The organism is Pseudomonas sp. JAI115, from assembly GCF_014200835.1.
In the GTDB taxonomy this organism is placed as follows: Bacteria; Pseudomonadota; Gammaproteobacteria; order Pseudomonadales; family Pseudomonadaceae; genus Aquipseudomonas; species Aquipseudomonas putida_A.
The window spans coordinates 113,397-212,357 of record NZ_JACHCY010000008.1 but is presented as its reverse complement, the minus strand read 5'-3'; the positions used below and the strand labels follow the sequence as shown (position 1 = coordinate 212,357).

The 98,961-nt window shown below is 61.1% G+C and carries 93 protein-coding genes, 6 tRNA genes and 2 pseudogenes (1 of these 101 cut by a window edge); 26 read left to right on the top strand and 75 right to left on the bottom strand.

The window, feature by feature from the left end; translation table 11 throughout:
• Nucleotides 1–105 precede the first annotated feature (105 nt).
• The 25 genes from HDC30_RS19455 to HDC30_RS19335 form a co-directional block, all read right to left on the bottom strand.
• Complete coding sequence (locus HDC30_RS19455; protein ID WP_027612373.1) at nt 106–1,104, bottom strand: ADP-ribosylglycohydrolase family protein; 999 nt, start codon at nt 1,102–1,104, stop codon at nt 106–108.
• The gene (locus HDC30_RS19450; RefSeq protein ID WP_027612372.1) at nt 1,101–1,814 is read right to left on the bottom strand and encodes a GntR family transcriptional regulator; all 714 of its coding nucleotides are present in this window, start codon (nt 1,812–1,814) and stop codon (nt 1,101–1,103) included. The genes HDC30_RS19455 and HDC30_RS19450 overlap by 4 nt, the downstream gene beginning before the upstream one ends.
• A gap of 187 nt (nt 1,815–2,001) precedes the next feature.
• The gene (araH, locus tag HDC30_RS19445; RefSeq protein WP_027612371.1) at nt 2,002–2,970 is read right to left on the bottom strand and encodes an L-arabinose ABC transporter permease AraH; all 969 of its coding nucleotides are present in this window, start codon (nt 2,968–2,970) and stop codon (nt 2,002–2,004) included.
• A gap of 12 nt (nt 2,971–2,982) precedes the next feature.
• Complete coding sequence (gene araG, locus HDC30_RS19440) at nt 2,983–4,527, bottom strand: L-arabinose ABC transporter ATP-binding protein AraG (RefSeq protein ID WP_027612370.1); 1,545 nt, start codon at nt 4,525–4,527, stop codon at nt 2,983–2,985.
• Between the two features lie 33 nt (nt 4,528–4,560).
• Entirely contained in the window at nt 4,561–5,565 is a 1,005-nt protein-coding gene (locus tag HDC30_RS19435; protein ID WP_027612369.1) for a substrate-binding domain-containing protein, read from the bottom strand.
• A 135-nt stretch (nt 5,566–5,700) separates the two neighbouring features.
• Nucleotides 5,701–6,519: an SDR family oxidoreductase gene (locus HDC30_RS19430; RefSeq protein ID WP_183784432.1), complete on the bottom strand. Its 819-nt coding sequence runs from the start codon at nt 6,517–6,519 to the stop codon at nt 5,701–5,703.
• A 270-nt stretch (nt 6,520–6,789) separates the two neighbouring features.
• Nucleotides 6,790–7,665, bottom strand: a complete 876-nt coding sequence (locus tag HDC30_RS19425; protein ID WP_097088444.1) for an SMP-30/gluconolactonase/LRE family protein — start codon at nt 7,663–7,665, stop codon at nt 6,790–6,792.
• Between the two features lie 132 nt (nt 7,666–7,797).
• Nucleotides 7,798–8,514, bottom strand: coding sequence for a FadR/GntR family transcriptional regulator (locus HDC30_RS19420; RefSeq protein WP_097088446.1), 717 nt, complete (start codon nt 8,512–8,514; stop codon nt 7,798–7,800).
• A gap of 192 nt (nt 8,515–8,706) precedes the next feature.
• Nucleotides 8,707–9,267 (bottom strand): DUF1285 domain-containing protein, encoded by a 561-nt coding sequence (locus HDC30_RS19415; RefSeq protein ID WP_097088448.1) that lies wholly within the window; start codon nt 9,265–9,267, stop codon nt 8,707–8,709.
• Nucleotides 9,268–9,282: 15 nt separating this feature from the next.
• Nucleotides 9,283–9,888, bottom strand: coding sequence for a DUF4823 domain-containing protein (locus tag HDC30_RS19410; RefSeq protein WP_007967613.1), 606 nt, complete (start codon nt 9,886–9,888; stop codon nt 9,283–9,285).
• A 169-nt stretch (nt 9,889–10,057) separates the two neighbouring features.
• On the bottom strand, nt 10,058–11,026 hold the full coding sequence (locus tag HDC30_RS19405; RefSeq protein ID WP_098965014.1) for a GTP 3',8-cyclase MoaA: 969 nt from the start codon (nt 11,024–11,026) through the stop codon (nt 10,058–10,060).
• 137 nt (nt 11,027–11,163) lie between these two features.
• A complete protein-coding gene (locus HDC30_RS19400; protein WP_007950805.1) occupies nt 11,164–11,802 on the bottom strand; it encodes a TetR/AcrR family transcriptional regulator in 639 nt (212 codons plus the stop codon).
• 352 nt (nt 11,803–12,154) lie between these two features.
• Nucleotides 12,155–12,946 (bottom strand): TatD family hydrolase, encoded by a 792-nt coding sequence (locus HDC30_RS19395; RefSeq protein ID WP_103369216.1) that lies wholly within the window; start codon nt 12,944–12,946, stop codon nt 12,155–12,157.
• Between the two features lie 15 nt (nt 12,947–12,961).
• A complete protein-coding gene (locus HDC30_RS19390) occupies nt 12,962–13,318 on the bottom strand; it encodes a PilZ domain-containing protein (RefSeq protein ID WP_027612362.1) in 357 nt (118 codons plus the stop codon).
• Nucleotides 13,319–13,360: 42 nt separating this feature from the next.
• Complete coding sequence (locus HDC30_RS19385; protein ID WP_098965017.1) at nt 13,361–14,344, bottom strand: DNA polymerase III subunit delta'; 984 nt, start codon at nt 14,342–14,344, stop codon at nt 13,361–13,363.
• Nucleotides 14,337–14,969: a dTMP kinase gene (tmk, locus tag HDC30_RS19380; protein WP_096794883.1), complete on the bottom strand. Its 633-nt coding sequence runs from the start codon at nt 14,967–14,969 to the stop codon at nt 14,337–14,339. Before tmk ends, HDC30_RS19385 begins: the two co-directional genes overlap by 8 nt.
• Before the next feature lie 19 nt (nt 14,970–14,988).
• The gene (gene mltG, locus HDC30_RS19375) at nt 14,989–16,185 is read right to left on the bottom strand and encodes an endolytic transglycosylase MltG (RefSeq protein WP_096794882.1); all 1,197 of its coding nucleotides are present in this window, start codon (nt 16,183–16,185) and stop codon (nt 14,989–14,991) included.
• 3 nt (nt 16,186–16,188) lie between these two features.
• On the bottom strand, nt 16,189–17,004 hold the full coding sequence (pabC, locus tag HDC30_RS19370; protein ID WP_150368296.1) for an aminodeoxychorismate lyase: 816 nt from the start codon (nt 17,002–17,004) through the stop codon (nt 16,189–16,191).
• Nucleotides 17,004–18,248 (bottom strand): beta-ketoacyl-ACP synthase II, encoded by a 1,245-nt coding sequence (gene fabF, locus HDC30_RS19365; protein ID WP_027612357.1) that lies wholly within the window; start codon nt 18,246–18,248, stop codon nt 17,004–17,006. The genes pabC and fabF overlap by 1 nt, the downstream gene beginning before the upstream one ends.
• Before the next feature lie 108 nt (nt 18,249–18,356).
• On the bottom strand, nt 18,357–18,593 hold the full coding sequence (gene acpP, locus HDC30_RS19360; RefSeq protein WP_003175607.1) for an acyl carrier protein: 237 nt from the start codon (nt 18,591–18,593) through the stop codon (nt 18,357–18,359).
• Between the two features lie 196 nt (nt 18,594–18,789).
• On the bottom strand, nt 18,790–19,530 hold the full coding sequence (gene fabG / locus HDC30_RS19355) for a 3-oxoacyl-ACP reductase FabG (protein WP_027612356.1): 741 nt from the start codon (nt 19,528–19,530) through the stop codon (nt 18,790–18,792).
• Between the two features lie 16 nt (nt 19,531–19,546).
• Nucleotides 19,547–20,485, bottom strand: coding sequence for an ACP S-malonyltransferase (gene fabD, locus HDC30_RS19350; RefSeq protein ID WP_027612355.1), 939 nt, complete (start codon nt 20,483–20,485; stop codon nt 19,547–19,549).
• Between the two features lie 122 nt (nt 20,486–20,607).
• Entirely contained in the window at nt 20,608–21,618 is a 1,011-nt protein-coding gene (plsX, locus tag HDC30_RS19345; protein WP_080963300.1) for a phosphate acyltransferase PlsX, read from the bottom strand.
• Between the two features lie 4 nt (nt 21,619–21,622).
• Nucleotides 21,623–21,805 carry a 50S ribosomal protein L32 gene (rpmF, locus tag HDC30_RS19340; RefSeq protein WP_003179396.1) on the bottom strand — a complete coding sequence of 61 codons (183 nt, stop codon included), beginning with the start codon at nt 21,803–21,805 and terminating at the stop codon, nt 21,623–21,625.
• Nucleotides 21,806–21,818: 13 nt separating this feature from the next.
• Entirely contained in the window at nt 21,819–22,346 is a 528-nt protein-coding gene (locus HDC30_RS19335) for a YceD family protein (RefSeq protein ID WP_003204262.1), read from the bottom strand.
• 105 nt (nt 22,347–22,451) lie between these two features.
• Between HDC30_RS19335 and HDC30_RS19330 the strand changes: the two genes are divergently transcribed.
• The gene (locus HDC30_RS19330) at nt 22,452–23,030 is read left to right on the top strand and encodes a nucleoside triphosphate pyrophosphatase (protein WP_183784430.1); all 579 of its coding nucleotides are present in this window, start codon (nt 22,452–22,454) and stop codon (nt 23,028–23,030) included.
• 52 nt (nt 23,031–23,082) lie between these two features.
• Here the strand turns inward: HDC30_RS19330 and sppA are convergent, their stop codons facing one another.
• From sppA to rluC, 3 genes are read right to left on the bottom strand one after another with little or no spacing between them, the layout of a single operon-like run.
• A complete protein-coding gene (gene sppA / locus HDC30_RS19325) occupies nt 23,083–24,072 on the bottom strand; it encodes a signal peptide peptidase SppA (RefSeq protein WP_027612352.1) in 990 nt (329 codons plus the stop codon).
• A gap of 24 nt (nt 24,073–24,096) precedes the next feature.
• Nucleotides 24,097–24,759, bottom strand: a complete 663-nt coding sequence (locus HDC30_RS19320) for an HAD-IA family hydrolase (protein WP_027612351.1) — start codon at nt 24,757–24,759, stop codon at nt 24,097–24,099.
• The gene (gene rluC, locus HDC30_RS19315) at nt 24,746–25,708 is read right to left on the bottom strand and encodes a 23S rRNA pseudouridine(955/2504/2580) synthase RluC (RefSeq protein ID WP_183784428.1); all 963 of its coding nucleotides are present in this window, start codon (nt 25,706–25,708) and stop codon (nt 24,746–24,748) included. Before rluC ends, HDC30_RS19320 begins: the two co-directional genes overlap by 14 nt.
• Nucleotides 25,709–26,407: 699 nt before the next feature.
• Between rluC and rne the strand changes: the two genes are divergently transcribed.
• Nucleotides 26,408–29,647 carry a ribonuclease E gene (gene rne / locus HDC30_RS19310; RefSeq protein WP_183784426.1) on the top strand — a complete coding sequence of 1,080 codons (3,240 nt, stop codon included), beginning with the start codon at nt 26,408–26,410 and terminating at the stop codon, nt 29,645–29,647.
• Between the two features lie 189 nt (nt 29,648–29,836).
• Here the strand turns inward: rne and HDC30_RS19305 are convergent, their stop codons facing one another.
• The 12 genes from HDC30_RS19305 to HDC30_RS19250 all read right to left on the bottom strand — a co-directional run bounded on the left by HDC30_RS19305 (nt 29,837) and on the right by HDC30_RS19250 (nt 41,437).
• Nucleotides 29,837–30,433 carry a nucleotidyltransferase family protein gene (locus tag HDC30_RS19305; RefSeq protein ID WP_183784424.1) on the bottom strand — a complete coding sequence of 199 codons (597 nt, stop codon included), beginning with the start codon at nt 30,431–30,433 and terminating at the stop codon, nt 29,837–29,839.
• Nucleotides 30,430–31,410 (bottom strand): XdhC family protein, encoded by a 981-nt coding sequence (locus HDC30_RS19300; protein ID WP_183784422.1) that lies wholly within the window; start codon nt 31,408–31,410, stop codon nt 30,430–30,432. Before HDC30_RS19300 ends, HDC30_RS19305 begins: the two co-directional genes overlap by 4 nt.
• Nucleotides 31,410–33,731: a xanthine dehydrogenase family protein molybdopterin-binding subunit gene (locus HDC30_RS19295; RefSeq protein ID WP_183784420.1), complete on the bottom strand. Its 2,322-nt coding sequence runs from the start codon at nt 33,729–33,731 to the stop codon at nt 31,410–31,412. Before HDC30_RS19295 ends, HDC30_RS19300 begins: the two co-directional genes overlap by 1 nt.
• Nucleotides 33,728–34,198 (bottom strand): (2Fe-2S)-binding protein, encoded by a 471-nt coding sequence (locus tag HDC30_RS19290; RefSeq protein WP_027612345.1) that lies wholly within the window; start codon nt 34,196–34,198, stop codon nt 33,728–33,730. The genes HDC30_RS19295 and HDC30_RS19290 overlap by 4 nt, the downstream gene beginning before the upstream one ends.
• A 395-nt stretch (nt 34,199–34,593) precedes the next feature.
• A complete protein-coding gene (gene murB / locus HDC30_RS19285; protein ID WP_096794873.1) occupies nt 34,594–35,613 on the bottom strand; it encodes a UDP-N-acetylmuramate dehydrogenase in 1,020 nt (339 codons plus the stop codon).
• Nucleotides 35,610–36,074 (bottom strand): low molecular weight protein-tyrosine-phosphatase, encoded by a 465-nt coding sequence (locus HDC30_RS19280; RefSeq protein ID WP_096794872.1) that lies wholly within the window; start codon nt 36,072–36,074, stop codon nt 35,610–35,612. Before HDC30_RS19280 ends, murB begins: the two co-directional genes overlap by 4 nt.
• Nucleotides 36,074–36,838: a 3-deoxy-manno-octulosonate cytidylyltransferase gene (gene kdsB / locus HDC30_RS19275; RefSeq protein WP_096794871.1), complete on the bottom strand. Its 765-nt coding sequence runs from the start codon at nt 36,836–36,838 to the stop codon at nt 36,074–36,076. The genes HDC30_RS19280 and kdsB overlap by 1 nt, the downstream gene beginning before the upstream one ends.
• The gene (locus HDC30_RS19270; RefSeq protein ID WP_003174668.1) at nt 36,835–37,020 is read right to left on the bottom strand and encodes a Trm112 family protein; all 186 of its coding nucleotides are present in this window, start codon (nt 37,018–37,020) and stop codon (nt 36,835–36,837) included. The genes kdsB and HDC30_RS19270 overlap by 4 nt, the downstream gene beginning before the upstream one ends.
• 21 nt (nt 37,021–37,041) lie before the next feature.
• Nucleotides 37,042–38,052, bottom strand: a complete 1,011-nt coding sequence (gene lpxK, locus HDC30_RS19265; RefSeq protein WP_183784418.1) for a tetraacyldisaccharide 4'-kinase — start codon at nt 38,050–38,052, stop codon at nt 37,042–37,044.
• Entirely contained in the window at nt 38,052–38,480 is a 429-nt protein-coding gene (locus HDC30_RS19260) for a biopolymer transporter ExbD (protein WP_103369230.1), read from the bottom strand. Before HDC30_RS19260 ends, lpxK begins: the two co-directional genes overlap by 1 nt.
• Nucleotides 38,477–39,112, bottom strand: coding sequence for a MotA/TolQ/ExbB proton channel family protein (locus HDC30_RS19255; RefSeq protein WP_003227083.1), 636 nt, complete (start codon nt 39,110–39,112; stop codon nt 38,477–38,479). The genes HDC30_RS19260 and HDC30_RS19255 overlap by 4 nt, the downstream gene beginning before the upstream one ends.
• A 111-nt stretch (nt 39,113–39,223) precedes the next feature.
• Nucleotides 39,224–41,437 carry a DNA internalization-related competence protein ComEC/Rec2 gene (locus tag HDC30_RS19250; RefSeq protein ID WP_183784416.1) on the bottom strand — a complete coding sequence of 738 codons (2,214 nt, stop codon included), beginning with the start codon at nt 41,435–41,437 and terminating at the stop codon, nt 39,224–39,226.
• A 136-nt stretch (nt 41,438–41,573) separates the two neighbouring features.
• Here HDC30_RS19250 and HDC30_RS19245 point away from each other — a divergent pair, with 136 nt between their 5' ends.
• Nucleotides 41,574–42,092, top strand: coding sequence for a DUF2062 domain-containing protein (locus tag HDC30_RS19245; protein ID WP_183784414.1), 519 nt, complete (start codon nt 41,574–41,576; stop codon nt 42,090–42,092).
• Nucleotides 42,093–42,231: 139 nt separating this feature from the next.
• Here the strand turns inward: HDC30_RS19245 and HDC30_RS19240 are convergent, their stop codons facing one another.
• From HDC30_RS19240 to HDC30_RS19225, 4 genes are all read right to left on the bottom strand, one after another.
• Entirely contained in the window at nt 42,232–43,011 is a 780-nt protein-coding gene (locus HDC30_RS19240; RefSeq protein WP_027612336.1) for an ABC transporter permease, read from the bottom strand.
• Nucleotides 43,008–43,940 carry an ABC transporter ATP-binding protein gene (locus HDC30_RS19235; protein WP_027612335.1) on the bottom strand — a complete coding sequence of 311 codons (933 nt, stop codon included), beginning with the start codon at nt 43,938–43,940 and terminating at the stop codon, nt 43,008–43,010. Before HDC30_RS19235 ends, HDC30_RS19240 begins: the two co-directional genes overlap by 4 nt.
• 133 nt (nt 43,941–44,073) lie before the next feature.
• Nucleotides 44,074–44,697: a glutathione S-transferase family protein gene (locus HDC30_RS19230; protein ID WP_027612334.1), complete on the bottom strand. Its 624-nt coding sequence runs from the start codon at nt 44,695–44,697 to the stop codon at nt 44,074–44,076.
• Between the two features lie 43 nt (nt 44,698–44,740).
• Nucleotides 44,741–45,400, bottom strand: a complete 660-nt coding sequence (locus tag HDC30_RS19225; protein ID WP_183784412.1) for a transglutaminase family protein — start codon at nt 45,398–45,400, stop codon at nt 44,741–44,743.
• Between the two features lie 248 nt (nt 45,401–45,648).
• Between HDC30_RS19225 and HDC30_RS19220 the strand changes: the two genes are divergently transcribed.
• Both HDC30_RS19220 and HDC30_RS19215 read left to right on the top strand, forming a co-directional pair.
• Nucleotides 45,649–48,096: an acyl-CoA dehydrogenase gene (locus HDC30_RS19220; RefSeq protein ID WP_183784410.1), complete on the top strand. Its 2,448-nt coding sequence runs from the start codon at nt 45,649–45,651 to the stop codon at nt 48,094–48,096.
• Nucleotides 48,097–48,185: 89 nt separating this feature from the next.
• Nucleotides 48,186–48,593 carry a PA2817 family protein gene (locus HDC30_RS19215; protein WP_007967565.1) on the top strand — a complete coding sequence of 136 codons (408 nt, stop codon included), beginning with the start codon at nt 48,186–48,188 and terminating at the stop codon, nt 48,591–48,593.
• A gap of 84 nt (nt 48,594–48,677) precedes the next feature.
• On the opposite strand, the gene HDC30_RS19210 is transcribed toward HDC30_RS19215, so the two are convergent.
• On the bottom strand, nt 48,678–49,676 hold the full coding sequence (locus HDC30_RS19210; RefSeq protein WP_025112989.1) for a LysR family transcriptional regulator: 999 nt from the start codon (nt 49,674–49,676) through the stop codon (nt 48,678–48,680).
• A gap of 90 nt (nt 49,677–49,766) precedes the next feature.
• On the opposite strand from HDC30_RS19210, the gene HDC30_RS19205 reads away from it, so the two are divergent.
• The 4 genes from HDC30_RS19205 to HDC30_RS19190 all read left to right on the top strand — a co-directional run bounded on the left by HDC30_RS19205 (nt 49,767) and on the right by HDC30_RS19190 (nt 53,833).
• The gene (locus HDC30_RS19205) at nt 49,767–50,393 is read left to right on the top strand and encodes an alanyl-tRNA editing protein (protein ID WP_115989141.1); all 627 of its coding nucleotides are present in this window, start codon (nt 49,767–49,769) and stop codon (nt 50,391–50,393) included.
• A gap of 90 nt (nt 50,394–50,483) precedes the next feature.
• Nucleotides 50,484–51,254, top strand: a complete 771-nt coding sequence (locus HDC30_RS19200; RefSeq protein ID WP_183784408.1) for a 2OG-Fe(II) oxygenase — start codon at nt 50,484–50,486, stop codon at nt 51,252–51,254.
• 1 nt (nt 51,255) lies between these two features.
• Complete coding sequence (locus HDC30_RS19195; RefSeq protein WP_183784406.1) at nt 51,256–51,894, top strand: LysE family translocator; 639 nt, start codon at nt 51,256–51,258, stop codon at nt 51,892–51,894.
• A 199-nt stretch (nt 51,895–52,093) separates the two neighbouring features.
• Entirely contained in the window at nt 52,094–53,833 is a 1,740-nt protein-coding gene (locus tag HDC30_RS19190) for a dipeptidase (protein WP_183784404.1), read from the top strand.
• Between the two features lie 131 nt (nt 53,834–53,964).
• Here HDC30_RS19190 and HDC30_RS19185 read toward each other — a convergent pair.
• The 6 genes from HDC30_RS19185 to HDC30_RS19160 all read right to left on the bottom strand — a co-directional run bounded on the left by HDC30_RS19185 (nt 53,965) and on the right by HDC30_RS19160 (nt 54,586).
• A tRNA-Gly gene (locus HDC30_RS19185) sits at nt 53,965–54,040 on the bottom strand.
• Between the two features lie 2 nt (nt 54,041–54,042).
• A tRNA-Glu gene (locus HDC30_RS19180) sits at nt 54,043–54,118 on the bottom strand.
• Between the two features lie 55 nt (nt 54,119–54,173).
• Nucleotides 54,174–54,249: transfer RNA gene (locus HDC30_RS19175), tRNA-Gly, on the bottom strand.
• Nucleotides 54,250–54,252: 3 nt separating this feature from the next.
• A tRNA-Glu gene (locus HDC30_RS19170) sits at nt 54,253–54,328 on the bottom strand.
• Nucleotides 54,329–54,432: 104 nt separating this feature from the next.
• Nucleotides 54,433–54,508: transfer RNA gene (locus tag HDC30_RS19165), tRNA-Gly, on the bottom strand.
• Nucleotides 54,509–54,510: 2 nt separating this feature from the next.
• Nucleotides 54,511–54,586: transfer RNA gene (locus HDC30_RS19160), tRNA-Glu, on the bottom strand.
• 384 nt (nt 54,587–54,970) lie between these two features.
• On the opposite strand from HDC30_RS19160, the gene HDC30_RS19155 reads away from it, so the two are divergent.
• Complete coding sequence (locus tag HDC30_RS19155; RefSeq protein ID WP_171061878.1) at nt 54,971–55,729, top strand: hypothetical protein; 759 nt, start codon at nt 54,971–54,973, stop codon at nt 55,727–55,729.
• Between the two features lie 736 nt (nt 55,730–56,465).
• Here HDC30_RS19155 and HDC30_RS29610 read toward each other — a convergent pair.
• The 4 genes and pseudogenes from HDC30_RS29610 to HDC30_RS19140 form a co-directional block, all read right to left on the bottom strand.
• Nucleotides 56,466–57,059, bottom strand: a pseudogene (locus tag HDC30_RS29610) (methyl-accepting chemotaxis protein); the annotation flags it as partial.
• Nucleotides 57,060–57,374: 315 nt separating this feature from the next.
• A pseudogene (locus HDC30_RS29605) lies at nt 57,375–58,277 on the bottom strand (HAMP domain-containing protein); the annotation flags it as partial.
• Between the two features lie 264 nt (nt 58,278–58,541).
• Nucleotides 58,542–59,897 carry a PLP-dependent aminotransferase family protein gene (locus HDC30_RS19145; protein ID WP_183784400.1) on the bottom strand — a complete coding sequence of 452 codons (1,356 nt, stop codon included), beginning with the start codon at nt 59,895–59,897 and terminating at the stop codon, nt 58,542–58,544.
• Between the two features lie 191 nt (nt 59,898–60,088).
• On the bottom strand, nt 60,089–60,850 hold the full coding sequence (locus HDC30_RS19140; RefSeq protein WP_183784398.1) for an SDR family oxidoreductase: 762 nt from the start codon (nt 60,848–60,850) through the stop codon (nt 60,089–60,091).
• 239 nt (nt 60,851–61,089) lie between these two features.
• Here HDC30_RS19140 and HDC30_RS19135 point away from each other — a divergent pair, with 239 nt between their 5' ends.
• Nucleotides 61,090–62,094, top strand: coding sequence for an NADP-dependent oxidoreductase (locus HDC30_RS19135; protein WP_183784396.1), 1,005 nt, complete (start codon nt 61,090–61,092; stop codon nt 62,092–62,094).
• Nucleotides 62,095–62,220: 126 nt separating this feature from the next.
• Here HDC30_RS19135 and pyrF read toward each other — a convergent pair whose 3' ends face one another.
• The gene (gene pyrF, locus HDC30_RS19130; protein WP_007968913.1) at nt 62,221–62,919 is read right to left on the bottom strand and encodes an orotidine-5'-phosphate decarboxylase; all 699 of its coding nucleotides are present in this window, start codon (nt 62,917–62,919) and stop codon (nt 62,221–62,223) included.
• Between the two features lie 283 nt (nt 62,920–63,202).
• Between pyrF and HDC30_RS19125 the strand changes: the two genes are divergently transcribed.
• From HDC30_RS19125 to xopAW, 3 genes are all read left to right on the top strand, one after another.
• Nucleotides 63,203–63,964 carry a response regulator gene (locus HDC30_RS19125; RefSeq protein WP_371260451.1) on the top strand — a complete coding sequence of 254 codons (762 nt, stop codon included), beginning with the start codon at nt 63,203–63,205 and terminating at the stop codon, nt 63,962–63,964.
• On the top strand, nt 63,964–65,013 hold the full coding sequence (locus HDC30_RS19120; RefSeq protein ID WP_097088488.1) for a HAMP domain-containing sensor histidine kinase: 1,050 nt from the start codon (nt 63,964–63,966) through the stop codon (nt 65,011–65,013). Before HDC30_RS19125 ends, HDC30_RS19120 begins: the two co-directional genes overlap by 1 nt.
• 234 nt (nt 65,014–65,247) lie before the next feature.
• Nucleotides 65,248–66,102 carry a XopAW family type III secretion system calcium-binding effector gene (gene xopAW, locus HDC30_RS19115; protein ID WP_183784394.1) on the top strand — a complete coding sequence of 285 codons (855 nt, stop codon included), beginning with the start codon at nt 65,248–65,250 and terminating at the stop codon, nt 66,100–66,102.
• 731 nt (nt 66,103–66,833) lie between these two features.
• Here the strand turns inward: xopAW and HDC30_RS19110 are convergent.
• The 9 genes from HDC30_RS19110 to HDC30_RS19070 all read right to left on the bottom strand — a co-directional run bounded on the left by HDC30_RS19110 (nt 66,834) and on the right by HDC30_RS19070 (nt 74,816).
• A complete protein-coding gene (locus HDC30_RS19110; protein WP_027612318.1) occupies nt 66,834–67,874 on the bottom strand; it encodes an AI-2E family transporter in 1,041 nt (346 codons plus the stop codon).
• A 69-nt stretch (nt 67,875–67,943) separates the two neighbouring features.
• Nucleotides 67,944–68,750 carry a DUF4892 domain-containing protein gene (locus tag HDC30_RS19105; protein WP_115989134.1) on the bottom strand — a complete coding sequence of 269 codons (807 nt, stop codon included), beginning with the start codon at nt 68,748–68,750 and terminating at the stop codon, nt 67,944–67,946.
• 115 nt (nt 68,751–68,865) lie between these two features.
• The gene (locus tag HDC30_RS19100; RefSeq protein WP_027612316.1) at nt 68,866–69,720 is read right to left on the bottom strand and encodes an alpha/beta hydrolase; all 855 of its coding nucleotides are present in this window, start codon (nt 69,718–69,720) and stop codon (nt 68,866–68,868) included.
• Nucleotides 69,717–70,523, bottom strand: a complete 807-nt coding sequence (locus tag HDC30_RS19095) for an alpha/beta fold hydrolase (protein WP_027612315.1) — start codon at nt 70,521–70,523, stop codon at nt 69,717–69,719. Before HDC30_RS19095 ends, HDC30_RS19100 begins: the two co-directional genes overlap by 4 nt.
• A gap of 118 nt (nt 70,524–70,641) precedes the next feature.
• Nucleotides 70,642–71,085, bottom strand: coding sequence for a hotdog fold thioesterase (locus HDC30_RS19090; RefSeq protein WP_115989133.1), 444 nt, complete (start codon nt 71,083–71,085; stop codon nt 70,642–70,644).
• 31 nt (nt 71,086–71,116) lie between these two features.
• A complete protein-coding gene (locus tag HDC30_RS19085; RefSeq protein WP_183784392.1) occupies nt 71,117–72,772 on the bottom strand; it encodes an AMP-binding protein in 1,656 nt (551 codons plus the stop codon).
• A gap of 203 nt (nt 72,773–72,975) precedes the next feature.
• On the bottom strand, nt 72,976–73,428 hold the full coding sequence (gene sixA / locus HDC30_RS19080) for a phosphohistidine phosphatase SixA (protein ID WP_027612312.1): 453 nt from the start codon (nt 73,426–73,428) through the stop codon (nt 72,976–72,978).
• A complete protein-coding gene (locus tag HDC30_RS19075; protein WP_007968953.1) occupies nt 73,425–73,772 on the bottom strand; it encodes a DUF4389 domain-containing protein in 348 nt (115 codons plus the stop codon). Before HDC30_RS19075 ends, sixA begins: the two co-directional genes overlap by 4 nt.
• Before the next feature lie 18 nt (nt 73,773–73,790).
• On the bottom strand, nt 73,791–74,816 hold the full coding sequence (locus tag HDC30_RS19070; RefSeq protein ID WP_027612311.1) for an NAD(P)H-dependent glycerol-3-phosphate dehydrogenase: 1,026 nt from the start codon (nt 74,814–74,816) through the stop codon (nt 73,791–73,793).
• A 196-nt stretch (nt 74,817–75,012) separates the two neighbouring features.
• Here HDC30_RS19070 and HDC30_RS19065 point away from each other — a divergent pair, with 196 nt between their 5' ends.
• The 6 genes from HDC30_RS19065 (at nt 75,013) to HDC30_RS19040 (ending at nt 82,545) form a co-directional block, all read left to right on the top strand.
• Entirely contained in the window at nt 75,013–77,136 is a 2,124-nt protein-coding gene (locus tag HDC30_RS19065; RefSeq protein WP_183784390.1) for a TonB-dependent receptor domain-containing protein, read from the top strand.
• Nucleotide 77,137: 1 nt separating this feature from the next.
• Nucleotides 77,138–78,070: an ABC transporter substrate-binding protein gene (locus HDC30_RS19060; RefSeq protein ID WP_183784388.1), complete on the top strand. Its 933-nt coding sequence runs from the start codon at nt 77,138–77,140 to the stop codon at nt 78,068–78,070.
• The gene (locus tag HDC30_RS19055) at nt 78,067–79,971 is read left to right on the top strand and encodes a response regulator (protein WP_134787098.1); all 1,905 of its coding nucleotides are present in this window, start codon (nt 78,067–78,069) and stop codon (nt 79,969–79,971) included. Before HDC30_RS19060 ends, HDC30_RS19055 begins: the two co-directional genes overlap by 4 nt.
• Nucleotides 79,972–80,218: 247 nt before the next feature.
• Nucleotides 80,219–80,734, top strand: a complete 516-nt coding sequence (fabA, locus tag HDC30_RS19050; RefSeq protein WP_003227150.1) for a 3-hydroxyacyl-[acyl-carrier-protein] dehydratase FabA — start codon at nt 80,219–80,221, stop codon at nt 80,732–80,734.
• An 11-nt stretch (nt 80,735–80,745) separates the two neighbouring features.
• Nucleotides 80,746–81,966, top strand: a complete 1,221-nt coding sequence (gene fabB / locus HDC30_RS19045; RefSeq protein ID WP_007968959.1) for a beta-ketoacyl-ACP synthase I — start codon at nt 80,746–80,748, stop codon at nt 81,964–81,966.
• 390 nt (nt 81,967–82,356) lie between these two features.
• Nucleotides 82,357–82,545, top strand: coding sequence for a hypothetical protein (locus tag HDC30_RS19040; protein ID WP_183784386.1), 189 nt, complete (start codon nt 82,357–82,359; stop codon nt 82,543–82,545).
• Between the two features lie 70 nt (nt 82,546–82,615).
• Here HDC30_RS19040 and HDC30_RS19035 read toward each other — a convergent pair whose 3' ends face one another.
• From HDC30_RS19035 to HDC30_RS19000, 8 genes are all read right to left on the bottom strand, one after another.
• Nucleotides 82,616–83,158, bottom strand: a complete 543-nt coding sequence (locus HDC30_RS19035) for a DUF2058 domain-containing protein (RefSeq protein ID WP_007968960.1) — start codon at nt 83,156–83,158, stop codon at nt 82,616–82,618.
• Between the two features lie 26 nt (nt 83,159–83,184).
• Nucleotides 83,185–84,018, bottom strand: a complete 834-nt coding sequence (gene mazG / locus HDC30_RS19030; RefSeq protein ID WP_135296352.1) for a nucleoside triphosphate pyrophosphohydrolase — start codon at nt 84,016–84,018, stop codon at nt 83,185–83,187.
• A gap of 123 nt (nt 84,019–84,141) precedes the next feature.
• Complete coding sequence (gene relA / locus HDC30_RS19025) at nt 84,142–86,385, bottom strand: GTP diphosphokinase (RefSeq protein WP_027612305.1); 2,244 nt, start codon at nt 86,383–86,385, stop codon at nt 84,142–84,144.
• Between the two features lie 101 nt (nt 86,386–86,486).
• On the bottom strand, nt 86,487–87,863 hold the full coding sequence (gene rlmD, locus HDC30_RS19020) for a 23S rRNA (uracil(1939)-C(5))-methyltransferase RlmD (RefSeq protein ID WP_183784384.1): 1,377 nt from the start codon (nt 87,861–87,863) through the stop codon (nt 86,487–86,489).
• Nucleotides 87,863–88,765, bottom strand: a complete 903-nt coding sequence (cysM, locus tag HDC30_RS19015) for a cysteine synthase CysM (RefSeq protein ID WP_027612303.1) — start codon at nt 88,763–88,765, stop codon at nt 87,863–87,865. The genes rlmD and cysM overlap by 1 nt, the downstream gene beginning before the upstream one ends.
• A 109-nt stretch (nt 88,766–88,874) precedes the next feature.
• Entirely contained in the window at nt 88,875–89,897 is a 1,023-nt protein-coding gene (locus HDC30_RS19010) for a YhcG family protein (RefSeq protein ID WP_183784382.1), read from the bottom strand.
• 182 nt (nt 89,898–90,079) lie between these two features.
• Nucleotides 90,080–91,504 carry a sensor histidine kinase gene (locus HDC30_RS19005; RefSeq protein WP_183784380.1) on the bottom strand — a complete coding sequence of 475 codons (1,425 nt, stop codon included), beginning with the start codon at nt 91,502–91,504 and terminating at the stop codon, nt 90,080–90,082.
• Nucleotides 91,491–92,213 (bottom strand): response regulator transcription factor, encoded by a 723-nt coding sequence (locus tag HDC30_RS19000; protein ID WP_183784378.1) that lies wholly within the window; start codon nt 92,211–92,213, stop codon nt 91,491–91,493. The genes HDC30_RS19005 and HDC30_RS19000 overlap by 14 nt, the downstream gene beginning before the upstream one ends.
• Nucleotides 92,214–92,430: 217 nt before the next feature.
• Between HDC30_RS19000 and HDC30_RS18995 the strand changes: the two genes are divergently transcribed.
• Both HDC30_RS18995 and HDC30_RS18990 read left to right on the top strand, forming a co-directional pair.
• The gene (locus HDC30_RS18995; protein WP_183784376.1) at nt 92,431–95,184 is read left to right on the top strand and encodes a response regulator; all 2,754 of its coding nucleotides are present in this window, start codon (nt 92,431–92,433) and stop codon (nt 95,182–95,184) included.
• Between the two features lie 83 nt (nt 95,185–95,267).
• The gene (locus HDC30_RS18990; protein ID WP_139054873.1) at nt 95,268–96,257 is read left to right on the top strand and encodes a 2-hydroxyacid dehydrogenase; all 990 of its coding nucleotides are present in this window, start codon (nt 95,268–95,270) and stop codon (nt 96,255–96,257) included.
• Between the two features lie 12 nt (nt 96,258–96,269).
• Here the strand turns inward: HDC30_RS18990 and HDC30_RS18985 are convergent, their stop codons facing one another.
• Entirely contained in the window at nt 96,270–96,710 is a 441-nt protein-coding gene (locus tag HDC30_RS18985) for a hypothetical protein (RefSeq protein WP_097088510.1), read from the bottom strand.
• Nucleotides 96,711–96,843: 133 nt separating this feature from the next.
• Between HDC30_RS18985 and HDC30_RS18980 the strand changes: the two genes are divergently transcribed.
• Both HDC30_RS18980 and HDC30_RS18975 read left to right on the top strand, forming a co-directional pair.
• Nucleotides 96,844–97,278 carry a hypothetical protein gene (locus HDC30_RS18980; protein WP_095137158.1) on the top strand — a complete coding sequence of 145 codons (435 nt, stop codon included), beginning with the start codon at nt 96,844–96,846 and terminating at the stop codon, nt 97,276–97,278.
• On the top strand, nt 97,278–97,682 hold the full coding sequence (locus HDC30_RS18975) for an META domain-containing protein (RefSeq protein ID WP_183784374.1): 405 nt from the start codon (nt 97,278–97,280) through the stop codon (nt 97,680–97,682). The genes HDC30_RS18980 and HDC30_RS18975 overlap by 1 nt, the downstream gene beginning before the upstream one ends.
• 177 nt (nt 97,683–97,859) lie before the next feature.
• Here HDC30_RS18975 and HDC30_RS18970 read toward each other — a convergent pair whose 3' ends face one another.
• Nucleotides 97,860–98,327 (bottom strand): TlpA disulfide reductase family protein, encoded by a 468-nt coding sequence (locus tag HDC30_RS18970; RefSeq protein WP_096796797.1) that lies wholly within the window; start codon nt 98,325–98,327, stop codon nt 97,860–97,862.
• A gap of 114 nt (nt 98,328–98,441) precedes the next feature.
• On the opposite strand from HDC30_RS18970, the gene arsC reads away from it, so the two are divergent.
• Together arsC and wrbA are read left to right on the top strand one after the other, a co-directional pair.
• Nucleotides 98,442–98,795: an arsenate reductase (glutaredoxin) gene (gene arsC / locus HDC30_RS18965; protein WP_096796798.1), complete on the top strand. Its 354-nt coding sequence runs from the start codon at nt 98,442–98,444 to the stop codon at nt 98,793–98,795.
• Nucleotides 98,792–98,961, top strand: the 5' end (the start) of a protein-coding gene (gene wrbA, locus HDC30_RS18960; protein WP_115989123.1) for an NAD(P)H:quinone oxidoreductase. Its footprint extends 427 nt past the window's final position; the window shows 170 of its 597 coding nt (coding positions 1–170); it begins with the start codon at nt 98,792–98,794; the stop codon falls past the right edge of the window. The genes arsC and wrbA overlap by 4 nt, the downstream gene beginning before the upstream one ends.

The window sequence follows — 98,961 nt, the reverse complement described above, 5'->3', positions numbered from 1 at the left end:
CTCCCACGGTCTGTACTGGTCAGAGTCAGAATCGAGTCTGTAGTCCCGCCCACCCCTTCAAGTCTAAACATACAAGCGAGCCTGCTCGCGAAGGCGTCCGCCCGATCAACGCAAGGCCAACAGCCCCTGCACCAACGGCTCAAGCTCCAGATGATTGACAGCCTTCACCGTCTCGATCATCTCGGCAGGCCAGCTCTCAAGGCCCAGGCAGGCCCCGAGCATGGCGCCAAGAATCGCCGCGATGGTGTCAGTGTCGCCGCCAAGGCTGGCGGCCATGCACAACGCTTCGAACGCGCTCATTTCGCCGACCGCCACTTGCTGCGCCAGGGCGAACGACACCACGACCGATTCCTGCGAGGCCACCGACGTGCCGATCACGTCGTACAGCAGATCCGCCAACAGCGCCTTGTCGCTATCGACGCTGATGGTTCGCGCCCAACTGATGCGCGAAGCGATGCGCCCGCCGGCCACCCAGTGCCCATGTGCCTCGGCCTGTTGCGCAATCTGCTGACCTAGGTTCAGCGCTTCGCCCAGGTCCATGCCGTTGATCCCGGCCGAAACCACCGCCGCCACCGCCGCCGCGCTGGAAATCCCAAGCGTGGTGTTGTGGGTGACCTGACAGGCCTGCACCACGGCTGCGATGAAACGCTCGGGATCAGCGACGTCTGCCGCAATGCCCACCGGAGTGATGCGCATCGCCGCGCCGTTGGTGGTGCCGTAACGCCCGGCCTCCTCCGGCGAATGCCCGGCGAGGATCATTTCAATGGCGCGTTTGGTCGACGGGCCGAGCAGGTCCTGCGACCCCTTGGCCTGCATCTCGGCTTCCCATTCGATCAGCCGTTGGGCGAGGACTGCCGGCTCGATCTGACCCTTGCCTTCGACCAGCAACTGACCGACCAGAATCGCCTGTTCGGTGTCATCGGTGATCGAACCTTTGGGCATGTTGGCGGCGATCGGTTGCAGAGGACCGGCGTCCTGCAGATCAGTGATCCGGCCAAAGCGGGTCTTGATCGTTTCGCGGTTCAACGATTGCGTCGGCATGCCCAGCGCATCACCGAGGGCCAGGCCATAAAACGCACCGAGGGCACGGTTGAGCGCGGTCATTTCGATTCTCCAAATTGCAGGTGCAGGCGGAAATGCACCGGGTCGAGCAGGCTTTCGACCTGCTCCATGAAACGGTTCTGCCGGTCGTAGGTGGTACGCAGGGCCTTGAGGAACACGGTGCCGACCGGGCGCCCGAGCAGTTCGGCGTCTTCGGCATTGAGTGGTTCGGCGCCGATCCACTGATCGCCGCGCTCGCCGATGTAGCCGTAGGCAGCGAGGGTGATGGTCAGCGAGTTGTCGATCAGACCGACCCGCGGTAGGCTTTCCAGGCCGCCGGTGGCCGGCATCAAAGAACGTTCAAGGGACACCAGCGTGCCGTCGTTGGAACGACGACGGCGATCGAGGGTGATGAATTGGTCGGTGCCGAAGCGCGAAAGCAGATCAGGCCGCGTCACCGCTTCCAGGCGCAGCACTTCGGTGTTGATCAGCGCCCCGCTGTCGGCCAACGCCTGCGCCCAGCCGCTGCGCTGATCGAGCGCTACACCGTCGAACGTGACAATGGAGCCGACCCCGCTTTGCGTGGCGATGTAATTGCGCCGCTTCAGTTCGGCCAGCGCTTCGCGCAACGTGCCACGGCTGACGTTGAATTCCTGAGCCAACTGATGCTCGCCGGGCAACAGAAAGCCGTCCTCCATGAGGCCGCTTTCAATGCGCCGGACGAGTTCGTCGACCACCCGTTGTTTCTTGTCAAATCGTACCTGTCTAATCATGTACAAAGTGATAACCGAAACGGGCGCGGGCGAGCAAGGAATTTTTAGGAGAGATGACGGAAGGTCTGGCTCGGCGCGGTCCCCTGTGGGAGCGGGCTTGCTCGCGAAAGCGCTGTGTCAGACGCCGAAAATATTGACTGACACGCCGCATTCGCGAGCAAGCCCGCTCCCACAGGGGGATTGAAGATTACCGCTGTTTGAGGCGATCGATGACGACGGCCAGCAACAGAATCGAACCACGAATCACATACTGATAAAACGTATCAATGTTCTTCAGGTTCATCGCGTTCTCGATGATCGCCAGAATCAGCACCCCGGCAATCACATGCCGGATCATGCCGATCCCGCCACTGAGCGACACCCCGCCAAGCACACACGCCGAAATCACCGTCAGCTCGAAACCCTGGCCAATCATTGGCTGCCCAGAGGTCATCCGCGACGCCAGAATCACCCCGGCCAGCGCGCCGATCACGCCGTGCACGGCGAAGATGATGATCTTGGTCCGGTCAACGTTGACGCCGGCGAGCAACGCCGCTTCCTGGTTGCCACCGATGGCCATGGTGTTGCGCCCGTAGGTGGTGTAGTTCAGCAGCCAGCCGAAGAACAGGAAGCAGACGATGGTGATCAGGATCGGCACCGGCACGCCGAACAGCTGGCCGTTGCCGAAGACGAAGAACGATTCCTGCGACACGCCCACCGCTTTGCCGTTGGCAAAAATGTAGGCCAGGCCGCGAACGATCTGCATGGTCGCCAGCGTGGTGATCAACGCGTTGACCCGCAACTTGGCGATCACGATGCCGTTGATCAGCCCGACAATCAGACCCATCACCAGCGCTGCGCTGACGCCGAGGAACACGCTGTTGGTGTCGCGCATCACCACCGCAGCAACGACCCCCGCGCAGGCGATCACCGAGCCCACCGACAAGTCGAAGTGACCTGACGCCAGGCAATACAGCATGGTGCACGCGGCAATGCCGGTGGTGGAAATCGCCAGCCCCAGCCCGCGCATGTTCAGCGGCGAGAGGAAGTTATCGATCAGCAGCGTGCAGGCGACGAAGATACCGATCGCCGCCAGCAGCATGACCCAGTCGTCGAGGAAGCGCCGCAGGTCCAGCGGTTTGCGGGGAGTCGGCAGCGCCTTGTTTTGGATGGTCATCATAGTCACCTCTCAGTTCGCCACGCCGTCAGCGCGATGGCGCGGCAAAGCCAGTTGCAGCAGGTTGGATTCATTGGCCTGGTCGCGGCTGACTTCGCCGCGCAGCGCGCCTTCGCAGAGCACCAGAATGCGGTCGGAAATGCCCATCACCTCCATGAGGTCACTGGACACCACGATCACCGAAATCCCGTCGGCGGCCAGGTTATGGATGATCTGGTAGATCTCGGCCTTGGCGCCGATGTCGATGCCGCGAGTCGGCTCGTCGAGCAGCAGCACCTTCATCGGCATCGACAGCCAGCGGCCGAGAATCGCCTTCTGCTGATTGCCGCCGGACAGGAATTTGATCTGCTGACCGGCGTGCGGGGTTTTGACTTTCAGCGCCTTGATCTGCTTGTCGGCGTTGCCCTTCTCCCACAGCCCGCGCAGCAGGCAGCCGAGGCTGGCATTGGCGCCGCGCGCGCTGATGTTGATGTTCTCGGCAACGCTGGCCAGCGGGATGATCCCCTCTTTTTTACGGTCCTCGGGGCACAGCAGGATCCCGGCGGCAATCGCGTCACGCGGCGAGCGCAACTTCAATTCATGCCCGCGCAATTCGAGGCGTCCGGCGGTGTTGCGCTCCAGCCCGCTGAGCAAGCGGAACAGCTCGGTGCGCCCGGCCCCGACCAGACCGAACAGCCCGAGAATCTCGCCCTTGTGCGCCTCGAAACTCACCGGCTCACGCAGCCCCGGGCCGAGCAAACCGTCGACCTTCAACGCCACCGCGCCGCGTGGACGACTGCGGTAATCGTAGATGTCCTGAATGTCGCGGCCGACCATGCAGGTCACCAGTTGATCGTGGGTCAACTGGCTCATGTCATCGAAGGTGCGCACGTAACGGCCGTCCTTGAACACCGTCACCGCATCGCAAATGCGGAACACTTCTTCCATGCGATGCGAGACGTAGAGCACCACTTTGCCCTCATCGCGCAGGCGGCTGATGATCGCCATCAAACGGTCGATTTCGCGCGCCGAGAGACTGCTGGTCGGCTCATCGAAGGCGATCACATGCGCGCCACGGGACAGCGCCTTGGCGATTTCCACCAGTTGCCGCTGGCCGAGCGACAGGCGCCCGACCTTGGTCTGCGGATCGATTTCATCGGCCAGGCCCTTGAGGCAGGCCAAGGCATTCTGGCGCAGGACGCCACGATTGATCAGGCCGAAACTGGCCGGCAGATGACCGAGAAACAGGTTCTCGGCCACGCTCATTTCCGGCACCAGATGCAGCTCCTGGTGAATCACCGCGACGCCGCTGCCGATGCTGTCGGCGGTCGACTTGAACGCCATGGTCTGCTCGCCGATCTGCAACTCGCCGCTGCTCGGAATGTAGGCGCCACCGAGGATTTTCAGCAGGGTCGATTTGCCGGCGCCGTTCTCGCCCATCAAGGCGTGCACCTGCCCTGGATGGGCGACGAAGCTGATGGCGTCCAGCGCCTTGACCCCGGGGAAGGTCTTGCCGATCCCGTTGAAGCGCAGGCTGCCGCCGGCGCTGCTTGAGTGTGTCTGTACTTGCGCGTGCATCTGAGTCACCTCTTCACACCGATCGAGCAGCCATCAATTCCACAGGCCGATTTTTTCCAGCTCTTGCTTGAAGTTCTCGCGGGTGATCAGGGTGACGTCGTCCATCGCCGTGTACTTCGGCGGTTCTTTGCCGGTGGTGACCCACTCGTACATCATCTCGGCAGTCTTGTAGCCTTCGATGTGCGGGCTAGGCAGCATCGAACCGAAGAAACCGCTGTTGGGCTTTTTCAGCTCGCCGATGGCGTCGGTGCCGTTGATGCCGATACCAATCACATTGGCCGCAGCGAACCCGGCGGCTTCGGTGGCGCGGACGCCGCCGAGTACGGTGTTGTCGTTCATGCCGCCGATGATCAGGTTCTTTGCTGCGCTGGGCAGCTTGACCAGCGCCGAGTTGGTGGCGTCCATGCTGCCCGGCACATCGAGGGTTTTCAGCGCGGCGGTCAGGATGTGGTCTTTCGGCAGGCCGGCGTCTTCGAGCGCCTTCATCGAACCGTCGGTGCGCTTCTTGCCGGTGTCGAGTTCGTTGTAGGTGTTGACCACCGCGTAGGTGTCTTTCCAGTCCCAGTTGCGTTTCTTCGCCTCGGCGACCATCGCGTTGCCCTGCTTCTGGCCGACTTCGAACGCGGCCATGCCGAGGTACGGCACGTCCTCCATGAACTTGCCGTTGGCGTCGACGAAACGATCGTCCACGGCAATCACTTTGAGGTCATTGAGTTTGGCTTTGGCCATGATCGCCGGGCCGAGCGAGACATCCGGCGGGCAGATCACGAAGCCTTTGGCACCGTTGGCGGCAAGGCTGTCGATGGCCGAGAGGGTTTTCTCGCCGTCTGGCACGGCGATCTTGATCAGTTCGAAGCCTTTGTCCTTGGCGGCTTTCTCGGCGAAGGCCCACTCGGTCTGGAACCATGGCTCTTCAGCCTGTTTGACCAGGAAACCGATTTTCACGGCATCGGCAGCGAGCAGCGTACTGCTCAGACTGAACGCGGTGACCGCCAGGGCGGCACTGCACAGGGTACGAATCCCGAAACGACGTTTCATAGCTGACTCCTTGTTATTTTTTTTGAGCGTTATTTGAAAAGCGTTAAAGCCTGGTTTTGCAATGTAGGACAAAAATAGTCATATCGTATGATGATTGGATTTCACGCGGAGTTCACCGCCTGAAACACGATCCACTCAGTCGTGGTACATCACCGAGCGCCCACCATCGATGGTGATGCACGAGGCGTTGATGAACGGCGCTTCATCACTGGCCAGAAACACCGCGGTCATCGCCACTTCGAGCGGCTGGCCGATGCGTTTCGGCGGGTGCAGATCGAATGCGCGTTGACGCTCGGCGTGCGGATCGGCAAAGCCGTTCCAGTAATCGACGTTGAGTTGCGTCTCGATGTACCCCGGGGCGATGGCGTTGACCCGAACGCCCTTTGCCGCATATTCGATACCCAGCGCCCGGGTCAGCCCAAGCAGGCCGTGCTTGGCTACCGGGTACGGGAAACAGCCGGGAATGATGTGGCTGGAATGGGTCGAGGCGATGTTGATGATGCTGCCGACACCCTGCTCGATCATCTGCGGCAGCACGGCTTTGCAACCGTACCAGGCGCCGTCCAGATCGATGGCGAAGCAACGACGCCAGTCTTCTTCGGTCATTTGCAGCGGGTCGCGGAACACGTTGACCCCGGCGCAATTGACCAGCACGTCGATGCGCCCGTGCAGCTCAACCGCCAGTTTGGCCATGGCGTGCAAGTCCTGCTGGCGCGAGACGTCAGCCTTGATCGCCTGCACGTCGTAGCCCTTGTCGCGCCACTGGGCGGCAACCTTCTCGACCTTCTCTACCTGAATATCGCTGATCACCAGTCTGGCCTGCTGCGAGGCGAACGTGGCAACGATCGCCTCGCCGATGCCTTGAGCGGCACCGGTCAGCAGCACCACCTTGTTTTTCAGACGCTCACCCTTCGGCGGCGCGGGCACCGGCGGCAAGGAAAGAGGTTCAGCCATGGATCAGGACTCCTGTTCGTCAGCACAAAAAAACCGGGCATCTGCCGATGTCCGGTCTGGAAAACTGTGAAAACGAAACAGGCAGGCGCGGCGAGCGACGCCGGTCCGTTGCGAGACGCTGACTCCGCTGAGGAGTGCGATAGAGGTTCGCTGCATCACTTCACCTGTTTTGTTCTTTTTAAGTGTGAGTGCGTGTTACTGCTGGAGCCGACTATAAACCCGACTGCCAAATAATCTCAATATATAATTTTGCATCCCATATTTTGGGATTTAGCCAGCGAAGCGTGTGCAAAGTTTGCCCGGCACATCGACCCTCATCGACAGGACTGCGCCATCCAGTGGATGGTTGCGCGGACTCTGGGCGCTGGTGATGTACAGGGTTTTCAGGTCTTCGCCGCCGAATACGCAACTGGTTGGACGGCTGACAGGCAGATCGATTTTACGGTCGACCTTGCCGTCCGGCGTAAGGCGCAGCAGGCAACTGCCGTCCCAACGGGCGTTCCAGACATAACCCTCGGCGTCGACTGCCGATCCGTCCGGGCCACCATTCTGGTCAGGGCCATACCAGATCTCGGCGTTATCCAGATTGCCGTCGGTGTGAATAAAATAGCGATTGAGCGCCCCGTCGAGGCTGTCGCCGAACAGCAGCGTGGTGCCGTCATCACTCCACAGCAGTGTGTTGGGAATGCCGAGACCGAGCAGCAATGGAGTGACACGCTGGTCGGGATCAATGCGAAACAAGCCGCCGGAACGACGCTCGATCGGCAGGTCTTCGCCGTTGTCACCGATGTTGTTCTGCATGGTGCCGAGCCACAGTCGGCCCTGGGCGTCGCAGCGCGCTTCGTTGGGCCGATTGCCCGGTTGCGGGTCGGCGATGCAGAACAGCGTCAGGTTCGGCTCAAGGCCGGGGGAATCGAGATCCAGGCGATAGACGCCGCTGCTCAGGGTCACCAGCGCGTCGCCGCTGGCACAGGGGATGAACGCGGAAACGTGCTCGGGCATCTGCCAGATCTGCACGTTGTTGCCGATCAGCCGCAGCACCTGCTTGCCAGCGATATCGACCCAGTACAGCGCCTGGGTCGGGGCGTCCCAGAATGGCCCTTCACCGAGCCTGGCGCGGTGTTGAGTTACGGCGGTCAACGGCATATCGAATCCTTCATGTTGTTGTTTTAACTGTAGGAGTGAGCCTGCTCGCGATAGCGGTGGGTCAGTGACGACGATTGTGACTGACCCACCGCCATCGCGAGCAGGCTCACTCCTACAGGGGGATTTGTGTTTTCAACTGGCTTTTTTGTCGGCCATCACCTGCGGGTAAAAGCGTTTGATCGCCAGGTCGGCGTTGTCGATCAAGGTCATGCAGGCCCAGACCCCGCGTGCTGAATCACGGGCAGCAATGGCGTCGGCCATGTCTTTGTGGATCGGCAAGGTGCGACGCAGTTCATCGGGGTCGGCAGCGGAGACTTCAAACGACACGGCGAGCAAGGCGCCGAGGGCCGGGACCATTTGCTCGATGAACTGGTTGTGGCTGGCCGCCAGAATGCATTCGTGGAAGGCCTGGTCGGCACGGTTGTAATCAACGCCGCTGTCGACCGCCCGTTCCAGCGCGTTGTAGGCCAGTTGCACCGCGTGAATCTGCTCCAGGCTGGCGCGCTCGCAGGCCCAGCGCACGGCCATCGGTTCGATGGTGCGGCGCAAGTCGAGCAGGTCATCAACAAAGTTTTCCGGCAGGCCGTTGCGTGAGAGCCAGCCGACGACTTGCGGATCGAACAGGTTCCAGCGCCGTACCGGTAACACGCGAGTGCCAACCTTAGGCCCGACTTCGAGCATGCCTTTGGCGACCAGGGTCTTGATCGCTTCGCGAATCACCGTGCGGCTGACACCTAACTGCTCGCCCAGATCCGCCTCGACCTTGATCGCCTGCCCCGGCTTGACCTGGCCAGCGGCAATCCAGCTGCCCAGCCAATCGACCGTTGATGCATGAAAGCTGCTGGACATGGACACCTCAAAGCGGTTCGCGATGGGTGTCCACGCTAATGATCATATGATTGGGTGTCAAATCAGATTTTCAGGTTGTCCATCAATCAATGTGGGAGGGGGCTTGCTCCCGAAGGCAGTGCAGCAGTCAATACATAGGGTGACTGTCACACCGCCTTCGGGAGCAAGCCCCCTCCCACATTTGATTCATTGTCAGGGTTCGAGGCCGATCCGGAAGAACTCGCCGCCGCTCCACACACCCAACCAGCGCTGCCCATCGATCTCACGACTGACCGCCAGTTCCACCAGTTGGTAAAACACATTGCGGTGAATCAACGCTTCGAGGTTGGTGCGCACGTGCACATAAGGCGCGGGTTCCTGAGTCACCGGGTCGATCTCGACGCGGATCGGATGTTCCGGCCCGGCCTCAGCAGTCTCTTCAACGTTGGTAGTGAAACGCAGGACCTGCGCTTCGCCCTCGCCTTCGGCTTCCACGGCAATCGCCACGAACGGCGCATCGTCGACTTTGATCCCGACCTTTTCGACCGGGGTAATCAGGAAGTAATCATCGCCGTCGCGGCGGATGATGGTGGAGAACAGCTTGACCATCGGCTTGCGCCCGATCGGCGTGCCCAGGTAATACCAGGTGCCGTCGCGGGCGATGCGCATATCGATGTCGCCGCAGAAGTCCGGGTTCCACAAGTGCACCGGCGGCAGGCCTTTGGTTTTGGGGATCTGCCCCAACAGGTCATTGGCTTTTTGCGGTCCACTCATGGCGTACTCCTTGGTTTATTGGTCGCCGACTCCCAGCAGGCTGCGCGCGTATTGCGCCAGCGGCGGGCCGATCAGGTCTTCCGGCTTGTTATCGTGGAACGTCAGTAAACCGCCACGACTCTTGATCCGTGCAGTATCAATCAAATACTGGGTGCTGGTCTCGATCAACATGATCTGAATCACCCCGCCATCGATGCCGAGGCGATCCACGGCCTCCTGATCGAGCCATTCGTCAGAGTTACCGATACGGTCGTCAGCCTTGGCGAAACGGGTGTACAGCAGGTAGTGCGCGCCGGCATCGCGGGCTTCGCCCATCGCCTGATCGAGGCCTTCAGGGGCACGCGCGCGGCGGACCATCGGGAAGTATTCGACAAAACCCTTGAACGCTTCTTCTGCCACCACGTTCGGGCGCGGATAGGAGCCACCCGGCGGTGCAAATGCGCCCTGAGCGATGTAGATGAACGAATCCGGCTGAATGCGGAAGTTGTTCACCCGACGGCTGTCGCTGTGATCCAGCAGCCCCGCGTCGCTCATCTGATAGCGAGTGCCTTCGGCCATATCGCTGACAGTCATACAGCCGCCAAGCGCCAAAACGGCCAGCAGCAAAACCAGGCTACGCATCCTCATCCTCCAAAAGCCGGTGACGGAAAACCGGCGAATGGCCGTTGGATGCAGCTTTTGCGCCAGCTCAGGATCTTCGTCGAATGATGAATCGCTTTCGCGAGCAGACTCGCTCCCACAGGATTGCGCAAAACCCAGCGGGAGCGAGCCTGCTCGCGAAAAAGAGGGATCAGCCGCCGATAATCTTCATGACGGTCGCACCACCGGAGAACGCCACTTCCTGCTTGTCGCCCAACGCCTTGACCAACAGACGCTGCAACGCCGGCAACGCCTGATGGCGAGGCTTGTCGAGCAGATCACCGACATAGTGGCGGTTGCTCGACGACAGGCAGCCATGCAGCCAACCGGTCGACGACAGACGCAAGCGCGAACAGGTTCTGCAGAACGGCACGCTTTCGTTGGCGATCACGCCGAAATGGCCGCGGCCCGGTATCGCATAGCGCACGGCCGTGGCATCCACCGGCGCATCTGCCTGGGCGTACTCGTAGCGCTCGCCGATCAGGCTCAGCAGTTGCTGCAGGCTGACGAACTGTTGCAGGAAGGCGTTGGAGTCGGTGGCGAGGTGGCCCATGCGCATCAACTCGATGAAACGCAACTCATAGCCCCGTTCCAGGCAGTAATCGAGCAGCGGCATCACCTGATCCAGGTTCTGCCCACGCAACGGCACCATGTTGACCTTGATCTTCAGTCCCGCCGCTTTCGCCTGGTCCATGCCATCGAGCACGGTCGCCAGATCGCCGCCACGGGCGATACTGCGGAACGCGCCGGCATCCAGGGTATCGAGGGATACGTTGATCCGGCGCAGACCGGCGTCCACCAGCAGCGGCAGCTTCTTCGCCAGGAGTTGACCATTGGTGGTCAGGCTGATGTCTTCCAGGCCCATCTTGCCGACGGCACTCATGAAAGATTCGAGTTTGGGGCTGACCAGCGGCTCGCCACCGGTGATGCGCAAGCGCTCGATGCCGGCGGCTTCGATGAGATAAGCCACGCCGCGGGCCATGGCCTCGGCCGACAGTTCATCCTGCGCAGCCACCAACCGCTTGCCGTTGGGCACACAGTAGGTACAGGCGTAATTGCAGGCTGAAGTCAGGCTGATGCGCAAATTGCGAAAACGCCTGCCTTGACGGTCAACGATCATGATCACTCCGGCGATAGAATTTCGAGCCGCTAAAACTTGACTCACAAATCAAGTTTTAGCAAGCCCTATGCCTGAGTATATTCCTGCGGTACTGCGTCATGTAGCGAAATCATGGCGCAATAAGGCCGCTGAATGATTCAGCTGCTCGGCGTTTCCGGGTCGCGCTTGCGCTTGTTGCCCATGCGCACGCCGATGTCCATCAGGAACTGGAAGAAACCTTCCTGATCTTCCAGCACATTGCTCCAGAACGGCGAGTGATACAGCGCCACCGCGCCGTGCACCAGCGCCCAGGACGCGCAGTAGTGGAAGTATGGCGGCACGTCTTCGAGCTTGCCTTCGCTGATCCGGCCTTTGATGAGCAGGGTCAGGCGTTCGAAGTTCGAGGCACGGATCTTGTGCAGCTCCTCGACCATTTCCGGTACCTGATTGCCTTTCACCACCTTCTCTTCGAGACGGTCGAACAGGCGATAGCGCTGAGGGTCGCGCATACGGAATTCGAAGTAGGCACGGGACAGCGCTTCCTTGTCCTTGTCGACATCGGCCGAATGCAGCAGCTCGTTCAAATCGCGCTCGTAATCAAGCATCAGCCGCAGATAGATCTCGGCCTTGGATTTGAAGTGCTTGTAGATCGTGCCTTTGCCGATACCCACGGCATCAGCAATCATCTCGACGGTGACGCTGTCTTCACCTTGTTCGAGGAACAGCTTGAGCGCGGTATCGAGAATTTCTTGCTCGCGGCGACGAAACTCACGGACCTTACGAGGTTCTTTGTGCATAAGAAAAGGTCTGTAGGGGTCAAAATTCGAAGCCGCGTATTATGCCTAACTTGCACAAAAATGCACGGATCATCCGACCATATCTGCGTTTCTTGTTCATTTTGCGAACGCCAGGGGTGCAATGAGAACTCAACTGAAGCGCACGTATTCCAAATTTGTTTAAAAACCCCGACCGGCTAACTGGACTGAACGCCAGACTGATCAATACTTGAACTGTCGGGCGGCATCTCCCCCAAGTGCCGTGCCGGTAAAGGTACCAAGGGACCGCGTGCCTTTGTTTTACTCCTAATGGTCTTAACCCGGATTCACCCCCCAGAACCCGGGTTTTTTTTGCCTGCGATTTGGCGGTGACCTACATGGCAGATTTGACAGAGGCCAGCGGAAACAGGCGCTTGAAGTTCTCGGTGGTCTGCTCGGCAAACCGCTCGTAGCTCTCCCCACGCAGCATCGCCAGAAACTCAGCCACTTCACGCACGTACTGCGGCAGGTTCGGCTTGCCGCGATAAGGGATCGGCGCCAGATACGGCGAGTCGGTCTCCACCAGCAAGCGATCGGCCGGCACCTTGCTCGCCACGTCGCGTAGGGCGTCGGCGTTGCGGAAGGTGACGATGCCGGACAGGGAAATGTAGTAGCCCATGTCCAGCGCGGCTTTGGCCATGTCCCAGTCTTCGGTGAAGCAATGCAGCACACCGGCCTGGGGCAATGCCGCTTCTCGCAGCAGCTCAAGGGTATCGGCACGGGCGCCGCGGGTGTGGATGATCACCGGCTTACCAGTCTGCTGTGCGGCTTGCAGGTGCAGGCGGAAGGATGCCTGCTGCAGCTCGGCGGCTTCCGGTTCGTAGTGATAATCCAGACCGGTTTCGCCGATCGCCACCACTTTCGGGTGATTGAGTTCGTGCAGCAGCCAGTCAAGTGCAGGCGCCGCGCCCGGTTGCACATCCAATGGGTGCACACCAACCGAGCAATCGACGTCGTCGTAGCGCTCGGCGAGGGCTTTGACGTCGGCGGCGTTATCGGCACTCACGCCGATACACAGGAAGTGTCCTACCCCTCGCTGGCGAGCCGCATCGAGTGCAGCATCCAGCGAACCGTCATGGGCGGCGAGGTCGAGGCGATCAAGGTGACAATGGGAATCTACGAGCATAAAAAAGACGGCTACTTACATCGTATGAGTGGGACGGTCGGATTTCAGTGCTCCGGCCAGATGGGTTTCGATGCGACTGCGGGCGGTGTTGTCGCCTTCATTGAATTGCACGCCGACGCCGGCTGCGCGGTTGCCCTGAGCACCTTTGGGGGTGATCCAGGCGACCTTGCCGGCCACCGGAATCTTCTCCGCCTCGTCCATCAGGTTCAGCAGCATGAACACCTCGTCGCCCAACTTGTAGCTCTTGTTGGTCGGGATGAACAGGCCACCGTTCTTGATGAACGGCATGTAGGCGGCGTAAAGCACCGATTTGTCCTTGATCGTCAGGGACAGGATGCCGTTGCGCGGCCCGGGGCTGATGGCTTCATTCATGTTGACCTCCACTGCTGATGTTCAGAGTCTAGGTACACATTCTTATCTTTGACCAGGCAATCCCGCCCATTGCACCAACAACGCTTCCAGCAGCAGTGCCGGGTTGAGGTTGGCTTTGCTCAGGACTTTCTGCCGCTGGGCGAGAATCCAGTCCTGAATATCGAGGACTTTGCCTTGGGCGCTTTTCTGCGCCAGGTACTGCACGACTTTGCGCATATCGGTCAGACCGAGACCGGCTTCGTCCTGGGTCAGTTGATAGCGCAGGATCAGGCTCGACCAGTCACAGAACCAGTCGAACAGGCGCAGCATCGGAATGCTTTTCCACTCTTCGGCCAGTTGCGTCGGCGATTGCTGCTGTTTGAGCAGCTTCTTCACCCCTTCGACCACCTGCGCCCGCTGTTCACGCACGCCCTGGGATTGCAGGCTGACTGCCGCCAACGGCGAACCAGCCGCTAGCGTCAGCAATTCGACGCGTTCCTCTTCGGAACACTCCGGCAGCGCTTGCGCCAGCCACTGCAGGCTCATGGCCTCGCCCGGCAGCGGACATGCCTGCTGCACGCAGCGGCTCTTGATCGTCGGCAGCAAACGGCTCGGCTGGTGGCTGACCAGCAACAGCACGGTATCGCCGGACGGCTCTTCGAGGCTCTTGAGCAAAGCGTTGGCGGCGTTGATGTTCATCGACTCCACCGGCTCGATCAGCACCACCTTGCGCCCGCCCAGTTGCGCGGTCTGCACCACGAAACTGACCAGATCACGGACCTGGTCGACCTTGATCGCCTTGTCGGCTTCTTCCGGCTCAAGGATGTAATTGTCCGGATGGCTGCCGGCCTTGAGCAACAGGCAGGATTTGCACTCACCGCACGCCTCGGGGGTCGGACGCTGACACAGCAGGCTGGCCATCAGGCGCTCGGCCAACGCGCGCTTGCCGATCCCGGCCGGACCGTGCAGCAAGTACGCGTGGGCGTGCTGGCTACGTCCGGCCAGTTGCTGCCAGAGGCTGTCCTGCCATGGATAGGCCTCAGCCACGAATCAGCTCCAGCAAGTTCGGAATCAAGGTGTCCAGTGATTGCTGAACCTTGACCAATGGCTGACCGGCATCGATGCGCACATAGCGCGCCGGATCAGCCTCGGCGCGTTGCAGAAACGCATTGCGTACCGCTTCGAAAAACGCCCGTCCTTCCAGTTCAAATCGATCCAGACGGCCACGGGCACTGGCGCGGGCCAGGCCGATTTCCACCGGCAGATCGAAAATCAGCGTCAGATCCGGACGCAGGTCGCCCTGAACGAACGTCTCCAGCGCAGCAATGCGTTCCAGCGACAAACCACGACCTCCGCCCTGATAGGCGTAAGTCGAGTCGGTGAAACGATCGCACAACACCACCGCGCCGCGCGCCAGCGCCGGACGGATCACTTCGGCCAGATGCTGGGCGCGCGCGGCGAACACCAGCAACAGCTCGGTATCGGGGTTCATGACTTCATCGGCCGGGGCCAGCAGCACATCGCGAATGCGCTCGGCGAGTGGCGTACCGCCGGGCTCGCGGGTCAGTACCACTTCGATACCTTCGGCGCGCAGACGCTCGGCGAGGTATTCGCGGTTGGTGCTCTTGCCGGCGCCTTCCGGGCCTTCCAGGGTAATAAACAAGCCAGTCACAGGCAGTCCTTAATCAAAGTCATTGCGCGTTTTGCGGTGCGGTCGTCGCGGGTTCGGCAGCAGGAGCCGGCGTCGGTGCGGGTTCCTGAGCGGGAACCTGCGGCAGCGCTTCAGGCGCGGTATCCGGGGACGCCGCAGGAGTCGCCTCCTCGGTCGCCGAAGCCGGAACAGCCGGCGCATTCACCGGGGCCGGGCTGGAGCGGTAATCGGCGCGACGCTTGAGCTGGAACTCGCGCACTGCACTGTTGTGCGCATCAAGGTCATCAGAGAACACATGGCTACCATCGCCACGGGCGACGAAATACAGGCTGTTGCCTTCCACCGGATTGAGCGCGGCGTGAATCGCCTCGCGGCCGACCATGGCAATCGGCGTCGGCGGCAATCCGGGAATAACATAGGTGTTGTAGGGCGTCGGCTCCTTGAGATGAGCACGGGTCAACTTGCCGGTGTAGCGATCGCCCAGGCCGTAGATCACGGTCGGGTCGGTTTGCAACTGCATGCCCAGCGCCATGCGGCGCACGAACACGCCGGCAATCTGCCCACGCTCCTGCGGCACACCGGTTTCCTTCTCTACCAGCGAGGCCATGATCAGCGCCTGATATGGCTCGCTGTACGGCGCATCAGCGGAGCGGTTCTCCCACTCCTTGGCCAACACCTCGTCGAGGCGGTCGAAGGCTTTCTTCAGCAATTCGACGTCGGAAACACCGCGCACAAAGCGGTAGGTATCCGGGAAGAATCGCCCTTCCGGGAACAGCCCGCGATGGCCGATTTTCTCCATCACTTCGCTGTCGCTCAAGCCCTTGAGGGTCTGCTCGATCTTTTCGTCTTTTGCCAGCGCGGCACGGACCTGGTGGAAATTCCAGCCCTCGACCAGTGTCAGGCTGTACTGCACCACTTCGCCGCGCTTCCACAGGTCGATCAGACCGTTGACAGTCATGCCCGGCTGCATGCGGTATTCGCCGGTATGGATCGGTGTGCCGGCCAGATTGAAGCGCCAGTAGATGCGCAACCAGAAGGCGTCCTTGATGACCCCATCGGTTTCAAGTTCAAGAAAGGTACGGGTCGGCGTCGAGCCCTTCGGCACATCCAGCAGTTCTTCCTGCGTGATATTCAGGGGCTGTTCCAGCGCCGAATGAATTTTCCAGGCGCTGGCGCCCATCAGCAGCCCTGCCAGAACCAGTCCGGTTTCCAGCAGCAGCAAGAGTTTACGTCTCACGAATCAGGCATCCAGTAGCGCACGGGCAATGGTTTGCAGTTTACGGGTGAGCGGGCCAACCGGCCAGCTCAGTGCAGCGTAGGCGCGTACCGGCCAGACGCCATACACGCTGTTGCACATGAAGACTTCATCAGCCCATTGCAGCTGTTCGAGGCTGATGTCGGTGATTTGGATGGGGATGGCCAATGACTCGGCCTGAAACAATATTTCAGCACGCATCACACCGGCCACGCCACAGCGCTTCAGATCCGGGGTGATCAGTACGCCGTCGCGCACCAGAAACAGGTTGCTGAACACGCCTTCGATGACGCGCCCGGCCTGATCGAGCATCAAGCCTTCGGCGTGTTCGCTGTCGCACCACTCGGCCCGGGCAAGCACTTGTTCCAGACGATTCAGATGCTTGAGCCCGGCCAGCAACGGCTGATTCGACAACCGTGTGACGCAGGGAAACAGACGCACGCCCTGCTCGCCATGCACGGCAGGATAAGCCGCAGGCGGGTTGCCTTGCAAAATGCGTCGGCCCTGCGCCGCAGGATCGGGCGCGTAGCCACGCAAGCCGTCACCACGAGTGAGAATGAGCTTGAGCACGCCCTCGCCCATTGCCGCGGCATAAGCCAGTAGCTCGCTGCGAACCCGCTCGATATCCGCGGCGATGGCCAGACGCGAGCAGCCCTCGGCCAAACGCGTCAGGTGACGATCCAGCAATATCGGCTGGCCGCCGTGCACGGCAATGGTCTCGAACAGCCCATCGCCATAAGCCAGGCCGCGATCTTTCAGCGACAGAGCGTCAGCCGGCTGACCGTCGACCCAGCTGTCCATCACCCGGCGAACCGACGGAATGCCAATGTGCCGTTGGTGCCGCCAAACCCGAAGGAGTTGGACAGTACGACGTCGATGTCCATGTTGCGCGCAGTGTGCGGCACGAAATCGAGATCGCAGCCTTCATCCGGCTCATCGAGGTTGATGGTCGGCGGTGCCACCTGACTGTTGATCGCCAGTACGCTGAAGATCGCCTCGACCGCGCCCGCCGCACCCAACAGGTGACCGGTCATGGACTTGGTGGAGCTGACCGCCAGGTTGTAGGCGTGCTCACCGAACACGGTCTTGATCGCGTTGGCTTCGGCAAGGTCGCCGGCCGGGGTCGAAGTACCGTGGGCGTTGATGTACTGCACCTGGTCGATGTTGATCTTCGCATCGCGCAGCGCATTGGTGATGCAGCGGGCTGCACCGGCGCCATCAGCGGGTGGCGACGTCATGTGGAACGCATCGCCACTGGTGCCGAAGCCGATCAGCTCGGCGTAGATCGTGGCGCCACGGGCCTTGGCGTGCTCGAGTTCTTCGAGTACCAGCGCACCGGCACCGTCAGACAGCACGAAGCCATCACGACCCTTGTCCCATGGACGACTGGCGCGAGTCGGCTCGTCGTTGCGGGTCGACAGCGCACGGGACGCGCCGAAGCCGCCCATGCCCAGACCGCACGCGGCCATCTCGGCACCACCGGCGATCATTACGTCGGCTTCGTCGTACATGATGTTGCGCGCGGCCATGCCAATGCAGTGCGTACCGGTGGTACAAGCAGTGGAAATGGCGTAGTTCGGCCCCTGTGCACCCAGGTGGATGGACAGAAAACCGGAAATCATATTGATGATCGAGCCTGGCACGAAGAATGGCGAAATTCGACGCGGGCCCGTCTCATGCAGGGTACGGCTGGTTTCTTCGATGTTGGTCAGACCGCCGATGCCCGAGCCCATGGCCACGCCAATGCGCTCACGGTTGGCGTCGGTGACTTCCAGACCGGCGTTGCGAACAGCCTGAAAACCCGCGGCCAGACCGTACTGAATGAACAGGTCGAGCTTGCGTGCTTCCTTGACCGACAGGTATTCCTCGACATTGAAGCCCTTTACCGAGCCGCCAAAACGGGTGGAATAGGCAGAAAGGTCGGTGTGTTCGATCAGACCAATGCCACTGCGGCCAGCCAGAATGCCCTGCCAACTGCTCGGCACATCCGTGCCCAGTGGCGACAACATACCCATACCGGTGACTACGACGCGTCTACGCGACACAGCACTCTCCTTTTTCAAATGACGACTTTGCATCAGGCCTAAAGAAAAAACCGCACGCCATGATGGCAGTGCGGTTTTTCCATGACAGCAGACAACGATTACAAACTATTACGCCTGGTGGCTAGTAACGTAGTCGATTGCAGCTTGTACAGTAGTGATCTTCTCAGCTTCTTCGTCAGGGATTTCGGTCTCGAATTCCTCTTCCAGAGCCATCACCAGCTCAACGGTGTCAAGGGAGTCGGCACCCAGGTCTTCAACGAAGGAAGCAGTGTTGACCACTTCTTCTTCTTTAACGCCCAGTTGCTCGGCAACGATTTTCTTGACGCGCTCTTCGATGGTGCTCATACCTTGTTTTCACTCCTAATGGACAAATTCAGGCAGCTGGCCAGTGGGTAAGTGTATAGAAAGGCTTTTCAGCTTTTCAACTGAAAGCTTCACTCCTCAAACCCTGCGGCCCTCTGCCTATAAATAGATTGCAGCTTTATAACGGATTTTAGACAGCTCGTATGACATTTTTTTGAAGCAATCCGTCACATTTTACTTACATGTACATCCCACCGTTCACCGGGATTGTAGCCCCAGTGACGTATGCCGCACCGTCGGATGCAAGAAAAGCGACCACCGAGGCGATCTCTTGAGCTTGTCCCAGACGGCCCAGCGGAATCTGCGTCTGCAAGGCTTCACGCTGTGCTTCCGGCAGTTCGCGGGTCATATCGGTGTCGATGAACCCAGGGGTTACCGAGTTGACCGTAATCGAACGCGAACCGACTTCACGCGCCATCGCACGGCTGAAACCTTCCAGACCGGCCTTGGCGGCTGCATAGTTTACTTGGCCTGCGTTGCCCATGGCACCCACCACCGAGCCAATACTGATAATTCGGCCCCAGCGCGCCTTGGTCATGCCACGCAAAACGCCCTTGGACAGGCGATACAGACTGTTCAGGTTGGTATCGATCACGTCGTACCATTCATCGTCTTTCATGCGCATCATCAGGTTATCGCGGGTGATGCCGGCATTATTGACCAGAATCGCCGGCGCGCCGAACTGCTCCTGAATGCTCGCGATCACGGCGGCAACGGATTCGTCGCTGGTGACGTTCAGCTCCAGGCCGGTACCTTGAATGCCGTGCTCCTTGAGCGTGGCAGCAATCGCCTCGGCACCCTTGGCGGAGGTCGCAGTGCCAACAACGATGGCGCCCTGACGACCCAGTTCCAGTGCGATAGCCTGGCCGATACCGCGGCTTGCACCGGTGACCAGTGCAACTTTACCTTGCAGACTCATGCAAGTTTCTCCTGATTCAGGCCAGCGCTGCACGGGCGGCAGCGAAAGCGTCTGGGGTGTTGAGATTGGAAGTCGAAACGCCTTCGGCGCAACGTTTGTTCAGACCGGCCAGCACTTTGCCCGGGCCGCACTCGACCAGACTGGTAGCGCCCTTGGCAGCCAGGGTCTGAACCGATTCAACCCAGCGAACGGGCTTGTACAGTTGTTCGAGCAGATCACGCTTGAGGGTCTCCAGATCGGCCGGCACTTGCGCGCTGACGTTCTGTACGACCGGGATCTGCGGTGCCTGCCAGTCGATGGCGGCGATGGATTCGGCAAAGCGCTCGGCAGCCGGACGCATCAGTTCGCAATGCGACGGCACGCTCACCGGCAACGGCATGGCACGCTTGGCGCCACGGGCCTTGCAGCCCTCGATGGCACGCTCAACCGCAGCCTTGGCGCCGGCAATCACGACCTGACCCGGCGAGTTGAAGTTCACCGCGCTGACCACTTCGCCCTGCGCCGCTTCGGCACAGGCTGCCAGCACGTCGGCATCTTCCAGACCGAGGATGGCAGCCATGCCGCCCTGCCCGGCCGGAACGGCTTCCTGCATCAACTGGCCACGGCGCTCAACGAGCTTCACCGCGTCGGCCAGGCTCAGGCTGCCGGCAGCAACCAGCGCGCTGTATTCACCCAGGCTGTGACCGGCAACAAATGCCGGACGCGCGCCACCTTCAGCCAGCCATAGACGCCACAGGGCGATCGAAGCGGTCAGAATGGCCGGTTGGGTTTTGTCGGTTTGATTGAGCAGCTCTTCCGGGCCCTGCTGGGTCAGTGCCCACAGGTCATAGCCCAGAGCAGCGGAGGCTTCTTTGAAGGTTTCGAGGATCAACGGATATTCCGCGCCCAGCTCGGCCAGCATGCCGAGGGACTGCGAACCCTGTCCTGGAAAGACGAATGCGAGGGAAGCAGACATGTAACAAGCCCCTAATGATCTTGTCGTCGAAAATGACGCCCCACTGGGGGACGCAAGAAACTGACAGTTGGATGGCCCTTTGAACCGGGCGGTCACATTTAAGCATTGTCCGACGAAAACGCCTAAGACAACAGATCCTCCAGACGACCGTGGAGGCGTTCGGGCAGGTTCTCCTGAATCTCGATCAGCGCGCGCTGAATCGCGCTCTGAAAGCCCTGAACCCCGGCCGAACCGTGACTTTTCACCACGATACCCTGCAAGCCGAGGAAGCTTGCGCCGTTATGTCGCGCCGGTGCGAGATCCGCCTGCAGGCGCTTCATCAATGGCAGGGCCAAAGCACCTACCACGCGGGAAGCAAAGTTTTTCCTGAACAAGGCCTCAATGCGCGCGGCGATCATCGTCGCCAGGCCTTCGCTGGACTTGAGCAGGATATTGCCGACAAAACCGTCACAGACCACCACATCCGCCTCGCCGCGATACAGGCCATCGCCCTCGACAAAACCGATGTAGTTAATGCCGCGCGCCGCCTGCAACAAGGTCGCCGCCAGCTTGACCTGCTGATTGCCCTTGATGTCCTCGGTGCCGATATTCAGCAACGCGACACGCGGCCGGGCGATGCCCAGCGTCTGCGCCGCCACCGAGCCCATCACCGCGAACTGCAATAGATGCTCGGCGCTGCAATCGACGTTGGCGCCCAGGTCGAGCAACTGGCAATAACCCTTCTGCGTCGGAATCGCCGCCACCATCGCCGGTCGATCAATCCCCGGCAAGGTCTTGAGCACAAATCGCGACAGCGCCATCAACGCCCCGGTATTGCCGGCACTGACACAGGCCTGAGCCTTGCCATCACGCACCAGCTCCAGGGCGACACGCATCGACGAGTCCGGCTTGCCACGCAAGGCCTGGGTCGGCTTTTCGTCCATGGTGATGACTTCAGACGCCGGGACAATTGTCAGGCGCGCGCGATCGGCAGCCGATTGGCCGTTGATCAGTTCTTCAAGTAGGGAGGGTTGACCGACGAGGGTCAGGTGCAGCGAGGGCGTAGCAGAAAGGCAAGCAAGGCTGGCCTGAACAATGCTGCGGGGACCGAAGTCCCCGCCCATTGCGTCAATCGCGATGACTTGAGCGGACAAGTGATTACTCGTCAGCGCCCTTGTCGATCACTTTACGGCCACGGTATACGCCTTCTGGCGATACGTGGTGACGCAGGTGAACTTCACCAGTGGTTTTTTCTACAGACAGGGTGCTAGCCTCGAGAGCGTCGTGCGAACGGCGCATGTCACGGGCAGAGCGGGATTTTTTGTTCTGCTGAACAGCCATAATTGATTAACTCCTAAACGTTTGGGTCACGCTTTAACTGCGCCAATACACTGAACGGGTTGGACCGCGTTACCTCGTCCTCGCTCGGTTCGGGTTCATCTGCTCCCGCCGGCTGCTGGCATTCTTCCGGATGATGAGCAGGCACAATGGGCAAGGCGAGCAGAAGCTCCTCCTCGATCAGTGACTGCAGATCCAATGGATCTTCGCCCAGTTCCAGCACGTCATAACCTTTCGGTAACGACTGGGTATTCGCACCCTCCTTCACTACAGCGTAACTGCATTCGCTGTGGATCGGCAGGGTGACCAGCTCAAGACAACGCTGGCAAACCATTTTGACTTCGGTGTCGATAAAGCTGTGGATCACCACAGATTTACGTTCATCTCGTTCAAAAACGAATTTGGCCTGCACCGTACCGACATCGTCGGAAAGCGGGTCGCAGAGTCTCTTCAAATCGGCCAGCAGCAGTTCACCTTGAAGGGTGGTGCCACGGTCAGCCAATTTGCGCGGGTCAACGTGAGGTGGAATCGGGTCATTCAACATAGGCGCAGCATTATAGGGATGCACCCACCCATGTCAAAGGAAATTGTGCCCTGTCCGTCACTTGCGTGCCTCCGCTAGAATTCGCGCCTGCCTCAGGAGACGCCAATGCTGCCTTTATTACTTGCTTCCAGCTCGACCTATCGCCGGGAATTGCTCGCCCGCCTGCACCTGCCGTTCGTCTGCAGCTCGCCGGATATCGACGAAAGCCACCGACCGGGCGAATCCGCCATCGAACTGGTCAAGCGCCTCGCCGAACAGAAAGCCCGCGTACTCGCCGCGAGCCATCCCGCTCATCTGATTATCGGCTCGGACCAGGTCGCAGTGCTCGGCGATCAGATCATCGGCAAGCCACACACCTTCGACAAGGCTCGCGAGCAACTACTCGCCGCCAGCGGCACCAGCGTGACCTTCCTCACCGGCCTGGCCCTGCTCAACAGCCAGACCGGCCACTGCCAGGTCGACTGCGTGCCGTTTACCGTGCACATGCGTCAGCTCGACGAGGCGCGAATTGAACGCTACCTGCGCCTGGAGCAGCCCTACGACTGCGCCGGCAGCTTCAAGGCCGAAGGATTGGGCGTGAGCCTGTTCCAATCTACCGAAGGGCCTGACGCCACCAGCCTGATCGGCCTGCCGCTGATTCGCCTGATCGACATGCTGCTGGCCGAGGGCGTGCAAATCCCTTAACGCACAAAAAACCGGCCATTGAGGCCGGTTTCTTTTCAACACTGCACCACGCTTAACGCAACGATGGCCCGTGGAACCCCATCCACATCGCCAACTGCTCAGCCACACTGGCGCCAAGTTTCTTCGAGAAGCGGTCGAACGGCGATTCCTGCACAGTGAAATCCACTAGCTCTTTCTCGCCAATTACGTCGCGCGCCACCGAACTGGCATTGCCCAGGCCATCGATCAAGCCCAACGGCAGCGCCTGCTCGCCGGACCAGACCAGCCCGGAGAACAGCTCCGGATGCTCCTTGTCCTTCAAGCGATCGCCACGACCCTGCTTGACGCTATTGATGAACTGCTTGTGCGTTGTATCCAGCACGGTCTGCCAGAATGCGGTTTCGTCAGGCTTCTGCGGCTGGAACGGATCCAGAAACGATTTGTGCTCGCCCGAGGTATAGGTGCGACGCTCGACGCCGAGCTTGTCCATGGTGCCGACAAACCCGTAACCGGCCGCCGTTACACCAATGGAGCCGACCAGACTGGCCTTGTCGGCATAGATCTGATCCGCCGCACTGGCGATGTAATAGGCACCGGACGCACCGAGATCGGAAATCACCGCGTACACCTTGGTATCCGGGTGCAGACCGCGCAGACGCTTGATCTCGTCATACACATAACCCGACTGCACCGGACTGCCGCCAGGACTGTTGATCCGCAGGATCACACCCTTGACCTTCTTGTCCTCGAAGGCTGCACGCAGGCTGCCGACAATATTGTCAGCGCTCGCAGGCTCCTTGTCGGCGATCATGCCGGTGACGTCGATCAGCGCGGTGTAGTTCGGGCCACGGGTGGCGCTCTTTTCCATGTCCATCAGCGGCGTGAACAGGATCAGCGCAACAAACAGATAAACAAACGTCAGCAGCTTGAAGAAGATCCCCCAACGCCGCGAGCGACGCTGCTCCTGCACACTGGCCAGCAAAGTCTTTTCCAGCAGCTTCCAGCTTTTCTCGTCACCGTCGTCGGCACTTGCCTTGGCCGGTGCTTTCCATTCGTCGGTCATGCGCTGTACCCCAGCAAAAACGTATTAAGCCTGCTGCCCCAGCCAGGCGTGCAATTCACTAAAACGGTCGATCGACAGGCGCGGCTCGAACTGCTGCAGCGACTCGATCGACTGCGCGCCGTAGCTGACCGCCACCGACGCCATACCCGCATTGCGTGCCATCAGCAGATCGAAGGACGAATCCCCGACCATCAGCGCCTGCTCGGGCCGCACGCGACAATGCGCGAGAATCTGCTCGAGCATCAGCGGATGCGGCTTGCTCGCGGTCTCGTCGGCGGCACGGGTGATATCGAAATAATCTTCCCAGCCATTGGCCTTGAGCACCCGATCCAGTCCACGACGATTCTTGCCGGTCGCGACCGCCAGGTGGTAGCCCTGCTCGCGAAACGACGCCATCGACTCCACTACGCCTTCGAACAACGGCGAAGGCACGGCTTCTGCCGCGATGTAGTGGTCGGCGTAATACTCGCGAAACAGGGTCATCTCGGCATCGCTGATGTCCGGGTACAAGGTGCGGATCGCCTCGGGCAAGCCCAGACCGATGATGCCCTTGACGGCAAAATCATCACGCAACTCGAAACCGGAACGCGCGGACGCAGAATGCATCGCTTCGACAATCCGACCAATGGAATCGGCGAGGGTGCCGTCCCAATCGAAAATCAGCAGTTTGTAATCAGATGGGCGCACTCAATCGCTCCACGGTCTTGGCCCACATTTCATCCACCGGCGCCTGCAACTTGAGCTCACCGCCTTCGGGCAGCGGCACGGTCAGCATGTAGGCGTGCAGGAACAGACGCTTGCCGCCCAGATCACGGATTTCCTTGCTGAAACCGTCATCGCCGTACTTGGTGTCGCCAGCAATGCAGTGCCCGGCGTGCAAGGTGTGGACGCGGATCTGGTGGGTGCGCCCGGTAATCGGCTTGGCTTCGATCAGGGTGGCAAAGTCGCCGAAGCGCCGCAGGACCTTGAACACGGTCACCGACTCCTTGCCCTCCTCCTCGTCGACCTCGACCATGCGCTCGCCGGAGCGAAGGTTGCTCTTGCCCAGCGCGGCACGGACTTGCTTGATCGAGGTCGCCCAATTGCCGCGCACCAGCGCCATGTAACGCTTGTCGACACCGTCACCGCGCAAGGCGGCGTGCAAGTGCCGCAACATGCTGCGCTTCTTGGCGATCATCAGCAGGCCGGAAGTGTCACGGTCGAGACGGTGAACCAGCTCCAGCTCCTTGGCATCGGGGCGCAACTGACGAAAGGCTTCGATCACCCCGTAATTCAAGCCACTGCCGCCGTGAACCGCAATGCCGGCGGGCTTGTTGATCACGATCAGGGCTTTGTCTTCGTAGATAATCGAGGCTTCCAGCCGCTGCAACAGGCCTTGAGCCAAGGGCACCGGTTCGTCGCGCTCAGGCACACGAACCGGCGGCACGCGCACGATATCGCCGGCCTGCAGCTTGTATTCGGGCTTGATCCGCCCCTTGTTCACGCGCACTTCGCCTTTACGCAAAATGCGGTAAATCAAGGTCTTGGGCACGCCTTTGAGCCGGGCAAGGAGGAAATTGTCGATTCGTTGGCCGGCATACTCCGGCGAGACTTCAAGCAGTTGAACGCCTGGAGTCGAAGGGGCAGTAGTTGTCATGCCGCGGATGATAACAATTTTTATGGAATTGAAGCACTTAATCATTGCTGCTATAGTCGCGAACGCCGCCAAAAGCGGCCTGGACAGCGGAACCACGGTCAAAAACCGGCCCTGACCAACGCAATTCACCAGGACGCGAGGCCGTCCTACGGGGCTTTCGCTACGTAACGGTGGAGTTTGCAGTTGTAACAAGCGCAGGTGACATGAGGCCTGAATTACACCGTCGAGCAGAGTTTTCACTCGCCTGACAGGCAAATATTCGAGGCCAGTTCACAAAGTGCAGTCAGCTGCAGATGACCCCGAGCGAAGGCTTCGGAAACATCGCCTGAATTAGCCATGATGCGTGACCTCCCCTTTCGGAGCTCACGGTAAATGCCAACCCGCTGCGGATTCTGCGCGCGGCAGCACCCGAATTATCAGGGATACGTGTAGGGTGGAGATGCACAACCGCCGGACTGTGTAGCAATAGGCTTTATCAAGACGCTTCATCTCGTCCACAGCCGCTGGTTGATTCCTCCTCCTGACTGAGTGCTTAAGTAGCCACAGCAAGCAGGACGCGTACGTCGCGATATCGGCCCAATTGGCCTGACATCGCTGGACACGGGAATGGCCAACCACTCCCGACGCACCTGACACCGACCGTGAGAAGTCGTGTGTGCCGAACGCCGTTTCCGGCAGCCCGGAAACCGACGGTACTACATGAAAAGAATGCTGATTAACGCAACTCAACCCGAAGAGTTGCGTGTTGCACTGGTAGATGGCCAACGCCTCTACGACCTGGACATCGAATCCGGTGCACGCGAGCAGAAGAAGGCCAACATCTACAAAGGCCGTATCACTCGCATCGAACCAAGCCTTGAGGCTGCCTTTGTCGATTTCGGCTCCGAGCGCCACGGCTTCCTGCCCCTCAAAGAAATCTCCCGCGAATACTTCAAGAAAGCCCCTGAAGGCCGCGTCAACATCAAGGACGTCCTGAGCGAAGGCCAGGAAGTCATCGTTCAGGTCGAAAAAGAAGAACGTGGCAACAAGGGCGCCGCCCTGACCACCTTCATCAGCCTGGCCGGTCGTTACCTCGTGCTGATGCCGAACAACCCGCGTGCCGGCGGTATCTCCCGTCGCATCGAAGGCGAAGAGCGCAACGAACTGCGTGAAGCGCTGAACGGTCTGGTTGCTCCAGCCGACATGGGTCTGATCGTGCGCACTGCCGGCCTGGGCCGCAGCAGCGAAGAAATGCAGTGGGACCTCGACTACCTGCTGCAACTGTGGACTGCCATCAAAGAAGCCTCGCTGGATCGCTCCGCGCCATTCCTGATCTATCAGGAAAGCAACGTGATCATCCGCGCCATCCGCGATTACCTGCGCCAGGACATCGGCGAAGTGCTGATCGACAGCGTTGAAGCCCAGGACGAAGCCCTGACCTTCATCCGCCAGGTGATGCCGCAGTACGCCAGCAAGATCAAGCTGTACGAAGACAGCGTGCCGCTGTTCAACCGTTTCCAGATCGAAAGCCAGATCGAGACCGCTTTCCAGCGCGTCGTCGAACTGCCTTCCGGCGGCTCCATCGTCATCGATCCGACCGAAGCCCTGGTGTCCATCGACATCAACTCGGCGCGCGCCACCAAAGGCAGCGACATCGAAGAAACCGCGCTGCAGACCAACCTTGAAGCCGCCGAAGAAATCGCCCGTCAGTTGCGCTTGCGCGACATCGGCGGCCTGATCGTCATCGACTTCATCGACATGACCCCGGCCAAGAACCAGCGCGCCGTGGAAGAGAAAGTCCGCGAATGCCTGGAAGCCGACCGCGCTCGCGTGCAGATCGGCCGCATTTCGCGCTTCGGCCTGCTGGAAATGTCCCGTCAGCGCCTGCGTCCATCGCTGGGCGAAAGCAGCGGCATCGTCTGCCCGCGCTGCAACGGCACCGGCATCATCCGTGACGTCGAATCGCTGTCGCTGGCGATCCTGCGCCTGATCGAAGAAGAAGCCCTGAAAGACCGCACTGCCGAAGTGCGCGCTCAGGTACCGATCCCGGTCGCCGCGTTCCTGCTCAACGAAAAACGCAACTCGATCACCAAGATCGAACTGCGCACCCGTGCCCGTATCGTCATTCTGCCGAACGATCACCTGGAAACCCCGCACTTCGAAGTTCAGCGTCTGCGTGACGACAGCCCGGAAGCTGCGACCAACCAGTCCAGCTACGAAATCGCTGCTGCCGCTGCCGAAGTCGAAGAAGTCCAGCCAGCCGCTGCGACCCGCACCCTGGTTCGCCAGGAAGCCGCGGTCAAGACTGCGCCGGCCCGTGCCAATGCGCCGGTGCCGACCGAAGTCGCCGCGCCTGCCGCTGCTGCACCGGCTCCAGTTGCCGCGCCAGAGCCAAGCCTGTTCAAAGGCCTGGTGAAATCGCTGGTCAGCCTGTTCGCGACCAAAGAAGAGCCAGCCGCTCCGGTCGTCGTTGAAAAACCGGCCACCGAGCGTCCGGCCCGCAACGAAGAGCGTCGCAACGGTCGTCAGCAGAGCCGCAACCGTAACGGTCGCCGTGATGAAGAGCGCAAGCCGCGCGAAGAACGTGCACCGCGTGAAGAACGCGCCCCACGCGAGCCGCGTGAAGAGCGTCAGCCACGTGAAGCCCGTGAAGTCCGCGAGCCGCGTGAAGCCCGCAGCGAAGCACCGGCCGCTCGCGAAGAACGCGCACCCCGCGCTCCGCGTGAAGAACGTGCACCACGTGCGCCGCGCGAAGACCGCAAGCCACGTGGCGAGCGTGAAGAGCGTGTGCGTGAACTGCGCGAGCCACTGGACGCCGCTCCGGCTGCACCCGTAGCGGCTGCCGCTGCCGCTGTGGTCGCAGAAGAGCGTCCGGCCCGTCAGCCTCGCGAAGAGCGCGCTCCACGCCCACCGCGTGAAGAGCGTCAACCACGTGCCGAGCAAGCTGCTGCTGCCGTTGCTGAAGAAGAAGTGAACAGCAACGAAGAGCAACTGCCGGAAGACGGTCAGGACAACGCCGAAGGCGATCGTCCACGTCGTCGCTCCCGTGGTCAGCGTCGTCGCAGCAACCGTCGCGAGCGTCAGCGTGATGCCAACGGCAACGTGATCGAAGGTTCGGAAGAGTCCGAGTCCGGCGAAAACGCTGAAACAGCACCAAGCGCCGCCGATCTGGCTGCCGGCCTGGCCGTAACTGCCGCTGTTGCAAGCAGCGTGATCAGCGCTCCGGCCGAAGCACAGGCTCACGAGCAAGCCGAACGCGCCACCGCCGCTGTTCAGGAAACCGCCCCAGTGGAAGCGCCGGTCGTTGAGGCCACCACCCCAGTGGAAGTGGTTGCTGCTCCGGAAGTCGAAGTGGCACCGGTTCAAGAAACTCTGCCTCAGGTTGAAGCCGCTGCAGAACCTGCTATTGAAGCGCCAGTTGTGGCTGCTGAGCCGGTTGCTGAAACCGTCGCTGAAACCGTGACCGAAACCGTGCGTGAAGTTCGTGAAGAACAGACCGCGTTCAACTGGGTTGCCGAGCCTGCCGTCGCTGAAACTCCAGCGCCAGTCGTTGAAGCCCCAGTGGTTGAAGAAGCCAAGGCTGCCGCGCCAGTGGTCGAAGCCGCTGAACCTGCTCCAGCGCCAGTGGTTGAAACACCGGTAGTCGAAGCGCCAGTGGTTGCCGAAGCCCCTGCTCCAGTGGTTGAAGCCGCTCCGGTCAGCGCCCTGACGCCAAACGGCCGTGCGCCAAACGACCCACGTGAAGTGCGTCGCCGCAAGCGTGAAGCCGAGCGTCTGCAGAAGGAAGCCGAACTGGCTGCCGCTGCTGCTCCGGCTGCTGAAGTGGTCGAGGTTGCTGCCGTGACTGAAGAAGCGGTGGTTGAATCGGTGATCGCCGAAGCACCACGCTCCGTTCAGGACGCGGTCGAGCATCACCAAGCGGCCGAGGAAAAAGAACACGAGCCTAAACCGCTCGTCTGATTCCGAAAGCCAATAAAAAGCCCCGCCTGAGCAATCAGGCGGGGCTTTTTCATGTCTCCAGTTCAAGCATCGCCCCGACTCCTTGTAGGAGTGAGCCTGCTCGCGATAGCGGTGTATCAGCCACCACAAATGACACTGACCCAACGCTATCGCGAGCAGGCTCACTCCTACAGAGGATTTATGCAGGGCTCAGGATTGAGGAAATACCAGAGACTCAGGCACATCGATATCCCACAACACCCCGGGATCATCCACCGCTACCTCAATCACCCTGCCCTGCTTGAACAAAGGCCTGGCACCGCGATCACCACTCAATGCCTGCAAGCCCGGCCCGAACGAACGTCCGAACCCCACCGGATGCCCAAATTCGCCCTCCTGCACCGGCACACTAACCGCGTCATCGGTCATTGCCGCCACCACCCGCTCAATACTCGACGGCAGGATAAACGGCATATCCCCCAACACGATCAGCCAGCCATCTGCATCCGGACAAACCGCAACGCCAGCCGCAATACTGTCACCCATCCCGGTCGATTCAATCGAGACCACGTCACAGCCATAAGCCTGAGCCATGCGCATCGCCTGCGGCCGCGCTTCAGTGGTCACCAGCACCCGCTTGTCGAGGTTGGCCGGCAGATTCAGCAACACTTGCTCGATCACCGAGCGCACCGCGCCATCACGCCCGGTGCAATCGGCCAGCAACTTGTCCTTGTCGGCACCGGCAACCTGGCGAAAGCGACTGCCCTCGCCCGCCGCCAGCACAATCACTGCGATAGATCGACTCATGCGCCCTCCACGACTTTCTTCTGTTTCAACTCGACGCCGTTCTTGATCGCCACAATCTCCGCCAATAACGACAGAGCAATCTCCGCTGGCGAATGACTGCCGATGTGCAGACCGATCGGCCCGTGCAATCGCGCAATGGCAGCTTCTGACAAGCCCAGCTGAGCCAGATTGTCCCGGCGCTTCTGACTGTTGATCCGCGAACCGAGTGCACCGACATAGAAGGCCGGCGAATCGAGCGCGGTGAGCAACGCCATATCATCCAGACGGGGATCGTGAGTCAGCGCGACGATGGCTGTGCGTTCGTCCGTCTGAATGCTCAACACCGCGTCATCCGGCATACCCGGGACGAACCGTCCGTGGTGCTCTTCCCAGCCATAAACGAACTCGGTACGCGGATCGCAGATCAGCACTTCGAAATCCAGCAGCCGCGCCATGTCCGCCACGTAACGCGACAGCTGCCCGGCGCCGATCAACAACAGACGCCAGCGCGGACCATAAATGGCGCGCAGGGTCTTGCCGTCGAATTCCAGCACATCGGATTTGCTCGCCGCCGAAAGGGCAACTTCACCGGTTTCGATGTTCAGCTCGCGGGCGACAATTTCATGCGCTTCACAACGGGCGAGCAATTCGGCGACCCACGCCGGATCAGCGACCCGCTCCTCGGTCAGGCGCAGCGTGCCGCCACAGGGCAAGCCGAAACGCGCCGCCTCCTCGCGGGTGACGCCATAGGTAATCAGTTGCACCGGCGGACCGTCGCTGGCGATGCGCCCGTCGTGCAGACGGGCGATCAAGTCATCCTCGACACAACCGCCGGACACCGAGCCGATCACCACGCCGTCCTCGCGCAACGCGAGCATCGCGCCGGGTGCCCGGGGCGCAGTGCCCCAGGTCTGTACCACACTGAACAGCACCACCCGCTGCCCGGTGCGGCGCCATTCAAGCACGCTGCGCAGGACGTTGAGATCGGCGCTGTCCATTACGCCTGCGCCTTCTGCCAACCCTGCAACTGATAACGCACCGGCAAGTTACGGATGCGCTGGCCGGTGGCGGCGAAGATCGCATTGCACAGTGCCGGCGCAATCGGCGGCACGCCCGGCTCACCGACTCCGCCCAACGGCACGTCACCCGGCGGCGTCACCAGATGCACCGCAACTTCCTTCGGCGCCAGCGACATGCGCGCCACTTCGTACATATGGAAGTTGTCCTGCTGGACCTTGCCGTCCTTGAAGCTGATTTCACCCAGCACCGCGTTGCCCAGGCCCATGACACAGGCGCCTTCGAACTGCGAGCGGATGCGCTCAGGGTTGATCTGCGGCCCGCAATCGACGGCGATGTCAGCCTTGTGCACGATCAGCGTACCGTCGTCCTTGACCTCGACTTCGATCACCGCCGCCACATAGGTGACGAAGCTGTAATGCACCGCCAGACCGAGGCCTCGGCCCTTGGGCAACTGACGCCCCCAGTCGGCAGCCTTGGCCGCGGTTTCCAGTACCGTGCGCATGCGTCCGGTGTCGATCGGGTAACGCTCGGGGGATTCGCCGTAGTTCCACTCCTCACTCAGGGTACGCGGGTCGATCTGCCGATCCGGGCCGAGCAACTTGATCTGATATTTGAATGGATCGACGCCGGCCTTGTGCGCCAGTTCATCGACAAAACTCTGAATCGCAAACCCGTGAGGAATGTTCGACACCGAGCGATACCAGCCGACGCGGGTATGCACCGTGGCTTCGGGGTTTTCCAGACGCACGTTGGGAATCGCGTAGGCCATGTTGGTAAAGCCCATGCCCAGTTCGAACGCCGCTTCATGGTTCATGCCCGGGGCAAACAGCGCGGTAATGCTTGGTGCCACGGTACGGTGCAGCCAGCCGGACGGCATGCCGTCCTTGCCGACAGCCGCCTTCAAATACTCGGCGGACACTGTGTGGAAATACGAGTTATGGATGTCATCCTCGCGGGTCCATTGCACCCGCACGGCTTTACCGGGGAACTCCTTGGCAAGGATCGCCGCCTCGACGACGAAATCCGGCTTCGATTTACGGCCGAAACCGCCACCGAGCAGCGTGACGTTGAAGGTGACATTGTCGAACGGCAGCCCCAGGCGCTCGGCGATGCGCTCGCGAGTTACCTGCGGCGCCTGACTCGGCGCCCACGCTTCACACACACCTTTGTCGTAGCGAGCGATGGCAACCATCGGCTCCATCGGTGCCTGGGCCAGATGCGGCAAATAATAAGAGGCTTCGAGACTGCTCGCTGCGCCGCTCAGGGCTTTGTCGATATCGCCAGTGTTGCGTACCACTTTGCCGGGTTTGCGCGCCGCTGCTTCCAGTTCCTTGCGATAAGCGATCGAGTCATAACTGGCGTTGGGGCCGTCGTCCCACTCGATCTTCAGCGCCTCGCGGCCCTTGATCGCCGCCCAGGTATTGCTGGCAATCACCGCTACGCCGCCCAGCGGCTGGAATTCGGAAGGCAGTGGACGGCTCTCGATCTGCATGACCTTCAGCACACCCGGAACCTTCAGCGCGGCGCTGTCATCCAGCGACTTGACCTTGCCGCCGTACACCGCCGGACGGGCGATGGTGGCGTAGAGCATGCCGTCGAAATGCACGTCGGCGCCGTACACCGCGCGCCCGTTGACGATGTCGGCACCGTCGATGGCCTTGGTGCCTTCCTTGCCGATGTAGCGGAACTCCGACGCCTGCTTGAGGCGCAAGCTGTCACGGGCCGGCACCGCCAGCGCACTGGCGGCAGCGGCAAGTTCGCCGTAACCCAGCTCGCGACCGGATGGTTTGTGAATGACTTTGTGCAACTGCGCCTGGCACTCGCCCACCGGCACCTGCCACTGCGCGGCGGCGGCTTGCTCCAGCATCGTGCGGGCCGCCGCGCCGCAACGACGCATCGGCTCATACCAGTGACGCATGCTGCGTGAACCGTCAGTGTCCTGGTTGCCGAAACGTACTTCGTCACCCGGCGCTTGCCGGACTTTGACCTTGGCCCAATCGGCGTCCAGTTCGTCGGCAACTACCATGGTCAGGCTGGTGCGCACACCCTGGCCCATTTCCGAGCGGTTGCAGACCACGGTGACCGTGCCATCCGCGGCAATGCTGACGTAGACCTTGGGATCGTCGATCCAGCCATTGGGCATGCCGTCGGCACCGAACTTCTTCGGTTTGTCTTCAGCCAGTACATCCTGCCAGCCCCAGCTCGCGGCCAGCACCAATGCGCCCGTGGCGCCGACGCCTTTGAGAAAACCGCGACGGCTGAGATTGCTCAGGGCGAAATCATTCGGCAAGCGGCTCATGCCTTGGCCTCCTTCAAGTGAGTCGAGGCCTGGCGGATCGCGGTCTTGATCCGGTTGTAGGTGCCGCACCGGCAAATGTTGCCGACCATTGCCTCTTCGATCTGCTCGTCGCTCGGATCGGGGTTGGTCTTGAGCAACGCGGTGGCGGACATGATCTGCCCGCCCTGACAAAAACCACACTGCGCCACGGCGCTATCGAGCCAGGCTTGCTGCACCACCTGCCCGACCGGATCGGCGTGCAGATTGTCGATGGTGGTGACGTTTTGCCCGACCACCGAGCCGATCGGCGTGATGCAACTGCGCGCCGGCAAGCCGTCGATATGAATGGTGCAGGCACCGCACAGGCCCATGCCGCAGCCGAATTTGGTGCCGTTGTAACCGGCGACATCACGGATTGCCCAGAGCAGCGGCATGTCTTCGGTGACGTCCAGTGGGTGATCCTGGCCATTGAGTTTCAGGGTAATCATGGGCACGCCCGCATATTCTTGGTGGTTATGGGGTCGAGCAGAACTGGCGGTGGTTCACGCAGATCGACTCAGGCTAATGGGCCAATACACATCAGTGAAGCCGAACAATGAACCTGTGGCGAGGGAGCTTGCTCTCGCTGGACTGCGGAGCAGGCCCTTCTTGAAAGCGGGGCTGCTATGCGCCCCAGCGAGAGCAAGCTCCCTCGCCACAGGGTCATCGCTGACTGATATGTGGTTGGCACAGGCTCTCTTGTGCCGACGCTAACGTCTGCACCGGGCCTTTGGTGGAGCAAATGACGGTTATCGTTAGCTGGCTAAGTTAACCCACCGTTAACAAAAAAGCCCTGCACTTTTTGTTCAGTGCAGGGCTTTGGATACCGACCTGAAGCGTAGCCTCAATAGCGGTTCGGCTCCATTTCCAGTTCGACATTGAAACGTTCGGCAATATCTTTCTGGATGCGTTGCGCCAGCTCCAGCAATTGCAGACCGGTCGCGGTGCCGTAGTTGACCAGCACCAGCGCCTGCAATTTATGCACGCCGGCATCGGCCTCGCGGAAACCTTTCCAGCCAGCGCGCTCGATCAACCAGCCGGCGGCCAGTTTCATCTGCCCGTCCGCTTGCGCATAGGCCACCAGATCCGGGTGCTGCGCCTTGATCTGCTCGACCAGCGCGGCCGACACCAGCGGATTCTTGAAGAAACTGCCGGCATTGCCGAGCACCGCCGGATCCGGCAGTTTTTCGCTGCGGATACTGCAGATCGCGCGGCTGACGTCGCTGGGTGTCGGTTGCTCGATGCCTTGCTCGGTCAGGCGCTGACGCACCGGGCCGTATTCCAGATGCAGATGCGCAATACGATCGAGCTTGAAGCGCACCCGCAGGATCAGCCAACGCCCCGGCTGCTGCTTGAACAGGCTGTCGCGGTAGGCGAAGTTGCATTCTTCCAGGCTGAAGTCGCGCAGCTCGCCGGTCTGGCGATCCAGCGCGGTCAGCCCGGCGAACACATCCTTGATCTCGACGCCGTAGGCGCCGATGTTCTGCATCGGTGCCGCGCCCACGGTGCCGGGGATCAGGCTGAGGTTTTCCAGACCGGAAAAACCCAGCGCCAAGGTGTGTTGCACGAACGGATGCCACGGTTCGCCGGCTTCAGCCTCGAGCACCACGCGGCTGCCGTCATCGCTGATCAGCCGAATGCCACGGCTGGCCATGCGCAGCACCAGTGCAGGGATGTCTGCGGTCAGCAGCAGGTTGCTGCCGCCGCCGATCACCAGCAATGGCAGGTCATGGGCAGTTGCATAGGCCAGCGCTTCGCGCACGTCGGCATCGCTGTGGGCCTCGGCGAACAACTGCGCACGCACATCCACGCCAAAACTGTTGAATGGTTTCAGCGAAACCTGTGATTGAAGCTGCAAACTCATAACCGGCCCTTCACTTCGATCAACAGTTGGTCACAGGCTGCTTCAATCAGGTCCAGCACCTGCTCGAAGCCTTGATCGCCGTCGTAGTAAGGATCCGGCACTTCATCGACCACACCGGCATAACGGCGCAGGAACAGGTCCAGCTCGGCCTTGCCAGTGGACGGTTGCAGCGCCTTGAGGTTGCGCAGGTTGCTGTTGTCCATGGCCAGAATCAGGTCGTAACTGGCGAAATCGGCGCGGCTGACCTGCTGCGCGCGTTGCGCCGACAGGTCATAACCACGCATTTTGGCTGCAGCCTGGCTGCGCTTGTCCGGCGGATTGCCGACGTGCCAGTCACCGGTGCCGGCGGAGGCCACTTCGACCTGATCCGCCAGCCCCGCTGCGCGCAGCTTGTGGCGCAACACGCCTTCAGCGGTGGGCGAACGGCAGATGTTGCCCAGGCACACGAACAGAACGCGCATCAGGCCTCCAGCAGGCGACGAACGCGCTCGAGGTCTTCAACGGTGTCGACGCCGGTTGGCGGCGCGATCAACGCGTCGGCGACATGAATCCGCACGCCATGCCACAAGGCACGCAGTTGTTCGAGGGATTCAGTGTTTTCCAGCCAGCACGGGCCCCAGCTCACGAAGTCCTGAAGGAAGCCTGCGCGGTAGGCATAAATGCCGATGTGGCGGCGATACGGCACGCCCTCCGGCAACTGCTCGCGGCTCTTGGCGAAGGCGTCGCGGGCCCACGGCAAGGTGGCGCGACTGAAGGTCAGCGCCAGACCGTTGAGGTCGCTGACGACCTTGACCACGTTCGGGTTGAACAGGGTTTCGACGTCTTCAATCGGCTCGGCCAGGGTGGCCATCCGCGCTTCGGTGTGGGCGGCGAGGTTGGCGGCAACCTGATCGATCACGCTTGGCGGGATCAGCGGCTCGTCACCCTGCACGTTGACCACGATCGCGTCAGGCTCGAGGCCCAGTTTGGCGGCGACCTCAGCTAGACGATCGGTGCCGGAATTGTGATCTTCACGGGTCAGCACCACTTCCGCGCCGAACGCCTTGCAGGCTTCGACGATGCGCGCATCGTCAGTCGCGACGACCACACGGCTGGCGCTGCTTTTGCTCGCCTGCTCCCAGACATGCTGAATCATCGGCTTGCCGGCGATATCCAGCAGCGGTTTGCCTGGCAGGCGGGTCGAGGCGTAACGCGACGGGATGACAACGGTGAAAGCAGTGGTCATTTATCCAGACGCTCGTCAGTGGTCAGGGTGCGCGCTTCGCTTTCGAGCATCACCGGGATGCCGTCGCGGATCGGATAGGCCAGACCGGCGCCCTTGCTGATCAGTTCGGTCTTGTCGGCGCTGAGCTTGAGCGGGCCTTTGCAGATCGGGCACGCGAGGATGTCGAGCAATTTGGTGTCCATGAACATTCCCTGGATAAAGAGTTAAGGCAAAAGACGATCGGGCAACAGGCGCATCAATTGGGTGTCGAACCAGGCCACGAAGGCCGGTGACGGCACGGCATCGACCGCCAGATACCACCAGTCGTCTGCTGCGAAGGCACGGCACTTCACCGCGTCCTTTTCGGTCATCACCAACGGCAATGACGGTGTGAAATTCAAGGCCTGCACGCTGTATTCGGCGTGGTCGGCAAACGCATGGGGGACTGCTCGCCAGTCTAGCGCTTCGAGGGTATTGAAGAAACGTTGCGGATTGCCGATCCCGGCCACCGCGTGCACCGATTGACCGGGCGCAAAATGCGCCAGCGGCTTGCGCGCGCCGCTGCGTAGATTGACCAGTGCGGTCGGCTGCAGGTGAAAGGCGAAGCCGTCTTCACGATCCGCAGTGGCACCGTTGAACAGCACGCCATCGACGCTTTGCAGGCGCTCGATCGGCTCGCGCAACGGACCGGCCGGCAGGCAGCGCTTGTTGCCCAAACCACGGGCGGCGTCGATCAGCATCAGCTCCAGATCTCGCGCCAAGCGGTAATGCTGCATGCCATCATCGGAGAGGATCAGGTCCAGCGGCTCACTGGCGAGCAAGGCTTTGACCGCTGCGCTGCGATCAGGGTCGATCATCAGCGGTACGCCGGTGCGCTGCACGATCAACAGCGGTTCATCGCCGGCGACGTCGGCGCTCTGCTCGGCGGTGACCCGCCACGGCAGTTGCGGCGGTTTGGCGCCATATCCACGACTGACCACACCAACCCGCAGACCGGCGCGTCGGCAATGCTCGATCAGCCACAGGATCATCGGTGTCTTGCCGGTGCCGCCGACGGTGATGTTGCCGACCACGATCAACGGCACCGGTGGCTGATAGATCTGGCCGTCACCGTCGAGAAAGCGCTGACGCTTGTTGACCACCACGCGGCGGTAGAGCATTTCCAGCGGCCGCAGCAGCGTCAGGGCCGGATGCCCCTGATACCACGCGGCGAGCAAACGATCGGACAGGCTCATCAGGATTTGGGCGCCGCCTCGACCGTGGTCATGCGCAGATGGCTGAAACCGAGCTTGCCGGCCGCGTCCATGGCGGTGATCACCGATTGGTGTTGGGTCTTGCCGTCGGCGCTGATCGACAACGGCATGTTGGTGTCACCGTTGGCTTCTTTCTGCATGGCTTCCATCAGCGTCGCCAGGTCATTCTTCGGCAAAACCTTGTTGTTCACCGAAAACACGCCTTCGGCGCTGATCGCGACGTCCAGTTGCTTGAGCTGCTGGTCTTCGGCGGGGGATCCGCTGACCGATTCCGGCAGATCGACGCGCAACTGGGTTTCGCGGGTGAAGGTGGTGGTCACGACGAAAAACAGCAACAGGATGAACACCACGTCGATCAGCGACGCGAGGTTGATGTCGATCGTTTCCCGGGGTTTGCGACGGAATTTCACGCTTTGTCCCCGGCCAGATCGACGTCACGGTCGCCCTGCACCACTTCGACCAGTTTGATCGCTTCCTGCTCCATGCCCACCACCAGCTCATCGATGCGGCGTTGCAGGAAACGGTGGAAGAACACCGACGGAATACCGACCATCAGGCCCGCCGCAGTGGTGATCAGTGCCTTGGAAATACCGCCGGCCAGGACCGAGGCGTTGGTGGTCATGCCGGAACCGGTGAAGGCGCTGAAAATGTCGATCATGCCCAGTACCGTGCCCAACAGGCCCAGCAACGGCGACATGGCGGCAATCGTGCCCAGCGCGTTGACGTAGCGTTCGAGCTCGTGAATCACCCGCGCGGCGGCTTCTTCGATGCATTCCTTCATGATCTCGCGACCATGCTTGGAGTTGGCCAGGCCCGCGGCGAGGATTTCACCCAGCGGCGAATTGGCGCGCAATTCCTTGAGTTTTTCTTTATTGAGCTGCTTGTCCTTGATCCAGACCCAGACCTGGCCCAGCAGATGCTCGGGGGTGACGCGGCTGGCGCGCAGGGTCCACAGGCGCTCGGCGACAATCGCCATGGCCGCGATGGAACTCAGAATGATCGGCAACATCATCCAGCCGCCGGATTTGACCAATTCCCACACAGTGACAGTCCCCTCGAAAAAGTGCGCCACTTTACCATACCGGTTGGCGATTAAGACCCGCTGCCCCGACGACCTGATGCCACATTCGGCGATCCCGCGATCAATGGTGTTTCAACGCCAGAAACGCCGTTGTTGACGCATCAGCCTCGGTGCCTGAAAGCTGCCCAGGCGCAGCTGAATGGCGCCGTGCTGCGCGCTGTCGTAGATGCGCAGCCCTTGCTGGCGATAACGCGCGAGCACCAGCGGGTGCGGATGACCGAACGAATTGCCCTGCCCCCGGGAGATCAGCACCGAATGCGGGCGTAATGCCCGAAGCAAAGCCATCGAAGAGGAACTGCGGCTGCCGTGGTGCGGCGCTTGCAGCCAGTGCGTCGGCACTGCCAACGGACTCTCCAGCAACACCCGTTCGGCAGCCGTGTCGATATCGCCGGTCAGCAACAGACGCTCGCCATTGGCCTCGATCTGCAACACACAAGAGCGCTGATTGCTGTCATGGGCCGCCGCCCATTGCCAAAGCTGAAAACTGACGTCGTCCCACTGCCATTGACGCCCGCTCTCACAGGCTTCGGCTTGCAGGATGGCGGGCAGGCCCGGCGGATCGCCACTGATCACCCGCGTCACTTTCAGGCCCCGCGATACTGCCAGCGCACCACCGGCATGGTCGGCATCGGCATGACTGAGCAGCATCAGATCGATGCGGTTGACCCCCAGTTTGTGCAGCGCCGGCAGCACCACCCGCTCCCCCAGATCGAAATCGCCGAAGCGTGGACCGGCGTCGTAGAGCAACGCGTGATGACGCGTGCGGATCAGGATCGCCAGGCCCTGACCGACATCGAGCTGCCAGACATCGGCCTGGCCCTCGGCTACTCGCTCGCGCGGCGGCGCCAACAGAATCAACAGCAACGGCCAGCCCAACGGTCGTAACGGCACGCCGCGCGGCAACAGCAACAACAAGGCGCCGAGACTGCCAATCAACAAGGCCCACCACGGCAGCGACGGCGAGATCCACGCCGGCCACACCCCGGCGATCAGCGACAAGCCGCGAAACAGCCAGTCGATCAAACCACCGGCCAGCCACAACAAGCCTGCACCGACGTAAGGCACCGGCAACAACAGCGTGCCGAGCAGTGCCGGTGGCAGCACCAGCAGACTGACCCACGGCACCGCCAGCAGATTCGCCAATGGCCCGCTGAGGCTGATCGGCAGGTTCAGCGCCAGCAACACCGGGCACAGGCCCAGCGCAATAAGCCATTGCGCCCGGGTCCAGGTCTGCCACCATTTCCACGCACCGAGTCGCCCGCCGAAGGTGAAAATCAAAATCCCCACCGCGGCGAACGACAGCCACAAACCCGGACGCAAACTGGCTAACGGGTCGAGCAACAGCAACGCATCGAATGCCAGCAACAGCGGCCACCACGCGCCGAGATGGCGAAAGCGCAGGCGCCACAGCAACACCAGCCCGACCATCACGCAGGCCCGTTGCACCGGCACGTCAAACCCGGCGAGCAAGCCGTAACCGAGCGCCGCGGCAAACGCCAGCCCGCAGGCCCATGGCAGCCATGGCCAGCGCAGCGGCCACAGCCCAAAACGCGCCAGTCCGGCGACCAGCAGATAGATGACCGCCGCCAACATACCGATGTGTTGGCCGGAAATCACCAGCAGATGCACGGTGCCGGTGTCCTGCAGGATCTGCCAATCCTCGCGGCTGAGACCGGAGCCGTCGCCGAGCACTAGCGCCGCCAATGCACCGCCCCGGCCTTGAGCATCGACTGCCATCAAGCGCTGACGAATGCTGTCGCGCCATGCCCAGTTTGCCTCGGCCAGGCGCTGACCATCCTTGATCGTGCCGGTCGCGCCGATGCGTTGCGCCAACAGCCAGGCTTCGTAATCGAAGGCGTCGGGATTGAGCAAACCACCGGGGCGCCTGAGCTTCACCGCCAGGCGCCAGCGCTCACCGCTGTTGAGCGGCGGCCCGGCATACCACGCCAGACGCATCAACGACGGCAGCTTCTCGTGACGCGAGCGGGCATCGGCCAGCTCGAAACGCACCACGCCCTCGCTGGTTTGCGGCAAGCCGATCACCCGCCCTTCGACCCAACGGGTTTCGCCGTCGAGCGCTTCAGGCAGGCGATCATTCAACGCCCATTGCGCACTGACGCACGCCCATGTGAAACCGAACAGCAGAAACGCCAGGGGATAGCTGCGAAACGGCAGCAACATCAGCCCCACCAGCGGCAACAACATCATCAACCCGACCGGCGGTAAAACCGGCAAAAAAACCGGAACCAGCAGACCGACTGCCAGCGCCATCATCCCTGTGCGCATAAGCCCGTCCTTGAGAGTTCCTGCATTAGGCGTAGCTGGTATGAGGGCGGGTCGTCGTCAACAATTGTCACAAAGTCTGAATGGGCGCTTCGTAGAATCCAGACATACTTGCCGCCTTAACCGACCGAGAAGCCTTATGCCCCGGCGCTTATTCAAACGTTACATGCCCGATCCGACGAGCATCAGGGAACACAAATCCTTACGCTTTCTCGGCAAGTTGCTGCATGACCCGAACCTCTGGCACCTCAATCGGCATTCGGTGGCCCGGGCGATGGCCGTCGGCCTGTTCGCCGCGTTCCTGCCGATTCCGGCGCAGATGCTGGTGGCGGCGGCACTGGCAGTTAGCGTGCGCGGCAACATGCCGATTGCCGTGAGCCTGGTCTGGCTGACCAACCCGATCACCATGCCGGCGGTGTTTTTCTGCACGTACCAGACCGGAGCCTGGTTGATGAATGTGCCGGCCCGCACCCTGCCCGATTCGTTGACCTGGGAATGGATCAGCGGAGAGCTCTCAACAATGTGGCAGCCTTTTTTGCTCGGGTCGGTGGTATGCGGGCTGCTACTCGGCATCCTCGCCTACTTCACGGTGATGCTGTATTGGCGCTGGTGGGTGGCGCGGCAATGGGCGCGGCGCAAGAAAAGCCGCATGCGCTGAATGCAAAACGGCCTCCGCAGTGGAGGCCGTTTTTTGTAGCGTCTGAATAGGCCCCATCGCGAGCAGGCTCACTCCTACATAGGAACGCGCCCTTCTGTAGGAGTGAGCCTGCTCGCGATGGCAGCGACGCGGTTTCGGATCAGGTCCGCATCCCGCGCCCACTCACCAGCAACCGCGCACAACCGAGGTACAACACCACCGTTGCCACCAGCATGAAGGTGATTGCGATACCGATGCGGATATCCGATACGCCAAGAATGCCGTAACGGAAGGCATTGACCATATGCAGCACCGGGTTGGCCAGCGACACGGTCTGCCAGAACGGCGGCAGCAAGGTGATCGAGTAGAACACGCCACCGAGGTAGGTCAGCGGGGTCAGCACAAACGTCGGGATGATCGAGATGTCATCGAAGTTGCGCGCAAACACAGCGTTGATGAAGCCCAGCAGCGAGAAGATCGTCGCGGTCAGCACCACCACAAGGATGGTCACGCCCAGGTGATGCACCTGCAGATGAGTGAAGAACAACGACAGAATGGTCACGATCACCCCGACCATCAAGCCACGCAGCACGCCGCCAATGGTGAAGCCGATCAGAATCGTATGCGGCGACACCGGCGAGACCATCAGTTCCTCGATGGAACGCTGGAACTTGCTGCCGAAGAAACTCGAGACCACGTTGCCGTAGGAGTTGGTGATCACCGACATCATGATCAGCCCCGGCACGATGTACTCCATGTAACTGAAGCCACCCATGCCGCCAATCTGCTTGCCGATCAGGTTACCGAAGATCACGAAGTACAGAACCATGGTGATCGCCGGCGGCAGCAGGGTCTGCGGCCAGATCCGCGTGAAGCGTTTGACCTCGCGATAAACGATGGTCTGCAGGGCGACGAGGTTGGGGCGGAACTCGGAACTCATACCGCCACCTTCGACAGATTCTTCTCTACCAGAGACACGAACAGCTCCTCGAGGCGATTGGTTTTGTTACGCAGGCTCAGCACTTCAATATTCTGCTGCGCCAATTGGGTGAACAGCGCGGTGATGCCCATGGATTTGTCGACCTGGACTTCCAGGGTATGGCCGTCGAGCAACCGGGCGGGATAGCCGATCAATTGCGGCGCGGCGTGCAAGTCGTTTTTCAGATCCAGCAGGAAGGTCTCGACGTGCAACTGGCCCAGCAACTGTTTCATGCTGGTGTTCTCGACAATGGTGCCGTGGTCGATGATGCCGATGTTGCGGCACAGCTGCTCAGCCTCTTCCAGATAGTGCGTGGTGAGGATGATGGTGATGCCTTTCTGGTTCAGCTCGGTGAGGAACGTCCACATCGAGCGACGCAGTTCGATGTCGACGCCAGCGGTCGGCTCATCAAGGATCAGCAGGCGCGGCTCATGCACCAGGGCGCGGGCAATCATCAGTCGGCGTTTCATGCCGCCGGACAGCGAACGCGACGGCACATCGCGCTTGTCCCACAGGCCGAGCTGGGTCAGGTACTGCTCGGCGCGTTCCTTGGCGATCTTCGCCGGGATGCCGTAGTAACCGGCCTGGGTCACGACGATGTCGAAAGTCTTTTCGAACTGGTTGAAGTTGAATTCCTGGGGCACCACACCGATCGAGCGCTTGAGCGCGGCGGGGTTCTTGTCCAGGTCATGACCGAAGATATTCACCGTGCCGCTGGTCTTGTTGACCAGGGTCGAGAGAATGCCGATGGTCGTAGATTTGCCGGCGCCGTTGGGGCCGAGCAAGGCGAAAAAATCACCTTCGGCGACGTCCAGATCGATACCACTCAAGGCCTGGAACCCGTTGCCGTAGGTTTTGGTTAGCTGCCGGATGGACAGAGCGGAACTCATATCGGATTTACGCACCAAGAAGGGAAGAAAAGGAAAGATTGGGCCGGGCGGCGAACAAAACAACCACGGCGCATGAGCGCAATGGTGCTTGCCGCCGCCACACAAGTACAGTCAAGAGTGTCGATAGTTATTATCAAGTCAACGCGGTCATGACGGCTTTCTGATAAGCCGGACGCTGCTTCAGCCGTGCGTACCAAGCCTGCAGATGCGGCTGCGCGGCACGTTCGATGGGCATCTCGAACCAGGCATAAATGAAACTGCCCAGCGGAATATCGCCCATGCCGATTTCGCTGCCGGACAGGTACGGCTGGCTGGCGAGGGCCTGATCGGCCATGGCCAGCAGCGCCGTGCACTCCTTGATTGCGGCGTTGATCGCCGGCCAGTCCTGCTGGTCCGCTGGGGTACGCAATACGCCCCAGAACACGGTGCGGAACGGCCCGGCAAAACTCGAGGTGGTCCAATCCATCCACTTGTCCGCGATGGCCCGGGCTTGCAAGTCTGCCGGGTACCAGGCGCTGTTCGGTGCATGCCTGGCCAGCAGGTATCGCACGATGGCATTCGACTCCCACAGCACGAAGCCGTCATCCTCGATCACCGGTACCCGGCCGTTCGGGTTCATCGCCCGGTATTCAGGCGTGTCGACCACACCGAAGGCGCCACCGGCGTCAATCGCCTCGTAGGCCAGGCCCAGCTCCTCGGCGGCCCACAGTGGCTTCCTGACATTCGATGAGTTTTTCCGTCCCCAGATCTTCAGCATGACCGCCTCTTTTCCAATGCGTGGGCAGGCAGCATACGCCGGATCAGACCCGACTCAAATCACTCTGCATATCGCCCAAGACCTTCGCCTGATGTTCGCCGAACAGATGCGGGTAGCACTTTTCCAGGTGTTCGAAAAAGAAATGCTCCGGCACATCGGTGAACTGGCCATGATCGACCAGATACTCCATCAGCAGTGCGCCGTCACGGTTGTACGGGTGGAAAACGCTGTCATTGATGCCGTCAAAGTCCAACGGTGCGACGTTGAACAGCTCGCAGAGTTGCTGGTTGAAGGCCGGCGTGGCCTTGACCCAGCGCTCGTTGAGGAACAATTCGGTGTAACCGTGCATGGCGAACACATCGCTGCGCAACAACTCCAGCAGACGCGGGGTCGACAGGTGATTCTTGACGTCGGCCAGACCGATGCGTGCGGGAATGCCGCAATGCCGTGCGCACCCGGCCAGCAATGTGGCCTTGGGCACGCAATAACTTTCCCCGGCCGCCTGCGCATGACTGCCGCACAGGGTCTGTGGGTCGAGACTGAAGGTATACGGGTTGTAGCGCACCGCTTCGCGCACGGCGTGATAGAGACTGATCGCCTGCGCGAGCGGGTCGCGGCTGGCACCGCGGTGTTGTTCGGCGAACTCCACCACCGCCGGGTGGTCACTATCGATGAAGCGGCCGGGACTCAGATACTCGTGCATGACGATGTTCTCCTGGGTGAGCCCCGAGTCTAGCGACAGCTCAAGCACAGAGATAACGACGTTTCGGCCAAACATGCACGCGAAGACGCGGGAGCGGCGAACGATTTCCCACGGGTGTTGCCCACCGAACCTACGAAAACCATCCGGGGTTTCCCACGAGTTCAATCACCATGTTCTGACCACCCCGTTTTACAGATGCCGTCTAAGCTCTGGAGGGTCGGTTTGCCTTGGTTCACGGAGGATTACATATGCTGTTGTTGTGGATACTGGTTCTGATCGTCGGTGTGGCGTATCTCGCCCACCGCCGCATCGCCCCCCTGCCCGCGTTGGGTATCGTCGCCGTATACCTGCTGGCGATGGGCATTTTCAGCCATGCCCCGGGCTGGTTGCTGCTGGTGTTGTGGGTCGTGCTTGCGGCGGTTGCCGCGCCGTTGCTGCTGCCTGACCTGCGCCGCAAACACTTCACCGCGCCGCTGTTCAACTGGTTCCAGAAAACCCTGCCGCCGATGTCGCAAACCGAACGCGACGCGATCGATGCCGGCACCGTATGGTGGGATGGCGAGCTGTTCAGCGGCCGCCCCGACTGGGACAAACTGCTGTCCTATCCCAAGGCGCAACTGAGCGAGGAGGAACAGGCCTTTATCGACGGCCCGACCGAAGAACTCTGCGCGATGGTCACTGACTGGCAGATCGGCCAGTCGATGGACCTGCCGCCCGAAGCCTGGAGCCACATCAAGGAACATGGCTTCTTCGCCCTGATCATTCCCAAGGAATTCGGCGGCAAGGGCTTTTCCGCCTACGCCCACTCGCAAGTGGCGATGAAACTCGCGACCCGCAGCGGTGACCTCGCCTCCACGGTGATGGTGCCCAACTCCCTCGGCCCGGCCGAACTGCTGCTGCATTACGGCACCGATGAGCAACGCAACCACTACCTGCCGCGGCTGGCCCGTGGCGACGACATTCCGTGCTTCGCCCTCACCGGCCCGCTGGCCGGTTCCGATGCCGGCGCCATGCCGGACACCGGGATCATCTGCAAAGGTGAATGGGAAGGCCAGGAAGTCATCGGTCTGCGCCTGAACTGGGAAAAACGCTACATCACTCTCGGCCCGGTCGCGACCCTGCTCGGCCTGGCCTTCAAAGCCTATGACCCGGAGCATCTGCTGGGCGACAAGGAAGATCTCGGCATCAGTCTGGCGCTGATCCCCACCGATACACCGGGTGTGGAAATCGGCCGTCGTCACCTGCCACTGGGTGCCGCGTTCATGAACGGCCCGAACTCGGGCAAAGACGTGTTCATCCCGCTGGACTACCTCATCGGCGGCCAGGAAATGCTCGGCAAGGGCTGGATGATGCTGATGAATTGCCTGTCGGTCGGGCGTTCGATTTCGCTGCCGGCAGTCGGTACCGGCGCGGCCAAGTTCACCAGTCTGGTGACCGGTCAGTACGCGCAGATTCGTGAACAGTTCAACGTCCCGCTGTCGGCCTTCGAAGGCATTCAGGAAGCCATGGCGCGCATCGGCGGCAACGCCTGGATGATGGACGCCGCACGCATGCTCACCGCCAACGCGGTGGATCTGGGCGAGAAACCGTCGGTGCTGTCGGCGATCCTCAAGTATCACCTGACCGAACGCGGCCGCGAGTGCATCACCCACGCCATGGATGTGCACGGCGGCAAGGCGATCATCATGGGGCCGAACAACTACCTCGGGCGCAGCTGGAACGGCGCGCCGATCTTCATCACCGTGGAAGGTGCGAACATCCTCTCGCGCAACCTGATGATCTTCGGTCAGGGCGCCATTCGTTGCCATCCGTTCGTCCTCAAGGAAATGGCCCTCGCCGGCCGCGAAGACAAAGAACAGGCATTGAAAGAATTCGATGGCCTGCTGCTCAAGCACATCGGTTTTGCCGTCGGCAATGCCGCCAGCACCCTGGTGCTGAACCTGGGCTTCGGCCACTTCGAACATGCACCCGGGGACAGGATCAGTCAGGGCTACTTCCGCGCACTCAATCGGCAGGCAGCGGCATTTGCCATGCTGGCCGATTTCAGCATGATGCTGCTGGGTGGCGAACTGAAGCGCCGGGAACGCCTGTCCGCACGTCTTGGCGATGTGTTGAGCAACCTGTATCTGGCCTCCGCTGCGCTCAAGCGTTATCACGACCTGGATTCGCCGGCGCATATGGAGCCGCTGTTCCGCTGGGCCATGGAAGAAAGCCTCGGCCAGTCGGAACGGGCGCTGGATGAGCTGCTGAGCAACTTCCCGAACAAAGTGTTTGGCTGCCTGCTGCGGGTGATCGTGTTCCCGTTCGGCCGTCGCCACAAAGGCCCATCGGACAAGCTCGGTGCCGAAGTGGCAGCTGTTATTGGTCGCGCCAAAGGTGATCCGACTCTCGAAGAACTGCTCGCCGGTTGCTATCGCCCGCAGTCCGCCGACGATGCCGTCGGTGCCCTGCAACACGCCAGCGATCTGCTGAATGCCGCCCAACCGCTGCACAAGAAACTGCACACCTCGCTCAAGAGTGGTCAGGTCAAACCGGTCGCCGGCGAACACGCTATCGATGCCGCACTGGAGGCCGGAGTGTTGCAACCGCAGGAAGCACAGACCCTGCGCGATGCCGAAGCGGCACGGCGCAAGGTGATCGACGTCGATGATTTCGACAAGGAAGAGCTGAAGCAGGCTGAGGGCAAAGTCCGCTGATGCCGACGACCGTGTAGCTGTTTATTTGTGAAAAACGGGCACGAGAGCTTTATACTCCCGCGCCCGTTTTGCTCTTGAGGACTTATCTCGTGTCCAACGTCGTTGCCGATCATCTGGTTTTGCTCGACCATCTGCGCAGTATCCTGGTCGCCGTAGGTGAGGCCGAACAGGTTCCCGAAGAAAGCCATGCCTTGTTCCTGGAGCGCTTTGACGAACTGCTGGCGTCCCTGCCGATCGACCCGATCGAAAGCCAGTACCTGGGCCAGGACATCCTGACCCAAGTGATTACCCGCTATCCGCAAATTGCCCACCTGATCCCACGGGATCTGCTGTGGTTCTTCGCTGGTGACTGCCTGCACTACTTGTCTGATGAAGAAATCGACCTGTATCAGGCACTGGAAGAACGTCGCTACGAAGCCGAACAGAACGACGAACCGTTCGACTGGAATCAGGAAAAACAGTTGCTGGCGATGTCTGCCCAGGACAGCAAGCACTAAGCGTCCAAAGATCAAAAGATCGCAGCCTGCGGCAGCTCCTACAGGGATTGTGTAGGAGCTGCCGCAGGCTGCGATCTTTTGCTTTTAAAGCAGCCCCTCGCTCTCCGGCAATTCATACGCCATCGCCAGATTATTCGGCGCCCCCGCCTTGCCCGGCTTGCTCAACGTCGGCTCCTTCTCCAGGCACTCCACCAGATAATCGATGAATACCCGCAGCTTCGGCGGCAGGTAGCGCGTGGGCGAATGCAGCAACCACAGACCACCGTGGTAGGAAGCGAGAAATGTCCACTCCGGCAACACCTGCACGATCAACTTCTGCTCAAGCGCATAACGCGCGGTGAAGTACGGCAGGCTGCCAATACCAATGTGCTGCAACACTGCCCCGAGCCGCACGCCCGTATGGTTGGCGGCATAACGGCCACGTACGCCGACGGTCACCGCTTTGCTGCCCTTCTTGAATTTCCAGCGCGCATCGCTCGGGGTTTCACCCAGATAGATGCAGCTGTGATTGAGCAAGTCATGCGGGTGGGTCGGCGTGCCATGTTCGGCCAGGTATTGCGGGGTGGCGCAGAGCAAATGGTCGATGGTCAGCAACTGCCGTCCGACCAGCCCGGCCGGCGGTCGATCAGTGATACGAATCGCCAGGTCGACATGATCGTCAATCAAATCAACCTGGCGGTCTTCCAGCAGCAACTCGACATCGACTTTCGGATAACGCCGCAGAAACTCAGGCATGTGCGGATGAATCACGAAACGCCCGACCGCTTTCGGCACACTGACCCGCACCAGCCCTTCCGCCTCGTGGGTGAACTGCCCACTGATCTCCATCACCGATTTGGCGGCGCTGACCATCTCCTGACAGCGCTTGAACACTTCCTCGCCACCGTCACTCAAGCGCAGTTTGCGCGTAGTGCGCTGCAGCAAACGCGTGGCCAGGGCCTTTTCCAGCCGGGAAATGCTGCGACTGATCGCCGACGGCGACGAGCCCAACTGGCGGGCCGCCTCGGAAAAACTGCCGGTCTCCACGACCTTGACGAAGATCGCCATTTCACCGAGCAGTGGCAGCGGAAGATTGATGCTCACAGCGCACAAGTCCTTTGATGTTTGAACGGATTATCACGTTATTGCACGATTCATATAATAAAAACAGACACTTTAATAAGGGCATGGAATATGACGCTTCGCCTCTTTTTCCATAGTGATGACCTCAAGGCTAATGTGGAAGTCCTCGACTGCACGCCCCACGAGAACGAATTTGCCGTGGTGCTGCGCGCCACGTTGTTTCATCCGCAAGGCGGTGGTCAGCCTTGTGACACCGGCATTATCGGCGAAAGCCAGGTGCTGCGCGTGGTGCAGGAACCTGACCGGATCGTGCATTACGTCGATCGTCCGGTAAAACCCGGCATGACCTGTATTCATGTGGATGAACAACGTCGCCGCTACAACACCCGCATGCATTCGGCCGGGCACCTGATCGGGCATTTCGTGCAGGCCATGGGCTGGACGCCGATCAAGGCGCACCACTGGCCGGACGAGGGCCGAGTGCAATTCAAGCCGGGCGATGCCGCTCAGGAAGTCGACGCGCCAACCGTTCAGCACGGTATCCGTCAGTGGATCGAACACGATCTGCCGCGCCTGACCTCACTGCGCGAAGGCGCGCGGGAAATCGGTTTTGGCGAGCTGCCGGCCTATGGCTGCGGTGGCACCCATGTACGCAGCCTGAAGGATTTGGGCACAGTCACGATCGCCTCGCTTTCGCAGAAGAAAGGCACGTTATCCGTCCACTACAGCGTGGATTAAGCTTCTCGGGCGCTGCTCCGCGCAGCGTCCGACGCCGGGGGAACCGCACTCGCCGGTTCCGTTGACTATCGATAGATGGACCTAAAAACAATGATGCTAGACGTCGAGCGTCTCGATGAGACGTGCATAAAAAAACTGGCCAACGAAGAAGTCCTCGCCATCCGCGTCAAAGGCTTCTTGCCCGAGCCGCTGGCGATCGAGATTGGCGACAAGATTCTTGCTCCGGGCTTCGAGGGTTACATCAACGCGCCGAGCATCGGCCGCATCGGCATGGCGTTTTACGAGGCGGAAAACCAGCCGCTGCTGATCGAGGATTACTTCGAGCGCGCCACCCGCAACATCGCCGAACTGCGCGAGCGCTGTGCGCCCTATTCCTCGCCGGTCGACACCCTGCGCTGCATGCTCGACGAGTCGTGGCCGGCCGGCGCGCATCTGGAAAACCTCTATGGCCGCAAGATGTATGTCGGCCTGTCGCGGGTGGTCAAACCCGGCGTGCGCTTCCTCGCCCACCACGACATTTTCGCCAAGGACGCCCCGGACAGCTTTCAGGCCCGCAGCCTGGAGGCGCAGTTCGCCTGCAACGTGTACCTGAACATGCCGACCGAGGGCGGCGCACTACAGATGTGGGACGACGACATCACCCCGGATCAGTTCGACCAGATGCGTGGCGACAGTTACGGCATCGACCCGGCGCTGCTCGGCCCACCGACCCTGGAAGTGCGGCCGGAGCCGGGCGATTTCATCATGTTCAATTCGCGCTGCATGCACTCGGTGACCCCGGGCGTGGCGGATCCGCGTCTGAGCCTTTCGTTCTTTGTCGGCTATCGCGGCAATGCTTCACCCCTGACCTTCTGGAGCTGAGATGTTATCGAACTACCTGGGCGAGTTTCTGGCGCTGGCCACCATTCACTTTCTGGCCGTGGTCGCTCCCGGCCCGGACTTTGCCGTGACCATTCGCCAAAGCGTGCGCTTCGGCCGACTGGTGGGCATCTGCACCGCACTGGGCATCGGCGCCGGCATTTCCGTGCACGTTCTCTACACCGTGCTCGGCGTTGGCGCCCTGATGCACACCACGCCGTGGTTGCTGACGGTGGCCAAGGTGATCGGTGGCGCATACATCTTTTACCTCGGCATCAGCCTGATCCGCAGTAAACCGAAGACCACGCTCGAAGGCGAAAAAAGCGCTGACGAACCGCTGGTCGAGCAGTCGCTGTTCAAGGCGTTCAGCACCGGTTTTCTGACCAATGCCACCAACCCCAAGGCCACGCTGTTCTTCCTGGCGATCTTCACCACGATCATCAGCGCCAGCACCCCGCTGAATATCCAGGCGCTGTACGGGGTGTGGATGTGCTTCGTCAATGCGCTGTGGTTCGTGATCGTCGCGCTGTTTTTCTCCAGCAGCCGGGTACGCACCCTGTTCATGCGCATGGGCCATTGGTTCGAGCGCAGCATGGGCGTGATCCTGATTCTGTTCGCCGGCAGGCTGGTGCTGTCGATGTAAAAACGACACCCAAAGACAAGGCCCGGTCAGTTGCACACTGCTCGGGCCTTTTTCGTTTGTGCGCCGCTTTTGCATTTCTGTGCGACGGATCCCACTTCAGGGGCTCCCCTTCAACACCTTCGCGGTGTTAGTTTGGAAAAGATTTGTTTCAACTTTCAAACACTTCCACTCAACTGCCTGCAAAGGAATGCCCACCGCAATGAATTTTTCTCTCAAGCGACTGGCCGCTACCAGCCTGATCCTGGCCAGCTTTTCTGCGTTCACCCTGCCCGCGCAGGCCAACATCACTCCGCAACAGAGCGCAGCCATTCTCAAGAGTTTCGATGAGGCGAGCCTCACCGACTTCCGCCAGTTTCTGGGTGCCGTAGGCAAGAGCGACCTGGGTAAAACCGACAACCTCGGCCCGGCGATCAACGCCTTTCTCGACAACAAGACCCCGAGCGCGGAACAGCAGAACGAGATCTACCGCCTGCTGGGCATCTACACCCGCGTGAAGTACGGCAAGGCCGCGCTGGAAACCCTGCGCGAACTGGTGGAAATCCCGACTTTCCAGAAAGAAGGCGTGGCCCAGCACGAAAATCCTGAGTTCATCAAGATCGCCGAAAAGATCAAGAACCTGGCCGAATCGTTCAACCTGAAGTTCCGCAACGTCGACAACCGCGTCTATGAAATCTCCCTCGACGGCAGCGGCGACGAAGTCGTGGGCATTCACGCGCATGCCGACGTGGTGCCGGTCACCCCGGAAAACTGGGTGCTGAAGGACGGCACCAAACTCGACCCGTTCAAAGTCACGCTGATCGGCGACCGCATGTACGGTCGCGGCACCGAGGACGACAAGAACGGCATCGTCGTCGCGATGTACGCGATGAAAGTGATCAAGGAAGAAAAGCTGCCGCTGGCACGCAACTTCAAACTGCTGGTGGACACCACCGAAGAAACCACCGGCGACGCGATCCCGTATTACTTCGAACACAACCCGACGCCGAACTACAACATGGCGCTGGACGGTGGCTACCCGGTGGTCATTGCCGAGAAAGGCTACGGCACGGTCATGGCCAGTTTCCCGCTGCGCAAGGCTGAAGGCAGCGGCGCAGAAATCATATCGATGACCGGCGGCCTGGCAACCAACCAGATTCCATCGGTTTCGGTGGCGACAATCGTCACCGACAAGCCTGAGCAACTGGCCGCGAGTCTGCAGAAAGCCGGCAGCGAATACGCGAAAAAACACGGTGGTAACTTCGAAGTCGCGGCCAAGGTTGACGGCAAAGACGTCAAGCTGAGCGTCACCGGTGTGTCAGCGCACTCCTCCGAACCCGAGTCCGGCGTCAACCCGGTCGCGCGGATGCTCGACTTCATCAACAGCCTCGACGGCAAGGTGGCCCTCAAGCACAACCAGATCACCGACGCTGCACGCTATGCGTCCACCAACTGGGGCCTGGATTACCTGGGTAAAAAACTCGGCGTGGGCTTCTCCGATTCGTTCATGGGCCCGTTGACCACCTCGCTGACCTACGTCGGCGTGGACGACAAAGCCTTCAAACTGGCAGTCAACCTGCGCGTGCCGAAGGGCAAATCACCGGAGGTACTGAAGAAGCAAATCGCTGACAAACTGGCGGCCTGGAGCAAGAAATCCCACGTTGCCGTGGACTTCACTTACTCGATCGCCGAACCGATGTACCGCAATCCGGAAGGCGAATGGGTCAAGGCACTGCTGGCGGTGGCCACTGAAAACCTCGGCATGAAGCACGAGTTCGGCACGTCTGCCGGCGCGACCTCAGTGCATGAACTGCCGAACGGCGTGCAATTCGGCCTGGCCCGGCCTGAAGTGAAATACACCGGGCATACCGATGGCGAGTTCAAGACGGTTGACCAGTTCCTGCTGGATCTGCAGATCGTTACTGAGATGATGGGCCGTGTCGGCCAGCTACCGAAGCTCTGATAAGGCATGGGCCCGTGATTCAGCGGGCCTGACGTGAAAACAAAAAAGGACCCGAAGGTCCTTTTTTGTTGCGTACAAAACGCTGCACAAACAAAAACGCCGATCATCACTGATCGGCGTTTTTGTGAAATTGGAGCGGGAAACGAGACTCGAACTCGCGACCCCGACCTTGGCAAGGTCGTGCTCTACCAACTGAGCTATTCCCGCAATGGCGTCCCCTAGGGGACTCGAACCCCTGTTACCGCCGTGAAAGGGCGGTGTCCTAGGCCACTAGACGAAGGGGACAGGCTACAACTTTCACTAATAAAAACGCCGCTCACTGAGCGGCGCTTTTAGAATTTGGAGCGGGAAACGAGACTCGAACTCGCGACCCCGACCTTGGCAAGGTCGTGCTCTACCAACTGAGCTATTCCCGCAAATGGCGTCCCCTAGGGGACTCGAACCCCTGTTACCGCCGTGAAAGGGCGGTGTCCTAGGCCACTAGACGAAGGGGACACGCTACCCGGAACACATGGTGTGTGTTTCGGTGTCCAGACCCGCATCCGAAGACTTGGTTCTGGTTTCACTCAGCCCCGCCCGAAAGCAGTGCTGTTTAAAATTGGAGCGGGAAACGAGACTCGAACTCGCGACCCCGACCTTGGCAAGGTCGTGCTCTACCAACTGAGCTATTCCCGCATTGGCGTCCCCTAGGGGACTCGAACCCCTGTTACCGCCGTGAAAGGGCGGTGTCCTAGGCCACTAGACGAAGGGGACACGCTACAACATTCACTCCCTGCCGCGTTTCGCTGTGTGCTTTACGCTGCAAGTGGCGCGCATTCTATGGATGGTTTGAGAGGTCGTCAACCCCCGAATATAAATTTATTTAAATCAATGACTTCGACCTGCTTTACGGGAGCATTCGGGCTTTTCCGTCGCCCGACGATTGACGCCTATATTCCGCCACCCGCCAAGGCGTTATAGTCCGCAACACAATGATGGCAATCTGCGCACCTTGCGCCAGCATTCATATAAGCAGTGGGCAGCCGATATAGACAGAAGCTGCTGAATCAACTCGTCGAGCGGCGCTGGGCGCCTGAATGTCCAGCCACTACACTCGCATGCGAACCCTATAAAGAGGTCTTACCGGTGACACCACTCATGATCACCCTGCTAGTCATAGCCGGGATCGCAATTCTGATCGCCATTGGCTACATGAACCATGTGGTGGAAAACAACAAACTGGAGAAGGCCCGCACCAAAGTCGAACTCAACGACCGCCTGCGCCGCTGCGGTGAGCTGACCGAAACCTTCCCCGGCCAGTTCATGACCCCGGCACTCAAGCTGCTGCTGACCCGTCTGGAGCTGAACGTCTGCCAGCGCCTGCTGAACCTGGAAAAAACCAGCGCCACGACCAAGGCACGGATCACCGAACTCAGCGCACTGGTGGCCCAAGGCGAATCGATCCCGGTCAACAACCCGCCGGCACCGATCCTGACCGAAGCCAAAGCCAAGGACGTCCGCTTCCTGCTCGAAGCCCTGCACGGCCAGATCACCCGCGCCGCCCATGACGGCTTCCTGCCACCGAACGAAGCCAAACACTGGATCAAGGAAGTCCGCCACATCCTGGTCCTGCTGCACATCGAATTCTTCAACAACCTCGGCCAACAATCCCTGCAACAAAACCAACCCGGCCAGGCCCGCCTCGCCTTCGAACGCGGCGTGCAATACCTGCGCAAACAGCAAGACCCGCAGATGTACTCGGAACAACTGCAATACCTGGAAAAACTCCTGGCCCGCGCCAATGCCCAGGTCATGGACAAGATTGCCCCGGTTGAAGGCGAAGTGAACCAGTTGACCGAAGGCCTCAAAGAAGTCGAAGCCGATGCGGACTGGAAGAAGAAAGTGATTTACGACTGATGGTCGAGAGTTAAGAGAAGCCACCGAGAGGTGGCTTTTTTGTGGGGGGTGGGCTGACTGCCATTGCGAACATTCAGTTAGAGATTGGTTGGCAGTAAGGCCGCCTTCGCGAGCAAGCCCGCTCCCACAGTGGGCATGAGTTTATTCAGTTGGAGATTGGTCGGCTGTCAGGCCGCCATCGCTGGCAAGCCAGCTCCCACAGTTGGAATGGGGGCGCTCAGTTGGAGACTGGTCGGCTGTCAGGCCGCCATCGCTGGCAAGCCAGCTCCCACAGTGGGATAGGGTGAGTGAGTTAGAAAACTGGTCGGCTGTCAGGCCGCCTTCGCGAGCAGGCTCACTCCTACAGAAGAGCGAGATAGTGCACCGCTTCGCTCTTCACCACTCAAATGGCCGAGTGTCAGCTCGCCGAAAGCTCTTGATCTTGCCGTGCCGGCCCCTTCGGCAGGCTGAGTGGAGGGGTTCATCCGGGGGTGGGAGCGCAGCGACCGTTTGGCGAAGCCAAACACATCGAGAGGAGGTGCAGCGAAGCAAACCGGAGGCGATGCCCCCGGATGAATCCCGCAGCGAAGGAACCCGAGCCTAAGCGAGGGCCGAACGCTGGGGCCAAGCGTTTTGGTTACTTTTGGGCGTCTGCAAAAGTGACTCGCTGTAAGAGCGAAACCGCCAGCCGCAGCCCCCGAAGCAACGGATATTCACCCAAAACCCCAAGAACCTAGTCGGCCCAGAGGCCGCCAAGTCAAAGCCGAAAATGCCCAACCATCCCCTTGAGCTCCCCCCCCAACCGCGCCAGCTCAACACTCGAAACCGCATTCCCCCGCATCGCCATCGAAGACTGATCCGCACTCGCACGAATACTCGTCACACTGCGATTGATCTCCTCAGCCACCGAACTCTGCTCCTCCGCCGCCGCCGCAATCTGCTGATTCATCTGCTGAATCAACGAAACCGCCGCCGCAATACTGCCCAGCGCACTCTCGGTCTGCAGCGCATCACTGACCGCCAGCTTCACCAATTCACCACTGCTCTGAATCTGCTGCACCGACGAATGTGCCGCCGAACGCAACGCACTGACCAGCCGCTCGATCTCCTCAGTCGACTGCTGCGTACGCCGCGCCAACGCGCGAACCTCATCAGCCACCACCGCAAAGCCCCTGCCCTGCTCCCCGGCCCGCGCCGCCTCGATCGCGGCGTTGAGCGCCAGCAGATTGGTCTGCTCGGCAACGCTCTTGATCACATCCAGCACCGTACCGATGTTCTGGATCTGCGCACTGAGGCTTTCGATGCTCGAACTGGCCGACGTCGCCGAATCCGCCAGTTGCTCGATCCGCACCATGCTCTGGCGCACCACCTGCTGCCCGCTCTCGACCTTGGCATCCGCCGTTTGCGCGGCCAGCGCGGCCTCCTCGGCATTGCGCGCCACGTCATGCACGGTGGCGGTCATCTGGTTCATGGCCGTGGCCACTTGCTCGGTCTCTTCCTTCTGGCTGTTGACCTCAAGGTTGGTCTGCTCGGTGACCGCCGACAGCGATTGCGCGGAACTGGCCAACTGCTCGATGCCCGCCTGCAAACCGCTGACGATCGTGCTCAGCCCGGTGCCCATCTGCTGCATCGCCAGCATCAGTTGCCCGATCTCATCACGGCGGGTGACCTCCACCCTCGCACTCAAATCCCCCGCCGCAATCTGCTGTGCCACCCGCATCACACTGCGCAACGGCGCGACGATCAACCGGGTAATGACCCACGCGGCAATCAGCCCGACCAGCAATGCCAGCGCCGAAGAACCGATGATCAACACCGAGTTTTTCTTCAATTCCGCCTGCATCGCGCCATCCTCGGCGCCATACGCCTGATCCACGCGCTCCATCACCTGCGCCGCACGCTGGTGCAACTGTTCGTAGACGGTTTTTTCCTGGGCCAGCAGGCCGGTGTACTCGGCGAGCTTGTCGTTGAAACCGGCGATGTGCCCGGACACTTCATTGAGTACCGTCAGGTAGCCCTCATCCTTGACCGTGGTCTTCAACTGCTCGGCCTGAGCCTGCGCCTGGGCGGCCTGCTCGATATTGCCCTTGCCGGCACTCTCGGCATCGCCCTTACGGCTCTGGTCGAGACGAATCCGCGCCTCGTTCATCGCCTGCAACATCAGCCGCGACACCTGGCTGACCTGGCTGGCCTGTTCGATGAACTGTGCGCCGTCCTTGCCTTCGGTGTCCTTCAAGGTATACGCGCCATCATCGACCAGACCGGCCTGCAGTACGTCCAGGTTATTGGCCACGCTGGACACCGACCAACTGGCCATTTCCAGCGCCAGATCCTTGGCCTGAGTCAGCGAGACAAACTCATCGAAAGCCTTGCGATAAGCGCCCAGTGCCTGTTCGACATCGCTCATCACCGCCACGTTGGCCGGGGACTGCGCCTTGAGTTGCGCGGCCTGAGCCAGCAAACCGTCTACGCCTTCGTGCAAGGCATCGACGGTTTTCGGATTGCTGTGCAGCGCATAGTCCTGCTCCAGCAGCCGCACCTTGAGCAGTGCACTGTTGAGCGACGACATCTGCTTCAGTCCATCGAAGCGCTGACTGATGGTCTGCAGGGACCAGACACCAATGGCAGCCACCAGCGCAGTCAACAGCAGCACCAGCACGAACCCGATACCCAGTTTCTTCGCCATACCGAGGTTGGCAAAACGTCCTTGCACGGCGGAAATCATTGCGCGAAGCCCCCTGCCAAAGTCTGTTGCCGAAGATTCGCAACGGCCATGGAGCAGCACAAGTCTCTGGCGACGGAATAATGGCAAAAAGCTACGCACGCGTCGTTTTCAGAACGCTTGAGGTCGATTCACACCGGTACTGCGAAAAAACTGCCGGGCCCTGGGATCACAGGCATAGGCCACGTTGATCCGCTGCCACTCACTGGGTTCGCCACTCGGACTGAAGGCCCCTGGGTCGCAAAGGCTGACACCATTGCACTGCGCCTGACTGTGCAAGCGGCCAGTATCGCCCAGAGGGGCACGGGTCCAGATGAACAGGCCGCCACACGGCTTACCGAAGACCTCCCAGTCGGCGTCTTCCAGCGCCTGCAACGCGGCGACCCGATCGGTATTCAACCGTTGACGCTGGCGCTGGACCATTTTGCGATAGGCGCCATTGGCCAGAAGACTGGTCAGCACCGCCTCATTGAAACTCGAAGCGCCCATGCTACTGATCATCTTGATTCGCCCCAGCCGCGCAATCAGCGCTGGCTCGGCGTAGACAAACCCGACGCGCAGCGAGCTGCTCAGTGTCTTGGAAAAGCTGCCGACATAGATCACTCGCTCATCGAGTGCCGCCAAGCGTGTGCCATTGCCATTGTGCAGGTCGGCGTAGACATCGTCCTCGATCACTCGCACATCGTGAGCGTTGCACAACCGCAGGATCTGTTGGGCAACGCCAAGTGTCAGGCAAGAGCCGGTGGGATTGTGGTGGTGACTGTTGATGAACATCGCGACCGGCCGGAACTGCCGCAACAGTGCTTCCAGCGCCTGGGGATCCGGCCCGCTCGGCGTGCGGCGCACTTCCAGCAACTGCACGCCGTACAGGCGCAACAGCTCGAACAGCGGCGCATAGCCCGGGGTTTCGACGACAACGCAGTCACCGGCCTTCAACAATGTGCGCGCGAGCAGATCAAGCGCCTGGCTCGCACCGGAGGTCGTCAGCACCTGTTCATCCAGAGCCTCGACGCCGATCAGCCTGAGGCGTTTGACGATCTGCTCGCGTAACGCCGGCAGCCCCAGCGGGCTGCTGTAATTGAACAGACTCGCCATGTCGGTACGGGCTACCTGACGGATCGCATAACTCAGGTCGTCGGATTCACGCCAGCTCTGCGGCAAGCCTCCCTCGCCGAGTTTCAACCCGCCGTGTGCCTGCCCGCAGTCAATCCCGATCACCCCACGGCCCTCCTGCGCGGCCACCATGAACCCGGCGCCCTGACGCGGGGCCAGAACGCCTTGCGCCACCAGCCGTTCGCAGGCCTCTGCCACACACGACTGACTCAGCAGATTGGAGCGCGCAATCTGCCTGACGGAGGGCAAACGCGTGCTCGGCGCCACACCGCTTCGCGAGATCCACTCAGTCATGCCATCAACAATCTGCTGTACGACCGGCACCATTGCCTGTCGGTCAATTCTCAATTCCATGAGCACGCAAACTCCTGTCCATTTTGCTGGCGGCAGTAAATCACAGCCGCGTCGCTCAGGCTGTGCGACAACGCCGTCAAAAGCAGCCGTTCTAACCGTTTGATACACATTGTTTAGCGGTTTAACGGAACTGGCGCCCAGCAACAGGAAAACCCGCACTGAGGCGGGTTCCAGAGTGTTGCCACTCGGCGTCAGAAAGCCGTGACGCCGCCATCCACGGCCAAGGAATGACCGGTGGTAAACGCCGCGCCATCGCTGCACAGATACAGCACGGCGCTGGCGATTTCCTCGACCTTGCCGATGCGCCCCACCGGGTGCATCGCGTTGGCGAACTCGCCTTTCTTCGGGTCAGCCTCGTAAGCGCGACGGAACATGTCGGTGTCGATCACCGCCGGGCACACGGCGTTGACGCGGATTTTCTTCTTCGCGTATTCGATCGCCGCCGACTTGGTCAGGCCGATCACCGCGTGTTTCGACGCCGCATAAATGCTCATCTTCGGTGCCGCGCCAAGGCCCGCCACCGACGCGGTGTTGACGATCGCCCCGCCGCCCTGAGCGAGCAACAACGGCAACTGGTACTTCATGCACAACCACACACCTTTGACGTTGACGCCCATGATCGCGTCGAACTCGTCCATCGAGCCGTCGGCCAGTTTGCCTTGCTCGATTTCGATCCCGGCATTGTTGAAGGCGTAGTCCAGGCGACCGTAGGTATTGATCACCTCGTCCATCAGATTCTTCACTTCGCTTTCGACGGTAACGTTGCAGCGTACGAAGGTCGCTTCGCCGCCGGCTGTACGAATCAGCGCCACGGTGCCTTCGCCCCCTGCCGTGTCCAGGTCGGCCACCACCACTTTCAAACCTTCGGCGGCGAACGCCTGGGCGGTCGCCCGGCCGATACCGTTGGCCGCTCCGGTGACTATGACCACTTGGCCGGAAAACGTCATGCTCATTGTTATGTCCTCGAAGGGAGAGATGCAGGAGGGATTTGCAGACTCGCAGCATAGTCACCGGGGCCCGTCCCGAGTCAGCACTATCAGAAGGCTGTTTATGCCTTCATCCGTCGCAGTGATAAAAGCCTGTGGGCCACTATCACTGCACTGGATCATTGCGCATTCGCCACATCAGCCGACCTTGCAGCATTGGCCTCGAGGGTCTATCAACAAGGCTTCATTCAGTTCGAGTGCCTGCCATGACCAGTCAGACCAATCGCCAGTTCCTCCTCGCCAAACGCCCGGTGGGGGCTGCGACCCGTGAGACCTTCACCTACCAGGAAGTCCCAGTCGGCGAACCGGGCGCTGGTCAGATACTGGTGAAAAACCAATACCTGTCCCTCGACCCGGCCATGCGCGGCTGGATGAACGAGGGCAAGTCCTATATCCCGCCGGTAGAAATCGGTGAAGTCATGCGCGCCTTGGGCGTGGGCCAGGTCATCGCTTCGAACAACCCGGGCTTTGCCGTCGGCGACTACGTCAACGGCGCCCTCGGCGTGCAGGATTATTTCCTTGGCGAACCCAGAGGTTTCTACAAAGTCGATCCGAAACTGGCGCCGCTGCCGGTGTCTCTGTCCGCCCTTGGCATGACCGGCATGACCGCCTACTTCGCCCTGCTCGACGTCGGCGCACCGAAGGCTGGCGACACCGTGGTGTTGTCGGGAGCTGCCGGGGCAGTGGGCAGCATTGCCGGACAGATCGCCAAGATCAAAGGCTGCCGGGTCGTCGGCATCGCCGGTGGTGCCGACAAGTGCAAATACCTGATCGATGAACTGGGCTTCGACGGCGCTATCGATTACAAGCACGAAGACGTGCTGGCCGGACTCAAGCGTGAGTGCCCGAAAGGCGTTGATGTCTATTTCGATAACGTCGGCGGCGAGATCCTCGACGCTGTGCTCAGCCGTCTGGCGCCGAAAGCCCGGGTGGTGATCTGCGGCGCCATCAGCCAGTACAACAACAAGGAAGCGGTCAAAGGCCCGGCCAACTACCTGTCACTGCTGGTCAATCGTGCGCGCATGGAAGGCTTTGTGGTGATGGACTATGCCGCGCAGTACGCCGGTGCCGCGCAGGAAATGGCCGGCTGGATGGCCAAGGGGCAGCTCAAGAGCAAGGAAGACATCGTCGAAGGTCTGGAGACCTTTCCGGAGACGCTGATGAAACTGTTCAGCGGGGAGAATTTCGGCAAGTTGGTGCTGAAAATCTAAGACCACTCAGAAACCAATGTGGGAGCGAGCCTGCTCGCGAAAGCGGTGGATCAGTCGGCAAGGAATTCGACTGACACGCCCTATTCGCGAGCAGGCTCGCTCCCACATTTGGATCTTCGGTGTTGCTTAGGCGATTTCGGCCACGACCGACGCCAGTGCCTTGGCCGGATCCGCCGCCTGGCTGATCGGACGGCCGATCACCAGATAATCGGAACCGGCATCCAGCGCCTGACGCGGGGTCAGGATACGGCGCTGGTCATCTTGCGCACTGCCCGCCGGGCGAATCCCCGGGGTCACCAGTTGCAGCGACGGGTGCGCCGACTTCAGTGCAGTGGCTTCCAGCGCCGAGCACACCAGACCATCCATCCCGGCCTTCTCGGCCAGCGCAGCCAGACGCAGCACCTGCTCCTGCGGCTCGATGTCCAGACCGATACCGGCCAGATCCTCGCGCTCCATGCTCGTCAGCACGGTCACACCGATCAGCAACGGCTGCGGGCCGCTGCGCTTGGAAAGCTCTTCACGGCAAGCGGCCATCATGCGCAGGCCACCGGAGCAATGCACATTGACCATCCACACGCCCATCTCGGCAGCGGCTTTCACTGCCATCGCGGTGGTGTTGGGAATGTCGTGGAATTTCAGGTCGAGGAACACCTCGAAGCCTTTGTCACGCAAGGTGCCGACGATTTCCGCGGCGCAACTGGTGAACAGTTCCTTGCCCACTTTGACCCGGCACAGTTTCGGGTCCAACTGGTCGGCCAGCTTCAGTGCGGCGTCACGGGTGGGGAAATCCAGGGCGACGATGATAGGAGTCTGGCAGGCGGACATGGATGGGCTCTCAGGCAAGTCGAAATCGGCGCGCATTGTAGCGGAAGCGGCGGCGGCGCGGCACCCGATGATCGGTAATTCGTCGCCGCAAACGTGATCAGCATAGCGCTCGCGGCTATTGTGTCGAACCCGATACACAACCGACACGCCGCCAACAAGCGCCCGCGCTAGCCTCGCCAGCCGCAACACGTCCTTACATCAGCACTTCCCGCCTCACGGCAGGACGCCTATGCTGAAACCACCACCTCGCAGCCCATCTTTGTGGTTGGCGGCCTACTGGCAGATGAACAGCCCCATGCACAACACCCAGACCACCGTGACTGATGAGCAGAAAGACGACAAGCGCTGGAGCATCCGTGCGCTGATCGTCGATGACGATGTGCCGATCCGCGAGCTGATGATCGACTACCTCGCGCGTTTCAACATCCACGCCAGCGGCGTCACCGACGGCGCAGCCATGCGTCAGGCGATGCAGGCCGAGCATTTCGACGTGGTGGTGCTCGACTTGATGCTGCCCGGCGAAGACGGCCTGTCGCTGTGCCGCTGGCTGCGCGCCGAATCGGACATCCCGATCCTGATGCTCACCGCCCGCTGCGAACCCACCGACCGCATCATCGGCCTGGAACTGGGCGCCGACGACTACATGGCCAAACCGTTTGAGCCACGGGAGCTGGTGGCGCGGATCCAGACCATCCTGCGTCGGGTACGCGATGACCGTACCGAACAGCGCGCCAACATCCGCTTCGACAACTGGCGCTTGAACAGCGTGCTGCGGCAGTTGATCGCCGACGATGGCCTGGTAGTGCCGCTGTCCAACGCCGAATTCCGCCTGCTCTGGGTCTTCATCGAACGCCCGCGCCGGGTACTCAGCCGTGAACAACTGCTGGATGCCGCCCGTGGCCGTTCGATCGAAGCGTTCGACCGCAGCATCGATTTGCTGGTGTCGCGCCTGCGGCAAAAACTTGGTGACGACCCGAAAGCCCCGCAGTTGATCAAAACCGTGCGCGGTGAAGGTTACCTGTTCGACGCGCGAGACATCGGCTGATGCGAGCGCGCTTCGACACGCTGTTCGGCCGCCTGTTTGGCATGCTGTTCGTGGCGATCGTCCTGGCGCACCTGCTGGCCTTTGCCTGGTTTCACCACTACGGCCCGCCCCCGCCGCCACCCCCGCCGGAATTTGCCGCGGGCGTCGACGGTCAGCGGCCGCCGCCGGATCCACGTTTCGCCCATCGCCCGCCGCGTCCGTGGTTCGGCGGGCCGCTGGTGCCGCTGACTTTCCAGTTCATCTCGCTGATGATCGCTGCGTGGTACGGTGCCAAACTGCTCACCCGGCCGATCCAGCGCCTGAGCGATGCCGCCGAACGCCTCAGCGAAAACCTCGACAGCCCGCCGCTGGACGAGTCCGGCCCGCGTGAGGCACGACAGGCGGCGCACACCTTCAACCTGATGCAACAACGCATTCGTGAACAGGTGCAGCAGCGAGCACGAATGCTCGGCGCCGTCTCCCACGACCTGCGCACTCCGCTGTCGCGGTTGAAGCTGCGCCTGGAACAGATCGACGACGAAAAACTGCAAGGCCAGATGCGCCAAGACCTCAACGACATGATCGGCATGCTCGACGCCACCCTCACCTACCTGCACGAACAGCGCACCAGCGAAGCGTTGCAGTTGATGGACGTGCAGGCGCTGGTCGAATCGCTGTGCGAGAACGCTCAGGATCAAGGTGCAGACGTTGAAGTCAGCGGCCATTGCGCACCGCTGCAGGTGCAGCCGATGGCGCTGCGCTCGTGCATCAACAACCTGATGGACAACGCCCTGCGCTACGCCGGACAGGCACGCATCGAACTGCAGGATCAACGCGAGCAACTGCTGATCCGCGTGATCGACCACGGCCCGGGGATTGCCGAAGACAAGCGCGAGGCGGTGTTCGAACCGTTCTTTCGCCTGGAAGGCTCGCGCAACCGCAACTCCGGCGGCGTCGGCCTGGGCATGACCATCGCCCGTGAAGCGGCGCAGCGTCTGGGTGGTCAGTTGAATCTGGAAGAAACCCCGGGCGGCGGCCTGACCGCAATCATCCGCCTACCGCGCACTTAAGTAACACACCTATCCACCGTGGGAGCGGGCTTGCTCGCGAAAGCGGTGTGTCAGTCGACTTCTGTGTTGAATGATCGGCCGCCTTCGCGAGCAAGCCCGCTCCCACAGGTTTCAGTGGTGTTCACTCCATCGTGTATACCCACCGGTACAAAGCCAAAACACCCAGGACATCTTGCCCCTTGAGTCTACACAAGCCGGTACACCCACCGGTTTTACAGTCCAAGGAGTGAGCCCATGATCGGTAGCGTCAGCAATTACACGAGCTATACCAGCAACAGCAGCACCTCCACCCAGAACGCCCGCAGCCAACAACTGCAAAAGCAGCTGTTCGCCAAACTCGACAGCAACGGCGACGGCGCGGTGGACCAGGACGAACTGAAAAGTGCGCTGTCGCAGAAGTCCGACGATGGCCTGCTGGTCAACCTGAGCAAACAATTCGGTGATCTGGACAGCGACGCCAGCGGCAGCCTCAGCATCGAAGAAATGAGCGCCATGGCGCCCCCACCGCCACCGCAGGATCAAGCCCCCAACACCGATCTGGCCGACGCCCTGATCAGCGCCCTCGACGCCGATGGTGATGGCGCCATCAGCAGCGACGAACTGAGCAACGGCCTGACCAGCGCCGGCAGCAGCGCCGACAGCAACCAAATCTTCTCGGCCCTGGACAAGAACAAGGACGGCACCGTCAGCCAGGACGAACTCACCGCCAGCCTCACCCCACCACCGCCACCACCGCCGCAACAAGCCTCCAGCAACGAACTGTTCAGCCAACTGGATGCCGATGGTGATGGCAACATCAGCGCTACCGAACTGAGCAGTGCCCTGCAGACCAGCGACAGCACCTCGACAACCAGCACCGACACCAGCGCCGCACTGCTCAAGGTGTTGGATAGCGACAGCAGTGGCGGCGTGAGCAGCGACGAACTGAAAGCGGCGCTACAGGCAGCTCGGGAACGCCCGCCCGAAGAACAGACCGCCAGCACCCAGACCACCAGCGAAGCGCTGAACCGGATGATTGCCAACTTGAGCAAACAGTACTCGCTCGACAATGCTGCGTCGGTGGGCAAGTACCTGAATGTGGCGACTTGAGTTGATGGGGTGATGGGTGATCGTTTCCATGCAGCGGTGTGGGAACGGTCATTTGGGTACAGCGGGAAGAGAGTAGTTGGTTGAGAAGGCCTCATCGCCAGCAGGCTGGCTCCTACAGTTGGATGGAGTGCATTCAGTTGGAGATTGTTTGGCTATAAGGCCGCCTTCGCGAGCAAGCCCGCTCCCACAGTGGGAATGGGTTTATTCAGTTGGAAATTCGTCGGCTATAAGGCCGCCATCGCTGGCAAGCCAGCTCCCACAGGGATTGAAGGCATTCAGTTGGAAATTTGTCGGCTGTAAGGCTGCCATCGCCAGCAGGCTGGCTCCCACAATTTTGAACTGTATGCACCGTACGCGGCGAAGCCGCCCCACTCAATGGCCGAGTGTCAGCTCGCCGAAAGCTCTTGATCTTGCCGTGCCGGCCCCTTCGGCAGGCTGAGTGGAGGGGTTTATCCGGGGGTGGGAGCGCAGCGACCGTTTGGCGCAGCCAAACACATCGAGAGGAGGTGCAGCGAAGCAAACCGGAGGCGATGCCCCCGGATGAACACCGTAACGAAGGAACCCGAGCCTAAGCGAGGGCCGTACGCCGGGGCCCAGCGTTTTGGTTACTTTTGGGCGTCTGCAAAAGTGACTCGCCGTAAGGGCGAAACCGCCAGCCGCAACACCCAAAAAAACGGATATTCACCCACCCCCCCAGGAACCTGGTCGGCCCTAAGGCCGCCAAGTCCAACCTAAACCCGAGCCTGACTCTTACTCCAATCCGTCAACAAACTATAAGCCACCGCCAACAACGTAGGCCCGATAAACAACCCGATAAACCCAAACGCAATCAACCCGCCAAACACCCCAAGCAACACAATCACCAACGGCAGATTCCCCCCGCGGCTGATCAGATAGGGCTTCAACACGTTATCCACGCCACTGATGATGAACGTCCCCCAGATCCCGAGAAACACCGCCATCCCGTATTCACCTTTCCAGGCCAGCCAGGCCGTGGCCGGAATCCACACCAACGGTGGCCCCATCGGAATCAGACTCAACAGAAAGGTCACGATCCCCAGCACCAGCGCCCCCGGAACCCCGGCAATCAGGAACCCGACCAACGCCAGAACCGCCTGCGCCGCCGCCGTACCGATCACCCCGTTGACCACCCGCTGCACGGTGCCGGCCACCAGCTCGATGTAATACCCGGCACGCTCACCAATCAGGCGCTGCAGCAGACCGTGCACAAATGCCGCCAAGCGCGGCCCGTCGCGATAGAAAAAGAACACGAAGACAATGCTCAGGGTCAGCTCGAGAATCCCGCCGCCGATCTGCGCACTGCGCGCCAGCAGCCAGTTCCCGACCTGCCCCAGATACGGCTTGATCGACACCATCAGCGCTGCGCCCTGCTGATCAATGCTGTTCCAGATCCCCACCAGCCGCTCGCCCACCAATGGCACGCTGCCGAGCCAGACCGGCGCCTCCGGCAGACCATCGACCTGCACATCCTTGATGAACGCCGTGGCATCGCGCACGTGATCGGCCAGGTTGAACCCGAGCCACACCAGCGGCGCCGCCACCAGCAACATCCAGCCCAGGGTCAAAATGGCCGCGGCGAGTGATTCGCGGCCATTGAGCCAGCGGGTCAGCAGACGCATCAGCGGCCAACTGGCGAACGCCAGCACCGCGCCCCAGAACAGCGCCGACCAGAACGGCGCCATCACCCACAGGCTGGCACCGAACAGCACCAGCAGGAGGATTTGCACCAACAGCCGATCGTTATTGAGCATGTACAGTCTCGAAGAAGTCAGTCGGTCAAAGAGTAGGCGAACACGCCGCGCGTGCACGCCCGATGCAGCTTACCGCAACAGATCGATGCGCAGGCCAGAGCCGTCGGCGCTCCCCGCCTCCATCCGTGCCGCCCGCACCCCCTGACCGATCAGCGCCTGACGCCAGGCCTCGGCCTTGGGTCCGGCAATCGTCACGCGTTGGGTGGTGTCGAGGTTCAAGCCACGGGAAATCAGTCGTAACCAGGTGTCATCCGGATCGCCGGTCAGCTTGGGAAAGTCCAGTTCACCGGTACTTTTGAGCTGTCGCAACAGCGTGGCCGAGGTCGGCAGCAGCTCGCCCAACGGTGCGCCCGCTTCGAACTGTTCGACATGCAGATAGGCTTTGCGATTGCCGCGGGTGATGCTGTAGAGCGCCACCAAGGTGTTGTCCTTCGGTGCGGCCAGACGCAACAGCAGATAGGCCTGTTGCTCGTCGGCGCCGTACAGCTTGGCGTTACCGAACACTTCATTGGCCCACAGGCTGCTTTCGCCACAATCGCGGGCCTGGCACCAGAACAGCAACTCGGCGTCCTGCTTTTGCAGGGCTTCGCGGGCGGCGGTGAAGGCTTCGGTGGCGGAATGCTCAGGCGGCAACTCGTAGGTGACCGAAGTGGTCTGGCCGCGCGCCGTGACCTGGCCGTCAAAACGCAACTGGCCGCTGATCTTGCGGATCGAACCCAGCGGATAGATCCGCTCAAGCTCCACAGGAGGGCGATAGTCAACGATCTGCGCATCGGCCAGACGCGGCACGATCTGCAGATCCTGGCTGCCGGGCACGTCGGCGGCGAACGAAACGGAACTGAACCAGCACAGCGCCAACAGACTGAGTGACCGCATAGTCAGGCTCATCGGATCGGCATGGCTTGGCGGGTCGGGGGCGCAGCGGTATAGAAATCCATCGTGTTTGTCTCCCATTTCAACCCGCCCAGCCTCGACAGTTGCCCGGTGCAAGTCAAGGAATGGCGAAGAAGCGATTGAAACAGTCTGCGACAAGGTCGGCACCGGACTCATCGTTCAGGTGCAAATGATGCCCGCCCGCCAGCTGTTCCTGGCTAAAGGGTAGCCGCTCCAGCAACTCCGGATGTTTGGCCAGCATGCCGTCGGCGGCCACCACCAGTTGCGCCGGGCAGGTGATGCGCTGGACGAAAGCCATCGCCTGCTCTTGAGTCAGGCGCAGCGGTGACGGCAGGGTCAGGCGATTGTCGGTGCGCCAGGTATAACCGCCGGGCACCGGCATCAGGCCGCGCTGCGCCAGCAGTTCGGCGGCTTCGCGGCTGACCGCCACCAGCCCCTTCATCCGCGCTTCGATGGCACGATCAAGGGTGTTGTAGACCGGCTTGCGCTTCTCGCGCAAATCCAGTTGCGCCTGCAGGGCCATGCCCATGCGCTCGGCAGCATTTTCGCCTTTGTCCGTAGGAGGAATCACCCCGTCGATCAACGCCAGGTGGCTGATGCGCTCCGGCAACGAACCGGCCAGCACCAGCGAAACGATCGCGCCCATCGAATGCCCGAGCAGGCCGAAGCGCTTCCAGCCCAATTGCTCGGCGACCTGCAACACGTCGTGCGCATAGTCCCACAACGCATAACCGGCGCCGTTGGGCCGATGCCCGGAATGCCCATGCCCGGCCATGTCCAGCGCGATGATGCGCAGGCCTTTGAGCTTGGGCGCCAGGCGCGCAAAGCTGTTGGCGTTGTCGAGCCAGCCATGCAGGGCAATCACCGGCAGACCGTCCTCGGGGCCGAACAAGTGCGCGGCCAGTTCGATATGCGGCAGGCTCAAGCGCACTTCTTCGAAGGTCGGGCTCATGCGCAGTCCTTCTGTTGGCGGCGCTCCCAGCGCGTAAACAGCTCTTTGAGCAGGCGCGCCGTGTCTTGCGGACGTTCCAGCGGAAACATGTGCCCGCCCGGCATGCTCAGTGCTTCACCCTGCGGCAGGCGCCCGACGAATCGGCTGTGATGACGCATGACCACGCGGCTCTTGTGGCCACGCACCACCGCCAGCGGCACTTTCAGCTGACGAGTGCGACCGGGACTGGTGTGCGGCACGCCGCGATAGATGCTGATTTCGGTGGCCGGATCAAAGCGCAGACGCAACTTGTCGCCAACCGTATGCAGCCCGTGCTGCAGGTAGGCATCGAAGCATTCCGGATCGAAACCGCGAAACAGGGTCTTGCCGGCAAAATAGCTGCGCGCCGTGTCGAGATCGGCGAACTCTTCGCGCCGCCCCAACGTACGTCCAGCCGGGGTCAGTTTGTCGATGAAGCCGAAGCGCTTGGCCGCGCGGATCACCCACTGGTCTGTGCGGGTCAGCACCGGCGAGTCGAGCATGACCACGCCGCGATACAGCTCAGGGCAACGCAACGCCGCGTGCAGGTGCAACACGCCGCCAAACGAATGGCCGACGCCCCACACTGGCTGATCCTGTTGCTGCAGATGGTGGATCAGTTCGTCGACCAGGTTGTACCAGTTGTCGTCCGCCGGGAAACGCGGGTCGTGGGCATGCTGTTCCAGATGCGCGACCCGATACTCGGGCGCCAGCGCCGCGAACAACTTGCCATAGGTGCCCGAGGGAAACCCGTTGGCGTGGGCGAAAAAGATCGGTTGCGACATGCAGGTTTATCCATGAGCGGAAACATGCCGCTGATTGTCCGCAAGAGCGCGGCCCTGAGCAATGACCGTAACTGCCAGGAATGATGACAGTCCGGTCATGGCGATGGCGCATCTGACCTCAACGCGCCGGCGGCTGCTCGCCCAGTGGCACCACCGCCATGGTCAACCGCGACACACAACTGGCCTTGCCTTCATCGCTGGTCAAACGGATGTCCCAGACGTGCGTGGTGCGACCAATGTGAATCGGTTTGGCCACTGCGCTCACCCGCCCGCTGCGCAAACCGCGCAAATGGTTGGCATTGATCTCCAGCCCCACGCAGTAGAACTTGCTGGCATCGATGCACAGATAACTGGCCATCGAACCGACGGTTTCCGCCAGCACCACCGAGGCGCCGCCGTGCAGCAGACCGTAAGGCTGGTGGGTGCGGTGGTCGATGACCATGCTCGCCGTCAGCGATTCCTCGTCGAAGGACTCGAAACGGATATCCAGCACTTCGCCGATGGTGTTTTTCTGGATTGCGTTCAACTGCTCGATGTTCGGAGTGGTGCGCCACAAGCTCATCGCAGGCTTCCTTTGTTGTTTTGGTGGTCACTCAATCCTGCCACAGCACCGCCTCGCTGCGCGCGCTCCATTCTTCAAACCGCGCGCCATAGGTGTCTTCGATGACATTGCGTTTGATCTTCAAGGTCGGCGTGAGAAAACCGTTTTCCACCGCCCAACTGTCTTTCACCACCACCAGCCGCCGCAGGCGCTCGTGCTTGTCGAGCACGGCGTTGACCTCTTCGAGCAGTTTTTCCAGGCTCGAATGCAGGCTGGCCCGCCCCTCCTCCTGATTGACCGTCGACAGTACGCACAAGCCCAGCGGCGCACTCAGGCCATCGCCGACCACACAGACCTGTTCGATCCGTGAGTGCACTGCCAGCCGGTTTTCAATCGGGGCCGGGGCGACGTATTTGCCTTTGCTGGTCTTGAAGATTTCCTTGAGCCGGCCGGTCAGCCGCAAGCGTCCCTCGGCATCCTGCTCACCCTTGTCGCCGGTACGCAGGAAGCCGTCCTCGGTGAGGGTCTCGGCGGTTTTCTGCGGCTCCTTGAAATAGCCAAGCATGTTCGCCTGACTGCGCACCAGCACCTCACCGGACTCGTCGATGCGCACCTCGACCTCCGGGCACGGCTTGCCGATCCAGCCTTGCTTGTACTGACCCGGCAGGCAGATGTGCGAATAGCCGCAACTCTCGGTCATGCCATACACCTCCAGCACATCGAGGCCGAGTTTCTGATACCAACTGAGCAAGGTCTGCGGCACCGGTGCCGCACCGGACAGCGCCACGCGCAAGGCATCCAGACCCAGCCCCGCCAACACCTTGTGCCCGACTCGCTTGCCAATGAATGGCAGGCCAAGCAGGAAATCCAGGCGCTTGGCCGGAATCTTGCCGTACACGCCCATCTGGAATTTGGTCCAGATCCGCGGCACGCCGAACATCGCCGTGGGCCGCGCCCGCTGCAGGTCGGTGATGAAGGTGTCGAGGCTTTCGGCAAAGAACACGGTCTGCCCGGTGTAGATCGAGGCCAGCTCAACGAACATGCGTTCGGCGACATGGCACAGCGGCAGGTACGACAGCAGCCGGTCTTGCTCGTTAAGCCCGAACAGTTGCGTGCCGCGAGTCGTGGCGAACCCCAGATTGGCAAAACTGTGCATCACGCCTTTGGGCAACCCGGTGGTGCCGGAGGTGTAGATGATGGTTGCCAGTTGCTCCGCCGCAGGACGCGGATCGTCCTGGATCGGCGAGCTTTTTTGCAGGTCATCCCAACTGAAATCGAATTCGCCGGGCGGGTGCAGCGGCAGGCTGATGGTCGGCAAATCCGCCGGCACACCGACGGACATGCCCGGCCAGTCATCGAGTTTGCCAATGAACGCCAGCACACTTTCCGAATGCGTCAGCACCTGATTCACCGAGTCGGCGGTGAGGTTGGGATACAGCGGCACCGAGACGTGCCCGGCCATCCAGATCGCCAGATCGGCAATGATCCAGTGCGCGCAGTTTTTCGAGATCAGCGCGATATGGCTGCCCTGCGGTAATTCCCGGGCGCGCAGCCAGTGCGCGGCACAACGCGCTTGATGACCGACGTCGGCCCAGGTCAGGGTCTCGACCTGCCCGCCGCCGATGGGCTGCACCAGAAAACGCTGGCGCGGGTGCCGGGCCTCACGCTCGTAGAACACGTCCAGCGGCAAACGGAAGGCGGCAGACATGCGACTCGCTCCTGTTTTTTTGGGTCTGGAGCAAGCGTAGTCAACCAAGCAAGTGCTTGGTTGGAAAATTCAAACAAATAATTTCAACTGAAAATGAGGGCCCTGTGGGAGCGGGCTTGCTCGCGAATGCGGTCTATCAGTGACATTTACAGTGACTGACACAGCGCATTCGCGAGCAAGCCCGCTCCCACAAGGAATCAGTGTCAGGGGTGCTTGAGGCTGTTGAGGGTCATCGAGCCGATCAGCAGCTCAGGGCTTTCCAGCTCAGCCAGACCGGCAGTGCCGACCTTCTCCGGCGGATGCCCGGCGCCGTGCTGCAGATAGCTCAGCAGGTTGCCCACCAACGGGTTATGGCTGACCAGCAGCACATTGCTCACCGACACCAGTTGATCGGTGACCTTGTCCGGATCGCTCTCTGGCTTCAGCCAATCGACCGTGCGGATCTCCGGCTCGAACCCCAGCGCCTCGCGGACAATCTGTGCGGTCTGTTGCGCACGCAGATAAGGGCTGGCGTAGATCGCCGTCAGTGGCTGGCCGATCAATTGCGCGGCACTGCTCAACGCTTCTTTGCGACCGTGTTCGGTCAACGCCCGCTCGGAGTCAGGGCACGAGCCGTAAGGCACCGCCTCGCCGTGACGCAACACCCAGAGTTTCATAGCTTGGGTTCCTCATCGCGGGCCGGATGCGGCGCTGGCGGCACGGCGTGCGGCGCTTCGCCTTCCGGGGCACGCGGGGTTGGCCAGTCGGCAAACGGCCAGGGTTTCTGGTCGCTGTGAAAGCTGCCGAAGCGGCCGATCTGCGCGAGGAACTGGCTCAGGCTGTCGCCGAAATTCATCAGGCTGGCGCTCGGCGCGCCGTAAATCAAACGATAGATCAGTTGCACCAGCACCACGGCGCCGAGGATGAACTGCGCCACTTGCCAGACCAGCACGTAGACGATCATCCACAGCACGCGCAGGAGAATGGATTCGTACTTGGCTTCGGTTTTCGGATCGTTCATGGCTCGCTTCCTGTTGAATCAGTTGAAACCGCTGGTGGAAATAAAGTCGACGTCGGTTTTCGGTTCGGCACGCATCAGTAGACCGATCACCTGCTCCAGCGTGCGTCCTTCAAACAGAATCGCATGCAGCCCGGCGACCAGCGGCATGTACACGCCAACCTCCTGGGACTTGGCCTTGAGCACCTTCAGGGTGTTCACGCCTTCGGCGACTTCGCCCAGACGCGACACCGCTTCATCAAGGCTCAAGCCCTGACCGAGAGCAAACCCGACCTGGTAGTTGCGGCTCTTCGGCGACGAGCAGGTGACGATCAGATCACCGACCCCGGCCAGACCGAGGAAAGTCATCGGGTTGGCACCCTGGTTCACCGCGAACCGGGTCATCTCGGCCAGGGCGCGAGTGATCAGCATGCTCTTGGTGTTCTCGCCCATCTCCAGCGCCACCGCCATGCCGGCGATGATCGCGTAAACGTTTTTCAACGCCCCACCCAGCTCGACGCCGAAACGGTCAGCACTGGCGTAAACGCGGAAGGTGCGACCATGCAACGCAGCCTGTACCGCTTTGCAGAGTTCTTCGTCTTCGCTGGCGACCACGGTGGCGGTCAGCGCGTGCTCGGCGATCTCCCGCGCAAGGTTCGGCCCGGACAGCACACCAATACGCGCCTGCGGGGCGATTTCTTCGAGGATCTGGCTCATCAGTTTGAAGGTGTGGGCTTCGATGCCCTTGGTCAGGCTGACCAGCATCTTGCCGCTCAGGCGCTCGGCGTGGGCGGCCAGCACCGTGCGCAATGCGCTCGAGGGCAGCGCAACGAAGCACAACTCGCAGGCGTCGAGGGTGGCCTGCAGGTCAGTGACCGCAGTCACTCCCGGCAGAATCTTGATGCCTTTGAGGTAACGCGGGTTCTCGCGGTTGACCCGGATGGCCTCGGCCTGCTCGGGGTCACGCATCCACTGCCGGACTTGATGGCCGTTCTCGGCCAAAAGATTGGCCACGGCGGTACCAAAACTTCCGCCTCCCAGGACCGCAATCGGGCGCTGTTCAGTCATATGCAATCCGTTAATCCATACCAGTGGCGATGCCGGCATTATACGGGGCGACCGGAGCGCGGCCAGCCCCTGCGTCAATTACCGACACTTGTAGGAAGAAGACCAATAAAGCCGAGGAAAATGCCCGCATCGTGACTGGAAAAGTCACTGTCCTCGGTTAACATGCGCGCCAATTCTTTGCGATCAAGGCCGTGCCGTGTCTTTTGGCTCTCCCCCCTCGCGTTCGTCACTGCTGCTGGCGCTGCTGTTCAGCCCGGTGTTGCAGGCGGACGACCTGTTTGTCGACAGCGAAACGCTGCCGCAGGTGCTGACGGCTACGCGCCTGAAACAGACGCCGGCGGAAGTGCCGGGGAGCATGACCGTACTTGACAGTGAGCTGATCAACGCCAGCGGCGCGCGGGACATCAGCGAGTTGCTGCGACTGGTGCCGGGGATGATGGTCGGCAACATCAGCGGCAATCAGGCGGCGGTCAACTATCACGGAACCAATGCCAGTGAAGCGCGGCGCATGCAGGTGCTGATCGATGGCCGCTCGGTGTACCGCGCAGGCCTGGCCACGGTGGACTGGAGTGACATTCCGGTGGCCATGGAAGACATCGAGCGCATCGAGGTTTTCCGTGGGCCGAACACCGTCAGCTACGGCGCCAACGCGCTGATGGCGGTGGTCAACATCATCACCCGCAACCCGGCGGACAGCCACGGCACGCGCCTGAAGGTCACCCGAGGCCAGCGCGGTATCAACGATTTCTATGCCAGCCAGGGCACCGGCTGGAATGGCGGTGACCTGCGTCTGTCGTTGTCCGGCCAGGAAGACGACGGTTTTGACAGCGACCGCACCGGCGCCGATTACCGTGACAGCCGCCGCTTGAACCGCTTCAGCCTCGCCGTCAGCCAGACCCTGAGCGACAACCAGAGCCTCGACTGGCAAATCAACGCGAAGGACGGCAGTAACCAGCGGCCCTACACCTACCACCCGGTGTTCTCGGGGATTACCGCTGCCGGGAACAATTCCGACGTGATCGCCAAGGATTACGCCGGCTCGCTGCGCTGGAATCTCGACATCAATCCCGAACACAGCCTTTATATACAGGGTTCGGCCCAGCACTGGGATCGCCAGCAAGTGTGGCGCGCCTGCGATGCCGAAGTGTCGTTCAGCCCGCAACTGACCCAACTGTGGCAACTCAACCCGAACTACACCGAACGCCTGGCGCGCAACATCACCCGCTTCACCGGCCCCGGTCCGGAAGCCGGAACCTCGCAGGAAATGGCCCTCGCCAATCAGGTGCTGAATCAGTGGCGCAACGGTGCCAGCCAGACCCTGTGTGGCGACATCGACCAAAGCGCCCGCGAATCACGCTACGACCTCGAATTGCAGGACACCCTCAGTCTGTCCGACAACCTGCGACTGGTCAGCGGCCTGAACTATCGTTACGACCGGGCCGACTCCGAGACCTACTTCAACGGCACGCTGGACGACACCACCTGGCGCGCGTTCGGCCAACTGGAGTGGCGCGCCAGTGAACACTGGCTGTTGCAGGGTGGCGCCATGTTCGAAAACACCCAATTGATCGGCAGTTCGCTGACGCCGCGATTCGCCGTCAACTACCTGATCAACCCGCGCCATGGCCTGCGCGCGGTGTACTCGGAAGCGATCCGCTCGCCGGACATGTTCGAGAACAACGTCAACTGGAGCTATCAGGTGAGCAACCTGCGACCGTCTGCCTATGGCCAGTCTTCGGCGCGCTACTTCGTCAAAACCCGTGGCCCGGGCAATCTCGATCAGGAACACATGCGCTCGCGCGAACTGGGCTACAACGGCTATTTCGCAGAGCTGGGGCTGGCCGTGGACGTGAAGCTGTTCTACGACGAAATCACCGGGATGATCAGCGAGCCGCTGCGTAACAACCAGTACATCGCCAGCAACGCCAACAGCTCACGCTTTCGCGGCAGCGAAATCCGGCTCGACTGGCGCCTGAGCATGATCGATCGCCTGCGCTTCACTTACGCTTTCGTCGACGCCGAAGCGAGCAATCCGCTGGATCAACAATTCACCTCGCGCAACAGCGGTTCTGCCGGCTGGCTGCGTGATTGGGGCCACGGCTGGAACAGCGCGCTGTTCTATTACGGCGACAACGCGCTCAACGGCTACCGCTTCGAGCGCGTCGACACGCGCATCGTCAAACGCATCCCGCTGGGCAAGGCGCAACTGCAATTGGCCGGCGTGCTGCAACAGCGGCTCGACAACCAGCCGACCACTTTCGTCGACAATAATTACGACGAACGCCGGGTGCTGTACTTCAGCGCCGAGCTGGAGTTCTAGGGTGCGCTACGCCACGGCAAACAAGACGCCAACCCTTGGCCACTGGCTGGCGGGTGTCTGTCTGTTTTTGACCGCGTGGCTGCACGGCGTGGCGGTGCAAGCGGCCGATATTCTGTTGACCGGCGCCGAAGAAAGCCCCGGGGTGCAAGCCTTCGTCCAGGCCCTGAGCGAGCTGCGTCCCACCGACAACGTGCGGTTCCAGCCGCTGGCCAGCCTGCCGGCGCCGGGCAAGTTGCCGAGCAATCTGCGGATGATTCTGCTCGACCTGCCCAGCCTCGACTGGCGCCTGCAGGAGCCCCAGGGCCCGGCGACGCTGGTGTTGCGCATCAGCCGATTGCAAGCGCGGCAACGCCTGGGTGGCGCACAACCGCCGCACTTGAGTCTGCTATGGAGCGATCCACCGCTGGGGAGGCAACTGCAACTGATTCGACGGATTCTGCCGCAGGTGCGCCGGGTCGGCGTGCTGTTCGACCAACACAGCGAATTCCTGCTCAAGGAGCTGCATCAGGCCGCAGCGCCGCTGAATCTGCAAATCGTCAGCCAGCGTTGGGACAACACCCAGGACAGTCGCCCGTTGCAAAGCGTGCTGAGAAACAGTGATGTGTTGCTGGGCCTCGACGATCCCGATCTGTACAACCCGAAAACCGCGAAAAACCTGTTGCTCAGCAGTTACTCCCGGCAAGTGGCGCTGGTCGGGCCGAACGCGGCGTTCGTGCGCGCCGGCAGCCTCGCCAGCACTTACAGCGATCAGCCCGACTGGCTGGCGATCCTTGACCAGTTGCTCGATCGCCCGCCGGCGACGTGGCCGCGCACGCTTTACCCCGATCGTTTCAAGGTCTCAAGTAATGTGCAGGTCGCTCGTTCCCTGGGTATCGAGCCAATCGATGAAGCGTCTGTAGCCCGCCAGTTGGCTGAAGGAGAAAGCCACCCATGAATCTGCGTCGCCGCTGGGACATCAACACCCGCACGCAATTGATCAGCCTCGGCCCGGCCCTGCTGCTCACGCTGCTGCTGATCAGTTTCTTTACCTTCGTGCGAATTCAGGATTTACGGCAGGAGCTCAATCACACCGGGCAACTGATCGCCAATCAACTGGCGCCCGCCACCGAGTACGGGGTGATTTCCGGCAACAACGAAGTGCTGGAAAGCCTGCTCAAAGCGACCCTGGCCACACCGAACGTGCGCTTTCTGGAAGTGCAGGACAGCGCCAACCGGATTCTCGCCTACGTTGAGCAAGCCGCCGACGCGCACAACCGCCCGCATCAGGTCGAGGTGTTCCAGGCCCCGGTGCGCCTGCAACGGATCGCCCTCAACAGCGATTTTTTCCACGACGCCAAAGCCAGCAACAACGTGACCAGCGAAGACTATCTGGGCCGGGTGATCGTCGGTCTGTCCAACGATGCCTTCAGTCAGCGCCAGCAGGAAATTCTGCTCAAGGCCGGGATTCTGGCGTTGTTTGCCCTGCTCTTCACGTTTGTTCTGGCGCGGCGTCTGGCCGGCAGTCTGTCGGCGCCCATCCGCGATATTGGCAACGCGGTCAAGGCGATTCAGCAAGGCGACTACAAGACTCCGCTGCCGATCGTCGATGACACCGAGTTGGGCGCCCTGTCGCAGCACATCAACAACCTTGCCCAGGCACTGGAACAGGCCAGCCGCGAACAGCATCAGGCGATGGCGCAACTGATCCAGACCCGCGAAGAAGCGGAAAAGGCCAACAACGCCAAATCCGACTTCCTGGCGATGATGAGCCACGAACTGCGCACCCCCATGAACGGCGTGCTGGGCATGTTGCAGTTGCTGGAAACCACGGACATGACCGAGGAGCAGATCGAGTACGCGGCGCTTGCTTCGGAGTCCACCGAACATCTGCTGAAAGTCATCAATGACATCCTCGACTTCTCGCGGATCGAACGCTCGGAGCTGGAACTGGAGCACATCCCGTTCAACCTCGCCGACCTGATCGGCGCTTGCGCCCAGTCGTTCCAGCACAGCGCGGTGCAGCGTGGCCTAGACCTGAACCTGCGGATCCCCGAGGACATGCGCGCCTTGCAGGTGCAGGGCGATCCGACGCGGATCCGGCAGATTCTGGTCAATCTGGTGGGCAACGCATTGAAGTTCACCGAGCGTGGCCGGGTCAGCATCGAGGCGCAGTGGCAGTCGCTGGATCACGAGTTGCTGTGGTTCACCTGTTCGGTGCGCGACAGTGGCATCGGTATCTCCTCGGAAAGTCTGGAGTTGATGTTCAATGCGTTCCAGCAGGCCGACAGTTCGATTTCCCGGCGCTATGGCGGCACCGGCCTCGGCTTGCCGATCGCCCGCACCCTGGCCGAACGCATGGGCGGGACGTTGCGCGCGCAAAGCGAAGAAGGCCTGGGGTCGGTGTTCACTCTGGAAATCCCGCTGGCCTTATATAAGCAGACGTTGCCGCAACTGGCGGCACCGCGTGCAGCCAATGGCAACGGGCATGGTGAGGGGCGCAATGTGTTGCTGGTGGAGGACAACCCGGTCAACCAGACGGTCATCGAAGCCATGCTGCGAAGCCTGGGCTTTACCGTCAGCGTCGCCACCGATGGTGCGCAAGCGGTGCGCAGCGCCGAAGGCAATGATTTCGAAGTGATTCTGATGGACTGCCGCCTGCCGATCATCGACGGTTACGAGGCGACTCGGCAGATCCGTCAACTGCCCGGACGCCGCGAGGTGCCGATCATCGCGCTGACCGCCAACGCCTTGCAGGGCGACCGCGAAACCTGTCTGTCGGCGGGCATGAACGATTACCTGGCCAAGCCGTTCAAACGCAATGACCTACAACAGATTCTGCAGCGCTGGGTGCAGTAGTGACGGTTTTTCGACCATCTGCGACTGGCGTGAAAAGCGAAAGTGCGGCAGTCTTAGGCACCCGAACGAGCCTCAAAAGAGGCTTGAATAAAAATTTCAGTGCACAAGTGTACATTCATGTCCTTGGTGCTGTGACTTTCACCACAACGCAATAGTCTATGAGTAGGCTGCCGGTACGAGGCATGAACGCGTCGATCGGCCGGGAAGATTTGCCCCACCTGCCGCATGGGATTATTGAGGAGCTCGCATGACCAAACAAAACGCCTTTACTCGGGAAGACCTGCTGCGCTGCAGTCGCGGTGAGCTGTTCGGCCCAGGTAACGCGCAACTGCCCGCCCCGAACATGCTGATGGTGGATCGCATCACCCTGATCAGCGAAGAAGGCGGCAAGTACGGCAAAGGTGAATTGGTCGCCGAGCTGGATATCAACCCTGACCTGTGGTTCTTCGCGTGCCACTTCGAGGGCGATCCGGTGATGCCGGGCTGCCTGGGTCTGGACGCCATGTGGCAACTGGTCGGCTTCTTCCTGGGCTGGCAAGGCCTGCCGGGCCGTGGCCGTGCGCTGGGTTCGGGCGAAGTGAAATTCTTCGGCCAGGTCCTGCCGACCGCCAAGAAAGTCACCTACAACATTCATATCAAACGCGTCCTCAAGGGCAAGCTGAACCTGGCCATCGCCGACGGTTCGGTGACTGTCGACGGTCGCGAAATCTACACCGCCGAAGGCCTTCGCGTCGGCGTGTTCACCTCCACTGACAACTTCTAAGGGTTATTCGCATGCGCCGCGTCGTTATCACTGGTCTGGGCATTGTTTCGTGCCTGGGCAATGACAAAGAGACCGTCTCCGCTAACCTGCGTGCAAGCCGCCCTGGCATCCGGTTCAACCCGGAATATGCTGAAATGGGTCTGCGTAGCCAGGTTTCCGGCTCCATCGACCTCAACCTTGAAGAGCTGATCGATCGCAAGATCTATCGTTTCGTCGGCCACGCAGCGGCTTACGCCTACCTGGCCATGAAAGACGCGATCACTGACTCCGGCCTGACCGAAGAGCAAGTGTCCAACCCGCGTACCGGCCTGATCGCCGGCTCGGGCGGCGCGTCGACTCTGAACCAGATGGAAGCGCTGGACATCCTGCGCGAGAAAGGCGTGAAACGCGTTGGCCCATACCGTGTAACGCGGACCATGAGCAGCACCGTTTCCGCGTGCCTGGCCACGCCGTTCAAGATCAAGGGCCTGAACTACTCCATCGCTTCTGCCTGCGCCACCAGTGCTCACTGCATCGGTACCGCCATGGAACAGATCCAGATGGGCAAGCAGGACATCGTCTTCGCCGGTGGCGGTGAAGAAGAGCACTGGAGCCAGTCGTTCCTGTTCGACGCGATGGGCGCCCTGTCCAGCAAGCGCAACGACACCCCGGAACAAGCCTCCCGCGCCTACGACGCCGACCGTGACGGTTTCGTCATCGCTGGCGGTGGCGGCATGGTCGTGGTTGAAGAGCTGGAACACGCTCTGGCCCGTGGTGCCAAGATCTACGCCGAAATCGTTGGCTACGGCGCAACGTCCGACGGCTACGACATGGTTGCCCCAAGTGGCGAAGGCGCGATCCGCTGCATGCAGATGGCAATGTCCACCGTCGACACCCCGATCGACTACCTGAACACCCACGGCACCTCGACTCCGGTCGGCGACGTCGCGGAAATGAAAGGTGTGCGTGAAGTGTTCGGCGACAAGGCTCCTGCGATCAGCTCGACCAAGAGCCTGTCCGGTCACTCCCTGGGCGCCGCCGGCGTTCACGAAGCGATCTACTGCATGCTGATGATGGAAGGCAACTTCATCGCCGGCTCCGCCAACATCGACGAACTGGATCCTGAAGTGGCCGATCTGCCGGTGCTGACCAAGACCCGCGAAAACGCCACCATCAACACCGTGATGAGCAACAGCTTCGGCTTCGGCGGCACCAACGCCACGCTGGTGCTCAAGCGCTGGGAAGGCAAGTAAGCCCCCGCTGCAGAGCCACACATGAAAACGCCCCGACTGGTTCGGGGCGTTTTTTTGCCTGAAATAAATGGCAGTTAACCGTAAAACCCTGTGGGAGCGAGCCTGCTCGCGAATGCGATATTCCAGCCACCCTCTCATCACCTGACCCACCGAATTCGCGAGCAGGCTCGCTCCCACAAGTGGACTTGCTGAGCTTCTGAAAATGAAACTTCTGTCATGAAACCTTGCACCCTGCGACCGAATGTCGCGGATTACGCGGGCTGCAGCACTGTTGCAAAAACCGCAACAACACCTTGCGCAAATCAAGCGTTTACTTAGCAAGCTAACAAATCATATAAAAGAGTCCTGCACACGCCTTGCTGCAGATAACTTGAGATTTGGAGCTAGCAGATGACTGTAAAAGTAACTGAACGCGACGATTCACACATGTCCCACGAAGGCGTAGCCGCCGGTATCCGCATCTGGGATGTGCATCAACAAAACTTGCTGGTCGGCATGTTCCACAACGAGATTGACGCCCACAATTACAAGGCCGAATTGGAACTGCAGGAAAAGCAGCGGGATCTGAAATCCGCCTGAAGCAACCACAGCATTGAAAACGACAAACCCCGCCATGAGCGGGGTTTGTCGTTATTACAGCTTTATCGGTTTACCACATCAGATCATCCGGAATCTGATAGGCCGCGTACGGATCGTCCTCGGCATTGACCTCTTCGGTCTGCACGTTGAGCTGCACGATACGCTGCGGGTCGCGCTCCTGGATCTTCAGGGCCGCTTCACGCGGGATCACCTCGTAACCGCCGGCATGGTGCACGATCGCCAGCGAGCCGCTGCTGAGCTTGTTGCGCATCAGCGTGTTGACCGAGATGCGCTTGACCTTCTTGTCGTCGACGAAGTTGTAGTAGTCCTCGGTGGTCAGCTTCGGCAGACGCGAGACTTCGATCAACTGCTTGACCTGCGCGGCACGGGCCTTGGCCTCGGCCTTCTCCTGCTGCTGGCGGTTCAGTTCCTGGTCGCGCTTGACCTTCTCGGCCATGGCTTCCTGAGCGGCGCGCTGCTGCGAATCATCCAGCTCGGCCTGCCCTTTGTGGGCCAGACGCTGTTGCTTCTGCTTGTCTTTGCTGACCTGCTTGGCCTGCTTTTGGTTGACCAGACCTGCTTTGAGCAACTGGTCGCGAAGGGAAAGGCTCATTAATGCTTACTCACTTGGGCAACGGCTCAGCCGCAGCTGGGCAAATTCTTTTCCTGACGTTTGGCTTCACCCCACAGGGCGTCCAACTCTTCGAGGGTGCAATCTTCCATGGGACGACGGGTGTCGCGCAATGCCTGTTCGATAAAACGGAAACGTCTTTCAAACTTGGCGTTGGCGCCACGCAGCGCGGTTTCCGGATCGACCTTCAGGTGCCGGGCCAGATTGACCACGGAAAACAGCAGATCGCCGATCTCGTCGGCCACCGCTTGCGGATCGTTTTCGGACATGGCTTCGAGCACTTCATCGAGCTCTTCGCGCACCTTGTCCAGCACCGGCAACGCATCCGGCCAGTCGAAACCGACCTGCCCGGCACGCTTTTGCAACTTGGCTGAACGCGACAGTGCCGGCAGCGCGGCAGGTACATCATCGAGCAGTGACAGCTGCTCGGGCGCGGCGGATTTCTCGGCGCGTTCTTCGGCCTTGATCTCTTCCCAGCGCTGCTTGACCTGCTCTTCGCTCAAGCGTGGTACGTCCAGCGGCGCATACAGATCGCCGGTGGGGAACACGTGCGGATGGCGGCGGATCAGCTTGCGAGTGATGCTGTCGATCACCCCGGCGAATTCGAAGCGCCCTTCTTCCTTGGCCAACTGGCTGTAATAAACCACCTGAAACAGCAGATCGCCCAGTTCGCCCTGCAAGTGATCGAAGTCGCCCCGCTCGATGGCGTCGGCCACTTCGTAGGCTTCTTCGAGGGTGTGCGGGACGATGGTCGCGTAGGTTTGCTTGATGTCCCACGGGCAACCGTACTGCGGATCGCGCAGGCGGTTCATCAGGTGGAGCAGGTCTTCAAGTGAATACATCTGTCTGTCTCTACAAGAACCTGTGGGAGCTGGCTTGCCAGCGATACAAACAACTCGGTCTCTCAGGAAAACCAAGGTGATGCAATCGCTGGCAAGCCAGCTCCCACAGGGATCGTGACCTCATCACGGGGTACGGTTACGCCGCGTCTCGATGATGTTCGGCAACTGCGAAATCCGTCCCAGCAAGCGCCCCAGCGCATCCAGCCCCGGGATCTCGATGGTCAGCGACATCAGCGCGGTGTTGTCTTCCTTGTTCGAGCGGGTGTTGACCGCCAGCACGTTGATCCGCTCGTTGAGCAGCACCTGCGAGACGTCCCGCAGCAGACCGGAACGGTCGTAGGCGCGAATGACGATGTCCACCGGATAGGTGAGCACCGGCACCGGGCCCCAGCTGACCTGGATGATCCGCTCCGGCTCGCGCCCGGCCAGTTGCAGCACCGAGGCGCAGTCCTGCCGGTGAATGCTCACGCCGCGACCCTGGGTGATGTAGCCGACAATCGCGTCGCCCGGCAGCGGCTGGCAGCAGCCGGCCATCTGCGTCATCAGATTGCCGACGCCCTGGATCTGGATGTCGCCGCGCTTGCCCGGCTTGTAACCGGTAGCTTTGCGCGGGATCAACTCCAGCTGTTCGTTGCCACGCTCCGGCTCGACCAATTGCTGCGCCAGGTTGACCAGTTGCGCCAGACGCAGGTCGCCGGCACCGAGGGCGGCGAACATGTCTTCGGCGGTTTTCATGTTGGCCTTTTCGGCCAGCTTGTCGAAATCCACCGCCGGCAGACCGAGGCGATTGAGTTCGCGCTCGATCAGGGTTTTACCGGCCGCGACGTTCTGGTCACGGGCCTGCAACTTGAACCAGTGAACGATTTTCGCCCGCGCCCGCGAGGTGGTGACGTAGCCCAGGTTCGGGTTCAGCCAGTCGCGGCTCGGCGTACCGTGCTTGCTGGTGATGATCTCGACCTGTTCACCGGTCTGCAGGCTGTAGTTGAGCGGCACGATCCGCCCGTTGATCTTCGCGCCACGGCAGTTGTGCCCGATTTCGGTGTGCACACGATAGGCGAAGTCCAGCGGCGTCGCGCCTTTCGGCAAATCGATGGCGTGGCCGTCGGGGGTGAAGATGTAGACCCGGTCCGGTTCGATATCGACCCGCAGCTGTTCGGCCAGACCACCGATATCGCCCAGCTCCTCGTGCCACTCGAGCACCTGACGCAGCCAGGAGATTTTCTCTTCGTAGTGGTTTGAGCCGGATTTGACGTCGGTGCCCTTGTAGCGCCAGTGCGCGCAGACGCCGAGCTCGGCCTCCTCGTGCATCGAGTGCGTACGGATCTGTACTTCCAGCACCTTGCCTTCCGGACCGATTACCGCGGTGTGCAGCGAGCGGTAGCCGTTCTCTTTCGGGTTGGCGATGTAGTCGTCGAATTCCTTCGGGATGTGCCGCCACAGGGTGTGGACGATGCCGAGCGCGGTGTAGCAGTCGCGCATTTCCGGCACCAGCACGCGCACCGCACGCACGTCGTAGATCTGGCTGAATTCCAGACCCTTGCGCTGCATTTTGCGCCAGATCGAATAGATGTGTTTCGCCCGGCCGCTGATGTCGGCGTCGACGCCGGTGGCCTGCAATTCGTCCTTGAGCTGGGTCATCACATCGCTGATGAACCGCTCACGGTCCAGCCGCCGCTCATGGAGCAGCTTGGCGATCTGTTTGTATTGATCGGGTTCCAGGTAACGGAAGGACAAATCCTCCAGCTCCCACTTGATATGACCGATGCCGAGCCGGTGCGCGAGCGGCGCATAGATGTCGAAGACTTCCCGGGCAACGCGGTTGCGCTTCTCGTCGTCAGCGGTTTTCACCGCGCGAATGGCGCAGGTACGTTCGGCCAGTTTGATCAGCGCGACACGAACGTCGTCGACCATCGCCACCAGCATCTTGCGCAGGTTTTCCACCTGGCCCTGAGTGCCCATCACCATCGACTGGCGCGGGCTGAGGCTGGCACTGATTGCCGCCATGCGCTGCACGCCGTCGATCAGTTTGGCCACGACGGGACCGAAGCGCTGGCTGACCGCCGCGAGTTCGATCTGACCTTCGCGGACGCCGCGATACAGCACCGCCGCGACCAGCGAATCCTGATCGAGTTTGAGGTCGGCGAGGATCTCGGCGATCTCCAGTCCCGTGCTGAAACTGCCGGAGCCTTCGGCCCACAGATTCTTCTTGGCATTGGACTGCTGTTCGGCCTCGCGAGCGAACTCGCAGGCTTCTTTCAAGGCTTCGCGATCCAGTGCCATGTCGACACTGACCGCGTGATCGAGCCAAGCCTCGAGATTGATACTGCCGTCAGTGTTGATCGGCTGGTGTGCTCTCACCTGTACCATTCTGCTTTACCTTCCCTACGACGCAGATTCAATGCGTCAAATCGCTGACCCTCAACGCCCGTATGCGCTCGCAGGGCTAAAGCGAGCGCCGCCCGGACAGGTCAGACGGATTCAGACGAGCCATCCTGGCTCGCTTCAAATAACGCCATGGCCTCGACATGTGCCGTCTGAGGAAACATATCGAGAATCCCGGCACGTTTTAACCGGTAGCCCTGCTTGATCAATTCGACCGTATCGCGCGCCAGAGTTGCAGGGTTGCACGATACATACACCAACCGTTTGGCACCCAGGGTCGCGAGCTTGCGCACCACCTCGAAAGCACCGTCACGCGGTGGGTCCAAGAGTACCGCAGAAAAGCCGTTTCCGATCCACTGAGCATCGGTCAAAGGCTGGGATAAATCGGCTTGAAAAAACTTTGTGTTATGCAAATTGTTGCTAGCAGCGTTCGCAGCGGCACGGTCGACCATGGTCTGCACGCCCTCCACCGCCACCACTTCACGCACGCTTTTGGCCAGCGGCAAGGCGAAGTTGCCCAGACCGCAGAACAGGTCGAGTACGCGCTCGTCACCGGTCGGCTTCAGCCAGTCCAGCGCCTGCGCGACCATGGCCTCATTGACCCCGGCGTTGACCTGAATGAAATCCCCCGGGCGCCAGGCCAGATCCAGATCCCACTGCTCCAGGCGATAACCCAGCGACTGCGTGGCATCCACCGGTTGCGGCTCGCCGTCGCCATGCAGCCACAGTTGCGCTGCATGGAACTGGCAGAATTCCTTGAGGATCGTCAGGTCGGCTTCAGACAACGGCGCCATGTGTCGCAACAACACCGCCAGCGAAGAACCACTGAACAACTCGACGTGCCCCAGCGCTTGCGGTTTGCTCAAACGACGGAGCATCTCCGGCAAACGGGTCATGATCGGTTGCAAGGGCTGTACCAGCACCGGGCATTCGTTGATGGCGACGATGTCCTGACTGCCGGCAGCGCGGAAACCGACTTCAAGCTGCTTGGCTTTCATGTCCCAGCGCACGGCGATCCGCGCGCGGCGGCGATAGCCGAATTCCGGGCCAGTCAACGGCGCAGCCCATTCGTCAGGCGCGACCCCGGCAACCTTCGACAGCTGCTCGGCGAGCATGCGCTGTTTCAGGGCAAGCTGTTCGGTGTGGGGCAAATGCTGCACGCTGCACCCGCCGCAGTGGCCGGCATGCTGACAGGCTGCCGGGCGACGCAACTCGCTGGCCTTGAACACGCGCTCGGTGCGCGCCTCGACCACTTTGCCGTGGGCGCCAAGTACCCGCGCCTCGACCTCTTCACCGGCGAGGGCGCCGAGGACGAACCAGGTTTTGCCTTCGAAAAACGCGATGCCGCGACCGTCATTGGCCAGGCGCTCGATGTTCAAGCGCTGTTTTTTGCCGGTCGGAATTTGCGCGGCCTTGCTGCCGCCAGTGGGCTGGAAGCGCAGGCCTCTCTCGTGCTTGGCCATCAGTTGGGCGCGTCGAAAATGCCGGTCGACAGATAACGGTCGCCACGGTCGCAAATGATCGCGACGATCACCGCGTTTTCAACTTCTTTGGACAGGCGCAGCATCGCTGCCACCGCACCGCCCGAGGACACGCCACAGAAGATGCCTTCTTCGCGGGCCAGACGCCGGGTGACGTCCTCGGCTTCGCTTTGCGCCATGTCGACAATGCGGTCGACGCGGTCGGCCTGATAGATCTTCGGCAGGTATTCCTGCGGCCAGCGACGGATACCGGGAATGGCCGAGCCTTCCATCGGTTGCAGCCCGATGATCTGCACGCTGTCGCTCTGCTCTTTCAAGTAGCGCGAGACGCCCATGATGGTGCCGGTGGTGCCCATCGAACTGACGAAATGGGTGATGGTGCCCTGGGTCTGACGCCAGATTTCCGGGCCGGTGGTGGTGTAATGCGCTTCCGGATTGTCGCCGTTGGCGAACTGATCGAGCACCTTGCCACGGCCTTCGGCTTCCATCCGCTGGGCGAGATCGCGCGCGCCTTCCATGCCCTCTTCCTGACTGACCAGAATCAGCTCGGCACCGTAAGCGGTCATCGCCGCCTTGCGCTCGGCGCTGGAGTTGTCCGGCATGATCAGGATCATCTTGTAACCCTTGATCGCGGCGGCCATGGCCAGCGCAATCCCGGTGTTGCCCGAGGTCGCTTCGATCAGCGTGTCGCCGGCGTGGATCTGCCCGCGCAGTTCGGCACGGGTGATCATCGACAGCGCCGGACGGTCCTTGACCGAACCCGCCGGGTTGTTCCCTTCGAGCTTGAGCAACAGGGTGTTGCTGGTGGCACCGGGCAGGCGCTGCAAACGCACCAGCGGAGTGTTGCCGACGCAATCGGCGATGGTTGGGTACTGCAGGGTCATGGCGTATTCGCAATCCAGACGTGCGGGGGCGCCTATCATACCGGCAAACGTTCGCAGGCCATATCACGCAAAGTGCGGTGCTTATGGTTTATGGGAATAAGCAGATGGCTCAGCCTTCCTCTTCCCCTGCGACATTCATGGCATAGAACTCGTGCAATTTGGCTTGCAGCAATTGTTTGTCTGGCAACTGCACCTGATATTCCGCGATCAGCGCCGCAGACAAGCTGCGATTGAAGGCATATTCGACGACCTCGTCCTCCTTGCTGGCGCAAAGCAATACACCGATGGCCGGATTCTCGTGAGGTTTGCGAACACCGCGATCCAGCGCTTCAAGGTAGAAATTCAGTTTGCCCAGATATTCAGGTTCAAAACGTCCGACCTTGAGCTCGATGGCGACAAGACAGTTGAGCCCACGATGGAAGAACAGCAGATCAAGGGCGAAATCACGGCCGCCAACTTGTACCGGATACTCCGAGCCGACGAAGCAGAAATCGCGCCCCAACTCGATCAGAAACTCCTTCAGTCGCCCCAGCAAACCTTGGTGCAGATCGGTTTCGGCGTGTACGCCGGGCAGGTCGAGAAATTCGACCATATAGGCGTCACGGAAGATCTCGAGCGCAGCGGGATGAGTCTGTTTGAGGACAGCAGAAGCCTTTGCGGGTTGGGTGATGCTGCGTTCGAAGAGCGCAGCCTTGAGCTGGCGTTCGAGCTCACGCTTTGACCACTTTTCCTGAATCGCCATGCGCAGATAGAACTCGCGTTCCTCCGGGTGTCTGCTTTGACTTAAAATGATCATGTTATGAGTCCAAGGCAATTGTCTCACCAGTGGTGAGACAATTGAGTCGCCCCGGTATGTATCGTAGAACTGGCGCATGCGAAACAGGTTTGGCCGGGTAAACCCGCGCAAACCCGGCTGTGTCTCAGCCAGATGTTTAGCTAACTGACTGATAACCGAATCGCCCCACTCAGCCATCTCCATCTTGCGGCTGATGTACCCCCCCACCTGCCAGTACAACTCGATCAACTGCGTATTTACTGCCTGCACGGCTTGCTGTCTGGCGTTCTGAATCAGCGCCAGTACTTCATTGAAACGGTTATCGGAGGCATTGCCGGGGATGTCGGTTGCAGTCATGACCAGTTCCTTGAGGACGAGCGGAGCCCCGAGAGTAAACGGTCAAGGACGGGTTAAAACGTCGATAAACTCCTTTAGGAAAGGTCGTACAAAAATACGCGAACCCTCCCGCACGGGCTGACAGCGGTGAAGCGAAATTCCCCATCGCGAGCAGGCTCACTCCTACAGGAGATCTGCGTTGTTCACACGTTCGGTGGCGAAACGAGTTCCAGTGTAGGAGCGAGCCTGCTCGCGATAGCATCAGTCGATGCGACATCATCGTCAGCCACCAGGCGCAAATTCAAGCGCAACCCCGCCCCACCATTCTCCGCCCACACCATCCCACCCTGACGCTGCACCGCATTCCTCGCAATGCTCAGCCCCAGCCCAAAACCGCCGTCCCCCGGGCGCGAGCCGTCGAGGCGGGTGAAGGGTGAGAAGATCCGTTGCAGATCGCCCTCGGCCACCCCGCCGCCCTGATCCTCCAGCCACAAATGCCAGTAATCGCCGTCACGCCGTCCATCGAGGCGCACGATGCCGCCCTCGGGCGAATGCCGAATAGCGTTGCGCAGAATGTTCTCCAGCGCCTGCGCCAAAGTATTGAGGTTGCCGCGCACCCAGCACGACGCCGGCACCGCGCACTGCAATTGCAGGCTCGGCCAGCCGCTTTCATAACAGGCATTGTCGGTGAGCATTTCCCACAAGGCCTGAATCTGGATCGCCTCGTCCGGCAGCGGCGCACGCTCGGTGTCGAGCCACGCCAGTTGCAGGGTGTCTTCGACCAGTCGTTGCATGCCGTCGACTTCACGGCTGATGCGCTCGCGCAGTTGCCGTAGATCCTGCTCGCTTTCACTGGCCACCCGCAGCCGGCTCAGCGGCGTGCGCAGTTCATGGGACAGGTCGCGCAGCAATTGCTGTTGCAGGGCGACGGTGGATTGCAGGCGTTCGGACATTGAATCGAAGGCCCGCGCCAGTTCACCGAGTTCGTCCGGGCGCTGGGTAATGCCGCTCGACAGACGCACATTCAATTGGTCGGCACGCCACGCATTGGCCTGCTTGCGTAGATTGTTCAGCGGCACCACCAGCAAGCGATACAGACCGACACACAGCAGCAAGGTGAACAATCCCGGAATCACCCCGTTGGTGATCACCCGCCAGAACACCCGGTATTTCCCCGGCAGGAAGCGCTCGGGCAACTCAATCACCAGACTGCCGGCGGACGGATTCTGCGGAAACGGTACGCGCAGCCATGGCCGGCCTTGTTTGTGGATCGGCCAGTCGAGGCCGCGTAAAAAGGTCAGGTGCTGGATTTCCTGTTCATTCAGCGGATCGCTGCTCAACGACTGCAGATTGCGGTCGATCACCCCGACCCAGGCGGCCTCACGCAGCTCCATGCTCTGCAACCAGTTATCGACCCCGTCGCGCTCACCACGCTGCCACGCCCGCTCGGCTTCGCTGGCATAACGGCTCAGAGTGCCGCGCGCCTCGTCGGAGAGATACTGGTTGCGCTCTTCCATGTAGCGGCCCCAGGACCAGCTCAGCCAGATCATCAGCAGACAGAACGCCACCAGCAGACACGCCAGTTTCCAGAACAGCGAATGCCGCCCCGGCAGGTCAGAGATTTTCATCGGTGGCACTCAGCACATAACCCTTGCCCCACACCGTGCGCACTTCCCGTTCGGCGTAACCGATGGCCTTGAGTTTGCGGCGGATCTGGCTGATGTGCATGTCGAGGCTGCGGTCGTGGGCCGCGTAGCCGCGTTGCAGCACATGCTGATAAAGGAAGGCCTTGCTCAGCACTTCTTCGTCGTTGCGATTGAGGGTTTCCAGCAGACGGTATTCGCTGCGGGTCAGGCCGGCGGCTTGTGCGTTATAGAAGACTTCGCACTGTTCGTCGTCGAAACGCAGCGCGCCGTGGATCGTAGCCGGGGCAATCGCTGCCGGGCGCCGATCCAGCGCCACCCGGCGCAGGATCGCCTCGATCCGTACATGCAGCTCGGCCATGCTGAACGGCTTGGGCAGGTAATCATCGGCGCCCAGGCGAAAACCGCTGATGCGATCGGCCTCGGCGCCCAGCGCCGACATCAGCAGCACCGGCGTCGAATGGCTCTGGCGCAATTGCGTCAGCACCTTCAGGCCGTCGAGCCCCGGCAGCAGAATGTCCATCAGCACCACGTCGAACGGCTGGTGACGCGCAATGTTCAGCCCTTCCTGACCGTTCTGGCACCAGGTCACCGCAAATCCGCTGCGGCCCAGATGCTCGTGAACATAGGCGCCCAGCACCGGGTCGTCCTCAAGGGCGAGAATGCGTGGCAGGTCGGTGGAAACAGGAGTCATGAGTATCTGCTAATAATTCTCAGTTGGCCGATTATTCAAGATTGCCCGCCATCGGGCAACCCAAGCTTGACCGGCCGGACAAACGCGCCAGGCAGCGCCGACCAATGGCGACATGATTTTTCCGAAGATTGCCCGCCTGCAAATCGCTACACTGCGCCAATGTCGCGTGCCGGACGCACGTGCGAGTCAACAGTTCAGCGGGATGCAGGAGATGGGTGTGCTCAAGAAACTGGGAATCAAAGGTCGCGTGTTGTTGCTGACCCTGTTGCCCACCAGCCTGATGGCGTTGGTGCTCGGTGGCTATTTCACCTGGATGCAACAGTCCGATTTGCAGACCCAATTGATGCAGCGCGGTGAAATGATCGCCGAACAACTGGCGCCGTTGGTGGCGCCCGCCATGGGCCACGGCAACACCGATCTGCTCGAACGCATCGCCACCCAGTCCCTCGAACAGCCTGACGTGCGCGCCGTCACCTTCCTCGCCCCCGACCGCACACCGCTGGCGCACGCCGGCCCGACCATGCTCAATCAGGCGCCCAGCGGTGACAGTGCACAACTGCAACGGCGCAGCGGCAATGACGCCACCCGTTACCTGATGCCGGTGTTCGGCAAGCATCGCAACCTCGCTGGTGATCTGATCCCCGAAGAATCCGACCGTCTGCTTGGCTGGGTCGAACTGGAGCTGTCGCACAACGGCATGCTGCTGCGCGGTTATCGCAGCCTGTTTGCCAGCCTGCTGCTGATCGCCGCCGGTCTGGCGGGCGCGGCCCTGCTCGCGTTGCGCATGGGCCGCACCATCAACCGCCCGCTGAGCCAGATCAAACAGGCGGTTGCCCAGCTCAAGGACGGTCATCTGGAAACCCGCCTGCCACCGCTCGGCAGTCAGGAACTGGACGAGCTCGCCTCGGGCATCAACCGCATGGCCGGCACCCTGCAGAACGCTCGCGAAGAACTGCAGCACAGCGTCGATCAGGCCACCGAAGACGTGCGGCAGAATCTGGAAACCATCGAGATCCAGAACATCGAACTGGACCTGGCGCGCAAAGAAGCACTGGAGGCGAGCCGGATCAAATCCGAGTTCCTCGCCAACATGAGCCATGAGATCCGCACGCCGCTCAACGGCATTCTCGGTTTCACGCATCTGTTGCAGAAAAGCGAACTGACCCCGCGCCAGCTCGACTATCTGGGCACCATCGAAAAGTCCGCTGACAGCCTGCTGGGGATCATCAACGAGATCCTCGATTTCTCGAAGATCGAGGCCGGCAAACTGGTGCTCGACCATATTCCGTTCAACCTGCGCGATCTGCTGCAGGACACCCTGACCATCCTGGCCCCGGCCGCCCACGCCAAGCAATTGGAGCTGGTGAGTCTGGTTTATCGCGACACGCCGCTGTCGCTGGTCGGCGACCCGCTGCGCCTCAAGCAGATCCTCACCAACCTGGTCAGCAACGCGATCAAGTTCACCCGCGAAGGCACCATCGTCGCCCGCGCCATGCTTGAAGAAGAACACGAAGACAGCGTGCAGTTGCGCATCAGCATTCAGGACACCGGCATCGGCCTGTCGAGTCAGGACGTGCGCGCGTTGTTCCAGGCATTCAGTCAGGCCGACAACTCGCTGTCGCGCCAACCCGGCGGTACCGGTCTGGGTCTGGTGATCTCCAAGCGTCTGATCGAACAGATGGGTGGCGAAATCGGCGTCGACAGCACCCCGGGCGAAGGCTCGGAATTCTGGATCAGCCTGAGCCTGCCGAAAACCCGCGACGACAGCGAAGACCTGCCGGGCCCGCCACTGCTCGGGCGTCGCGTGGCGGTGCTGGAAAATCACGAACTGGCGCGTCAGGCCCTGCAGCATCAACTGGAAGACTGCGGCCTCGACGTCACGCCGTTCAATACGCTGGAGAGCCTGACCAACGGCGTCACTGGCGCGCACCAGACCGATCAGGCGATCGACCTTGCGGTGCTCGGCATCACCAGCAACGACATGCTCCCGGAGCGCTTGAACCAGCACATCTGGGATCTCGAACACCTCGGTTGCAAAGTGCTGGTGCTGTGCCCGACCACCGAACAGACGCTGTTCCATCTCTCGGTGCCCAACCCGCACAGCCAGCTGCAGGCCAAACCAGCCTGCACGCGCAAACTGCGTCGGGCGTTGGCCGATCTGGCCAATCCACGCCAGCCGCGTAACGAGCCGGGTGAGCCGCTGTCGAGCCGTGCACCGAAAGTGCTGTGCGTCGACGACAACCCGGCCAACCTGTTGCTGGTGCAGACTCTGCTCGAAGACATGGGCGCCAAGGTGCTGGCCGTGGAAAGCGGCTACGCAGCAGTCAAAGCGGTGCAGAGCGAGTCCTTCGATCTGGTGCTGATGGACGTACAGATGCCGGGTATGGACGGACGCCAGACCACCGAAACCATTCGCCAGTGGGAAAGCGAACGGCATAGCACACCGCTGCCGATCGTCGCCCTCACCGCCCACGCCATGGCCAACGAAAAACGCGCCTTGCTGCAAAGCGGCATGGATGACTATCTGACCAAGCCGATCAGCGAGCGGCAACTGGCGCAAGTGGTGCTGAAGTGGACCGGTCTGGCCTTGCGCAATCAGGGATCTGAGCGGGCCAGCGACAGCGCGGCGGGCAGCAGCGAACTGCCAGTGCTCGACCACGAGGAAGGCCTGCGTCTGGCCGCCGGTAAGGCGGATCTCGCCGCCGACATGCTGGCCATGCTGCTCGCCTCGCTGGAAGCCGACCGCGAAGCCATTCGTGCCGCCAGTGAAGCCCGGGATCAGAACGCACTGATCGAGCGCGTGCATCGCCTGCACGGTGCGACCCGATATTGTGGCGTGCCGCAGTTACGCGCGGCCTGTCAGCGCAGTGAAACCCTGCTTAAACAGGGCGATCCGAAAGCAGTGATGGCGCTGGAAGAACTGGAGCGGGCGATCAATCGACTCGCGACGCAAGCCAGGATCAGCGCCTGATCCACGGCAATGCCGGCAGCGGCATCCGCCGTTAAAGTGGTGGCCGTCAACGCTGACTCGCCACCCCGTTCCAGGAGGAATTCATGCGCACGCTCGTTTTCAGCAGCCAGACCTATGACCGCGACAGCTTCCTCGGCGCCGAATGTCCGACCGGGATAGAACTGCACTTTCAACCGGCCCGACTCAGTCTCGACACCGCCGCCCTGGCCGAGCAGCACGAGGTGGTCTGCGCCTTCATCAATGACGACCTCAGTGCGCCGGTGCTGGAGCGCCTCGCCGCCGGTGGCACACGGCTGATCGCCCTGCGCTCGGCGGGCTACAACCATGTTGATCTGCTCGCGGCAAAACGCCTCGGGCTGGCCGTGGTGCGGGTACCGGCCTACTCGCCACATGCGGTGGCCGAACACGCGGTGGCGCTGATTCTGGCACTCAACCGACGCCTGCACCGCGCCTACAACCGCACCCGCGAAGGCGATTTCACGCTGCACGGCCTGACGGGTTTCGATCTGGTGGGCAAGACCGTGGGGATTGTCGGCACCGGGCAGATCGGCGCGACGTTCGCGAAAATCATGCACGGTTTCGGTTGCCAATTGCTGGCCTACGACCCGTACCCAAACCCTGAGGTCGTGGCGCTGGGCGCACGTTACCTGAGTCTGCCGGAGCTGCTCGCGCAGTCACGAATCATCAGCCTGCACTGCCCACTCAACGCCCAGAGCAAACACTTGATCAACCGCGAGTCACTGGCACACCTGCAACCGGGGGCGATGTTGATCAACACCGGACGCGGCGGCCTGGTCGACACGCCGGCGCTGATCGACGCCTTGAAGGACGGCCAACTGGGCTATCTGGGACTGGATGTGTATGAAGAAGAGGCGCAGCTGTTTTTCGAGGATCGCAGCGACTTGCCGTTGCAGGACGACGTATTGGCGCGGCTGCTGACCTTCCCAAACGTGATCATCACCGCGCATCAGGCGTTTCTGACCCATGAAGCGCTGGGCGCGATTGCCGCGACCACCCTGCACAACATCGCGACCTGGGCTGCAGGTGCACCGCAGAACCAGGTCGAGGGTTGAAGGCTTGCCGGTTTACTTCGGCGACAGCGACGAGGCCAGGATCAGCAACGCCAGCCAGCCAAAACCGAAAAAGCGCTGCTTCATCGAATGACCGTTACGCAGCAGGAACCAGACAAAGACCATCGGCAGCAGGAACACCATGATCTTCAACCAGCCTTCCACCGGACGCGAACCGTCGGCGTTGGCTTGAGGTTGAGGTGCGGGTTCCGGTTGCCGACGGCGGCGACCGACCGCCGCCGGTGAAACGCGCGGCGCGGGTTCAGGGGCTGCTGGCGGGATAAACGCCTCGGGCACGGATTTGTTGCGCGGCAGGCTGCCAAATGAAATCGTCGCAGCGGCGGCTTGCGCCGGTGTGTGCTCGTGCTGCTGCGCCATCGGAGCACCACAATGAATGCACGCCTTTGCTTCCGAGCTGATGCTCCGCTTGCATTCATAACATTCGATCAGCGCCATGTTCCGTTCCCTCAGAGTGAAGGGCGGCAGTTTGCCATGAGCGCCGGACGATTTGAACCGGATCGAAGGTCGCACGTGTACGCCATCCTGCAATCCAGCCCGTGCTAGCATGTCGCGCAGATTTGGAGGATCCATGGTCGAACACGATTTCCGCTACACCCTGATGAACCCGCAACACACCCTCACCGAATGCCGCGCCCTCGTACCGGGCCGCTATCAGGTCACCGGCAACGGTGGCTCGATCCGCAACGGTGACGTCCTGTTGGTCACCCTCAAAGGCAGCAAGGACTTGTCCATGCGCCTGACCGTCGACACCGTGCGCCACCTGATCAATCCGCCGGGCCAATGGACCGCGATGACCACCGGCCCGGTATTTGGCGAACTGGCGATCCACACCTGGCAGGTCAACTGCGACAGCTGCGCCAAAGAGCTGAACTTCGAGTTCGCCGTGGACGCCAAGCTGGGCAAGACTGCCGAGCAGCCGGCCGCCACGGCGCGCATCGCCGAACTGGGCTGGAAAGCCGTCGGCGACAAGCACCTGTGCCCGAAATGCCAGGAGCCTGCGTGATGAAACGCCTTGCCCTGCCGCTGCTGGTCGGTGCCGCTCTGGTGGGCTGCGCCGCAGAGCCTGTGCAACTGCAGCAGAACCGCAGCTACATCCTGGAGTGGATCGGCGAGCGGCCATTGATGGATTACAGCCATCTGACCGTGACCCTCGGCGACGATGGCCGCGCGTATGGCAATGGCGGCTGCAACCACTGGTTCGCGCCGTACACCCTCGACGGTGACAAGCTGAGCTTCGGCCCGATCGGCAAGACCCGCAAACTCTGCGCGCCGGCACTGATGGAGCAGGAACAACGCTTCCTGCAGGCGCTGGAAGGCGTTGAGCGCTGGGACATCTCGCCGATCGAGCAGACGCGCTTCTGGCCGGCCGAAGGCAAGCCGTTGCGTTGGTGGCTGGAAGAGGGTTAACCCCCTCCTGCTGCTGAGACTACCCTGTGGCGAGGGGATTTATCCCCGATGGGTCGCGGAGCGACCCCCTTCGGAGGTTGAGGATAAACCGGGTTTTCGGGTTTCAGGGCTGCTGCGCAGCCCATCGGGGCGGTGCGACGTTTCGCTAAATCCCCTCACCACAAAACCTCACTTGCCCTACTTGGTAGCCTGCAACGCCTCCAGCTTGGCCATCACCCCCGCCGCCGTCTGCTCGCCCATCAACTGCTCACGCACCTTTCCCTTGTTGTCGATGATGTAGGTCACCGGCAAGGCCTCACTGCGCGGCAGGTCGAACAGGTCGGCCGGATCCTGCGCCAGCACGGTGAACTTGATGCCCAGCTTCTCGCTGGCGCTCTTCAGGTCTTCACCCTGGACGTTGTCGAAGTTGACCCCGAACACGCCGATGTTCTTGCTCTTGAGTTCGTCAGCCAAATGATTGAGCTCAGGAATTTCCGTGCGGCACGGGCCACACCATTCGGCCCAGTAATTGATGACTACCCATTGTTTGTCCAGACGCTCGGACGCGACCTTCTGACCATTCTGGTCAATGCCGTAGTCATTGCCGCAGCCCCCCAGCATCAACGCCCCGATTATCGTCAATGCCGCTGCCAATCGCCGTGTCATGTCATGTTCCCTGGTCAAAAATTGAAGGCGCCTGCGACCCATCGCCTCTGAAGGTTCTGGATTGCGCGCTGCACAGTTAGAATAGCCGCCACTTTACGCCAGAAGCGACCCGCCATGACCGATCTGACGCTTTATCACAATCCGCGCTGCTCGAAATCCCGCGGCGCGCTCGAACTACTTGAGGCCCGTGGCCTGACCCCGAACGTGGTGCGTTACCTCGAAACCCCGCTGAATGCAGTGCAAATCAAGGCACTGCTCGGCAAGCTCGGGATCAGCGCGCGTCAGTTGCTGCGCAGCGGAGAAGATGAATACAAAATGCTTCAGCTGGCTGACGAAAGCCTCAGCGAAGCGCAATTGATCGACGCCATCGCCCAGCATCCAAAACTGATGGAACGACCGATTCTCGAAGTCGGCGACAAGGCTGTGATCGGTCGTCCGCCGGAAAATGTGCTGGAGCTGCTGCCGTGAGCGCGCCGTACATTCTGGTTCTGTATTACAGCCGCAACGGCTCGACCAACGAGATGGCCCGGCAGATCGCCCGCGGTGTCGAACAGGCCGGTCTCGAAGCGCGCCTGCGTACCGTACCGGCGATTTCCAGCGAGTGTGAGGCGGTCGCCCCGGACATCCCGGAAGA

Coding starts and splice junctions, on each gene's coding strand:
- HDC30_RS19335 (WP_003204262.1), bottom strand. CDS start 22,346: ATGTTGAATGACCCGATTCCACCTCACGTTGACCCGCGCAAATTGGCT.
- HDC30_RS18980 (WP_095137158.1), top strand. CDS start 96,844: ATGGTCGAACACGATTTCCGCTACACCCTGATGAACCCGCAACACACC.
- HDC30_RS19195 (WP_183784406.1), top strand. CDS start 51,256: ATGTTATCGAACTACCTGGGCGAGTTTCTGGCGCTGGCCACCATTCAC.
- HDC30_RS19125 (WP_371260451.1), top strand. CDS start 63,203: ATGAACAGCCCCATGCACAACACCCAGACCACCGTGACTGATGAGCAG.
- HDC30_RS19435 (WP_027612369.1), bottom strand. CDS start 5,565: ATGAAACGTCGTTTCGGGATTCGTACCCTGTGCAGTGCCGCCCTGGCG.
- pabC (WP_150368296.1), bottom strand. CDS start 17,004: ATGGACAGCTGGGTCGACGGTCAGCCGGCTGACGCTCTGTCGCTGAAA.
- HDC30_RS19405 (WP_098965014.1), bottom strand. CDS start 11,026: ATGATCGTTGACCGTCAAGGCAGGCGTTTTCGCAATTTGCGCATCAGC.
- mazG (WP_135296352.1), bottom strand. CDS start 84,018: ATGTATTCACTTGAAGACCTGCTCCACCTGATGAACCGCCTGCGCGAT.
- HDC30_RS19145 (WP_183784400.1), bottom strand. CDS start 59,897: ATGGAATTGAGAATTGACCGACAGGCAATGGTGCCGGTCGTACAGCAG.
- HDC30_RS19425 (WP_097088444.1), bottom strand. CDS start 7,665: ATGCCGTTGACCGCCGTAACTCAACACCGCGCCAGGCTCGGTGAAGGG.
- HDC30_RS19200 (WP_183784408.1), top strand. CDS start 50,484: ATGATGCTAGACGTCGAGCGTCTCGATGAGACGTGCATAAAAAAACTG.
- rlmD (WP_183784384.1), bottom strand. CDS start 87,863: ATGGCCAAGCACGAGAGAGGCCTGCGCTTCCAGCCCACTGGCGGCAGC.
- lpxK (WP_183784418.1), bottom strand. CDS start 38,052: ATGAGCCTGTCCGATCGTTTGCTCGCCGCGTGGTATCAGGGGCATCCG.
- HDC30_RS19270 (WP_003174668.1), bottom strand. CDS start 37,020: ATGGACACCAAATTGCTCGACATCCTCGCGTGCCCGATCTGCAAAGGC.
- sixA (WP_027612312.1), bottom strand. CDS start 73,428: ATGAAACTCTGGGTGTTGCGTCACGGCGAGGCGGTGCCTTACGGCTCG.
- HDC30_RS19290 (WP_027612345.1), bottom strand. CDS start 34,198: ATGATTACCCTGAAACTCAATGGCCAGGATCACCCACTGGACGTCACC.
- HDC30_RS19110 (WP_027612318.1), bottom strand. CDS start 67,874: ATGCTCAATAACGATCGGCTGTTGGTGCAAATCCTCCTGCTGGTGCTG.
- HDC30_RS19410 (WP_007967613.1), bottom strand. CDS start 9,888: ATGCGTAGCCTGGTTTTGCTGCTGGCCGTTTTGGCGCTTGGCGGCTGT.
- murB (WP_096794873.1), bottom strand. CDS start 35,613: ATGAGTTTGCAGCTTCAATCACAGGTTTCGCTGAAACCATTCAACAGT.
- HDC30_RS18990 (WP_139054873.1), top strand. CDS start 95,268: ATGCGCACGCTCGTTTTCAGCAGCCAGACCTATGACCGCGACAGCTTC.
- HDC30_RS19415 (WP_097088448.1), bottom strand. CDS start 9,267: ATGAGTGGACCGCAAAAAGCCAATGACCTGTTGGGGCAGATCCCCAAA.
- HDC30_RS19280 (WP_096794872.1), bottom strand. CDS start 36,074: ATGCGCGTTCTGTTCGTGTGCCTGGGCAACATCTGCCGTTCGCCCACC.
- HDC30_RS19070 (WP_027612311.1), bottom strand. CDS start 74,816: ATGACTGAACAGCGCCCGATTGCGGTCCTGGGAGGCGGAAGTTTTGGT.
- HDC30_RS19235 (WP_027612335.1), bottom strand. CDS start 43,940: ATGAGTTCCGCTCTGTCCATCCGGCAGCTAACCAAAACCTACGGCAAC.
- HDC30_RS19120 (WP_097088488.1), top strand. CDS start 63,964: ATGCGAGCGCGCTTCGACACGCTGTTCGGCCGCCTGTTTGGCATGCTG.
- HDC30_RS19075 (WP_007968953.1), bottom strand. CDS start 73,772: ATGAACGATCCGAAAACCGAAGCCAAGTACGAATCCATTCTCCTGCGC.
- HDC30_RS19190 (WP_183784404.1), top strand. CDS start 52,094: ATGAATTTTTCTCTCAAGCGACTGGCCGCTACCAGCCTGATCCTGGCC.
- HDC30_RS19135 (WP_183784396.1), top strand. CDS start 61,090: ATGACCAGTCAGACCAATCGCCAGTTCCTCCTCGCCAAACGCCCGGTG.
- HDC30_RS19095 (WP_027612315.1), bottom strand. CDS start 70,523: ATGTCGCAACCGATCTTTTTCGCCCACGCCAACGGGTTTCCCTCGGGC.
- HDC30_RS19085 (WP_183784392.1), bottom strand. CDS start 72,772: ATGTCTGCCGCCTTCCGTTTGCCGCTGGACGTGTTCTACGAGCGTGAG.
- HDC30_RS19250 (WP_183784416.1), bottom strand. CDS start 41,437: ATGCGCACAGGGATGATGGCGCTGGCAGTCGGTCTGCTGGTTCCGGTT.
- cysM (WP_027612303.1), bottom strand. CDS start 88,765: ATGACCCTGCAGTACCCAACCATCGCCGATTGCGTCGGCAACACTCCG.
- HDC30_RS19000 (WP_183784378.1), bottom strand. CDS start 92,213: ATGACTCCTGTTTCCACCGACCTGCCACGCATTCTCGCCCTTGAGGAC.
- fabB (WP_007968959.1), top strand. CDS start 80,746: ATGCGCCGCGTCGTTATCACTGGTCTGGGCATTGTTTCGTGCCTGGGC.
- HDC30_RS19055 (WP_134787098.1), top strand. CDS start 78,067: ATGAATCTGCGTCGCCGCTGGGACATCAACACCCGCACGCAATTGATC.
- araH (WP_027612371.1), bottom strand. CDS start 2,970: ATGACCATCCAAAACAAGGCGCTGCCGACTCCCCGCAAACCGCTGGAC.
- HDC30_RS19225 (WP_183784412.1), bottom strand. CDS start 45,400: ATGCACGAGTATCTGAGTCCCGGCCGCTTCATCGATAGTGACCACCCG.
- rne (WP_183784426.1), top strand. CDS start 26,408: ATGAAAAGAATGCTGATTAACGCAACTCAACCCGAAGAGTTGCGTGTT.
- HDC30_RS19300 (WP_183784422.1), bottom strand. CDS start 31,410: ATGGACAGCGCCGATCTCAACGTCCTGCGCAGCGTGCTTGAATGGCGC.
- HDC30_RS19155 (WP_171061878.1), top strand. CDS start 54,971: ATGATCACCCTGCTAGTCATAGCCGGGATCGCAATTCTGATCGCCATT.
- HDC30_RS19295 (WP_183784420.1), bottom strand. CDS start 33,731: ATGAGCCGCTTGCCGAATGATTTCGCCCTGAGCAATCTCAGCCGTCGC.
- xopAW (WP_183784394.1), top strand. CDS start 65,248: ATGATCGGTAGCGTCAGCAATTACACGAGCTATACCAGCAACAGCAGC.
- HDC30_RS19245 (WP_183784414.1), top strand. CDS start 41,574: ATGCCCCGGCGCTTATTCAAACGTTACATGCCCGATCCGACGAGCATC.
- HDC30_RS19430 (WP_183784432.1), bottom strand. CDS start 6,519: ATGGCTGAACCTCTTTCCTTGCCGCCGGTGCCCGCGCCGCCGAAGGGT.
- araG (WP_027612370.1), bottom strand. CDS start 4,527: ATGCACGCGCAAGTACAGACACACTCAAGCAGCGCCGGCGGCAGCCTG.
- pyrF (WP_007968913.1), bottom strand. CDS start 62,919: ATGTCCGCCTGCCAGACTCCTATCATCGTCGCCCTGGATTTCCCCACC.
- HDC30_RS19330 (WP_183784430.1), top strand. CDS start 22,452: ATGCTGCCTTTATTACTTGCTTCCAGCTCGACCTATCGCCGGGAATTG.
- HDC30_RS19005 (WP_183784380.1), bottom strand. CDS start 91,504: ATGAAAATCTCTGACCTGCCGGGGCGGCATTCGCTGTTCTGGAAACTG.
- HDC30_RS19035 (WP_007968960.1), bottom strand. CDS start 83,158: ATGAGCCTTTCCCTTCGCGACCAGTTGCTCAAAGCAGGTCTGGTCAAC.
- fabD (WP_027612355.1), bottom strand. CDS start 20,485: ATGTCTGCTTCCCTCGCATTCGTCTTTCCAGGACAGGGTTCGCAGTCC.
- HDC30_RS19010 (WP_183784382.1), bottom strand. CDS start 89,897: ATGACTGCAACCGACATCCCCGGCAATGCCTCCGATAACCGTTTCAAT.
- HDC30_RS18985 (WP_097088510.1), bottom strand. CDS start 96,710: ATGGCGCTGATCGAATGTTATGAATGCAAGCGGAGCATCAGCTCGGAA.
- HDC30_RS19455 (WP_027612373.1), bottom strand. CDS start 1,104: ATGACCGCGCTCAACCGTGCCCTCGGTGCGTTTTATGGCCTGGCCCTC.
- HDC30_RS19420 (WP_097088446.1), bottom strand. CDS start 8,514: ATGTCCAGCAGCTTTCATGCATCAACGGTCGATTGGCTGGGCAGCTGG.
- HDC30_RS19090 (WP_115989133.1), bottom strand. CDS start 71,085: ATGAGCTTGTGGCGCACCACTCCGAACATCGAGCAGTTGAACGCAATC.
- HDC30_RS19240 (WP_027612336.1), bottom strand. CDS start 43,011: ATGAGTTCCGAGTTCCGCCCCAACCTCGTCGCCCTGCAGACCATCGTT.
- arsC (WP_096796798.1), top strand. CDS start 98,442: ATGACCGATCTGACGCTTTATCACAATCCGCGCTGCTCGAAATCCCGC.
- HDC30_RS19100 (WP_027612316.1), bottom strand. CDS start 69,720: ATGAGCCCGACCTTCGAAGAAGTGCGCTTGAGCCTGCCGCATATCGAA.
- fabA (WP_003227150.1), top strand. CDS start 80,219: ATGACCAAACAAAACGCCTTTACTCGGGAAGACCTGCTGCGCTGCAGT.
- fabG (WP_027612356.1), bottom strand. CDS start 19,530: ATGAGTCTGCAAGGTAAAGTTGCACTGGTCACCGGTGCAAGCCGCGGT.
- kdsB (WP_096794871.1), bottom strand. CDS start 36,838: ATGACCACTGCTTTCACCGTTGTCATCCCGTCGCGTTACGCCTCGACC.
- acpP (WP_003175607.1), bottom strand. CDS start 18,593: ATGAGCACCATCGAAGAGCGCGTCAAGAAAATCGTTGCCGAGCAACTG.
- HDC30_RS19230 (WP_027612334.1), bottom strand. CDS start 44,697: ATGCTGAAGATCTGGGGACGGAAAAACTCATCGAATGTCAGGAAGCCA.
- HDC30_RS19450 (WP_027612372.1), bottom strand. CDS start 1,814: ATGATTAGACAGGTACGATTTGACAAGAAACAACGGGTGGTCGACGAA.
- relA (WP_027612305.1), bottom strand. CDS start 86,385: ATGGTACAGGTGAGAGCACACCAGCCGATCAACACTGACGGCAGTATC.
- HDC30_RS19390 (WP_027612362.1), bottom strand. CDS start 13,318: ATGAATGAAGCCATCAGCCCCGGGCCGCGCAACGGCATCCTGTCCCTG.
- HDC30_RS19040 (WP_183784386.1), top strand. CDS start 82,357: ATGACTGTAAAAGTAACTGAACGCGACGATTCACACATGTCCCACGAA.
- HDC30_RS19400 (WP_007950805.1), bottom strand. CDS start 11,802: ATGCACAAAGAACCTCGTAAGGTCCGTGAGTTTCGTCGCCGCGAGCAA.
- rluC (WP_183784428.1), bottom strand. CDS start 25,708: ATGACAACTACTGCCCCTTCGACTCCAGGCGTTCAACTGCTTGAAGTC.
- HDC30_RS18975 (WP_183784374.1), top strand. CDS start 97,278: ATGAAACGCCTTGCCCTGCCGCTGCTGGTCGGTGCCGCTCTGGTGGGC.
- HDC30_RS19205 (WP_115989141.1), top strand. CDS start 49,767: ATGACGCTTCGCCTCTTTTTCCATAGTGATGACCTCAAGGCTAATGTG.
- HDC30_RS19140 (WP_183784398.1), bottom strand. CDS start 60,850: ATGAGCATGACGTTTTCCGGCCAAGTGGTCATAGTCACCGGAGCGGCC.
- HDC30_RS18970 (WP_096796797.1), bottom strand. CDS start 98,327: ATGACACGGCGATTGGCAGCGGCATTGACGATAATCGGGGCGTTGATG.
- HDC30_RS19105 (WP_115989134.1), bottom strand. CDS start 68,750: ATGCGGTCACTCAGTCTGTTGGCGCTGTGCTGGTTCAGTTCCGTTTCG.
- HDC30_RS19305 (WP_183784424.1), bottom strand. CDS start 30,433: ATGAGTCGATCTATCGCAGTGATTGTGCTGGCGGCGGGCGAGGGCAGT.
- sppA (WP_027612352.1), bottom strand. CDS start 24,072: ATGACCGACGAATGGAAAGCACCGGCCAAGGCAAGTGCCGACGACGGT.
- rpmF (WP_003179396.1), bottom strand. CDS start 21,805: ATGGCTGTTCAGCAGAACAAAAAATCCCGCTCTGCCCGTGACATGCGC.
- HDC30_RS19395 (WP_103369216.1), bottom strand. CDS start 12,946: ATGCTCGTAGATTCCCATTGTCACCTTGATCGCCTCGACCTCGCCGCC.
- HDC30_RS19220 (WP_183784410.1), top strand. CDS start 45,649: ATGCTGTTGTTGTGGATACTGGTTCTGATCGTCGGTGTGGCGTATCTC.